At 41.0% G+C, this 115,343-nt stretch carries 94 protein-coding genes, 3 tRNA genes and 4 pseudogenes (1 of these 101 running past the window's edge); 54 read left to right on the plus strand and 47 right to left on the minus strand.

Annotated elements, in window-relative coordinates; genetic code table 11:
* The 7 genes and pseudogenes from NWP25_RS18865 to NWP25_RS16875 all read left to right on the plus strand — a co-directional run.
* Nucleotides 1-124 (plus strand): annotated as a pseudogene (locus tag NWP25_RS18865) (IS982 family transposase); the annotation flags it as partial.
* A gap of 398 nt (nucleotides 125-522) precedes the next feature.
* The gene (gene drmD, locus NWP25_RS16850) at nucleotides 523-3,798 is read left to right on the plus strand and encodes a DISARM system SNF2-like helicase DrmD (RefSeq protein WP_280699840.1); all 3,276 of its coding nucleotides are present in this window, start codon (nucleotides 523-525) and stop codon (nucleotides 3,796-3,798) included.
* A gap of 64 nt (nucleotides 3,799-3,862) precedes the next feature.
* A complete protein-coding gene (locus NWP25_RS16855) occupies nucleotides 3,863-9,130 on the plus strand; it encodes an Eco57I restriction-modification methylase domain-containing protein (RefSeq protein WP_280699843.1) in 5,268 nt (1,755 codons plus the stop codon).
* A gap of 171 nt (nucleotides 9,131-9,301) precedes the next feature.
* The gene (locus NWP25_RS16860) at nucleotides 9,302-9,541 is read left to right on the plus strand and encodes a hypothetical protein (RefSeq protein ID WP_280652710.1); all 240 of its coding nucleotides are present in this window, start codon (nucleotides 9,302-9,304) and stop codon (nucleotides 9,539-9,541) included.
* 4 nt (nucleotides 9,542-9,545) lie between these two features.
* On the plus strand, nucleotides 9,546-9,968 hold the full coding sequence (locus NWP25_RS16865; RefSeq protein ID WP_280652718.1) for a type II toxin-antitoxin system VapC family toxin: 423 nt from the start codon (nucleotides 9,546-9,548) through the stop codon (nucleotides 9,966-9,968).
* A gap of 22 nt (nucleotides 9,969-9,990) precedes the next feature.
* The gene (locus tag NWP25_RS16870; protein WP_280699845.1) at nucleotides 9,991-15,441 is read left to right on the plus strand and encodes a DEAD/DEAH box helicase; all 5,451 of its coding nucleotides are present in this window, start codon (nucleotides 9,991-9,993) and stop codon (nucleotides 15,439-15,441) included.
* A gap of 473 nt (nucleotides 15,442-15,914) precedes the next feature.
* Nucleotides 15,915-16,757, plus strand: a complete 843-nt coding sequence (locus NWP25_RS16875; protein ID WP_280652708.1) for an alpha/beta fold hydrolase — start codon at nucleotides 15,915-15,917, stop codon at nucleotides 16,755-16,757.
* Nucleotides 16,758-16,801: 44 nt separating this feature from the next.
* On the opposite strand, the gene treS is transcribed toward NWP25_RS16875, so the two are convergent.
* From treS to NWP25_RS16935, 12 genes are all read right to left on the minus strand, one after another.
* A complete protein-coding gene (gene treS / locus NWP25_RS16880) occupies nucleotides 16,802-20,179 on the minus strand; it encodes a maltose alpha-D-glucosyltransferase (protein WP_280652707.1) in 3,378 nt (1,125 codons plus the stop codon).
* A 379-nt stretch (nucleotides 20,180-20,558) separates the two neighbouring features.
* Nucleotides 20,559-21,278 carry a DUF4079 domain-containing protein gene (locus tag NWP25_RS16885; protein ID WP_280652706.1) on the minus strand — a complete coding sequence of 240 codons (720 nt, stop codon included), beginning with the start codon at nucleotides 21,276-21,278 and terminating at the stop codon, nucleotides 20,559-20,561.
* Nucleotides 21,279-21,479: 201 nt separating this feature from the next.
* A complete protein-coding gene (locus tag NWP25_RS16890) occupies nucleotides 21,480-21,935 on the minus strand; it encodes a DM13 domain-containing protein (RefSeq protein ID WP_280652705.1) in 456 nt (151 codons plus the stop codon).
* 312 nt (nucleotides 21,936-22,247) lie between these two features.
* Nucleotides 22,248-23,168 (minus strand): NAD(+) kinase, encoded by a 921-nt coding sequence (locus tag NWP25_RS16895; RefSeq protein WP_280652704.1) that lies wholly within the window; start codon nucleotides 23,166-23,168, stop codon nucleotides 22,248-22,250.
* A 6-nt stretch (nucleotides 23,169-23,174) separates the two neighbouring features.
* Complete coding sequence (gene nuoK / locus NWP25_RS16900; protein WP_006199065.1) at nucleotides 23,175-23,480, minus strand: NADH-quinone oxidoreductase subunit NuoK; 306 nt, start codon at nucleotides 23,478-23,480, stop codon at nucleotides 23,175-23,177.
* Between the two features lie 26 nt (nucleotides 23,481-23,506).
* Nucleotides 23,507-24,121 carry an NADH-quinone oxidoreductase subunit J gene (locus tag NWP25_RS16905; protein ID WP_280652703.1) on the minus strand — a complete coding sequence of 205 codons (615 nt, stop codon included), beginning with the start codon at nucleotides 24,119-24,121 and terminating at the stop codon, nucleotides 23,507-23,509.
* Nucleotides 24,122-24,271: 150 nt separating this feature from the next.
* Nucleotides 24,272-24,865 carry an NAD(P)H-quinone oxidoreductase subunit I gene (gene ndhI / locus NWP25_RS16910; protein WP_280652702.1) on the minus strand — a complete coding sequence of 198 codons (594 nt, stop codon included), beginning with the start codon at nucleotides 24,863-24,865 and terminating at the stop codon, nucleotides 24,272-24,274.
* 70 nt (nucleotides 24,866-24,935) lie between these two features.
* Nucleotides 24,936-26,054, minus strand: a complete 1,119-nt coding sequence (nuoH, locus tag NWP25_RS16915; protein ID WP_280652701.1) for an NADH-quinone oxidoreductase subunit NuoH — start codon at nucleotides 26,052-26,054, stop codon at nucleotides 24,936-24,938.
* 488 nt (nucleotides 26,055-26,542) lie between these two features.
* Entirely contained in the window at nucleotides 26,543-27,679 is a 1,137-nt protein-coding gene (locus NWP25_RS16920; protein ID WP_280652700.1) for a citrate synthase, read from the minus strand.
* A 112-nt stretch (nucleotides 27,680-27,791) separates the two neighbouring features.
* Nucleotides 27,792-28,286 carry a phosphohistidine phosphatase SixA gene (sixA, locus tag NWP25_RS16925; RefSeq protein ID WP_280657312.1) on the minus strand — a complete coding sequence of 165 codons (495 nt, stop codon included), beginning with the start codon at nucleotides 28,284-28,286 and terminating at the stop codon, nucleotides 27,792-27,794.
* A gap of 211 nt (nucleotides 28,287-28,497) precedes the next feature.
* Nucleotides 28,498-29,766: a DHH family phosphoesterase gene (locus tag NWP25_RS16930; RefSeq protein WP_280652698.1), complete on the minus strand. Its 1,269-nt coding sequence runs from the start codon at nucleotides 29,764-29,766 to the stop codon at nucleotides 28,498-28,500.
* Between the two features lie 550 nt (nucleotides 29,767-30,316).
* Nucleotides 30,317-30,814: an HNH endonuclease gene (locus NWP25_RS16935; RefSeq protein WP_280657311.1), complete on the minus strand. Its 498-nt coding sequence runs from the start codon at nucleotides 30,812-30,814 to the stop codon at nucleotides 30,317-30,319.
* A 459-nt stretch (nucleotides 30,815-31,273) separates the two neighbouring features.
* Between NWP25_RS16935 and alr the strand changes: the two genes are divergently transcribed.
* From alr to NWP25_RS16950, 3 genes are all read left to right on the plus strand, one after another.
* Nucleotides 31,274-32,461: an alanine racemase gene (alr, locus tag NWP25_RS16940; RefSeq protein ID WP_280652696.1), complete on the plus strand. Its 1,188-nt coding sequence runs from the start codon at nucleotides 31,274-31,276 to the stop codon at nucleotides 32,459-32,461.
* A 79-nt stretch (nucleotides 32,462-32,540) separates the two neighbouring features.
* Nucleotides 32,541-32,622: transfer RNA gene (locus tag NWP25_RS16945), tRNA-Leu, on the plus strand.
* A 291-nt stretch (nucleotides 32,623-32,913) separates the two neighbouring features.
* A complete protein-coding gene (locus tag NWP25_RS16950) occupies nucleotides 32,914-33,108 on the plus strand; it encodes a hypothetical protein (RefSeq protein ID WP_280699847.1) in 195 nt (64 codons plus the stop codon).
* A gap of 404 nt (nucleotides 33,109-33,512) precedes the next feature.
* Here NWP25_RS16950 and NWP25_RS16955 read toward each other — a convergent pair whose 3' ends face one another.
* Nucleotides 33,513-33,797, minus strand: coding sequence for a DUF427 domain-containing protein (locus NWP25_RS16955; protein ID WP_280652694.1), 285 nt, complete (start codon nucleotides 33,795-33,797; stop codon nucleotides 33,513-33,515).
* 138 nt (nucleotides 33,798-33,935) lie between these two features.
* On the opposite strand from NWP25_RS16955, the gene NWP25_RS16960 reads away from it, so the two are divergent.
* The 3 genes from NWP25_RS16960 to NWP25_RS16970 all read left to right on the plus strand — a co-directional run bounded on the left by NWP25_RS16960 (nucleotide 33,936) and on the right by NWP25_RS16970 (nucleotide 36,036).
* Nucleotides 33,936-34,358, plus strand: a complete 423-nt coding sequence (locus NWP25_RS16960; RefSeq protein WP_280652693.1) for a COG3650 family protein — start codon at nucleotides 33,936-33,938, stop codon at nucleotides 34,356-34,358.
* A 133-nt stretch (nucleotides 34,359-34,491) separates the two neighbouring features.
* Nucleotides 34,492-35,328: a 4-hydroxy-tetrahydrodipicolinate reductase gene (gene dapB, locus NWP25_RS16965; protein ID WP_280652692.1), complete on the plus strand. Its 837-nt coding sequence runs from the start codon at nucleotides 34,492-34,494 to the stop codon at nucleotides 35,326-35,328.
* 18 nt (nucleotides 35,329-35,346) lie between these two features.
* Nucleotides 35,347-36,036 carry a phosphate ABC transporter permease gene (locus NWP25_RS16970; protein WP_280652691.1) on the plus strand — a complete coding sequence of 230 codons (690 nt, stop codon included), beginning with the start codon at nucleotides 35,347-35,349 and terminating at the stop codon, nucleotides 36,034-36,036.
* Between the two features lie 576 nt (nucleotides 36,037-36,612).
* Here the strand turns inward: NWP25_RS16970 and NWP25_RS16975 are convergent.
* The 4 genes from NWP25_RS16975 to NWP25_RS16990 form a co-directional block, all read right to left on the minus strand.
* Nucleotides 36,613-37,422, minus strand: coding sequence for a TPM domain-containing protein (locus tag NWP25_RS16975; RefSeq protein ID WP_280657310.1), 810 nt, complete (start codon nucleotides 37,420-37,422; stop codon nucleotides 36,613-36,615).
* Between the two features lie 195 nt (nucleotides 37,423-37,617).
* The gene (locus NWP25_RS16980; protein ID WP_280652689.1) at nucleotides 37,618-38,082 is read right to left on the minus strand and encodes a hypothetical protein; all 465 of its coding nucleotides are present in this window, start codon (nucleotides 38,080-38,082) and stop codon (nucleotides 37,618-37,620) included.
* Between the two features lie 20 nt (nucleotides 38,083-38,102).
* Complete coding sequence (locus NWP25_RS16985) at nucleotides 38,103-38,444, minus strand: YtxH domain-containing protein (protein WP_280652688.1); 342 nt, start codon at nucleotides 38,442-38,444, stop codon at nucleotides 38,103-38,105.
* Between the two features lie 95 nt (nucleotides 38,445-38,539).
* Nucleotides 38,540-38,893 carry a hypothetical protein gene (locus NWP25_RS16990; protein WP_280652687.1) on the minus strand — a complete coding sequence of 118 codons (354 nt, stop codon included), beginning with the start codon at nucleotides 38,891-38,893 and terminating at the stop codon, nucleotides 38,540-38,542.
* Nucleotides 38,894-39,129: 236 nt separating this feature from the next.
* Here NWP25_RS16990 and dpdE point away from each other — a divergent pair, with 236 nt between their 5' ends.
* Nucleotides 39,130-42,435, plus strand: a complete 3,306-nt coding sequence (dpdE, locus tag NWP25_RS16995) for a protein DpdE (RefSeq protein ID WP_280699849.1) — start codon at nucleotides 39,130-39,132, stop codon at nucleotides 42,433-42,435.
* Nucleotides 42,436-42,895: 460 nt separating this feature from the next.
* Nucleotides 42,896-43,111, plus strand: a complete 216-nt coding sequence (locus NWP25_RS17000; protein ID WP_280652685.1) for a hypothetical protein — start codon at nucleotides 42,896-42,898, stop codon at nucleotides 43,109-43,111.
* Nucleotides 43,112-43,309: 198 nt separating this feature from the next.
* Here NWP25_RS17000 and ribD read toward each other — a convergent pair whose 3' ends face one another.
* From ribD to NWP25_RS17025, 5 genes are all read right to left on the minus strand, one after another.
* The gene (ribD, locus tag NWP25_RS17005) at nucleotides 43,310-44,566 is read right to left on the minus strand and encodes a bifunctional diaminohydroxyphosphoribosylaminopyrimidine deaminase/5-amino-6-(5-phosphoribosylamino)uracil reductase RibD (protein WP_280657309.1); all 1,257 of its coding nucleotides are present in this window, start codon (nucleotides 44,564-44,566) and stop codon (nucleotides 43,310-43,312) included.
* A gap of 330 nt (nucleotides 44,567-44,896) precedes the next feature.
* Nucleotides 44,897-45,499 (minus strand): IS607 family transposase, encoded by a 603-nt coding sequence (locus NWP25_RS17010; RefSeq protein WP_280652683.1) that lies wholly within the window; start codon nucleotides 45,497-45,499, stop codon nucleotides 44,897-44,899.
* Between the two features lie 557 nt (nucleotides 45,500-46,056).
* Nucleotides 46,057-46,698, minus strand: coding sequence for a rod shape-determining protein MreD (gene mreD, locus NWP25_RS17015; RefSeq protein ID WP_280652717.1), 642 nt, complete (start codon nucleotides 46,696-46,698; stop codon nucleotides 46,057-46,059).
* A 48-nt stretch (nucleotides 46,699-46,746) separates the two neighbouring features.
* Nucleotides 46,747-47,511, minus strand: a complete 765-nt coding sequence (gene mreC, locus NWP25_RS17020; protein WP_280652682.1) for a rod shape-determining protein MreC — start codon at nucleotides 47,509-47,511, stop codon at nucleotides 46,747-46,749.
* Nucleotides 47,512-47,610: 99 nt separating this feature from the next.
* Nucleotides 47,611-48,615: a rod shape-determining protein gene (locus tag NWP25_RS17025; RefSeq protein WP_280652681.1), complete on the minus strand. Its 1,005-nt coding sequence runs from the start codon at nucleotides 48,613-48,615 to the stop codon at nucleotides 47,611-47,613.
* A gap of 369 nt (nucleotides 48,616-48,984) precedes the next feature.
* Here NWP25_RS17025 and NWP25_RS17030 point away from each other — a divergent pair, with 369 nt between their 5' ends.
* On the plus strand, nucleotides 48,985-49,344 hold the full coding sequence (locus NWP25_RS17030; protein ID WP_280652680.1) for a single-stranded DNA-binding protein: 360 nt from the start codon (nucleotides 48,985-48,987) through the stop codon (nucleotides 49,342-49,344).
* Between the two features lie 51 nt (nucleotides 49,345-49,395).
* Here NWP25_RS17030 and NWP25_RS17035 read toward each other — a convergent pair whose 3' ends face one another.
* Nucleotides 49,396-50,145 (minus strand): SIMPL domain-containing protein, encoded by a 750-nt coding sequence (locus NWP25_RS17035; protein ID WP_280652679.1) that lies wholly within the window; start codon nucleotides 50,143-50,145, stop codon nucleotides 49,396-49,398.
* Between the two features lie 217 nt (nucleotides 50,146-50,362).
* On the opposite strand from NWP25_RS17035, the gene NWP25_RS17040 reads away from it, so the two are divergent.
* The 4 genes and pseudogenes from NWP25_RS17040 (at nucleotide 50,363) to murI (ending at nucleotide 55,666) form a co-directional block, all read left to right on the plus strand.
* Nucleotides 50,363-50,779, plus strand: coding sequence for an EVE domain-containing protein (locus NWP25_RS17040; protein WP_280657308.1), 417 nt, complete (start codon nucleotides 50,363-50,365; stop codon nucleotides 50,777-50,779).
* Nucleotides 50,780-50,829: 50 nt separating this feature from the next.
* A pseudogene (locus NWP25_RS17045) lies at nucleotides 50,830-52,000 on the plus strand (cation:proton antiporter).
* Between the two features lie 532 nt (nucleotides 52,001-52,532).
* Complete coding sequence (locus tag NWP25_RS17050; protein ID WP_280699851.1) at nucleotides 52,533-54,443, plus strand: N-acetylmuramoyl-L-alanine amidase; 1,911 nt, start codon at nucleotides 52,533-52,535, stop codon at nucleotides 54,441-54,443.
* A 359-nt stretch (nucleotides 54,444-54,802) separates the two neighbouring features.
* On the plus strand, nucleotides 54,803-55,666 hold the full coding sequence (gene murI, locus NWP25_RS17055; RefSeq protein WP_280652676.1) for a glutamate racemase: 864 nt from the start codon (nucleotides 54,803-54,805) through the stop codon (nucleotides 55,664-55,666).
* 32 nt (nucleotides 55,667-55,698) lie between these two features.
* On the opposite strand, the gene NWP25_RS17060 is transcribed toward murI, so the two are convergent.
* On the minus strand, nucleotides 55,699-55,875 hold the full coding sequence (locus NWP25_RS17060) for a hypothetical protein (protein WP_280652675.1): 177 nt from the start codon (nucleotides 55,873-55,875) through the stop codon (nucleotides 55,699-55,701).
* Between the two features lie 1,091 nt (nucleotides 55,876-56,966).
* Between NWP25_RS17060 and sds the strand changes: the two genes are divergently transcribed.
* Nucleotides 56,967-57,938, plus strand: coding sequence for a solanesyl diphosphate synthase (gene sds / locus NWP25_RS17065; RefSeq protein ID WP_280652674.1), 972 nt, complete (start codon nucleotides 56,967-56,969; stop codon nucleotides 57,936-57,938).
* 87 nt (nucleotides 57,939-58,025) lie between these two features.
* On the opposite strand, the gene NWP25_RS17070 is transcribed toward sds, so the two are convergent.
* Nucleotides 58,026-58,499, minus strand: a complete 474-nt coding sequence (locus NWP25_RS17070; RefSeq protein WP_280652673.1) for a hypothetical protein — start codon at nucleotides 58,497-58,499, stop codon at nucleotides 58,026-58,028.
* 200 nt (nucleotides 58,500-58,699) lie between these two features.
* Between NWP25_RS17070 and hetZ the strand changes: the two genes are divergently transcribed.
* Together hetZ and NWP25_RS17080 are read left to right on the plus strand one after the other, a co-directional pair.
* A complete protein-coding gene (gene hetZ, locus NWP25_RS17075) occupies nucleotides 58,700-59,920 on the plus strand; it encodes a heterocyst differentiation protein HetZ (RefSeq protein WP_280652672.1) in 1,221 nt (406 codons plus the stop codon).
* Nucleotides 59,913-60,893: a PatU gene (locus tag NWP25_RS17080; protein WP_280652671.1), complete on the plus strand. Its 981-nt coding sequence runs from the start codon at nucleotides 59,913-59,915 to the stop codon at nucleotides 60,891-60,893. Before hetZ ends, NWP25_RS17080 begins: the two co-directional genes overlap by 8 nt.
* 652 nt (nucleotides 60,894-61,545) lie before the next feature.
* Here the strand turns inward: NWP25_RS17080 and NWP25_RS17085 are convergent.
* The 3 genes and pseudogenes from NWP25_RS17085 to NWP25_RS17095 all read right to left on the minus strand — a co-directional run.
* Nucleotides 61,546-62,378 (minus strand): annotated as a pseudogene (locus NWP25_RS17085) (IS630 family transposase); the annotation flags it as partial.
* A gap of 666 nt (nucleotides 62,379-63,044) precedes the next feature.
* Entirely contained in the window at nucleotides 63,045-63,725 is a 681-nt protein-coding gene (gene rnc / locus NWP25_RS17090) for a ribonuclease III (protein ID WP_280652670.1), read from the minus strand.
* A 177-nt stretch (nucleotides 63,726-63,902) separates the two neighbouring features.
* The gene (locus tag NWP25_RS17095; protein ID WP_280652669.1) at nucleotides 63,903-64,037 is read right to left on the minus strand and encodes a hypothetical protein; all 135 of its coding nucleotides are present in this window, start codon (nucleotides 64,035-64,037) and stop codon (nucleotides 63,903-63,905) included.
* A 496-nt stretch (nucleotides 64,038-64,533) separates the two neighbouring features.
* Here NWP25_RS17095 and remA point away from each other — a divergent pair, with 496 nt between their 5' ends.
* Both remA and gmk read left to right on the plus strand, forming a co-directional pair.
* The gene (gene remA, locus NWP25_RS17100; RefSeq protein ID WP_200987823.1) at nucleotides 64,534-64,800 is read left to right on the plus strand and encodes an extracellular matrix/biofilm regulator RemA; all 267 of its coding nucleotides are present in this window, start codon (nucleotides 64,534-64,536) and stop codon (nucleotides 64,798-64,800) included.
* A 175-nt stretch (nucleotides 64,801-64,975) separates the two neighbouring features.
* Nucleotides 64,976-65,575, plus strand: coding sequence for a guanylate kinase (gene gmk, locus NWP25_RS17105; protein WP_280652668.1), 600 nt, complete (start codon nucleotides 64,976-64,978; stop codon nucleotides 65,573-65,575).
* A gap of 295 nt (nucleotides 65,576-65,870) precedes the next feature.
* On the opposite strand, the gene NWP25_RS17110 is transcribed toward gmk, so the two are convergent.
* The 3 genes from NWP25_RS17110 to NWP25_RS17120 form a co-directional block, all read right to left on the minus strand.
* On the minus strand, nucleotides 65,871-66,392 hold the full coding sequence (locus NWP25_RS17110; protein WP_280652667.1) for a photosystem I reaction center protein subunit XI: 522 nt from the start codon (nucleotides 66,390-66,392) through the stop codon (nucleotides 65,871-65,873).
* Nucleotides 66,393-66,633: 241 nt separating this feature from the next.
* On the minus strand, nucleotides 66,634-66,783 hold the full coding sequence (gene psaJ / locus NWP25_RS17115; RefSeq protein ID WP_280652666.1) for a photosystem I reaction center subunit IX: 150 nt from the start codon (nucleotides 66,781-66,783) through the stop codon (nucleotides 66,634-66,636).
* A gap of 40 nt (nucleotides 66,784-66,823) precedes the next feature.
* Nucleotides 66,824-67,318, minus strand: coding sequence for a Photosystem I reaction center subunit III (locus NWP25_RS17120; protein WP_280652665.1), 495 nt, complete (start codon nucleotides 67,316-67,318; stop codon nucleotides 66,824-66,826).
* A gap of 177 nt (nucleotides 67,319-67,495) precedes the next feature.
* Here NWP25_RS17120 and tsaD point away from each other — a divergent pair, with 177 nt between their 5' ends.
* Complete coding sequence (gene tsaD / locus NWP25_RS17125; protein WP_280657303.1) at nucleotides 67,496-68,539, plus strand: tRNA (adenosine(37)-N6)-threonylcarbamoyltransferase complex transferase subunit TsaD; 1,044 nt, start codon at nucleotides 67,496-67,498, stop codon at nucleotides 68,537-68,539.
* A gap of 126 nt (nucleotides 68,540-68,665) precedes the next feature.
* Here the strand turns inward: tsaD and NWP25_RS17130 are convergent, their stop codons facing one another.
* Complete coding sequence (locus NWP25_RS17130; protein ID WP_280652663.1) at nucleotides 68,666-69,568, minus strand: alpha/beta fold hydrolase; 903 nt, start codon at nucleotides 69,566-69,568, stop codon at nucleotides 68,666-68,668.
* A gap of 613 nt (nucleotides 69,569-70,181) precedes the next feature.
* Between NWP25_RS17130 and NWP25_RS17135 the strand changes: the two genes are divergently transcribed.
* The 6 genes from NWP25_RS17135 (at nucleotide 70,182) to NWP25_RS17160 (ending at nucleotide 75,383) form a co-directional block, all read left to right on the plus strand.
* Entirely contained in the window at nucleotides 70,182-70,733 is a 552-nt protein-coding gene (locus NWP25_RS17135; protein ID WP_280652662.1) for a GNAT family N-acetyltransferase, read from the plus strand.
* A gap of 409 nt (nucleotides 70,734-71,142) precedes the next feature.
* Nucleotides 71,143-71,216: transfer RNA gene (locus tag NWP25_RS17140), tRNA-Pro, on the plus strand.
* A gap of 690 nt (nucleotides 71,217-71,906) precedes the next feature.
* Entirely contained in the window at nucleotides 71,907-72,704 is a 798-nt protein-coding gene (locus tag NWP25_RS17145) for a Tic22 family protein (protein ID WP_280652661.1), read from the plus strand.
* Nucleotides 72,705-73,640: a peptide chain release factor N(5)-glutamine methyltransferase gene (prmC, locus tag NWP25_RS17150; protein ID WP_280652660.1), complete on the plus strand. Its 936-nt coding sequence runs from the start codon at nucleotides 72,705-72,707 to the stop codon at nucleotides 73,638-73,640.
* A 15-nt stretch (nucleotides 73,641-73,655) separates the two neighbouring features.
* Nucleotides 73,656-74,246 carry an L-threonylcarbamoyladenylate synthase gene (locus NWP25_RS17155; protein WP_280652659.1) on the plus strand — a complete coding sequence of 197 codons (591 nt, stop codon included), beginning with the start codon at nucleotides 73,656-73,658 and terminating at the stop codon, nucleotides 74,244-74,246.
* Between the two features lie 213 nt (nucleotides 74,247-74,459).
* On the plus strand, nucleotides 74,460-75,383 hold the full coding sequence (locus tag NWP25_RS17160; protein WP_280652658.1) for a sensor histidine kinase: 924 nt from the start codon (nucleotides 74,460-74,462) through the stop codon (nucleotides 75,381-75,383).
* On the opposite strand, the gene NWP25_RS17165 is transcribed toward NWP25_RS17160, so the two are convergent.
* The 9 genes and pseudogenes from NWP25_RS17165 to NWP25_RS17205 form a co-directional block, all read right to left on the minus strand.
* Complete coding sequence (locus tag NWP25_RS17165) at nucleotides 75,343-75,816, minus strand: GNAT family N-acetyltransferase (protein ID WP_280652657.1); 474 nt, start codon at nucleotides 75,814-75,816, stop codon at nucleotides 75,343-75,345. The two genes, NWP25_RS17160 and NWP25_RS17165, sit on opposite strands and share 41 nt — an antisense overlap.
* 109 nt (nucleotides 75,817-75,925) lie before the next feature.
* On the minus strand, nucleotides 75,926-76,339 hold the full coding sequence (locus NWP25_RS17170; RefSeq protein WP_280652656.1) for a hypothetical protein: 414 nt from the start codon (nucleotides 76,337-76,339) through the stop codon (nucleotides 75,926-75,928).
* 118 nt (nucleotides 76,340-76,457) lie between these two features.
* Nucleotides 76,458-77,435, minus strand: coding sequence for a protein translocase subunit SecF (gene secF / locus NWP25_RS17175; RefSeq protein ID WP_280699853.1), 978 nt, complete (start codon nucleotides 77,433-77,435; stop codon nucleotides 76,458-76,460).
* Nucleotides 77,432-78,847 (minus strand): protein translocase subunit SecD, encoded by a 1,416-nt coding sequence (secD, locus tag NWP25_RS17180; protein WP_280652716.1) that lies wholly within the window; start codon nucleotides 78,845-78,847, stop codon nucleotides 77,432-77,434. The genes secF and secD overlap by 4 nt, the downstream gene beginning before the upstream one ends.
* Before the next feature lie 112 nt (nucleotides 78,848-78,959).
* Complete coding sequence (locus NWP25_RS17185; RefSeq protein ID WP_280652654.1) at nucleotides 78,960-79,943, minus strand: alpha-ketoacid dehydrogenase subunit beta; 984 nt, start codon at nucleotides 79,941-79,943, stop codon at nucleotides 78,960-78,962.
* A gap of 377 nt (nucleotides 79,944-80,320) precedes the next feature.
* Nucleotides 80,321-81,454: a CO2 hydration protein gene (locus tag NWP25_RS17190; protein WP_280657335.1), complete on the minus strand. Its 1,134-nt coding sequence runs from the start codon at nucleotides 81,452-81,454 to the stop codon at nucleotides 80,321-80,323.
* Nucleotides 81,455-81,519: 65 nt separating this feature from the next.
* On the minus strand, nucleotides 81,520-83,019 hold the full coding sequence (locus NWP25_RS17195) for an NADH-quinone oxidoreductase subunit M (RefSeq protein WP_280699888.1): 1,500 nt from the start codon (nucleotides 83,017-83,019) through the stop codon (nucleotides 81,520-81,522).
* Between the two features lie 44 nt (nucleotides 83,020-83,063).
* Entirely contained in the window at nucleotides 83,064-84,935 is a 1,872-nt protein-coding gene (locus NWP25_RS17200) for an NAD(P)H-quinone oxidoreductase subunit F (RefSeq protein ID WP_280699855.1), read from the minus strand.
* A 1,574-nt stretch (nucleotides 84,936-86,509) separates the two neighbouring features.
* A pseudogene (locus tag NWP25_RS17205) lies at nucleotides 86,510-87,708 on the minus strand (transposase); the annotation flags it as partial.
* 350 nt (nucleotides 87,709-88,058) lie between these two features.
* Here NWP25_RS17205 and NWP25_RS17210 point away from each other — a divergent pair.
* The 6 genes from NWP25_RS17210 to NWP25_RS17235 all read left to right on the plus strand — a co-directional run bounded on the left by NWP25_RS17210 (nucleotide 88,059) and on the right by NWP25_RS17235 (nucleotide 90,483).
* Complete coding sequence (locus NWP25_RS17210; protein ID WP_280657300.1) at nucleotides 88,059-88,916, plus strand: hypothetical protein; 858 nt, start codon at nucleotides 88,059-88,061, stop codon at nucleotides 88,914-88,916.
* A 177-nt stretch (nucleotides 88,917-89,093) separates the two neighbouring features.
* Entirely contained in the window at nucleotides 89,094-89,429 is a 336-nt protein-coding gene (locus NWP25_RS17215) for a hypothetical protein (RefSeq protein ID WP_280652650.1), read from the plus strand.
* 42 nt (nucleotides 89,430-89,471) lie between these two features.
* Nucleotides 89,472-89,699, plus strand: a complete 228-nt coding sequence (locus NWP25_RS17220) for a hypothetical protein (protein ID WP_280652649.1) — start codon at nucleotides 89,472-89,474, stop codon at nucleotides 89,697-89,699.
* An 11-nt stretch (nucleotides 89,700-89,710) separates the two neighbouring features.
* Nucleotides 89,711-89,851, plus strand: coding sequence for a hypothetical protein (locus tag NWP25_RS17225; RefSeq protein WP_280652648.1), 141 nt, complete (start codon nucleotides 89,711-89,713; stop codon nucleotides 89,849-89,851).
* A gap of 93 nt (nucleotides 89,852-89,944) precedes the next feature.
* On the plus strand, nucleotides 89,945-90,319 hold the full coding sequence (locus tag NWP25_RS17230) for a hypothetical protein (RefSeq protein WP_280652647.1): 375 nt from the start codon (nucleotides 89,945-89,947) through the stop codon (nucleotides 90,317-90,319).
* Complete coding sequence (locus NWP25_RS17235) at nucleotides 90,316-90,483, plus strand: hypothetical protein (RefSeq protein WP_280652646.1); 168 nt, start codon at nucleotides 90,316-90,318, stop codon at nucleotides 90,481-90,483. Before NWP25_RS17230 ends, NWP25_RS17235 begins: the two co-directional genes overlap by 4 nt.
* 13 nt (nucleotides 90,484-90,496) lie before the next feature.
* Here the strand turns inward: NWP25_RS17235 and NWP25_RS17240 are convergent.
* A tRNA-Thr gene (locus tag NWP25_RS17240) sits at nucleotides 90,497-90,568 on the minus strand.
* An 876-nt stretch (nucleotides 90,569-91,444) separates the two neighbouring features.
* Between NWP25_RS17240 and NWP25_RS17245 the strand changes: the two genes are divergently transcribed.
* The 8 genes from NWP25_RS17245 to NWP25_RS17280 all read left to right on the plus strand — a co-directional run bounded on the left by NWP25_RS17245 (nucleotide 91,445) and on the right by NWP25_RS17280 (nucleotide 97,474).
* Nucleotides 91,445-91,753, plus strand: a complete 309-nt coding sequence (locus NWP25_RS17245; RefSeq protein WP_200987804.1) for a carbon dioxide-concentrating mechanism protein CcmK — start codon at nucleotides 91,445-91,447, stop codon at nucleotides 91,751-91,753.
* Nucleotides 91,754-91,846: 93 nt separating this feature from the next.
* Nucleotides 91,847-92,191, plus strand: coding sequence for a carbon dioxide-concentrating mechanism protein CcmK (locus tag NWP25_RS17250; protein ID WP_039748664.1), 345 nt, complete (start codon nucleotides 91,847-91,849; stop codon nucleotides 92,189-92,191).
* 6 nt (nucleotides 92,192-92,197) lie between these two features.
* A complete protein-coding gene (locus NWP25_RS17255; RefSeq protein ID WP_280652645.1) occupies nucleotides 92,198-92,500 on the plus strand; it encodes a EutN/CcmL family microcompartment protein in 303 nt (100 codons plus the stop codon).
* Nucleotides 92,501-92,579: 79 nt separating this feature from the next.
* Entirely contained in the window at nucleotides 92,580-94,235 is a 1,656-nt protein-coding gene (locus NWP25_RS17260; protein ID WP_280699856.1) for a ribulose bisphosphate carboxylase small subunit, read from the plus strand.
* A 105-nt stretch (nucleotides 94,236-94,340) separates the two neighbouring features.
* Complete coding sequence (locus tag NWP25_RS17265; RefSeq protein ID WP_280652643.1) at nucleotides 94,341-95,081, plus strand: LbetaH domain-containing protein; 741 nt, start codon at nucleotides 94,341-94,343, stop codon at nucleotides 95,079-95,081.
* 47 nt (nucleotides 95,082-95,128) lie between these two features.
* The gene (locus tag NWP25_RS17270; RefSeq protein ID WP_280652642.1) at nucleotides 95,129-95,929 is read left to right on the plus strand and encodes a BMC domain-containing protein; all 801 of its coding nucleotides are present in this window, start codon (nucleotides 95,129-95,131) and stop codon (nucleotides 95,927-95,929) included.
* Nucleotides 95,930-96,203: 274 nt separating this feature from the next.
* A complete protein-coding gene (locus NWP25_RS17275; protein ID WP_280686532.1) occupies nucleotides 96,204-97,145 on the plus strand; it encodes a LysR family transcriptional regulator in 942 nt (313 codons plus the stop codon).
* A gap of 14 nt (nucleotides 97,146-97,159) precedes the next feature.
* Nucleotides 97,160-97,474, plus strand: coding sequence for a zinc ribbon domain-containing protein (locus NWP25_RS17280; protein WP_280657297.1), 315 nt, complete (start codon nucleotides 97,160-97,162; stop codon nucleotides 97,472-97,474).
* A gap of 109 nt (nucleotides 97,475-97,583) precedes the next feature.
* Here NWP25_RS17280 and NWP25_RS17285 read toward each other — a convergent pair whose 3' ends face one another.
* Nucleotides 97,584-99,005, minus strand: coding sequence for a sodium/glutamate symporter (locus tag NWP25_RS17285; RefSeq protein ID WP_280699859.1), 1,422 nt, complete (start codon nucleotides 99,003-99,005; stop codon nucleotides 97,584-97,586).
* A 372-nt stretch (nucleotides 99,006-99,377) separates the two neighbouring features.
* On the opposite strand from NWP25_RS17285, the gene NWP25_RS17290 reads away from it, so the two are divergent.
* Both NWP25_RS17290 and NWP25_RS17295 read left to right on the plus strand, forming a co-directional pair.
* A complete protein-coding gene (locus tag NWP25_RS17290; protein WP_280652638.1) occupies nucleotides 99,378-99,512 on the plus strand; it encodes an AAA family ATPase in 135 nt (44 codons plus the stop codon).
* Nucleotides 99,513-99,636: 124 nt separating this feature from the next.
* The gene (locus NWP25_RS17295) at nucleotides 99,637-100,215 is read left to right on the plus strand and encodes a hypothetical protein (protein WP_280657295.1); all 579 of its coding nucleotides are present in this window, start codon (nucleotides 99,637-99,639) and stop codon (nucleotides 100,213-100,215) included.
* A 149-nt stretch (nucleotides 100,216-100,364) separates the two neighbouring features.
* Here NWP25_RS17295 and NWP25_RS17300 read toward each other — a convergent pair whose 3' ends face one another.
* Nucleotides 100,365-101,252 (minus strand): alpha/beta fold hydrolase, encoded by an 888-nt coding sequence (locus NWP25_RS17300; RefSeq protein WP_280699889.1) that lies wholly within the window; start codon nucleotides 101,250-101,252, stop codon nucleotides 100,365-100,367.
* Nucleotides 101,253-101,365: 113 nt separating this feature from the next.
* Here NWP25_RS17300 and NWP25_RS17305 point away from each other — a divergent pair, with 113 nt between their 5' ends.
* The 5 genes from NWP25_RS17305 to NWP25_RS17325 all read left to right on the plus strand — a co-directional run bounded on the left by NWP25_RS17305 (nucleotide 101,366) and on the right by NWP25_RS17325 (nucleotide 107,255).
* Nucleotides 101,366-101,674: a carbon dioxide-concentrating mechanism protein CcmK gene (locus NWP25_RS17305; protein ID WP_280652636.1), complete on the plus strand. Its 309-nt coding sequence runs from the start codon at nucleotides 101,366-101,368 to the stop codon at nucleotides 101,672-101,674.
* A gap of 311 nt (nucleotides 101,675-101,985) precedes the next feature.
* Entirely contained in the window at nucleotides 101,986-102,336 is a 351-nt protein-coding gene (locus tag NWP25_RS17310) for a carbon dioxide-concentrating mechanism protein CcmK (protein ID WP_280652635.1), read from the plus strand.
* 1,177 nt (nucleotides 102,337-103,513) lie between these two features.
* The gene (locus NWP25_RS17315; RefSeq protein ID WP_280657294.1) at nucleotides 103,514-104,701 is read left to right on the plus strand and encodes a HetZ-related protein 2; all 1,188 of its coding nucleotides are present in this window, start codon (nucleotides 103,514-103,516) and stop codon (nucleotides 104,699-104,701) included.
* 490 nt (nucleotides 104,702-105,191) lie between these two features.
* Nucleotides 105,192-105,353 carry a hypothetical protein gene (locus NWP25_RS17320; RefSeq protein WP_280652633.1) on the plus strand — a complete coding sequence of 54 codons (162 nt, stop codon included), beginning with the start codon at nucleotides 105,192-105,194 and terminating at the stop codon, nucleotides 105,351-105,353.
* A 117-nt stretch (nucleotides 105,354-105,470) separates the two neighbouring features.
* Nucleotides 105,471-107,255 carry a M61 family metallopeptidase gene (locus NWP25_RS17325; protein WP_280699861.1) on the plus strand — a complete coding sequence of 595 codons (1,785 nt, stop codon included), beginning with the start codon at nucleotides 105,471-105,473 and terminating at the stop codon, nucleotides 107,253-107,255.
* 11 nt (nucleotides 107,256-107,266) lie between these two features.
* On the opposite strand, the gene NWP25_RS17330 is transcribed toward NWP25_RS17325, so the two are convergent.
* Nucleotides 107,267-108,655, minus strand: coding sequence for an AAA-like domain-containing protein (locus tag NWP25_RS17330; RefSeq protein WP_280699863.1), 1,389 nt, complete (start codon nucleotides 108,653-108,655; stop codon nucleotides 107,267-107,269).
* Nucleotides 108,656-109,179: 524 nt separating this feature from the next.
* Between NWP25_RS17330 and NWP25_RS17335 the strand changes: the two genes are divergently transcribed.
* Nucleotides 109,180-111,168 carry a PAS domain-containing protein gene (locus NWP25_RS17335; protein ID WP_280652630.1) on the plus strand — a complete coding sequence of 663 codons (1,989 nt, stop codon included), beginning with the start codon at nucleotides 109,180-109,182 and terminating at the stop codon, nucleotides 111,166-111,168.
* 687 nt (nucleotides 111,169-111,855) lie between these two features.
* On the opposite strand, the gene NWP25_RS17340 is transcribed toward NWP25_RS17335, so the two are convergent.
* Together NWP25_RS17340 and NWP25_RS17345 are read right to left on the minus strand one after the other, a co-directional pair.
* Nucleotides 111,856-114,885, minus strand: a complete 3,030-nt coding sequence (locus NWP25_RS17340; RefSeq protein WP_280699865.1) for a UPF0182 family protein — start codon at nucleotides 114,883-114,885, stop codon at nucleotides 111,856-111,858.
* Nucleotides 114,886-114,926: 41 nt separating this feature from the next.
* A protein-coding gene (locus NWP25_RS17345; RefSeq protein ID WP_280699867.1) for an HAD-IC family P-type ATPase crosses the window boundary here: on the minus strand, nucleotides 114,927-115,343 show its final stretch. The gene runs 2,355 nt beyond the window's last position; only the last 417 of its 2,772 coding nucleotides appear in the window; its start codon lies off the right edge, out of view; it ends in the stop codon at nucleotides 114,927-114,929.

Here is a 115,343-nt window from a genome sequence, read left to right on the forward strand (position 1 = left end):
CAACAAAACTGTTGACGGCTTTTGTGTCCATATTGCGGCTAAAATTGCCTCTCACACTCTACGTCTTTTGCTTCGTCGCCGTTTTGGTATTAATGTTCTCACTTTCCAGTCTCAACCTATTTAATTCACATTAGGCGTAAGTTAGTTTTTAAAATACCATTAATTTTAGTAAAAGCCAAAAAGCTAAATTTAGCTTTTTGACTTTTTAGCTTTTTGACAATAAATAAATTTATTTTTTTAGGGTAATGGGGAGGGAGAGAAATTAATAAAGGTTCCACCAGGGCAAAATCCCTGTTCTGGAAGCTTTCCCAGCCAAGACCCATACCAAAGAAGTCGCCAAGATTGAATGGAATATCATTCTTCCAGCGGGTTGTATAATGCTGGATATCAATATTTAGAGTGACATTACTTGAACTAAAGCAAAAAAATACTAAGTAATTTTGCGATATCGGAATTTTTATTACTTAAGTGAGAAAGTAAATTGACAGCTAAGTATACTATCGAACCGAACCTAAAAAAACTATGGTAAGAAGCATTCCTAAGTCAAATCAAGAATCAATTAATCCGCAAGTAGGAATGCTTGCTACCATACGCAATCGCAGAGCGTTAGTTGCTGCTGTGGAACCTTTTGATGGAGCAAGTGAAGGAAGATTGCACCTTGTGCGATTGGAATATACTGACTCAGATGGTATTGCTGAGGATACTATTATTTGGGAGAGAGAAATAAACGCCACCCTTCTAGAACCAACAGCTTTACCACAAGTAGCAAATCAAGCGCCGATGATAGCATCTGAATTTGATGCTTTACAAAGGGCAGCACGTTGGACGGCACTTTCGCCATTTCTCAATCCTGAACGTACAACTTTACAACCCCATCTTCCCATTGCTTCCCCTTTTTTTGGGGCTATACAAGTTGAGGACTTCCAACTAGTACCACTGCTGAAGGCTTTACAGATGCCTCGTATTTCCCTGCTGTTGGCAGATGATGTTGGGTTGGGGAAAACCGTTGAAGCTGGACTAATTTTAACAGAATTGCTGTTGCGCCGACGTATCAGACGAGTATTAATCCTTTGTCCTGCTGCTCTTCGTAAACAGTGGCAAAAAGAGATAAAAACCAAGTTTGCACTGACATTTGACGTGATAGACCGCAGTGAAACCCATGCTTTACAAAAGCGGTTGGGACTAGATGCCAACCCTTGGCGGACTTACGCCCGGATTATCACCTCTTACCATTATTTACGGCAACCAGATGTACTAGAGCAGTTTCGTGCTGCTTGTAGTCAGCCAGAAACATCAGCCCAACTACCTTGGGATTTATTAATTGTGGATGAGGCGCATAACCTCATGCCCTCGAATTTTGGTGATGACAGTGATTTATCACAAATGTTGCGGTCAATTTCCCCTTGGTTTGAGCATAAGTTATTTCTGACCGCCACTCCTCACAATGGTCATACTCGCTGTTTTTCGGGACTTTTGGAACAACTAGACCCAGTGCGGTTTACTCAAACCAGCGAATTTACCGAAGATGTGAAACGACGTATTTCCGAGGTTGTTATCCGACGACTGAAACGGGAGATTAATCAATTAGATGAACAAGCAGCACAGATACCAAGATTTTGCGATCGCATTCCTGAACCCATACCCCTTTATTTCAGTCCCCTAGAGAAACGACTTTCCGCAGCATTTGGTGAATTTCGTGCTGGTATCAAATCAGCCATAGCCGCCTCTCGCAAAAGCGAACAAATAGCCGCATTTTTCGCCGTTGAAGTCCTTAATAAGCGACTTTTATCCTGTCCTTATACCTTCGCCCAGTCCTGGTATCGGTTTAAGGATGGTATTGCTCAACAAGAATCAGCCGAATTAGTAGAAGTACAAGCCGCCCGTCGTGCTACTTTAGAAGATTTAGATGACGACCGAGAAACAGAAGGCCGTTTGCAACACGCAGCCAAAACCACAGGGGCTTGGTTTAAATCTTTCGCTTCCACCTTAAAACAAGAAATAACCGCTGTTGACTTGGCTTTAGAGGAACTGGGACTTATTCCCCAAGCTGGTGATTTACCTTACCCAGAAGTAGATGAACGTTCCGAACGTTTACTTAAGGTAATTAAACAATATTTGCGGAATGGGAAAGAATGGGTCAAAGAAAACCGCCTAGTTATTTTTACGGAATATAAGACGACCTTAGACTACTTAGAGCGTCGTCTCAAAGAAACCTTCAAACAAGACCCAGAAGCAATCAAAGTTTTGTTTGGTGGTATGAGTGACAAGGAACGGGATGAAATTAAACAAGCCTTCAATAATCCTGATGACCCAGTTCGCGTTTTGGTTGCTACTGATGCAGCATCAGAGGGTTTAAACCTACAAGAAACCGCCCATTTAGTTTTACATTACGATATCCCTTGGAATCCTGCGCGGTTAGACCAAAGAAATGGACGCTTAGACCGTCATGGTCAGGCTAGGGATGTGATTGTATTTCACTTTACTAGTGAAGATAATGCTGACCTGAAGTTCCTTGCACAAGTTGTTACTAAAGTCAATACCATCCGTGAAGAACTTGGTGCAATGGGAGAAGTTTTTGATGCTGCTTTTCAACGGAGATTTACCGATTTAGAAGAGACCACTAGAGTCTTACAGGGTCTAGATGAAGCAGTCGCAAAACGTCAAGGACGTACTGAAATTCCTCGTGCTTTTGAACAACAAACAGGTATTGCACAAAGTCATGCACTAAAACAGTTTGAGCAAGAAATTGACCTGACACCGGAGACTTTAAAAAACACCTTAGAAATTGCTTTAGGGTTAGGTGTGGGAATACCAAGATTTGAAGGTCCAGATACTCAAGGACGGTTACAGTTGCGAATACCCATTCCTCCTAGATGGGAATCTTTAATTGACGACCATTTGCGTTTAGAAACCAATAACGGTGATCGTGGAGCATTACCAGCCTTAGTTTTTAGTCCCCAACATTTTATTGAAACTCGTAATGGTCGTCGCGTATTTCGTCCAGCCAAAGATACAACATTATTACACTTAGGACATCCATTATTTCACCAAGCTTTAGCAATGTTTGCTAGAGCGAGATTTCCAGGGGGGATGGGAAATCTCGCTGTTAGTCGTTGGATATTACGTTATGGAGAAATCCCCCCACAAGTGGATGCTTTGTTATTGCTAACAGTAGAAGAACTAGGTGTAAATGAACTCAGAGAACCGTTTCATCATTGGGTAAGAACATTAAGATTTCCTATTAAAAATAATGAATTAGGAAAAGAATTACCTCATGTTCCACCTATTGCAGATAAAGCATTTTCTCAAGAACCAAATTCAGAAGATATTCAACAAGCGCGAGGTTTATGGGATGAAATTTCATTAGATGTTAAAGAACTGTTGCAAACCTTAGCAGTAGATTTAACCCAACAGTTACAAGACCAACTGAAATCAAGAGGAGATTTGGCATTAAAAGAAGAAAAAGAAAGGTTTAAAACCCGCATTAGAGAAGTTCAAAAAGCTATGCAAGAAGACAGTATTGAGAAGATTAAAAAAGAAAGAGATAAATTATTAAATGAGATGCAACAACTTTCACTGTTATACACAGACAGAAGACAACAGGAAGAACGTTTAAGAGATTTAAATCAAGAACTAGAATTTCGCCTTAAACATTATCAAGAACTACTAGATTTATTACAACGTGAACAGGAGCGAGTAATTAAAAATATCTTACCCAAAAAGTACAGTTTACGGGATACAGCTCGTGTTTTTCCTGTAACTGTGGAAATTAGATTACAACAAAGTATTGGGGTTTGAGGCACGAAAATTTTGGGTTGAACAAAGTGAAACCAAACCTACAATTACCAATTACTAATTACCAATGATTAATACTCAACAACTTATTGACCATTATGGCTGGTGGAGTTCTCTCAAACATGGAGGGCTGTTAATTTCTCCTGCTAAATTAGCAGAATTTTTTATTGAAGATATTGAACCATTACCTATTTATTTAGAAGACCGTTTACGGCGAGATGTTACCCGATTTCGTAATGGGGAACAAGAGCATATTAATAAACTACTAAATACTGTTTTAGAAGATATATTAGAACTTGTACCAGACTGGTGGACTAAAGCCAGTGCTATAGATAGTCATTGGTCACAAAAAGCCATTACGGGGGAAATTATCAAACCCCGTCGAATATGGCAAGATCCAAACGGGACAGTGTTACCTGTGTTTGTACCCGAAGAAATTGTTTCTCGTTTGGGTGTAGGACGGGGACGGCGTTCTGTTACTCGTGTGGTGGAGTGGTTACGGAAAGCTAATCAAAAAATTGCCTTGTTAACGAATGGTAGACAATGGCGGTTGATTCATGCTGGTACTGATTATGACGCTTGGTGTGAGTGGGATATTGACCTGTGGTTTACCGAAGGTAAACCGGGGTTACAAGTCCAAGCATTGAGATCGCTATTGGGGAAAAAATCATTACAATCAGAAAAACCTGATACACCCAGTTTTCTCATTGCAGCTATTCAAGCATCACGCCAAGGTCAGGCGGAATTATCCGATGTTTTGGGGGAACGAGTCAGAAAAGCAGTAGAATTACTAATCAAAGAATCATCTCCAGCCATTGTACCTTTAGAATTAGTCACAGAAAATCCTATATCTCGTCGGGATATTTATATTGCAGCTACGCGACTGATTATGCGTTGTGTCGTGATTTTGTTTGCAGAAGCCCGTGATTTATTAGACCGCACTAATCAAGTTTATTATAGTTCCTATAGTATTAGCGGTTTACGAGAACAATTAGAACGTCTTTCTGGGGGAAAAGCTGGAGAACGCCTCAGAAATACTTACAATGCATGGCCACGGTTACTATCCCTGTTCCGGTTAGTCTATGTCGGTTGCCCTCACCCAGAATTACCCATACCCCGTTATGGTGGGGGACTGTTTACACCAGGGGATACAGACGCTAAGGATTCTATTGTACGTGCCTTGGCAGCATTTGAAAATCCCAGTCATACCCCATCTGATGCAGCAGTTTATCGGATTTTAGAATTACTGTGTCGTAGTAAAGTTAAAATCCGTCAAGGTCGTAGCAGCACTTGGGTAGAAGCACCCGTTGATTTTTCCGACCTTTCCTCAGAGTATATCGGTATTCTGTATGAAGGATTACTAGATTTTGAATTGCGTCGCGCTGGAGAAGATGAACCCATATTATTCCTGAATTTGGGTAATCAACCAGCGTTACCTTTGACACGGTTAGAAGCAATGGATGATAAAGCTTTAGCTGTATTAGTAGAAAAGCTCAAACAGAAAAACCAGTCAGCATCCGGTGAAGATGACGAAGAAACTGGTGAAGACCTTGAGGAAAATACAGCACAAGAAAATAACACAGACCCTACTGATGAGATTCCAGAAGATGAAGAAATAGAAACAGTTTCTCAAGAAACTGATACAGCGCAGCAGTTACGTCAACGTGCTTATCGCTGGGGTGAACGTGCAGTTAAAGCAGGTAAATTAGTTGCTAAAGCCAAAAGTAAAAAAGCCGAAGCTGTAGCTGAATATGAAAAAAACGTTATTAAAGCCGCAGGAAATTTAATTGCTCGAATTATCTTACCAGGGGAATGGTTTCTAGTGCGGTGGGGAGGTACTCGCAAAGGTTCAGGCACATTCTATACTCGCCCACAATTAGCAGTACCTACTGCTTGGAGGACACTTTTACCTTTGGTATATGTGGGAGTGGGGGAGGTAGGGGAAGTTGATGATTGTGAGGGTGTTTCTGCTTTATCAATGTCCCTTTCTTCTGTCGCTGAACCTCTTAATAACATTGATATAGATTTTGAATCTTCCTCCTCTTCCGTGGTAAACAAGGGGTTGGGGTTAGATGAGTGGATACCTAGAGAACCGGAGGAAATTTTATCTTTAAAGATTTGTGATCCCGCTTGTGGTTCGGCTTCCTTTTTAATTGCTGCTTTGCGCTTTATTGCTGACGGACTTTGGAAAAGTCTATTTTATCATCGGTGGTTAGGTGAACATGAAAATAATGAAAAAATTCAGGTGATTTTATCTGAAGATGTTCGCCCTGAATGGTTTAAAGACTGTGTAAAAGATTTACCTGTCACAGTCGAAAAAGCAGAAAACTATATTCGTGCTAAATTAAAACGCTATGTAGTAGAACGCTGTATTTATGGGGTAGAAATTAACCCCTTAGCGGTGGAATTAGCGAGATTATCTTTGTGGGTAGAAACAATGGATAGAAACTTACCATTTAGTTTCCTTGACCATAAAGTAAAATGCGGTAATGCTTTAGTAGGTTGTTGGTTTGACCGGTTTCAAGATTACCCTGCTATGGCTTGGGAACGAGAAGCAGGAGATAAAAACCATCAAGGTTTTGTCCATCACTTCCGTGAATATGTAGATAAGAAAAAAGGTCAGATCAAAAAATCTGGCGATAAGTGGACACAAGCAATTAAAGATACTAAAAACGATATTGTTAAAGCAGAATTAAAAAATTTATTAGAAACATTAGACCCCAGTAAGAAACAATTGACCTATCCTAATTTTGATTTACCAAAATTACCAGAAAATATTCATGATGAAGCCCTAAGTATTTTTGAGGAATTACATAATGTTCCAGTTTATGATACAGAAGAAAAAGAAACAAAATATCGAGATTTAATAGAAAATAGTGATGCTATCCGTCGGTTAAAATTGGCATTTGACACTTGGTGTGCGGTGTGGTTTTGGCCAGGAGAACATATTGATAGCGCACCAACACCGGGAAAATTCTTTAACCCACCAGCAGAAACAAAGGTAATTATTACAAGATTAGCTAGTGAATATCAGTTTTTTCATTGGGAATTAGAATTTCCTGATGTATTTGCAACTGCTAATAGTGGGTTTCATGGGATTATTGGTAATCCTCCTTGGGAGATTCAAAAACCAAATTCTCAAGAATTTTTCTCTAATGTTGACCCATTGTATCGGGCTTATGGTAAACAAGAAGCTTTAAATAAACAATTGGCATATTTTCACCAAGACCCCAAAATTGAGCAAAATTGGTTGAAATATTGTGACCGTCTCAAAGCTTTATCTAATTGGAATAAATATGTAGCTTTTCCCTTTGGTGATGAAAAGGAAGGAGGGGATAAATTTAGTTTATCTAAATCTAAAGTTGAAAATAAGAATTTACATCATTATTGGCGTTCTCAACGTCATCAGCGTCGCAGTTATACAGAAGGAAAGCACCCTTTTCAATATCAAGGTTCAGCAGATATTAATACTTATAAAATGTTTTTGGAGTTGTCTTTAGCTTTGTTAAGAGATAAAGGCAGAATGGGAATGATTGTACCTTCGGGAATTTATACTGATAAAGGTGCAACTGATTTAAGAAGTCAGTTTTTGAGTAATTGTCAATGGGAATGGTTATTTGGTTTTGAAAATCGGGACGGTATTTTTAATATTCATCGTTCCTTTAAATTCTGTCCTGTGATTATTGTCAAAGGAGGAGAAACGGCAGAAATTAAAGCCACCTTTATGCAGCGTTCTCTGACCACTTGGGAAGAAGCAGAAAAGCACGTTTTGTTTTATCCCCGTCACCGTGTAGAACAATTTAGTCCCAAATCAAAAGCTATTTTAGAAATTCGTTCTCAGCGAGATTTGCAAGTTTTAGAAAAGATTTACTCCCATGGTGTTTTACTGGGTGATGATAGTCCTCAAGGGTGGGGAATAAAATATGCTACAGAATTTCACATGACCAATGATTCTAAATTATTTCCACCCCGTCACCAGTGGGAAGCTAAAGGTTATTGTCCTGATGAATATGGTCATTGGTTAAAAGGTAACTGGCAAAATTATGATGGTGACGCTGCAATTTTAAACCGTCCACAAGGTTTAATTTTATCCGTTGATGGTAAAAATGCCATTCATGTTAATGATGTTGAAGATGTAGCTTTACCTTTATATGAAGGAAGAATGATAGGACAGTTTGATTTTAGTCAAAAAGGTTGGGTCAGTGGTAAAGGTAGAACCGCAGTTTGGCGTGATATTCCTTTTGAAAATAAAATTGTTGAACCTCAATATTTGATGTCAAAAAAAGATTTTATCAATTCAGAAGCTTTGAAAGGACTAAAAATAAGTTTTTTAGCTATCGGTTCATCTACTAATGCACGTTCAATGGTTACTTCAAATCTGAATGATTTTCCTTGCGGAAATGCCACTCCAGTATTACAACCGCTAAAAAGTGATAGTAAAAATGTTGCTTTAATCAGTATATTGAATAGTATTACTTATGATTTTTCTTTAAGATGTAAATTGGGTGGGATAAACTTAAATCATTTTGTAATTGAAGAAACTCCACTAATACGATCTGATGTAATATTAAAATTTAAGATCATATCATTATTTGTTGCTAAACTTAATTGGATAAGCACGCGATTTTCTTCTGAATGGTTAAGGCTATCCAAAACTTTTATTAGAATACCAGAAAACAATTATAAATCTTTATGGGCTATTACATACCATCAAAGATTGAGAATACGTTGTATTATTGATGCAGTTATTGCAGAACTTTACGGTTTAAGTATAGGTGATTTTGCTTGGATACTTTATAACTGCGATCAACCTAAACATATATTAAATAATAGTGATTTTTATCGTACCCTTGACCCCAAAGGATTTTGGAGAGTAGATAAAGAAAAAGACCCTGAACTGCGTCACACAGTTTTATCCCTAGTCGCATTTCACGAACTCAAAAAAATCGGACTAGAAGCATTCCTCAACCTGAACGACGGAGAAGGGTGGATGTTACCGGATACATTAAGATTAGCAGATTATGAATTAGGTCAAGATCACCGCGCCCAAGAACCGCAACCAGTAGCAGCAAGACTAGGAGAAAGATATTTACCTTGGCAACTAGAAGGTACAATTGAAGAATCTTGGCAAGAATGCGAAAAACACGCCGAGAACCTGCGAAAATTATTACAACTTCCCCAACCACCCCCAACAGATACCCCACCCACTACAACACTATTACCCAGTGACCCCAACTATCAACCACCTACTGATTTATTTGGTAATCCTTTACCAGTGGATTTATTTGGTAATGTTGTAGAGAATAAAGCAAAACGGAAACAGTCAAAAAAGTAGTTAATTTTACATAAATAAAACAAACATTAACTAATTTAGGTTGGGTTGAATAAAGTGAAACCGAACATCATCAAGTAAATAATATTTATTTGGTTGCGCTGTGGCTTAACTACCAATTTATCCGAATCATCTATTATAATTAAAACAGATGAAATATCCTAATTAAATGATATGACTCAAACACTCAACCTCACAGGATTAACACCAGAACAAATTGAACAAATCAAAACTATAATTGCAGCTTTTAAAGCTAAAAATCAATTAGACCAGATGCAGAATCTTACAGAAACACAAATAACTCAAGCTGAGGAAGCAGAAAATAATTTAGAAATTAATCTCAATGACTTGTTTTTTAGCAGTGAAATTTTAACAACTTTTAACCGTAGTATGCTTTATCGTCAAAGAGCCTAAACTAATTTATCTTGACACTAATGTTTTAGCTTATGTTGTTAACACCAAGTCCCCACAAAATCGAGCAGCATTAGAAGTATTTAGACCTAGTGATAGAGAAATTCTTTGTCTATCATCTCAAATTTTAGCTGAATTTTATTCTTATGTTACTAATACATCAATTTTAGCTACACCTCTCGAACCTCAAGAAGCAATTATTCGGATTAATAGAATTTGCCAAATGCGCCATATCAAACTACTACCCACACCAAGTAATATACATGAGATATGGCTCAAATTATTAGAAGAAAGACCAGTTAAAGACGGTCAAATTTTTGATTTAATTCATATTGCCATTATGTTAGCAAACCGGATTAATAGAATTTACACATTTAACGTTAATGACTTTATTTGGTGTACAGAAATAGAAGTTATTGAACCCAAATAAAATCACCTCCCCCACTTAAACCATGCTCAACCCCATCCTTTACACCGAAAAAGTAATTAGTGACTTTCTGCGCTATCAACTTACCACCTACCCCTTTGCTGATAGCAACCTCTACCAACAAATGCGTACCCTTCTCAACCTAGAAGAAACCCGCGCAACCCCATTATTTCAAGGTCCCTATATCAGTCTAAACCGCAGTTTTCGTCAAGGTGAAAAAATTGATGATTTAATTTCCCAAAATATATTACATCCCCATTTAAAAAATATTGCTCCCTATCAAAACGTTTATTATCATCAAGAATTAGCAATTAAAGCAATTACATCTAAAAAAACAACAATAGTTTCCACAGGTACAGGTTCAGGTAAAACCGAATGTTTTCTTTATCCTATTATTAGCCGTTGTCTACAACTGCGAGATGAAAACGCACCAGAAGGTATAGTAGCAGTTATTGTTTATCCCATGAACGCCTTAGCAGAAGATCAACTTGGACGTTTACGGGAACTGCTTGCAGGTAGCGGTATCAGCTTTGGGATGTATGTTGGTAAAACACCAGAAAATACCGCCGATGCTCCTGGTAAACAACTCAAACCAGGTGCTTCTAAAAAAGACTATGAAGAAGAAGTAAAAAAGGCTAAAAATGAAAAACAAAACTATGCAATTTATCCACCTGAAGAAAGAATATCACGGGCAGAAATGCGGACTCAAGGTAAACAACCCCGCATTCTCTTAACCAATATTAATCAATTAGAATTATTATTAACTCGACAAAAAGATGTTCAATTATTTAATGATGTAAAATTAGAATATTTAGTATTTGATGAAGCACATACTTTTACAGGAGCAACCGGAGCAGAAACCGCCTGTTTAATTCGGCGGTTACGGGCATTTTGTGGTAAAAACACCACAGACACCACTTGTATAGCTACCTCAGCCACTATTGTAGACCCAGAACCTGGTTCTAACGCCGGAGCAGAATTTGCGGCTCGCTTCTTTGGTGTATCTCAAGATAACGTAGAAATGGTGACAGAAAAATATGAACCTAATTTGTGGGCTAACTCCCGCCAAACTTCTCCACCACTTCCTGGTAATCCTGCTGTTTGTCTCAAAAACATTTTAGATGCTTTAAGCGACAAAAAGCAACCAGGTGAACTAATCAAAATAGCTTATGGAGCCATGACAAATCAAGTGATTAACTGTGCTAATTGGGAAGAAGAATTATATCAACAATTAGCTAGTAATGAACTTGTCTTTCAAATGGCTTCCTGTTTACGAAACCCGCGACTTTTAACAGAGTTTATTGCCGATTTAGAGCGCCGTGTAGAACGTAAAGTTTCAGAGTCAGAAATATTATGTTGGTTAGCATTAGGTGCATCTGCGCGTAAAGAAAACCGTCCTTTATTGCGTCCTGTAGTGCATGGTTTTGTGCGTGGAGTTAGTGGTGCGGTGGTAACTTTCCCTGTAGGGAGGGAGGGGGGAGTAAGGGAGAAGTCAAAATCCACCAATTACCCATCACCTAAATTATGGCTTTCTGCTGAAGATGCTACCAATGATAAAGATAGTGATGAGTTATATCGTCTCCCCGTGATGACCTGTACTACTTGCGGTCAACATTACTTTAATCATCACGTAGCTGATTTTAGCTTTTTTGGTAAGTTCCCCGGTGGAGGCCAAGCTGTTGGTAATAACCAAGTCATCTGGCCACCCCTAGCAGAAGAAAACGGGGGAAAGCGAGTTGTTTTACTTGACCGTTTAATTACCAATGAAGAAGAAAGGGAGGAACTTGATGATAACCATCCTAAATCTACTGTTCCTTTACACCTGTGCCGTTACTGTGGTACTTTGCACTCAGATGCTGCTAATCGCTGTTATAACTGCGGTCGCAAAGGTAAGTTAGTTCCCTTACTTGCGGTTAGACAAAAAGATAAAACCCCTGGACGACTTTCTAGTTGTGTTGCTTGTCAAAGTTTGGGACGTTGGGTTCCCGGTGGATATCGAGAACCAGCTAGGGAAGTGAGAGCGACTGCTGTTTCTGATGTTCATGTTCTGGCGCAAAATATGTTACAGTACGCCGAACGCAAGCGCTTACTCGTGTTCGCTGATAACCGCCAAGATGCTGCTTTTCAAGCTGGTTGGATGCAAGACCATGCGCGGCGTTTCCGCTTAAGGTCACTGATGTATGAACGCATCCAACAAAGTGCGGTTTCTGTAGGTGATTTAACTGCCCATCTTGATGATATTTTAGAAGCTGATGATGATTTAAGTCGGGCTTTAATACCAGAAGTATGGCGTGTTGCTCGCAAAGAAGCTGAAGGGGTGAGACATAGTGAAGAACGCCGTTATTTTTTGCGGATTCAAGTATTACGAGAAATTGCTGCTGGTGTTAAACAAAGAATTGGTTTAGAACCTTGGGGAAGGTTAAAAATTGAATACGGCGGCTTATCTAATCAACATCCATTTTTTGCTAAATGGTCATCTTTACTAGGCATAAAAACAGATGAATTAGTTGATGGTATCGCTTCACTTTTAGATATTACCCGGCGTAGTAATATTTTACTCGATAGAGAAGGCAAAATATTTTCTCAACTTTGGCAAGCTGGAGAAAAGGAAATTCAGCGGGGATATTTACCTTTAATGGCGGGTATTCCTAAAGGTTTAAAATTGAGACGTGACCCCAGTGATGATGCTAATCGCATAATTCAATGGTTAAGTGATAAAGGTGATACTTTACCCCGCCAAGTAGCCAAAAAATGGGGAATTGATCAAGATATTATCAATGATTTTTATCGTGAATTGTGGCAATTATTAACAGCAGATTTATCTTTATTAGTACCAGTAACTTTAACCGGTAAATCTAAGCGGGCTTTACCTCATTGTGCTGGTGCGATGCAAATTGATGTTGATAAACTACGTTTAACGCCCCATCAGGGTGTTTATCGCTGTAACACCTGTCGCCGTGTTCATTTACGTCCTACACCAAAAATGAGTTGTATGGCTTGGCGTTGCAATGGAACTATCAAATTTGAGCAAGAAGACCCAGACGATTATAACTTAATGGTTTTAGACCAACCATTTATGATGATACGTCCTCGTGAACATTCTGCCCAAGTTCCCACAGACGAACGAGAAACATTAGAACGGATGTTCAAAAGTGATAGTGAATTGGTTAATACTTTAGTCTGTACTCCCACATTAGAATTAGGGGTAAATATTGGTGTACTGGATGCAGTTTTAATGAGAAATGTACCGCCTTTACCAGCCAATTATAAACAACGGGCTGGTCGGGCTGGTCGTCAGCATCGCATGGCGGTAAATTTAACTTATGCTCGTCAAGCTAGTCATGACCGAGCTTACTATAATGACCCCTTGAAATTGCTACAAGGCTCCGTATATCCACCAGGGTTTAATCTCCGTAACCCGTTGATGGTAGAAAAGCACGTTCATGCAGCGGTGCTAACTATTTTGAATCAATTGGTGCGTTCTAGTAACCATCTTACTTCTGATGAACGACAGGAAATTTTTACTACCCTGGGGTATTGTTTTCCTAACCAAGTCAAAAGTTACCTGTTTGACAATAACGGGAATGTCCGTACCTCTCCCTTAGATGTCAGTGTTTTGAACACAATTATTAGTAAACATCAAATATATTTATTTGAGCGTGTGCGGGAAATATTCAGCCAAAATTGGCCACCAACTGATGCTTTTGTTGTAAAAGACGATACTTTAAACAATTATATTACCAACACACAAGCAGCATTAAGTCAAGTTATCCAGCGAGTATGGAAACGACTGCAATGGGCATTGCGGGAGATGAAACAGTTAGAAGATGTACGTCAATGCAAGGGAACACTTGACCCAGATGAAGAGGCTTTAAAAAATCGGTGCGATCGCCTCATCAAAAAACTCAAGGGTATTCAATCTCAGAAAAAGCGGGAAGCTGAAGGTTATGATGATACCAACACTTATAGTGTATTAGCGGCTGAAGGTTTTTTACCAGGATATGGTTTAGATGTGGGTTCAGTTCTTGCAACTGCCCAAATACCCAGAACTTTTGGATGGATGCCTGATTTTGAATTACCCCGTCCTAGTGCCATCGCCCTGCGTGAATACATCCCTGGTAACTTAATTTACGCTAATGGTAATCGTTTTATCCCACGATTTTTCCATTTAGAACCCCAACAGCAACCTGTACTGTTTCAAGTTGATGTTGCTAATGAAGCATTAGTAGAAATTGGTACACAAGTCCCAGGAAGCAATGTGGGACTGGGTGTAGCATCTTTGCGAGCAATTCCTATCTGTGATGTTAATTTACCCCATCAATCTCAGATTAGTGATGACGAGGATTATCGCTTTCAAATGCCAGTGTCTTTATATGGATATGAGCAAAATCGCCATAATGGTGGTCGTGCTTATTTCTGGCAGGATAAAACCGTTCAATTACGCCAAGGTGTACATTTAAGATTAGTTAATGTTGGTGCAGCTAAATTAGTTCGTAGTGGTAAGGAAAATTTAGGTTATCCCGTTTGTTTAGTGTGCGGACAAAGCCGTTCACCTTTTTCTTCAGAAGAAGAGATAAGAAAATTCAAAGATGAGCATTTAGCAAGATGTGGAAAAGAAGTACAACCCACTGGCTTTTTTGCTGATGTGGTTGCAGATACTCTTTCTTTACAAAACTGTGAAAATCGAGAAATAGCTTACAGTATTGTGGAAGCCATCCGCTTAGGTGCAGCCAACATTTTGGATATGGAAGTAGAGGATCTGCAAATTTTAATTATTGCTCATCCAGGGAAAGAAATTGTTGATGCCCTTCTCTATGACCCCATGCCTGGTGGTTCAGGATTACTTGATCAGATTATATCTCGTTGGTTGGATGTAATTACAGGTGCTCAAGAAGTAGTTGCCAAATGTCCATCTGCTTGTAAAACATCCTGTGTTGATTGTTTACAAACATTTCGTAATGCTCATTATCACCGCCATTTAAATCGCCACACAGCAGCGAAAAAGCTGAATTACTGGGGTGATAACTTAACATTTACTCATGATATACCACCTGTATTACCAGTGGTAACTAATAAAAGTCAACAGCCTGTAAATGATCAAGAAACTATTTTGCAGAATATGCTGTTACGCGCAGGTTTTCCCCAACCTATTACCCAACATCCCCTTGATTTAGGAAAACCTTTGGGAATGACTACTCCTGACTTTTTCTATATAGATCCAACAGAAAAATCCGAAGGTATCTGTATTTATTTAGACGGAATGAGTGAGCAATTACACGGTAATCCAGACCGACAACAGCGAGATCGCATAATTCGAGAGGAATTACGCAACCGAGATTTTGAGGTCTTCGAGATTCCTGTAACTTCCTTAACAGATATTCAAGCAATGGTTAATCACTTTTCCCGTATAGCGAGAGTTTTATTAGGAAAACAAAAAGCAAGAGAAATTCGGGACAATCCTGGATGGTTTGATTGAGAGGTTTTTGCAATTTCCCGCTATTCACCCCCACCGGGATGAATAGCGCTAAATTAGTTCTCCCAGGGACTCTCAAGATAATCAACTCACGGGGTAATAGAGACCATCTTCAGGAGAAAATTGCCATCCCATGCTCATCGGGTCGCGGTGACGTGTATAGGAAATAAATTCCTGAGTGCTTTTACGTTCTCTTAAAAGACCGGTAGCTTTAAGATAAAAGCTTATTACTTTATCTCCATCACTGTTGTTAACAACAGTTATGTTACGGGCTATTAACTCGGTGCGGAGAATGATCAATGCTAAAAGATATGCTACGTCGTACCTTTGTTAAGGTTTAAAGGTAATTAAAGTTGGAAAGCTACAGTGCTATTATTTTAGTCAAATTAACAGAAGAGTATATTATTTTGGTTCTTCAGTACATAGTATGCAAAATCGATCTCAAAAAACTGCGGAAGGCTTAATATACATAAGACATGTCTTACACTTCTTTAACAACCGCAAACCTCAACGTCCACATCCAAGGTCAAGGTTTCCCTATTCTCGGCTTACACGGTCATCCTGGATCTGGTCGTAATCTTTCTGTTTTTACCAATCATTTATCCAAGCGTTACCAAACCTTCGCCCCAGATTTACGCGGCTACGGCAAAAGTCGCTGCAATGGCACTTTTGAAATGTCAGACCACTTGACTGATTTAGAAGCCCTACTGGACTGCCTTAATATCGAAAAATGTCTGATATTAGGATGGTCACTTGGGGGGATTTTGGCAATGGAAATGGCCTTGCGACTAACACATCGGGTTACTGGTCTAATTTTGGTAGCAACAGCAGCCAGACCTCGTGGCAATCATCCCCCGATTACTTGGCAGGATAATCTGTACACTGGCATTGCGGGAATTTTAAATTATATTCAGCCGAGTTGGCAGTGGAATATAGATACTTTTGCCAAGCGATCGCTGTTTCGTTATTTGATTCAACAACATACGCCCACAGTGTACAATTATATTGCCCAGGAAGCAGTACAGGCTTATTTGCAAACGTCCTCTTCAGCAAATCGCGCTCTTTATACTGCCCTCAAATCTGGTTACAATCGACTCACGGATTTACAGCAAATTCACTGTCCTAGTTTAGTTCTGGCTGGTGAAAAGGACCGTCATATCACGGCTGAATCTAGTTTAGAAACTGCCCGATATCTAAAAAATAGTCAGTGGCGTTGTTATCCTGATACCGCACATTTATTTCCTTGGGAAATTCCCCAGCAGGTACTGGATGATATTGATGTTTGGCTAGAAGTACATCCAGAGGTAATCGGCAATTAGTCCCCATTGTTAAGGTCTACAGAGATCTTCTCAGATGGACTTATTTAGTCAGATGGAAATAATAATTGTAAGATCAGTTTCATGGGAATTTCTGCGTAATCTGGGCGATACTTGAGTTCATGGTCTAGTGCTTCCACGGCTTTTTCCAAAATATAGGCAAACAGTAGTAGTTGTAGTTCTGCTTGAGTCTTTGGTAAAAAGGCATTTTTACTGGCAGTTGCTAAATAAGAATTGCAAAAAGCAGTACTTACCCAGATATACCAAAAATGCGCCCATTGCTCCATGAGGGGAAAGCGTTCGGAACGAACCATGCCAGTTTCCATCTCATAGCGCAAACCTTGATTCACAGCATAATAGAAGGATACCAACATTCCTGCTAGATCTCGTAAAGGCGATCGCTTGCGACGGCGTTCACTCAAGCTGCGAGCTGCTTTGCCTTCAAAATGAGTAATAATAAAGTCTTTACCAGTGTAGAGTACTTGCCCCAGATGGTAATCTCCGTGATAACGAGTCCGTAAGGCGATAATTTTTTGATTCACAATTAACTGGAAACGTGCCAAAATTTCTTGTTGGTTGTTGAGAACTTGTGCTGCTAACCCTTGGGTATGAGAGGGCAAGTGTTGTGTTCTTTCTCTGAGCAATCGAAAAACTCTGCCTGTGAGGTTGCGCGCATCTTGATAGATTGAACGTTGGTAAAACGATGAAAAAGGTTCTGGAGCAAAGTCGGGATGATCTGTATCTGTAGCCAAGGCAATATGAAGTTCAGCTGTGGATTTACCCAACATTTCCGCATTGGGAAGGTAAGAATTGATGGTTTGGGTAGCTAAGTCGGGAATATCAGTTCTTTGTAAATCCAGTAAAGAACCTGATGGAATGGGAACTTCGGTAATAGTTACTTGTTGTGTGGTGACGATATCAAAATAGTGACGCAGGGTATCAAGGGTGTAATCCCAGCCACTACGGGTATCTAAAATCAACTGTTGTAATATGCCTACTGTCATCGGTAGGACTTGATTGTTCCTTAATCTATTCGGGCGGCGGTACTCTAAAGCCCCTGCTACAGGTACAAAATGTTGCGCGCGTTTTTTCTCCCCCAGAAATCGCCGAATTTCTAAATCTGGGTGCATACCTTCGTCAAATTTACGGAACATTTTTAAACATAGGTTTTCTCCATAAACTATATAAGTATTTCCTTGTTCTTCTTCCTTGAGGACACTTGTTTCATGGTCGCTGTCCTGTGAGTATAACTGTGAAAATACATCAGTAGTTGTGGTAAATAATTCTCCTGTTATTCCCTTGTACAAACGATTATCCGCGATGGCATCTAACAATGAAGCGAGAAAGTTTTTATCTACCAAAGCATCAAATAAAATTCCCACTTCTGAATTATTAACCGGGGGACTTTCTTTTTGCACTTGCAAACGTGAAATCACAGCTTGGGGCATTTCTGTTAACAGGTGCATTGCTTGACTGCCTTCAGCATAACCTAGAAATAATAAATAGGTTTCCCGGTTTTTCTCGATATAATCTACCTGCAACCAAATCATTTCTGCTAAATGCTGATTGTATGGTATGGCAACACTTTCCAGAATTTGTACTGATTGCAAAGTTTGGGTTTTGCCGCCAAACCATTCACAGGTATAGAGGTAATCCCGCAGTGTTGATTCCAGAATTTCTTTTGTGTCCCGTTGGGAAATCACATTTTGCCAATGCTCATGAACAATTAGCGTGGTTAATTCGGCTTGGGGTTTAGGCGGTTGAGTTAAGCTATATTTACGTTTGAGGATAAACCAGTAAAATCCGTAAGGACCAAGACTGAGAAAATAAGGTGATTCTCCAATGGCGGGAAATTCCGTGTAACCAAAAATTTCCACTGGTACTAGTCCATTGAAGTATGATAAATCTAATTCTGCGGTTTGCACATAATGGGATAAATTTGCTACTACAAGAATATGTTCCTCCTCGTAGGTGCGGCTAAAAGCAAAAACTTTGCGGTTATTGGGATGTAATAGTTGAAAATTGCCTTTACCCAAAGCGTCAAATCGATTCCGTGTAGCAATTAATCGTTTCATCCAATACCAGAGAGAATTAAAGTTAGCCCGTTGTGCTTCGACATTTACCGCTTCATAGTGATATTCTGACTCGATGATCACAGGTAAATATAAGCGGTGCGGACTGGTGCGACTAAAACCAGCGTTGCGGTCCGAGCTCCACTGCATGGGAGTACGTACACCATTGCGATCGCCTAAATAAACATTATCGCCCATGCCAATTTCATCGCCATAATAAAGTACGGGTGTTCCTGGTAGCGACAATAACAAACTATTGAGTAATTCTATTTGGCGGCGGTCATTACCTAACAATGGTGCTAATCTACGGCGGATACCTAGATTCAATCTCATTACGGGGTCCTGGGCATAGACACGATACATAAAATCTCGGTCTTCATCTGTGACCATTTCTAAGGTCAATTCGTCATGATTACGCAAAAACAACGCCCACTGACAGTTATCAGGAATATGTGGAGTTTGTTGCAGAATATCTACAATGGGAAAGTTGTCTTCCATCTGTAGGGCGATAAACAAGCGCGGCATTAGGGGAAAATGAAAGTTCATGTGACATTCATCCCCGTCTCCATAATATTGGGCAGCATCCTCTGGCCATTGATTAGCTTCAGCTAATAGCATTTTGTCAGGATGTTTCGCGTCTATGTGCCCTCGCAATTTCTTGAGTAAAGCATGAGTTTCCGGTAGATTTTCGCAGTTTGTCCCTTCCCGTTCATATAAATAAGGCACTGCATCCATCCGTAATCCATCCACACCCATGAACAACCAAAAATCTAAAACCTCAAATACTGCCTCCCTCACCAGGGGATTATCATAATTCAAATCTGGCTGATGAGAGTAAAAACGATGCCAGTAGTAAGCTTTGGCTATTGGGTCCCAAGCCCAATTAGAGGTTTCAAAATCTTGGAAAATAATGCGCGCTTCTTGGTATTTTTCAGGGGTATCACTCCATACGTAAAAATCACGTTCTTGACTGCCTTTCGGGGCGCGGCGTGCCCGTTGAAACCAAGGGTGTTGGTCAGAAGTATGGTTGATAATTAACTCTATAATCACCCGGATACCGCGCCGATGGGCGGCTGCCAATAACTTTTTAAAGTCTTCTAATGAGCCATAAATAGGGTTAACACTGATATAATCGGCAATATCGTAACCATCATCTTTCAATGGTGAGGGAAAAAATGGTAGTAACCATATAGCAGTAATACCTAAGTCTTGCAGGTAGTCCAGTTTTTCTATTAGTCCCCCCAAGTCACCAATACCATCACCATTACTGTCAGCAAATGCGCGAATAGGCACTTCGTAAATAATGGCATTTTTAAACCATAGTGGGTCATTTTTTAAAATTACGTTGGGCATTTTATTTTTTCAAACTTAAAAATCTTCTTACTCCTATCCCGCGAAAAGATTACTTATATATTTTTTCTGTGGGTTCTAGAGTGCCTCTGTAGTTCCTTATGAAAAATTTAAGTGGTTTAACACTGGCAAGGGAGTAGCTAATTGACGCAGCAATGTCTTCATATAAAAAAATAGCCAAAATGACAAAATTATTTATCTGACATAAGTTAGATAAATAATTTTTACCCAGATTACTGCTTGTTTGGTATGAAACAACCTGGTACATTAATATTTTTTTATACTGGAATTTTCATCCCTATTTTGTTACTTTAGGAAAATAAAAATTACTAACTAATACATCTTACTGGATAACTTTGAATAAATTACAGTAAAATTTCTTTCATTCTGTTGTTTGTTGATTGGGCGTGAGGCAGGTTTGATTTACAAAATCACACTGATAAATATAAGGTTCTTGCCAACTCAAAGGAATTTGTAACAAGTCTCGTGTTCCTGTGATTCCTTGTCCCATAAATAGCAATAAGGCGATGCAGTTTAATATAATGTGAATCAACCGCCAACGATTAGACTTATCCTGATAAATATCTTGGAAAATAGCAACAGAAAATATCATCAGCAATGAAGCAGCAATTCCTATATAGTAATGTGACCAATACCACTCATTAGTCCGACGAAATACTCCATCCTGGCAACCAAGAATTACCAAACCAGCACTGGTTAACGTGGCAAAAATTCCCCGCCATAGACGGTGCTTTGCCCGGTAAAGAAATACTAAAGAAGCAATAGTTACAACCAACATTAATAGAATGAACACCACTGATAAAGGTGACTGAATCCATAATTGCTTCTTGACAATATTTTTGCCAATTGAGTAGGCTATTGCTATTAAGGATAAACCCACAACTGAACTTGTTAAATACTCGCCAAACTCTTTATGTTCTTTACCAACTACAGCCGGAATTTTGCTTTTATTTCCCGCCAAGGTTTGCAAACGACGCTGGCGAGTTTGCCAAGCAAAATTAACAACAATCCCTATCAAGGGAAAAACAAACACAACAGCTATGGCTGGATGTATCAGCCTGAAAAAATCTGCTATTTGCATAACACAATATCAAGTATGAATAATTTTGGTTTTTATTTTTAGAGTGTGCTTCAAAACTTTTTAATGGTGATGTTAGACAACGATTTATCTCTCCAGTTCCACGACCAAGCACCGACTAAATTGGTTAAACTCCCCCTTTTTAATGGGGGGGAATCAAAAAGTTTTTGATAGGTCTAGCGGGATTTTAAAAAAATCCTATATTTATAAAACCGCATAGCCAAAAGTAGCATTAAACTTACGACACCATATAGCCACAGATTTAAACTCTGCTAAATTCACCTGATCAGGTAAAGCATAACGTTGAGCACCACTTATTTTTTCTAATGCTGCAATGCTAACGTAATCTTTTTCTACAACACCATAGATGGGCGGTTTTTTAGAACGATGCAAAATCACAAATAAATCAGGTCCATTATCTGTTTTGAAACCTTGATCAAACGCTAGGTAACGTTTACCGTTTTCAGTAATTACATTTACTTTTCCTTGAGTCGGATGTTCTCCGTCCTGAAAAATTGCCGCATCAGTAACATCAACAGGATTAGCTATATTTGTTGCAGGTGGCATCTGGTTATCCACTTGATTTGAAGCTACCTCTGTGGTACAACCTAGGGTGATAATGGCAGTAATACCTAAAATTACTAAATGCTTCAGTCTCATAGCTGTAATATCTTTAGACAGATAAAGGATAATTTATACCTTTATATTTGACATAAGAATTTAGTAAAAATTTACAAATATGTGTGTTTCAGTATACTCTAAATATTATTTTCATTTGATAGATCTTATTTTTTACCTTAAATCCGTTAGTATCCTTTACTAGCTTTTTTTCAGACGTTTTGTCAACCCGTCAGGTAGGAGACCAAATTGATAGAGACAACTACTGAAAAACCCCCGAACATATCCGGGGGGTGTATATTTTTAGTTTCACAGAAAACTGACAACAAAAGCGTTCGGTATGAACCTCATAAATCAATTATGGTGATTATTACTGTAGCGAACCCTTGTACCTGCCCAAAGAAGCTTTTCTCGCAGCGTCTGATAGTAGGAATTGTTCTCACGCAAAACGATAAATTTCGCCCGATAATCAGCCATGCGTACATCAACCCGATGTCCTGGCCAAATTGAGGTAGATAATACCCCATCCATCCACAATTTTGTACTCAGCTCATAGTCTCCCAAAGGCCAAATGCTGACCACAGAACCAGGAGGTAAAACCAGGGGACGACTAGAGAGACTCATAGGACAAATGGGAGTGATGGTAATCGCCTCCATGCCATCGTGCATGATGGGGCCATTGGCAGAAACAGTATAACCAGTAGAACCGGTGGGAGTGGAAATAATTAGACCATCCCCCACATATTGATCGACCACCTCACTATCAATTTCCATTTCCAGAATAGAGGTGATCATGCGGTCAGCAGAGGCGGGTTTGACACAAAATTCGTTCAAAGCGAGGTAACATTCAGTCACAGGTTCCAAATTGGTACGATGACCTTCATACACTGCCGCTTGTAACATCATCCGCCTCTGGATAGCGTAGCGATCCTCAAATAGGCGATCCCAAATTTTCTCTGTATCTTGAAACTCATCTACTGACTCGGTTAAGAAGCCCAGATGACCCCCAACATTCACGCCCAGTATGGGTATACCAGCCGGGGCTAGATGTCTGGCACTGGTTAAAACAGTGCCATCACCACCGAGTACCAAAGCCAAATCAATTGGTTGACTTGCAGAAGCCAAAAATACCGGGTAAGGGTTATCTTTCGGCCCACTAGGTCCCATCAACACTTGACACTGGCGGTTTTCTAGTTGTTGAGCACAGAGTTCTGCCCAGCGCTTACTCTGGGAATCTCGTGCTTTATAAGCAATGATGACCTGCTTGAGTTGCACGCAAAATTACCACTTCAGGAGATTAAACTGCTCCATGTCAACGGTATCACGGTTGCGATAAATTGCCAGCACAATCGCTAAACCAACCGCCGCTTCAGCAGCTGCCACGGTAATCACAAATACTGTGAATACCTGACCCTTAATTAAAGTTGAATCAAGAAAGTTGGAAAATGCCATTAAATTAAGATTAACAGCATTGAGTAATAACTCAATTGACATCAACACCCGTACGGCGTTACGACTAGTAATTAAGCCATAAATGCCAATACAAAACAAAGCTGCTGCTAGTAATAAAAAATACTGAAGTTGCATGGATTTCCGTATCCCTATCGCAAATTTTACTCTTTGGTTTGCCCAACCACAGATACCAAGTCTCTGGGGCGCTCTGGCAAAGTCAGAACTGTTTGTGGCAGTTCGGATTGTGTTGGTTTTTCAGGCAAATACTCGCGACGAGCTAAAATGATGGCTCCCACCATGGCTATCAACAACAATACTGAAGCAAGTTCAAAAGGCAGTAAAAAGTCAGTGAAGAAATGTTCACCAACTATGACTATAGAACTTTCTACAGCTACAGGAGCAGGTGTCGAGTATGACCAAGGAGTTCCCAATACCATTGCACTCAACAAGGCAAACAATCCTAGACTGACCACCCCCGTGAGTACTTTCCGCAGTCCAGCACTGGGAAATGGTACAAAATCCTGGCGCTTGTTCACCAACATAATAGCAAACAAAATCAGCACGTTAACTGCTCCAACATAGACTAGTACCTGTGCTGCTGCCACAAAGTCACCATTTAGTAACAGGTAGATTCCTGCCATGCTGATAAACACGCCGCCCAGCATAAAGGCAGAATAGACAACGTTAGAAAACAGCACTACACCTAGGGCTGCTCCAATCATCATCACGCCCAATATGCCTAACGAAACAAACTGTACTCCTTCAGCTAGATTCACTTTTTCCGATCCTTTTTGATTTCCAATAAATGGTAACTGGTAATCGGTAATAACAATTACCCACGAATAAAGCCAAGGGTAAATAGAAATATGACGCCAAAAAGTGCAGAAGAGCATTAACTTTTGACTTTTTACTTCCGCGTCACAGCCCTAGCTACTTGTTTTTTCTGTTTGTTGTAACAATTCTTCTGGACGAGACCCGGCACGAGGCGCATCAGCAGGTAAGTCGTGAGGCTCCATGACACCCTTCGGCAAGTAAGCTAGTTCTCGCAGTGGGGTAACCATCGGGTCATTTGTGACTTTGTAAGGCAGACGACCTAGGGCTACGTTGTCATAGTTCAATTCATGGCGATCATAAGTGGATATCTCATACTCTTCTGTCATGGATAGGCAGTTAGTTGGGCAATATTCCACACAGTTGCCACAGAAGATACAAACTCCAAAGTCAATGCTGTAGTGTTTGAGTTTTTTCTTTTTGCTGGCTTTTTCAAATTCCCAGTCCACTACAGGCAGATTGATTGGACAAACCCTGACACAGACTTCACAGGCGATACATTTATCAAATTCAAAGTGAATCCTGCCGCGAAATCGTTCGCCAGGAATCAATTTTTCGTAAGGGTACTGTACAGTAACTGGGCGACGCTGCATATGGTCGAAAGTTACAGCTAACCCTTGACCAATGTAACGTCCGGCTTGTACTGCTTCTTTGGCGTAATCACCAATTTGTTTGAGGAACTTGAGCATTGTTAGTGTTTCTCTCTCTTTTCAATTCTGAATTTAAGGTTTTAGATCACATCTAAAACCTTAAATTGGTTTATCCGCCAAAGGCGACGGGAAAGGCAAGTTTCAGAGCTGCGGTTATTAGAAGATTAACCAAAGCGATTGGTAACAAAAACTTCCATCCTAAATCTAGCAGTTGGTCAATTCGCACCCGTGGTACTGTCCAACGCACCAAGATAGCGATAAACACTAGTACATAGGCTTTAATTAGGGTCATGACGATACCCAATGAAGCGGTTGCTACCTGCAACACGGGATTAAATTCACTGACTCCCAGCCAATTAGCTATTACATTAACGGGAATGGGAAAGTCCCAACCACCTAGATATAAAACTGCTACTAGTAGAGCAGAAAGCACTAGGTTGACATAGGAACTAAGGTAAAACAGGGCGAATTTCATGCCAGAGTATTCGGTTTGATAACCAGCAACAAGTTCTTCTTCCGCTTCGGGTAAGTCAAAGGGTAACCGTTCGCATTCTGCCAGGGCTGCTATCCAAAAAATTAGTAACCCCACTGGTTGGCGCCAAATATTCCAGCCGAGGATACCATAGCCAGACTGCTGGTTAACAATATCAATGGTGCTGAGACTGTTAGACATCATGACTACAGCCAACACGCTCAAGGATAAAGGAATTTCGTAGCTAATAGATTGGGCAGCTGCCCGCAAGCCACCGAGGAGGGAATATTTATTATTGGATGCATAACCAGCCATTAACAACCCAATGGGGGCAATGCTAGAAAACGCAATCCACAAGAAGATTCCCATGCCTACATTTGTAATCACAATATTTTGTCCAAAGGGGACAATCAGATAGGACAGAAATACCGGCAGTACAACTAAAATGGGTCCGATGGTAAATAGCCAAGGGTCAGCCTTGGCTGGTACGATGTCTTCTTTAAATATCAGCTTGAGACCATCGGCTACCGGAGCCAGTAAGCCAAAGGGTCCAATAAATTCTGGACCAATGCGCTGCTGTGCTGATGCCGAAATTTTCCGTTCTAACCAAACACAGACTAGCACCCCCACTGTTGCTCCAATGAGCATTAGTATCATTGGCAAGGGCATCCAAATGGCTTTGGCTGTCCCGGCTGGTATCCCTAAATCCATCAAGGATTTAATAAACGTTCCTTGGAGGTCAATTCCTGAGTTCATGTTTTCGCTCTTTAAGTCAAGTGAAGTATGAAGTGTGAAGTTATGAAGTATAAAATTTCAGCCTTCATGCTTCATTCTTTTATGCTTTGATGAAGACGCTTGATTGGTAGCTTGCGTGGCTTATCCAGAGATTTTTGCCAATTCTCATGCCTAGTATATCCTTGGATAGCTTGCGTGGCGTAGCCATTGGTTCTTAACTTTGAAGCTATACAAGAACTTCTACTTATGGTTAGGATTGAGATTTCTTTAGCTTGGCGGGGAAAGATAAGGCAGTGAATGAACAATCAATCTCCCCACAACTTTCTTATTTGTTTATCCCCGCTTCACAAAGCAAGATGAAGTGTCCGTTCACCTTGTGGCAAGGGTTATCCTCTGAGATACAGTCACAGTCACATGGGTGACAACGCTGCTGACTGCGAGAGAGCAATGGATCTTGCACCTTGCCATAACTAACTGCTGATTAGTGTGACTGGCAATCAAACTGAGAGTTAACGTTGGTCAATGGGGGTATAAGAAACCTCATGCTTACCGTTATAAACTTGGGTTGGTCGGAATATGCGGTTTTCTGCGAGCTGTTCTTTCCAGTGAGCGAGCCAACCTGCTACACGGGCGATGGCGAAGATTGGGGTAAATAAGTCTGTAGGAATCCCCATTTTTCTATACACCAAACCAGAATAAAAGTCAACGTTGGGATAAATGCCTTTGCCAGCCAATTTTTCCGCCACTACCCGTTCCATTTCTACGGCAATGTCATAGTACTTATCATGGCCAAACTTGGCAAACAATTTTTCTGCCAGGTTTTGTAGGACTGTGGCTCGTGGATCTTTCACTTTATAAACACGGTGGCCAAAGCCCATAATCTTCGCTTTGCGTTGCAGCAGGTCTTCTACGTAGGGACGCACATTTTCTGCTGTGCCAATTTCCTCTAACATCTGAATCACTTCTTCATTGGCTCCACCGTGCAGTGGCCCTCCTAATGTGCCCACGGCGCTAGCAACTACAGCGTAGGGATCAGTCAAAGTTGAAGCAGTTACCCTGGCACTGAATGTAGAGGCATTCATTGTATGCTCGACATGAAGGATCAAGCAGATGTCAAAAATTCTTGCCGCCAAAGGATCTGGTTCTTTCTCGTTGAGCATGTAGAGAAAGTTAGCGGCGTAGTCTAAGTCATCGCGAGGCTTTACGGGGTCGTTGCCTTGTCGCATCAACTGAAATGCCGCCACCATTGTGGGAATAGTTGCTAGCAGGCGCACTACGGCATCCCGAATATAGGCAGGATTGTGTAAGTCTCGGCGGGAATAGAATAACCCTAAAGCCGCAGCTGAGGCTTGTAGAGCATCCATCGGGTGACCGCTCTCCGGAAAGCATTTCATCATATCCCGAATACGATATTTTATCCGCCTGTGGTAGCGAATCTCATCCTCAAATGCTTTCAATTCCTCTTTACTTGGCAATTCACCCCAGATTAAGAGATAAGCAGTTTCCAGAAAGGAACTTTTTTCTGCCAGTTCCTCAACCCGGATGCCACGATATTCTAGAATTCCCTTTTGCCCATCAACATGACTAATACTCGATTGGGCTGCGGGAATGCCTTCTAAACCAGGCTTGTATTCGCACACCATCATGGCAACACCATTTGCTTGTTGAAATATCTGATGACGCTAACTTACCAGAAATGATTGTCGCCATAACAGTAGTCGATGTCGCAACATTCGATAAAAAAATGTTGAAAAGCTGTTAAAGCAAGTACCTGGGCGGTATCAACCAAAACATTTGACTACGACCCAGAGGTGAACCCATTTCTGGTAGTTTTATCCCGATCATACCTGTTTTTTTCAAGACTAAACTGTTTTTGACTTCCCCCCAAAGCAGAATTTCTGCCCAATTGCTCAGACAAGGTTCATGTCCTACCAAGGCAATTTGGCTTTTTTGGGCATAATTTTTGGGTTCTAACCACTCATTTAGCCACCGATGGATATGACCATTGGGAGCAAGATGGAAAGATTCTTCCCAGTCGGTGCTGAGTTTATTTGCTACGAGGATTTCAGCCGTTTGCCGGGCCCGTACCAAGGGGCTGGTGAGAATAACATCAAACTGCAAACCCAGTTTTTTAATTTTACGGGCAACTTTTTCGGTTTTTTGCCGTCCTTTTTGTGTGAGCCGTCTATCTTCGTCTTTAATATCTGGTTGCTTTTCTTCGGCAATACCATGACGAATTAAATACAATTGCATTTGTTGAGTTATGTGAGGTTAGGTAAAGCTAGGTAAAGCTCTAGGCGCTGGTTTTTAGTTAAAAATTTACTGCCAAAGAGTGTATTTTTTAACTCTGAGATCAATTTCCTGGTAGGGGTATAATTATGCTTAATCCCTACTTTATCCATGTTTTTTGAAGTCCCTTGAACCGCTTTTCTTAAGATGGTTTTGAGTAACAATGCAAGGGCTACTAAGACTGAATTGGGTTATCTTTGGGATTGACCAACTTGAGTAGTTTTTGTTTAACTTGAGAATCATATACTTCCCATTTCATTTTTGCATAGGCGGAATTTTCGTTACTACCAGATAAGAAGCCCATGGGTATTTCAAAGCCGCCCGCCCCTGTACGTCCCCCACCAAAAAAACGCCCTGAGCTATCTTGTCCAAAGGCTTCTTTAATAAACTCATCGGGGTCAAGGGTGAGTTTAGCAGTTCTGAGGGAACCAATTACTACTTCTAGCTCGTCTTCGTCGTGAACAATGCCGTACACTACTGCAGTGTGTACGTTTTCTTCTGTCACCAGAAAATCAGCTGCTTGGGGAATAGCGTCCCGGTCTTCGTACCGCAGATAACCAACGCCAGCAATGGAAAAGTTATTTTGCACGATGCGATTTTTTAGCGATCGCTCAATCACATCCATCACTCGCTTGGAACGATTGGCTTGTAAAATGGCGTTCAGCAGTTGAGCATCATAAAATCGACTCAGATATGCAGCGGCCATGAAATCTTCTTCTTGGGCTTGCATTAGCCGATTGGTATCTGACCGCAACCCATGCATCAAAGCAGTAGCACATTTGACGTGCTGACCAATGCTGCTATCTAATGAGAGTAAACCCGATTGTAAATACTGGGTGAAAATTGTTGAGGTGGCTCTTACATTAGGACGTACATCAACAAACTCTGATTTGTGTTCGGACTGTAAGGTATGATGGTCAATTACTGCAATTAGTGGAACTCCTGCTTGTTGCACTGCTGTCAGTAATTGACTTGTTGTTCCCTGGTTGTCAATTAAAATGCAACCTTGATAAGATGACAAGTCCTTGCTTTTGAGGACTTGCGATGTCCAGCGTTGGGCAGGTAATCCAGTGAGCTTAACTAGGGCAATATTTTCTTGATGACTCAGAGTACCAGCATAAACAATTTCGCATTTGATATCATACTGTTCGACTATTAACTGGTAGGTCCAAGCACAAGAAAGAGCATCAGGGTCGGGGAAATCTTGTAGAATTACCAAGTGGCGCTCATGTCGGTGTGCTAAAAGAGTCTTTTGCAGTTCTTCGGATTTCTGAAAAGCCAGGGAATTTCCCCGTTGACCTAAATTTTTCCTATTGTTTCCTTCTCCATTGGATGACGGCAAGGATGGCCTAGTGAGTGAAACTTCCACATCAGCATCCTCTCGGCTAGTTTCTGTGGTCAATAAAAAACTTTCTGATTGCTTTGAGGAAGAATTCAATTGCATAAGGGACATCTTGATAAGTGCGAGCCTCCATTGATTTGTTAAGAAGTACTACAACCAACACTCAACTTTTTTAGAGACACATTCTGATCTTCGCAAAAATATAGCGTTGTTGGCATACTCATCTGGGTTTATTTTCTGTCACTCAAATCCGTGAGCAATCTGCCAAAATTAACTAAATTGCTGCAAAAAACTGAAGACAAATATTTATAGCTTCAAGTATAAATATAACTTTTAACTAAATTTCTTTGGTATTTTTAAATATCATAAAAGTTTTTGTACATACTCCTAATTTTACAGGAATATTTGCCAATGACCGAACCATCTTACAATACTCTGGGGTAAGATAATAAGCCTGTATGTTATCTGTCCAAATGTTTGTCACGAAACTTAATCACATGCCATCCGACATGCACGATTTTCCGTAACTCAAGTTTGCTCAAGCCAGATATTACCTTTAACCATACTGTAAATTCATTTTAACACCCGGGAGGATATAACACCTAATAACAGGTGGCAATTTCTGGAGGTTTTCAGAATTATACCCTTGGCGTTAAAGACCGATTACATATTTTTGCCACTCATTGTGCAGTCCGCTCTTGAGATGTTTGCTCACTTCAAAATAAAGACTACTGTAAGGTTGGCGTGGAGGATGACGCAAAGGCATATGAGCTTCGTAGGGTGTGCGGTTCCCTTTTTTGACGTTGCAACGGACGCAAGCCGTCACAATATTTTCCCAGGTATCCCCCCCGCCGCGTGATCGAGGTATAACGTGGTCTAATGTCAATTCATCCCCGATGTAGCCACAGTACTGACAAGAGTGACTGTCACGGTGCAAGATATTTCGACGGGTAAGAGGAATTTCCTTGTACGGGACGCGCACATAATGCCGCAACCGAATTACAGTCGGCAAAGGAAAATCTGAGTACAGGAATTTACCCTTGTGTTCAATGCGTTCTGCTTTGCCTTTAATTAACAGAATCACAGCGCGACGCCAGCTCGTGATGTTGAGCGGTTCGTAAGAGGCGTTTAGGACTAAAACCTTCCCCATTGGTTAGCGCTCGAGGTATTAGTTTTGCATATATTAACACAAAAATATTCTCTTTGGGAGATGAGAATAAATGATACTTCCGAAATGATTCAGAAATGAAAATGAGTTACAGATGATAATTTCTAACAAGTCCTCATGGTACAAAACTCAGGCCAATTTATGTTAAACCACAGAAAATAGTCTTTATGTGGCTATCAACCCTCCGTAGTAAAAAGAATTTACTCAATAATCACCAATACGTAATTTTGCCAAGTTGGTACTATTGGCGAAACTGATGGAAATCAGATGTGATTACCCATAGCTATTGAAAAAAGTCAAGTTTGACACCCCAAGTATCTTGTTTAAATTCCAGGTTCAAAGGTAAACTTCCTGATTAACTCTGATGTTGCTTCTCCAGGGTGAATAAAAATCAATAAAGAATCACCGAAGCTCACCAGTGGTGTGAGAGGAGTATAAAAAATGTTAAATCGCAAACAAAGCCCCAGTTTTGCTGATAATCAGGAGTGTGACACCTATGCTTGGTTCTCCCAACGCGCTTGGGTGGAAATTGACTTGGAGGCGTTATCGCATAATGTCGAGCAATTGATACAGTTTTTGTCGCCACGTACCCAATTGATGGCAGTGGTAAAAGCTGATGCTTATGGACATGGATCGGTTACAGTTGCTCAAACAGCACTGCAATCGGGAGCCAGCTGGTTGGGAGTTGCTACAGTTCCAGAGGGCATTCAATTAAGGGAAGGTGGAATAAAAGCTCCGATTTTGATTTTAGGTGCAACCCAGACACCAGAGCAAATTCAGGCCATCGTTCACTGGAATTTACAGCCAACTTTGTGCAGTCCCAAACAAGCTTTGATTTTTTCGAGTCTTTTAGAAAAAACTAACCATAGTTCTCCCTTACCCGTACACATTAAATTAGACACGGGAATGTCCAGGTTAGGAACTAACTGGCAAGAAGCCGTTGAATTTGTGCAGTTAGTACAGAACTTACCTCATCTTGATATTGCCAGCATTTATTCCCACTTGGCAACAGCAGATCATCTTGACACCACAGTCATGGAAGAACAGCATAGAAGATTTGAGCAAGCAATCGCCCGAGTCAAAACAATGGGAATCAATCCACCTTGTTTGCATTTAGCCAACTCAGCCGGCACTCTGACGAATCCTGCCTTACATTACGACATTGTGCGGGCGGGTTTAGCTATCTACGGACTTTATCCTGCCCCTCATTTACAAAATGTGATTAACCTCAAGCCTGTTTTGCAATTGAAGGCGCGAGTTACTCAAGTAAAAACAATTGCCGCCGGTACTGGCGTTAGTTACGGTCAACAATTCATCGCCCCCCACGAACTCCGTCTGGCAGTGGTTGGCATCGGTTACGCTGATGGAGTCCCCCGTAATCTTTCCCAGAAAATTCAAGTTTTAATTCGCGGTCAGCGCGTGCCACAAATTGGGGCAATTACAATGGATCAGTTGATGCTGGATGTCAGTAATGTTCCAGATTTACAGGAAGGGGAAGTAGTCACCCTACTCGGCACACAAGGAAAAGAAACAATCTCAGCTGATGACTGGGCAAGAACATTAAACACTATTTCTTGGGAAATTCTCTGCGGATTTAAGCATCGTTTACCCCGTGTGGCAGTGATATAGGGGTATTGGGTATGGGGAAAATAATTTTCCCCATACTCTCTTCCCATATCATATTTTATATGTTAGGATTATGTTCTATGCGGATGTGGCGGAATTGGCAGACGCGCTAGATTTAGGTTCTAGTTCCGACAGGAGTGAAGGTTCAAGTCCTTTCATCCGCATTTCAAAGATTGTATTAACCCAGAGAAAGCCATTCCACAGCACTACGGAAAGAGTTGAATTTTATAAAATAATTAAATTCAATGGCTTGTCAGTTTGCTACAAAAAGACCATGGTAAGGGATTCAAAGATTTTAGGACGACTGTAAGAAGAAATTTCAAGGAAAGGAGGGATGTCCCCGGTTTCAAAAGGATAACCTTTCAGTTGAGTATAAAATCTCTCGATGGTCATTACACCCAATAAAAAGACGCATCAGTTTTACTGATAAAAAAGTTGTTCGTGAACTTAAATTATTGGTTAAATGGCATACCCGTACATATCCAATTAAGTTAATTAAGCGAGTCAGAATTGTTAAACGTCCTGATGGTTTATATGTTCAATTCTGTGTAAATACAGAAGTTAAACAACAACCCAGGATAGCTGATGGTGAAATAGGTTTAGATGTGGGTTTGGAGCATTGTTACTCTGACTGTAATGGATATCATTAACCAAATCCTCAGTTTTTCAGAAAAGCAGAAAAATCCATCAAATACTCTCAACGTCGAATCTACACGAAAATAACGACCAAGAATTACTACAAACCCTGGAAGAAATTATTGCTAATGTTCCCGGGACAGAAACAAGTAATCAATTCGAGGATCATGGAAATATTAAATTTTTTAAGAATATATTGCTATGGTTTACTGTAGGGTATTAGGCAAAATCAAATAAAAACTTATCTATTTTTCCTAAATGCCTGATAATGAATATCTAGGAAAATATATGGCGTCTGAATTGTATCAGATACCATATACTTTGCTATGACTTGGATGAGTGTTTGTGATCCAGTGTGATTACGGGAGAGAAAACACGGAGGTTAAAAGTCAGTTTGTTTACAGATGTTTACTACAAACTAAGCTTCAACTTTTACACCTCTCCAAAAACCAACATAGCCTTCTATATTTTTAGCTTTTTCCTTGGTACTAGGATAGTACCATGCAGCGTCTTTGTTGGTTTGTCCATCAACTTCGATGGTGTAGTAGCTGGCAACACCTTTCCAAGGACAAGTAGTGTGGGTGTTGCTTTCTTGGAAGTATTCTTTTTTGATACTGTCGGGTGGAAAATAATGATTACCTTCTACAACAATTGTGTTATTGCTTTCGGCTAACACAGCCCCATTCCAAATAGCTTTGGGCATAACTGACTTTGCCAATGTACTTTACATTTAACATTTTGACACTCAACAGGCTAAAGCCATGGTAGTTCTCAAAAATTCAGCCTGACGACTTCAGTGATTATAGGTAAAGTGAACTGCCTATTATAAATTTTTCAGTCCATGAAAACTTTAATATTTTCGACTCTTTTATTGGCAATGGCTGTTTACTTACCAGCCAACAGCACCAATATTAAAGGTAATCAAGTAATTTCCAGGAATCACACCACTGAGGATAAAGCATTTAGGGCTTTTGGTACTGAACCGTTTTGGAGTGTCGATGTTCGCCCAAGTGGTGTTATCTACTCGTCATTAGCAAGGGAAGAAAAGCAAAATTTCCCCTATGTCAAACCACTGACAGCTGATGGACGTACCCCAGACACTGTGCAAGTGTATCGATTGGGAAACGAAAAAACCAGTATGTTAATCATCAGGGAATTTGATTCCTGTAGTGATGGAATGTCAGATAAGTTACATCCTTACTCGGCGCTGTTCGTTCAAGGCGATATGGTTTTGGAAGGTTGCGCCAGGAAATTAGATAAATAGCGTCAGTAATTCAGTTAGCTAGTAGCTATTTTTCCGCATTTCTTATCCTGAGTTTTGCAAATTAAAAATTACGAATTACGAATTGGGAATTACAAAATTCTTTACAATTACTTTGTGAACCATTTCTTGAACTATGACGAATCAAGCTCCTATTCCTGTTATTGTTAACGGTGCGGCTGGTAAAATGGGCCGGGAAGTAATTAAAGCGGTGGCGCAAGCACAAGACTTCAAGTTAGTTGGTGCGGTTGACATCAGTCCAGAATATCAGGACAAAGATGCTGGTGAATTGGCAGGTTTAAGCGCACCCTTGGAAGTACCAATTACGAACCAATTAGAACCCCTGCTGGGTTATGTCGCTGGTGACAGACAATCGCCTCCAGGAGTGATTGTAGATTTTACCCACCCAGATGCAGTTTATGAAAATATTCGTAGTGCCATCGCCTACGGTATTCGTCCAGTGGTAGGTACTACAGGCTTAAGTCCAGAACAAATAAATGAATTGGCAGACTTTGCTGAAAAAGCCAGCACTGGTTGTTTAATCATTCCCAATTTTTCCATTGGAATGGTGCTGTTACAACAAGCCGCAGTCACAGCTTCCCAATATTTCGACTATGTAGAAATTATTGAACTCCATCACAACCAAAAAGCGGACGCTCCCAGTGGTACTGCTATTCAAACAGCACAATTACTAGGAGAACTTGGTAAAACTTTTAATCCTCTTCTTGTCAAAGAGACAGAAAAAATACCAGGTGCTAGGGGGAGTTTGGCACAAGAAGGTATTAGAATTCATAGTGTCCGTCTGCCAGGACTAATAGCCCATCAAGAAGTGATTTTTGGCGCAGCAGGTCAAATTTATACTTTAAGACATGATACAAGCGATCGCTCCTGTTATATGCCGGGAGTGCTGCTAGCAATTCGCAAAGTCTTGCAGCTAAAGTCCTTGGTATATGGATTAGAAAAAATACTGTAACTGGCAAACTCAGCACTTATGTTAGTCCCACTGACTCGGAAAAAATTTGAACAACTCATCCCCTTGATTGCTACTGGTCTACAGTACCAGTATTATGCGGGGAAATTTTCAAATTTTTTGCAGCGACTGTTAATTTCTGTAATTGCCATAGCTGTAATTCTCATAGGGGAAATACTGTTGAAGCTGGAATTTGGCCCTGTTACATTTTTCGTTGGCGTAATGGGTGCCTTTTTTTGGCTGTGGTATCCTGTATTTCAGGCAAGTGTACGTAATGCAAAATGCCGTCGTTATAAATACAGTGGCTTTTTTCGTGGTCGAATTTTAGATTGGTGGATTACGGACAAATTGATCGGCAAACAAGAAACTGTTAACAGCAAAGGTGAGTTAGTTATTGTTGAAAATCGAGAAAAACGGATTAACTTAGAGATTGGTGACAATACAGGATTCGCAGTAGAGTTACAAGCACCACTACGTAATGCTCACAAAGTTATTGTTCGCGGTCAAATTGCAGAAATGATTGTCATGTCGAACCGTTCTGATTTGAGCAGTATTGAAGAATTCAGTGATGTTTACATTCCCAGTTATGACTTGTGGGTAAATGACTATCCTTATGTACGAAGGGATTTCTTTCATGAAGTTAGTCGGCGTTTGCGTAGAAAACAACCAGAAAAACCACCCCGCAGTCGTCAGAGAATGGAAGAAACATGAACTAGTCACACCCCTTCTGGGGAAACGAGTGTGAGGTTTTTGTTAACAATGACTGTGCGGATGAAATTACTCATTGGTTTGAACGCGACTAAATTTCCTAACCGTTTAAATCCTCACGCTTAGAAAGCAGGGGCTTGGGCACAGTTTTTGATGGTCATTGGGGCGCACCACGGCTATCCATCCCCACCCTATAGACGGATGGGGAATTTTACAGTGATCGGAGGAGAAAGCTTAGTCCTTGTAGGTGTGGGAGAAATGGGTAGCACCTTGTAAGTTGGCTGGGTCAAGCAAGAATCCCACCTGCTTCCGGCCATGGGAGTGTCAAAAGGTTAGTTAACTTTTAATTCTCTCTTGTCATTGACATACTCACTGACCTAGAATGTCATTGATTCTTAACAATGTACAGTAACTACCATTCGTTACGGCCTCATAGTCACTATCAATGATTGCTAAACTTTGATCATCAGTTAAGTGCCATTCCATTGCTATTCATCCCTGAGATACCAGCTTTCAGCTTATCAGCTTCAGATAACCCTGGGTGCTGAGTATTTTGATTTTTACTCAGCACTCATTAACTCAGGACTCAGCATTTGAAGAAGGACGAGTGAAAAGAGGGGACAGATAAGCAACTAAAGCGCCAATGAGAAAACCAGAGATATTGCGAACTAAAGGCAACCAATCACTAGTACGCGTTACCACTGGGCCAATACCAAAGGCAATAAACAAAATTCCCCACAAGGGTGAAAAAATTAAAGCCCATTGCCAAGCAATCACCTGTCCTTCTTTTTGGGGATGAGCTGCAAATCCACAAACTATTCCCCCCACAACTGAGGTAATCAGTGTCAGTATCCATTGTTCTCTGGGTAATCCAGGCACTACGGAACAACCTCCCTGAAGCAAACAGGTTTCCACTGAATTTAAGGCTTGCAAAATTGCTTGGTCTTCGCCTTGTTCTCGCACAAAATATAAATTGCCGAAGCGGGTTTGCAATTCTATCCAAAAAGTCCGGGGTAGAAGTTCATAAACGGCATCCCCCACACTAAAGCTGAGAATGTTACCGCCACGAGCATCAGCAACTAGCAAAATACTTTTATCATCTAGATGCCAATAATTAATTACTGCCCGACCTGGGGTGCGGTCATACTGGGTTAATACTCGCAGTTTCCAACCAGTTTGATCTTCAAATTTTTCTAAATCTTTGACCAGTTCTGCTTCTTGAACATCTGTGAGAGATTTAGCTAAATCTATAACTGGAGTTTGGAAGTTGGGTAATAAGTCAGGATTATCATAAGCAAGTGCTGGAGGCGAGTGCATTACCCACATTGACCCAGCCAAGAAAAATACAGCAATAGATACTAGAGTTCGTCGCCAAAAACAAGACTGCATGGACGTTATTATACAAGTATAGACAGTAGAAGTGAACAAGTCGCTTTAAAAGAGTATGGGAAAAGTGATACTTCTTTACACTTGTTTACTTTACTCTAATCTAAGAGATTTAAGCAAAGCTTAGTTTGAAAATGGAAATTAGGGAGTGGAGGTTAGGGACTAGGTATTGAGATGAAAAAGTTTTCTCCCTGCTCTCTACTCCCTACGCTTCATTGCTTCTCGTTCCCGCAACGTTAGCGATGGTTTTTCACTAAGCTTTTCAGTAATTGGTAAACGTTCAACTCGCCTTGCTGGTTTTGGGCGTGTAAAGGAGTGCCAAGCAGTCTTCACACCTACAAACAAGCTGCGGGTGCTGATTTGAATATTTTTAGCTTGTTTTTTCGCACTACTGAGGCTTTGGTCAACTTGCTTAACGACTTTACCTGCGCCTTGCACACCTTCACTGACTTCATCGGTTAAATCTCTGATTTCCATGCCTGTTTTGCGGATGGAAATTAGAGTAGGTGGTAACTCCCGTGAGAGAGTATCAAATAGCTTTTCTGCACTGCGAGCAGCACGTGCTAACTCCTGTAAAGCAGGTATAGCAGCTACCAAAACAGCAGTCAGACTGGCGGCGACTAAGAACAAAGACAGTCCCAACCAAAACAGGGGATCAATCACGGTTATGCCATCTGTGAGCTTTACAATTGCTGGGAAAAAGAATCCGAGTCTTTTTGAGCTTGTTGCTGCTTCAAGGTTTGGCTTTCGCGTTGGCTAGCATCTACACCAGCAGCGATCGCTTCTTGCAGTTTTGCCAAAGTATCATCCCAATTTCGCAGTGCGCTAGCAGAAAGACGATCTGCTTGAATTTGTACACTGGTTGATATGTCTTCTGCCAAGTCTGGGATGGCATTGGCAGACTTTTGCAAAATTTTACGGGTTTCGCGCCCTGTGCGAGGGGCTACGAGCAAACCAGTTAAAGCACCGATGGTAGCTCCCAGCAAGAAACCGCCAAAAAATACTCCAGAACGGTTATTAGACATCTTAATTGTTTCTCTCCTTACACCCATTTTAGATGTGATTTTTCCCCTAGCAAGATTCAAATGATTCTATCTAATTAATCTATCGTGACAAGATATCAGTGGGAAATGTTGCTTTTATTTAGGGATGGTTTTTTTGTTGATATCCACTCTATTCTGCCGAAAAAGCGGTGCGAAAATCCCTTTGCTAAAGATAACAGGCTGATAATTTGACGTATTTCTTGGATTTGTACTTGTAGTTTTTGGTTTTCCTGGCGGAGGTTATGAATCTCTTGCTGGCTAATATCAATATTTTCAGGTGCTTTATGTAGGAATGCATGAGTTTTAAGTTCATAGGCGTTTAGTTTATCAGCTATGCGCCCTATCCACTGCTTTAGTTTCCACACTCGCCAAGCTATGTAGACTAGTAACAGTGAGATAAGAGTATTAATTACGACAACAGTCGTGATCATTATTTATCTTGACCAAGCTCAACTTTAGGGAATTATTCTCTATGCCTGTGAATTGGTTCTGACTTCATGATAGCGACACAGCCTCAGTGTTAATAGTTTTTACAAGGCTTTCTTGGGGAAAGTTTCATATTTACCAAAATTTCAAGTTGCCAGATCCTGTTTATCAAGCTAGTGTGGAGAGCTGCTATTGCTCTTGGCGTAGTAATTTCTCTTAGGATCTACAGATAACTGGAACGATGATTGAGCTTGGTTCACTGGTGCAGTCCCAGAAAAACTATTTGGGAATAGGAAAAGTTACTGAAATATCTCAACCTGATGTGATGGTTGAGTATTTCTGCTCAGGAGGGCAACGCCTCCAAAAAACTTTACCTTTAGATTCCTTAACTCAAGTGAGGCTAAAGCCTCAAACTCGATGCTATATTAGCTCATCAACCCAGGATAAATGGTTGATTGGCCGAATTTGTACCTGGGATGAAGACACAGAAATGTATCAAATTGATTTACCAGACAAGAAGACTACAATTGCGACGGAACAAGAAATTTATGTCCGTTGTAACATACCTATCTCAGACCCGATTGAAACTCTGGCAATGAAGGGTCACGAAACCCCCTACTTTCATGACAGAAGATTAACTTTTGTTAAAAGCTTGATTCATCAACGCGCTGTAAGTCGCGAGATGACAGGGCTGATTTCGGCGAACATTGAACTTTATCCTCACCAAGTTGAAGTTGTCCGGCGGGTACTGGAAGACCCAATTCAACGCTATTTACTAGCAGATGAGGTGGGACTGGGAAAAACTATCGAAGCTGGTGCTATTCTCCGTCAATTCCTGCTAGATGAACCAAAAAAAGGTGCGGTGGTGCTAGTTCCGCAATATTTGCTGCAACAATGGCGGACTGAGTTAGAAAATAAATTTTACATCTCCCATTTTGGTAAACGGGTGGTGGTGTTGGCGGTTGAAGATATCCATAGAATCAACCTAACAGCGAATATTGGCTGCTTAATTGTAGATGAAGCCCACCATATTGCCGCCATGGCAACTTCTGGGGATGCGGCGGTGCGTCAGCGTTTTGAGTCTTGTAAAATTCTGGCTCATAAAAGCGATCGCTTGCTTTTACTATCTGCTACTCCTGTCCTCAACCACGAGCAGGATTTTCTCGCCATCCTGCACCTACTCGATCCCATCACCTACAAACTTCATGATTTGACAGGTTTTCGCGCCAGAGTCAAAAAATACCAAGAAATTGGCAAATTTCTCCTTTCTTTTCAAGAAAGTGCCAAAAATGACAAAGTTCTCACAACTCACCTCAAGGAATTGCAAAATCTCTTTGCTGAGGATGGGTGTTTGATGAATCTGGCGGACAATTTAAAAAATTGTTTAAAAGCCAATCCTGCGGAAAAAGAGGAAATTATTCTGGCAATTCGCAATCACATTAACGAAACCTATCGGCTACATCGTCGAATGCTTCGTAACCGTCGTGCTGCTATAGAGGATGTTATATTTGATCGGGATGTGAGACCAAAAGAAGAATATGATTTAGACGAGCGATCGCTGGATCTTCATCAACTTATGGAAAAATGGCGTACTCTCGCCCCTAAAAACCAGCAATATCAGCGAATTTTTCTGGTTTTATTTCTAGCTTCTGGTACTTGGTTAGGTATTTTAGAACAGGTCATTACTTCACGCCTAGCAGGTAAATCTTCATGTCAACTGATCCGAGAGTTCAAAGAATATGACCTTAGCATTTTAACTACAACCGCTAAATTTCCAGAGGAAGAAGAAATTTTGCAATGCTGTTTGAAAATTCTTCGTCAGTCGGGAGAAGAGGGAGAACGCACACAAAATTTGCATACATTGCTACTCAATCAGCTAGCTGCATACTTTAAAATTTCCCCAAGTATTCGCAGAAATAAGCAAGAATTAATCACAAGAATACAGCATAGAATTCGACGACCTATTCCAGGAGATGTTCTGCCTAAAATTGTCGTGTTTACAAGTTTTGCACAATCTTGTCAACAAATTGTGCAATGTTTATCTCATAGCTTTGGTGCAGAAACAGTCGCTAGCCATCAATTTAGCGAACCACGAGAAAAAGTTGAGGCAAACTTAACTAGATTCCAGAATAACCCCAAGTGTTTTATTTTAGTGTGCGAGCGGTCAGGAGAAGAAGGACTGAACCTACAATTTGCCGATTGCTTGATTCATTTTGACCTACCCTGGTCACCTAATCAATTAGAGCAAAGAATTGGCAGATTTGACCGCATTGGTAGCAAAATCGGGATTCAATCTTTTGCATTGATTGGCCCATACTTGGAAGACAATCCCCAAAATGCTTGGTATCAACTTCTCAAAAATGGGTTTGGCATCTTCGAGAAATCAATTGCAAGTCTACAATTTTATGTGGATGAAAAATTGGGAGAATTAGAAACCGCTTTGTTGCAATCAGGTGCTGCGGGATTGTTAGCAATGATTGAGCCAATTCAGCAAGAAATCACTGCCGAAACTTTGAAAATTAGCGAGCAAACTGCTTTGGACGAAATTGATATTCTTGATGGAAATACTACCCAATATTTTCAAGACCTCGATGATTACGATGCTAGTCATTTAGAAATTAAACAAGCAACTGAAGGCTGGATGTGTGATGCACTAGGATTTAAGTCAGTTAATGAGCCGAATTCGGTAGAAATTAGGCGTTATAAACCAACAACGCGCACTTTGGTTTCTGTAGACGAGCTAAAAACTCACTTTGCTAATAATAATACAGACCAATTTGGTACTTACAATCGCCGGATCGCCAACCAAAATTCTGGCGTTAAACTATTTCGCATTGGCGAAGGATTGATAGAAGCACTCGTGAGCTATATCAATTGGGATGATAGAGGTAAAGCTTTTGCCCTATGGCGCACCGACGAATCTTGGGATGCTACAAAAGGCAAGGAATGGTTTGGTTTCCGATTCAATTATGTAGTGGAAACACATTTAGCAAATGCAAAGCAGGTTTTAACAAACCACAAACTAGATAGTTCCCACTACAAAACCTTGAAGCGCCGTGTGGATGCTTTCTTTCCCCCCATGTTAGAAACTATCTTTGTTGATGCTCGCTGTCATCCTATGAGTTTGGTAGAAGATGAATTACTTTTAAATATCTTGCAACGGCCTTATAAAGATAGAAGCAGTGATAAATGTAGGGACTTTAATCTAGCAAAAGAGCGCTTAGGAATTATTGATGCTTTTGTCCATGCTACCCAGTGGCAAAATTTTTGCCATCAAGCGCGTAGTAGCTCTGCGGAATTGCTCCTCAAAAATCCTGAATTTATGGTATTGCACGAACAATATGCTCAAATCACCGAGGAGAAATTAAACAAAAAAGTAGAGCAATTACACCTGCGTCTAAATTGGCAAAATGAGGATGATGCACTGGCTGCAGAATTGCAAATCGAAAGTGCATTAAGGGAATCGATTTTAGCAGGAATTCGCCAGCCTCAAATTCGGCTCGATTCTGTTGGTTTCATGATTGTATCTGGGCGAAACCCTCTGTAAGTCTTGCCAAGCATAAGTAACAGTTCTAACTGTAATTATTGCAATCCTGTTTGATTTGTAAATACTGCGAAGTTAAGATCCCCGACTTACTGAAGCGGTTGGGGATCTTTGAGGCTCCTACTTATTTAAGATTATTATATATAAATAAAAGTGAATATTTACAAAAACCTCAGACTTGGGTAAAATGTTACAAATGAAAACATCATTATTCATGGTAATTGATTAACTATAAAGTTAATCAAAATAACTATTAATCTTAACTGTCATAGTCACAAAAGTCTTTTAGTAACTTTTTGTTAATTTATGAACGTAGTATTTCAATAATTAAACTTCATAAAGTTATAAATCCCTGTATTAAGTTTTTAATAACACTTGTCTCAGCTTGTATATTCAGGCGTAATCTGCTGGCTAAATTGTGTAATCTAAAAACAGCTAAGCTAATGATAAACTTGAGGTCTTAATGACTCCTAAAATTCTGCGTCAGCTTTGGGCTGTGGTGGAAAATTCTCAAACCAAGATCCTATTGCAGATGGATGATGCTAGCTTGGTACAATGGCTCGTAAAACAAACCACAAAGCAAGCATTGTTAGACCCCCACGAAACTGATTACCTCAGCGAATACATTCAATCACGGCTAACCCTTATACGTGATATGGCCTATGAGCGTCAGTGTTAAAACTAATCATATCTTAATAGTCCACAGTCAATACTGAAAAAGTTTTGGATTTTTAGATTGATGATACCGACTCTTGGGTTACAAGTGGGGGATTTGAGATTGATAACCAGGTACAGTAGCTTCTCTCAAAACAAAAAATAATCCAAAATCCACGATCTACAATTAGTGCAGTCAAGACTATTGACTATGGACTATTAACTATGGGTTGTTTTGAGGCAAATAACCTTCAAGTAAGCAATCAGAACCTACCACACGCCAACGAACTCGTTCCAAGGTCAGGGCTTCGGTCATAATCGTAAAACCTAAGTCACCCACAGGTGTAGGGGCACGACTACCACCGATGATTTTAGGAGCAATAAAAGCCATAATTTTTTGTACTGCACCTTGAGCGATCGCACTGGCAGCCAAAGTACCACCGCACTCCCACAACACGCTACAAAAACCCCGCTCATATAAGTGAGCCATTACCAAATTTGGTGTCAGGGATGCTAACTCCATCACCTCAACTCCCTGTTGCCGCAAGAAATTTTGGAACTCAGGGGAACTTCCTTCCTGTGTCAACACTAAAGTGGAAGCTTCCGCAGTTTCCCACAGGTGGGCATCTTTAGGCAAGTTGAGGTGACGACTCATCACCACCCGCAGAGGATTATGGGCTTCTACCTGATGAGTGGTTAAGTAAGGATTATCTTTTCGGACTGTATTACCACCGACAATTATGGCATCACACCCTGCCCGTATTTGATGAACTTCGCCACGGGCATCTTCGTTTGTTACCCAAGCACTGTGACCAGAGCTAGTTGCAATTTTTCCATCTAAAGTCATGGCATATTTTAAAATGCCCAAAGGTCGTTTGTGGAGGATGCGATAAATAAAAGCTTCATTGATCTGATAACAGGCTTCGGCTTCCACCCCTACAACTACTTCTATACCAGCCGCACGTAAGCGGGTAATACCTCCTCCACCGACTAAGGGATTGGGGTCAACTATACCTACGACTACCTTAGCCACGCCAGCCGCGATTAAGGCTTCGGAACAGGGAGGAGTACGTCCGTGATGATTACAAGGTTCAAGATTAACGTAGACTGTAGCACCACGGGCGCGATTCTTTTCAGTCGAGGGTGCGCCAACGCCTGCTGCTTTCAAGGCAAAAACTTCTGCATGAGGCTCACCTGCACGGGGATGAAACCCTTCCCCAACAATTTCCCCATCTTTGACAACAACCGCCCCTACTAGGGGATTAGGTGAAGTGCGTCCCAAAGCACGGCGCGCTAGTGCCAAACACCGTTGCATCATCGCCCGGTCAAAGTCGCTGCCTATTTTCTGTTGTTCTGGTGAATTAGATTCAACTGGGGATAGCGCAACCGCTGAGTTGTCAGTTAGCAATATCAGCTCATTTTCCTGAGTATCATTGACTAATGATACATTTGTTTGAGCAAACACGGGGAAATTATCCATATTTTTAGGCGGTACTTTCAATATTTTGCACGCTGGCTGCTATCGTGATACTTAAACATTGACATACTGCTATATAAATCCTAGAGAAATCTAGACATTTATTTCTTACTTTTCTTAATTCAGTGGTCGCAATTCACTATTAGGTTAAGTATGACCACTGTAACGTGAGTTCTCTTGCTCCATTAAGATAGGGTTTGATGTTTAGTTCCTGCCTCATTCTGGTAATGTCGGCATTAACCAGTCCACAGGTTAACACTGTCTAACTAACAGCTTTGGCCACGCCACTTGCTCCACTTAGTCAAGAGCACCAGGGCCAATTTTATTTCCGTCTTAAATCTTATCAGCAACTTCTTTTAACTCATCAATAATTTTCTTATTTTTCTGACTTCTAGATCCATACAGTCTGGCACTAAATAGAGTAATTATCTCTAAAACATCCTGAGCTAAATCTTCTTCAAAACTAGAGTCTTCAGTTCTATTAATAACTACAATTTCAGTCCCAAAATGTTCACAGAGACTAAAAATCAATTCACTACCAAATCTTAGTAGTCTATCTTTGTGGGTCAGTACAAGCCGTTCAACCTTACTATCAACTATTAATCTAATTAATCTTTTTAATCCTTTCTTGCTGTAGTTTAACCCAGAGCCTAAATCTTCTATAATTTCAAACTGCCAACCGTTTTGAGAACAAAATAATTCAACAACTTGTTTTTGTTGTTCTAAATTTTCTTTTTGTTCATGACCAGAGACTCGGCAATAACCAATTGTGTAAGATAATTCAGGTTTTATCCCTAATAATTGGGCTAAATCATAACGCCTGTGACCACTAGCTGTCCTTTCAGGAATTAATTTACCTTCAGATTCCCACCTTCTAAGTGTCGAAACACTTACACCTTTAAGTTTTGCCGCTTCAGATATAGACAACTTACTCATAATGCAAGTATAGCATACATTCTGGCTAGATATAAGCAATTATAAATATAAAAATTTAATCAGTCGCTAACCCTCCTTAAGCTTCCACGGTGTAGCCAAAGGCGATAAATTAGTTGCTGCACTGAGATCCCCATCCACTTCAAAACCACATTTGTCAGACTAATCAGTTCTCCGGGATAAGAAGGCTTTTCTTTCTTGTGTCCACAGTGATAACAAATTTTTACTGGATGGACAAGATTTATCAGCAATTATGATTTCACAACCAAACTTTTTAGCTTTATGTTGTAGCCGACGTTTTAGCTCATAGAATGTACAGTCAGCTATAGCAGTTGTCAATATTTTTTTATTTATTGTACAGCGCCAATAAATCCTCAAATCTTCACTCCTCGAAAACAAGGATGTATGTGAATGGCGGGATTTTAGTCTGGAAACAGCAATTGCATCCACAGGTCCTTTGAACATCGCCTAAATCAACGGTCTATGATGGTGCGAAAATATTTCCCAGCGTTGTTCTTCCTTCGGTTCACGAGTACAGAAAAACAACAACGCCACTGTTGTCAACCCTGCTCTAACAGCTTAATTTTTCGCCACCAGAGGTTTAAGGGATAATATAGTATGGGTGCCCAAAGACTACTGAGAATGGCAGAAGCCAGCGCTACCCGTTGATAGTATGCCCAAATATATTTAACCTTGCGTACACTTTCCCCGCTGTAAGCATTGCCCATCAAAGTTAATTGAAGTCCAAAGATAGTTTCTGCGACAATTGCCATTACGAACACAATTAAGGCAATAGAGATAAAGTCTTCTTGAATAAAACGGTGCTTCTGCACCAAAGCAGTCAAAAACCCTACAAAACCCAAAGTAATTGCATGGGTAGGATCAGGTGATGTCATAGCATCTTGAATTAGCCCCAGAACTACACCGGCTAACATTCCTTCCCAAACCGAGCGTTTCACGCTCCAAGCCACCACCCAAATTAACAGCCAATTCGGTCCAATTCCCAATAATTCCATACCTAAAAAGCGGGTTGGTAACATCAGTACACAAAACAGTACAGACCCAACCGTTATTGACCAATTTAGCAGTTGACGTATAGCTGGAGGCCAATGAGCAAGAGACTTATTTTTTAACATTTTGAATTTTCGCTGTGGCGCTCTTGGCTTACTATGCCTGGGAATCCTAAATGAAGGCATCTTGATTGTTTTGATTCAATTCTTGGTTTCCAATTGTGGTTTAGTGGGCTATGCCTAATCCTTACCCTGGCTGAACGGACATACAACCACCCAATCTAATGATAGTATCGGTGGTAAAAGCTCAACTTTTGCCACCGATACTGAAGATTGTTTTAAATCTAAAGATTTAACTCGTCCAACTGGCACACCAGCAGGAAACCTCCGACTGTAGGTAGATGTAGAAATTAAATCTCCTACTCTAACGTTTGGAACTTTTTCATAAAATTCCAGCACTGCTTCAGCGGACAAATTTCCCCGTAAAACGCCCTTGGCGGAGGTGCGGTTAATTGTTACACCCACTTGACTATTGAGGTCACTAATTAACAACACACGACTAGTATTAGGAGTTACACTCTGTATTAAACCTACTAAGCCGCCATCAGTTTTGACTATAAAGCCCTTTTGAATGCCCGCATTCGATCCGCGATTCAAGATAACTTGTTGCCACCAATGGTCAGCGCTGCGTCCCACTACCCGCGCTGCAATTGGGGGGGATGAGATTGGAGTTTTCTCAACGTAGCCTAATAAATTTTGTAGCTTTTGATTTTGAGTTTCCAAATCAGCTATACGCGTTTGTAACTCCCAGAAGCGGGCATCATTGAGAATTTCTTCTGGATCTTTCCCTGTTTGTAACATTTGCAATGGACGGCTGATGATTTGGTACATTTCCAACAGTAAATGAGCCTGAGTCTGTCTCAATATCCACGCACTACTTACTACTACAGTTAGTAAACCAAGTTGTAGTAATTTACGATTCCACCAACGACGTACAGTAACCATCTATACCTGATTTTATAAATTCAAAAGATATCAGATTCTATTTGTTTGATATGAAACTCAAATTAAAACCAAATAGAACCTAATATCTGACATTTCTCATTACATATTGCGAGAACTTCCGCTCAAAACTCGTTCTAGCTGTTTGTTTTCTAACACACGACCTGTTCCCAGCACAACACAACAGAGAGGGTCTGCGGCAATGTGGGTAACAATCCCTGTCTCATGACTGATGAGGGTATCAATGCCTTTGAGCAAAGCACCGCCACCAGCTAGCATGATTCCTCTGTCAATAATATCTGAAGCTAATTCAGGAGGTGTGCGTTCCAGTGTCCGCTTCACAGCCTCTACGATGACTGATAGCGGTTCCAACATACATTCACGAATTTCTGGTGCTTTGAGTGTGACAGTTCTTGGTAGACCAGAAAGCAGGTGTAAACCTCTGACTTCCATGATGGCATCATTATCATCATTAGTTGGATAAGCGGAACCAATGCCAATTTTGATATCTTCAGCAGTCCTTTCTCCAATCACCAAGTTATGAACTTTTTTGAGATACACGATGATGGATTCAGTTAATTCATCACCAGCGATGCGTACTGATTCACTGATGACAGTACCTTCAAAACTAAGTACTGCAACTTCTGTTGTGCCACCACCAATATCAATAATCATATTCCCTGTTGCCTCAGAAACAGGTAGCCCAGCTCCTATTGCTGCTGCTATTGGCTCATCAATGAAACGCACATCTCTTGCGCCGGCTTGGTAAGCGGCATCCTCCACAGCCCGTCTTTCTACCCCCGTAACACCACTGGGTATGCCAATGACAATTCGAGGTGAAATTAGAGATTTACCGTCATTTACTCGGTGGATAAAGTGTTTTAACATTAGCTCGGCTGTATCAAAGTCAGCGATTACGCCATCACGCAATGGACGGAGGGCAATCACATTCTCAGGTGTACGTCCGAGCATTTTTTTAGCTTCTTCTCCCACTGCCAGTGCCACTTTTTTGTTTTGATCGATAGCAACTACAGAAGGTTCTTGGAGTACGATACCTTTCCCAGATACATAAACTAGGGTGTTGGCAGTACCGAGGTCGATACCCATATCCCATGATGAGCGAAAGTTACTAAAAAGCCCCACGCGTCTCTACGCCCCTTATTTGCAATACTTGTTGGCTAAAAAACTGTTAGAGTTGATAGTGCTGGATCTTATTGTGTTTTCTACCTGGAGTCCAGCAGGAAGGCTATTTTCCGTGAGCCTTTAGCCATCCTTGCTAGCTTTTTGGTGTTCATACTGTCGATATTCTCTAACTACTTCGATATATCCGTACAGTTTTTGAGTTTATTCAGTTGATTTATCGCATTTTTATACATTACTTTACTGCTAAGTTTTTAACATATTTTCAAGACCTTCACAATTGGTTATGATAAAAATAAAAAAATATCAGTAATTTTTTACTAAAAGGCCAAACCCATGAGCATTAATATTGTTAACCTTGTTGGTCGTGTAGGCGGCGATCCCGATATTAAATATTTTGAATCTGGTAAAGTTGTGTGTAAATTAACACTAGCAGTTAATCGGCGAGGGCGTAAAGATGAAAAACCCGACTGGTTCACCTTAGAACTTTGGGACAAAACGGCAGAGGTAGCAGGCAATTACGTGCGTAAAGGGAGCTTAATAGGTGTAAAAGGTTCGTTAAAGTTTGACACATGGAATGATCGGCAAACAGGAGTCAACCGTTCTACACCAATTATTAGAGTAGATCAATTAGAATTATTAGGTTCCAAGCGCGATACGAGCAATGATATAGATATGTCTCCAGAAAACTTTTGATCGTCATTAATCACTGGTTATTGCCAATGACTAATGACCAATCACTAATGATTAATAACCAATTTGGAGTGTCACCGATGCTTCTACCTGCTGTTCACCACCAATTACAGGGGTAGAATAATCAGCACTAGCTAACTTAGCAGCCTCGACACGCTGGAACATCACCGGAAGTGGGGACGCACTGGCAGCATTGACTTGAATACTGAGCACTTCCTTAGCCTTGAAACCCAGGGTACTGAAAATAGCATTAGCTTGTTGTTGAGCATCTAACGTCGCTTGTCTGAGTGCTTGTTGTTGAGCAGATGCGATCGCTTCATCACTAGCCACAAAACTAACACCGTTAATTCCTGTTGCACCAACTCTTACGGCCTCATCTAAAACATTACCGACTTTATCAGTGTAAATACGAAAGCTCACAGTATTATTAGCAGCATAGCCAGTAATTCTTTGGGCATTATTGTTGTAACTATAAACTGGATTGAGGCTGATACCAGTGGTTTGTAATTTTTCCACGTTTCGAGTTTTGAGCAAAGCAACTACAGCTGATGATCGGCGAGCCGCTTCTTCTTGCGCTGACTGTGCCGTTTTGCTTTGAACTTCTACTGACAGACTCACTTGCGAGAGCGTAGTAGGGATTTTTGCCACACCGCGACCGCTAACACTCAGAGTTCGCAACAATTTTCCTTGCTCTTGGGCTAACCCTGGTTGAATGGAGATTATACACAATAATAGAGCTACTGATATAGTTTTCCAATAATTCCCAGAGCGGAACTGAGAAAAGGATACAGCTGTTCCATACATAAAATTTGCACTCCTCTGAAAAGATTCTACAAATGTTTTAAAAAAACATATCTACTAATTCGGCGTTCACTGTCAACAGGTATCTCTGAACTATGATGAACTTATTGAGTAAGCAATTTCTGAGATGTCCTTAGTTTGACACAGGCATAGTCAGAAATAGGGACGGTTACATTTTTGGTAACTCAAAAAATTTATTAAAACTTCTGGAGATTCTTTGATGGCATACTGGCTGCTGAAAACTGAACCAGACAAATATTCCTACTTTAATTTAGAACAGGATGGCAGAACAGTTTGGGATGGAGTCAACAATGCTCTAGCGCTCAAACATATGAGAAATATGCTGGTTGGCGACCTAGTGTTGATTTATCACACAGGCAAAGAACGACAAATCGTAGGCATAGCAGAGGTTATCAGTCAACCTTATGCCGATCCAAAATTAAGCGATTCCAAACGCATAGTTGTAGATATTAGAGCAGTCAAAAGGGTTTCTGTACCTCTCTCACTCACAGCAATTAAGCAGAATGGAGAATTCACAGATTTTGATTTATTGCGGCTTCCCAGGCTTTCTGTCGTGCCAGTATCAGAATTTTACTGGCAAATTATGATTTCATTGACTGACAGTAAAAATAATTGAATGGATGTATTGAAGTAGTAAAACTAAAGAGAAGGACTTTTAAGCAACACATGCAGTTTTTAGATGCAATCAACGTCTATTTTCCTCTGCTAGCTAGTACTACAGAAACAGCAGATAGTTCAATGGTATTAAGCGCAGTGCTACTAAGCTTAGTGATAATTTATCTAGCTAGTAAAGCTGGTGGGGAGTTATCTAACCGAGTAAGTTTACCGCCCGTTTTAGGTGAACTATTAGGAGGTGTGGTTGTGGGCATCTGTGCTTTGCATTTGTTGGTTTTTCCAGAAGGTAGCGCAGACGGTTCTCATTCTTTAATCATGACCTTTTTGCAAATCACTGCGGGTTTAACTCCTGAAGCTACCCCAGCAGTATTTGAAGCACAATCAGAGGTCATTTCTGTGTTAGCAAAACTGGGTGTAATCATTCTGCTATTTGAAATTGGCTTGGAATTGAACTTAAAAAATTTGCTCTCAGTTGGATCCCAAGCCGCCATAGTGGCAGTAGTGGGAGCAATAGTACCTTTTACTGCCGGTACTGTGGGACTAATAACTATATTTGGTATTAGTACTATGCGAGCAGTTTTTGCTGGAGCAGCTTTGACAGCTACTAGTATTGGCATTACATCCAAAGTGCTGTCAGAACTAGGAAAACTCACTTCCAAAGAAGGGCAGATTATTCTGGGTGCTGCTGTGATGGACGATGTATTGGGAATCATTTATCTTAGTGCCAATTTTCTTTGTGACTGTTGGCGCAAAAACAAAGTTAGGAGTGTTGAAACCAGCCATCCCCGGCAATGGAGAAGGTTTAATTATGGACATTTTCCTGATAGCAGTGACCATTATCGGTAAAGTAATTACAGGTTTCAGTGTTTTTGGTGAACGCCAAATAAACCCTTTAGCAATTGGTGTCGGGATGATTCCTCGCGGTGAAGTCGGTTTGGTTTTTGCTGGTGTTGGTGCTGGTAGCCGTGTTCTCTCTAAATCACTAGGGGCAGCAATAATCATGGTGGTTATCCTGACAACCTTTTTAGCTCCGCCTCTTTTACAGTTCGTATTTCCAGAATCAGACAAGTTGATAGCACAGGCAGACAAACTGATTTTAGAGCAAGCCAGTGGGACACCATTGATCGTCGAAAAACCTGAATCGATAGTGTCTACGTCAATGATGGTAAAAGTCGCCAAGACAGCCTTGATTATGGGGATAATTCGAAGAGAAACTGATTGAATGGAAGTAATGGCGACTAGACACCGGAAAAAAAGCAGAATTATCCTCAATCTCCAATTCCCAACCCCCAGTCTCAGGAAACATAGTGCATAAATCTCCGTCCTTGGAGACTGTAAAATTGAGTTTTTGCCTCACTATTATTAGCATTCAAAATGTTATATTTTTCTGGTCTTAACTTGTTTTATAGTGTTAAATTAGATACTTTAAATAAACTAGACATCAGTGAGCGTAACTTTGATGACATCAATGAAAAGTAGTTGAAATTTTTTCCTCAAAAGTATTAATTGCCAGCCATGATACAACTCAGTCCCTCTTGTTGCATCTGAAATACTTTACAGGCGTGAATATTATATCCTGATAGGATCGCAAAGTTAGAGGGAATACTAGTAACTTAAGCCATTAATTGTGTCTTTATAGCAGCACAAAAGTCACAGAACTATGAAAGTGAAAAATTAGGTTGTAACAGTGTGACGATTAGCCAATATGTTGAGATATTGATGGCTCCCATGAACGCAAATCAGGAGAAAGAATTGTGAAATTACACTGGTTACTACCCAGTACCCTAGGAACTATTGTCTTACTATCGTCGCCTGCTGTAGCAGCAAAACTCGAATCTTGGCGTTTTGATGCCAATCAAAATCGTCTGGAAATAGACACTAACGGTGCTGTTCAACCCGAAGCACAACTGATATTCAACCCTACCCGTCTGGTTATTGATTTACCCAACACTACGTTTGGACGGAAACAGTTCACACAGCCGATAGGTGGTGCTGTTCGTGCCGTCCGCGTGGCGCAGTTTGATCCCCAAACAACGCGCATAGTTGTTGAACTCAGTCCTGGCTATACCCTAAACCCCCAGCAGGTGCAATTTGAAAACGTGAGTGCTAGGCGCTGGAGGGTACAATTACCAAGGCCCACACTAGATACCTCGGCTGACCGTAGCCAGGGCAGCCAACCAGAACCTTCTAGAAATATCTACAATGTAGTAACTGTTGACTCGGATGATGATACCAAACCTGATTTCTCTAATAGTATAGTTGCCAGTTTGACCCCAGGCGGAACCCAACTTAAGAGATTACTAGTAACAGGAGATGGTTTTTTTATCCGTACTAACGGCGGCAATCCTGAAGTTAAAATTAATCGCAGCCGCGATCGCAGTACCATCTTTATGGATATAGCTGACGCGAGTTTGTCCACCAGTCTGACGCAGCAAAATAATGAAATTAACAGACATGGTGTTAGTCGCATCGAATTCACAACCTTAAACACCCAACCACCTACCGTTCGCCTGACCTTGCGTGTCAACAAGGACAGCCCAGACTGGCAAGTAAGTAGTAGTAGCGGGGGCGGTTTGGTGGTTTTACCCACTAGTTTTGTTAGGTCACCGGCAAAGGTTAATTCCAACAACTCCCAAAACAATCAGCCTGCACCCCTGGGTACTTCTAGCAGACCAATTGCCAATAATTCCCCAGCAATAATTGAGTCTGTGGAATTGGCTAACAATGATACGCAGTTACTAATTAGAAGCGATAACAAAGTAAATGCTACTAGTGGATGGGATAGATCTTCTGGTTTATTCCGAATAACTATTGCCAATGCTAAATTAGCTACCAACGTTAGAGGTCCGGATTTTAGTGCCAATAGTCCTATTCTCCGGGTACGCTTGCAACCTGAAAACAACACAGTGGTTGTATTGGTGCAACCAGCATCGGGAGTACAAATTGGACAATTAAACCAAGTCAGCAACCAGATTTTGGCTCTAGAATTAAAGGGATCTCGTCAGGTTAGGGTTTTACCTCCAGTTACCCTACCACCCCTACCACCCCCAACCCAAGGGCAACTACCAAGTCCAACTGCCCCTCCCCAACCCAGACCCCAGTCTGCGCCACTTCCAATACCCGCAACCAGAGCAGTGGTGATGATTGACCCTGGGCACGGTGGTCAAGACCCAGGGGCAATTGGTATTGGCGGAATCCGCGAGAAGGATGTAATTTTGCCAATTAGCAAAAGGGTAGCGGAGATTTTGCAGCAAAATGGTGTACAAGCATTATTAACGCGTGATTCTGACTATTTTGTTAGTCTTCCAGGACGAGTGAGCTTGGCGCAACGAGCTAGGGCTGATTTATTTGTAAGCATTCATGCTAATGCCATCAGTTTAAGTCGTCCGGATGTGAATGGTTTGGAAACATATTATTACGACAGTGGTCAGAGTCTAGCTCGCTCGATTCATAGCAGCGTTCTTCAAAATATTAATGTCAGGGATAGAAACGTGCGGCGAGCTAGATTTTACGTTCTCAGAAAAAGCGCCATACCCTCTGTTTTAGTTGAAGTGGGTTTTGTCACAGGTCGGGAAGATGCTGCTAAACTGAGAACCACGGCTTACCAAAATCAAATGGCTGATGCCATCGCTCGTGGTATTCTCCAGTATCTACAACGAAGATAATTAAACCAATATACTGCCTACTTGAATTTTATTAACTGGGAGTAACTGGGTTTGGGGAATTGTGATTCGCTCCTGTTTGGTGTTATCTGCTCCTAGATAACAATTTTTTTAACTCTTGAGGGGATGAGAAAACTAAAACAATGTGATGAGTTCATAAGCCATTAGATCTGTAGCTTCAATACCAGCGAACAATTTTTTGGGAAAAAAAATTCTGATCTGTGAAAGCCGCAGATCAGAATTTTATTGTCACTAGCAAAGTGCAGGCAGTTATACTGTTTGCAAAATATTGGTACTATTAGTCACGAATTTTCTGCTACATTTTGTAATTTATATCCAAAAACCTAAATCAATATCTACCTGTGTATTCATCCTCTATCTTTGACAGCAATCTTGAGAATTGTTTTGATAAAGAGCCACAACGCGCTCCCATCGGTGTTTTTGACAGTGGTGTTGGTGGGCTGACAGTCCTGGGACAACTTTATCGCCATCTACCCAATGAATCTATTATTTACTTTGGAGATACTGCTCGGTTGCCCTATGGCATTCGTTCACAGGCAGAAATTTTACAGTACGTGCGTGAAATTCTTAACTGGATGCAACAGCAACGTGTAAAGTTGGTGATCATGGCTTGTAATACTAGTTCTGCCCTAGCACTAGAAATAGTTCGCAAGGAATTTAGTTTGCCTATTCTCGGAGTCATCCTACCGGGAGCTAAAGCAGCCGTGGAGCAAGGAAAGCGTGTTGGTGTAATTGCTACACCAGCCACCGCTAAAAGTAATGCCTATCGCCATGCTATTCTGGAAATTGATCCGAATGTGCAAGTCTGGCAAGTCAGTTGTCCTGAGTTCGTGCCACTCATTGAGCAAAATCGCATTCATGAACCATACACTCATGAAGTAGCACGTTCGTATTTAGAGCCGTTGATACAGCAGGAAATTGATACCTTGGTTTACGGCTGTACTCATTATCCCCACCTTGCACCAGTACTGCGATCGCTTCTCCCCTCTCAAGTCATATTAATTGATCCAGCTGTACACGTTGTAGCAGCTTGTACTCGAGAGTTAGACCTTCTCGGCTTAAGGAATACATACCCGCCAGTTCCAACTCGCTTTGCTGTCAGCGGTTGTCCACAACAGTTTGCTAAATCCAGTGTGCAATGGCTGGGCCACACTCCAACAGTTGAGTTTGTGGATTTAACTGATACTCCACTTTCCCAAGTTTAATTAATTTTTATTGTCTACGTAACACTACTAGCCTATTGACTATTGACTACCTCAGTTACATGAGGAGTTACTGACACATCTTGCTGGTGTTTTCCTGGGTTATTGGGAGGTAAACTTCTAGGAGGATAGTTTTTGCCGGTTTTCTTGGCCAGCGCTAATAGTAAGTAAACTGTAAACAAATATCCAGCAGCTAAAATAAAAGTCAACATAGGCATCTCCCCGTAAATCATCTTTCTACCAACACCCTTGTCAATGGAATATGTAATTTTTTTAATTAGAAGAAATTTAACCAACCAAGTGTGTACCTGGTGGCTTCAGTCAGCTATAATAAAGCTCGCCGTAAATTTGTAATTATCTACGGTTAGATAAATAATTCTTTGACAGAGCAATGCACAGACCACACACACCACAACAGCTAAACTGCTTTACAGCAACTTCACTGCGCTCCTCAGCAGTCTACCTAGTCTGCATTATTTATGTACATACTTACATGACGAAAGCGAACTTAGCGTTCAACAGAAGCTAAAAAATTGCGGCCGACAACCATGAGGGTACGGCAAAGCTCTACGTCACAAGGCCTAATTGCTGGACAAAGAATCAGGAAATAACTTTCTTTACTCTTAGTTTACAGCGACGACTTATTTCAGAACTTCAAACGCGAACCGGTAAAACTCCTCAGAAGCAGCCTACCTTCGGAAAATCAGTTCTTTAATATTTTAAATCCTTACATTTTAGCGTAACACAATGATCCTGAGTTTTGAACCAAGTTAGGGGTGAAATTTAAAAATTTTCAATGCTTGAATACAATGATCAGACAACCTAGCCATTCCTTGGGGATCTATTGTATGTTTTATTACCTTTATTGAGGAAAATGATGTAAAGTTTTGTATTTTATGTCACCTATGTTAGGCATTAACAAAAATTAATTATTGAGAAAAAGAAGTGGTATTTTTGTACTATAATTTTTACGCAAAACACAAAATGTGATTCTTACTAAAAAATATACAGAAAATATTTAAGTGAGTTTTATTTCTTGAGCGTTGCAGGACTGAGGCAGGAAATATCAAAAAAATATTGGTCTGATCAACAGAATATTTTTCTAAGGAGGAACCACAGCTGTAGACAGTGCCCATAAGGGTTCTATGGAACTTGTCATTCTCGCCAGTGTCAAATGTTGGTGAAGAAGAAACAGCAAATACGTGGGTATTCTCTAATCAAAACTTTGCGCTGGCACAGGGTTATCTTAAAATGAGTATAGGATATGTAAACTTTCGTAACCTAAGCCAGAGTCCGCCCATCCATGACCTCAGCCACCTCCCTGTTTACCCCTGTGGAAGCAGACCTGCGACTGCTAGCAGATAACCTCAAGCAGCTAGTTGGAAATCGCCACCCCATTCTGTTTATGGCAGCCGAACATCTATTCGGAGCTGGGGGAAAGCGTATCAGACCAGCAATTGTTCTGCTGATATCGCGGGCCACAATGTTAGAAAAAGACATAACGCTGCGTCACCGCCGCCTAGCAGAAATCACGGAAATGATACACACGGCAAGCCTAGTGCATGACGATGTAGTAGATGAATCACAAATGCGACGTGGTGTACCTACCGTTCACAGTCTGTTCGGTAATCGCATTGCTGTACTGGCAGGAGATTTTCTTTTCGCCCAATCGTCCTGGTATTTAGCAAACTTAAACAATTTGGAGGTGGTGAAACTACTCTCAGAAGTGATTATGGATCTGGCTACCGGGGAAATCCAGCAAGGAATAAATTGTTTTGATAATGGTATCACCATAGAGACTTACCTCAAAAAGAGCTATTACAAAACAGCCTCGTTAATTGCCAACAGTTCTAAAGCGGCTGGGTTACTTAGTGACGTTTCTCAGGAAACTGCGGAACATCTATACAACTACGGACGCCACCTAGGTCTAGCATTTCAGATTGTTGATGACATTTTAGATTTCACCAGCACAACAGATACTTTGGGAAAACCAGCGGGATCTGATCTCAAAAGTGGTAATCTTACTGCACCGGTTTTATTTGCCTTAGAGGAAAAACCAGACCTGGAAGCCCTGATTGAACGGAAGTTTGACCAGGAAGGTGATCTAGAGCAAGCACTAAGGCTAATTGAAGACAGTCACGGTATACAGCAAGCGCGGGAATTAGCGGCTTACCATGCCAAGTTAGCAGTTGACCATCTGGAAGTTCTTGCAACCTCAGAATCCCGCGAGGCGCTAATTAAAATCGCTGACTACGTACTTAGTCGGCTTTATTAACAAATTTAAAATTTTTAATTTAAAAATTTTAGTTTTTGCAGTTGAGATTTTTAGATGTATCTAATAAATCCCAACTGCAAAATTTATTTATGCAATATCTGGAGGTATATGTTTACCCCTTTGCTGTTGTTTTATCTTTTCTTGCAAGAGATTTTGCAATTCTGAACGTTGGATTTCAAGCGTATGAGTGGTCTGACCCGGCGTTTCCAAAAAAACGACACTATCTACGGGTTCTAATGCCACCAGTTGGAACAAAATGTGGGTAACAGGAACAATTTTAGCTAGCATTTGAGGGTCAAGCCCAGCATGTGAAATTAGGGAGACATCCTGTATGGTAGGAAAAGCGTAGATAACACGTTTTTCCCATCCTGGATTTGCACGATTGCTTAATGTAGTTAAAACCCAACTCTCCTCCGAATTTTGGAGAATATAGTACTGGGGATGGCGCAATTTTTTAGCAACCGTGATCAATACAGGAGCAATTGCTGAAACAAGATGTGGTGTTATGCCATCGCGGGGTGCATTATTAATCAGCAATTGAATTTGTTTTTTTAAATTCATAATGACTTGTCAAATGACTTGTCAACGGCTCGTGGGTAATGGCAAAAGCATCTATTAAATTGTGAACCATAAGAATAGGTACATCCCAATTATTGGACTAGCCTGGGTTTAGCTTATCCGTAAGTCTAAACAGCCAACCAATACCCGTAGTCGTAACAGCTTTTACTTGATTATTTTAGGGTCTTTTGAAAACTGAAACTATGAATTCAGCCGCAACCGCAACAATTCTAACCACAGCAATTTCCACCCCAACCGTTCAGGGGGAAAATTTTATCGGAGTAGAGGGTACATTTCAACTCCTATATGAGGAGCTCCAACAATCAAGTAAAGCTTCCCGGCAGAATTGCCATGATGTAGCATCAAGAATTACGAATGAAGTATACCGAATTTGTCAAGAGAGTAAACGTATCCAGGCTTCCGGTGATGTGGAAAGCTCGGCGATTTCCCTGGCCAGACATCGGCTGCAACAGTGCCTCAGGTACTATCAGTTGGGTTCGAGTCGGGGTAGGGTTGAGTTACACAGTACTCTGAGTGCAATTATTTATCGTTATATGAATCCTCCTCAAAGGCAGTTAAGCTACCAAGGACGGTTGACCATTATTGAAGATTTCCTCCAAGGTTTTTATCTAGAAGCTTTAAATGCTTTCCGGAGGGAAAACCAAATGGGTCTAAGTTATCGTCCCCAAACTCTTCTGGAATTGGCAGAATACATGGCATTTACTGAACGCTATGGTAAGCGGCGAATTCCTTTACCGGGGCGACAACAGCAGCTAATCATCCTGCGAGCCCAAACCTTTTCCCAACAACAACCCCAGGAAACTAATGTAGATATAGAACAAGCTGCAGAAGGTAGTTCTAACGACAATGATGGTTCTTGGGAAGAACCGGTAATACAGCAATTGCGTTCAGCAATGGCCATGCAACCAGAACCAGAACCAGAAGAAGATACTCTACGTTCGGTTGTGATCACAGAACTAATGGATTATCTTGAACAACGGCAACAATCTGATTGTGCTGATTACTTCTCTCTCCGTCTCCAGGATTTATCAACTCAGGAAATTGAATCAATTTTGGGTTTAACTCCGCGTCAGCGGGACTACTTACAGCAACGCTTTAAATATCATTTGATTCGCTTTGCCTTGTTACATCGTTGGGAATTAGTTCATGAGTGGTTGGAAGCCTCACTGAACACTAATTTAGGTTTAACTCCCCAGCAATGGCAAGACTATACAGGACAATTGGAAGACCAACAGCGCTCCTTACTGGAATTGAAACAACAAGGACAGCCAGATGAAAAAATTGCCAAAATTTTGGGATTGTCCACGGCTCAACTGCAAAAACGCTGGTTTAAAATTCTGGAACAAGCATGGGAAATTCGTAACTCCCTAGTATCCGGATCAAGTGCATCTACTCATGAATAGTGTCCCAGAAGCCTTACAACCGAATTTAGTCGCTTGGTGGGTAGCAAATCAAGCTAACACCAGCGAGTCTAAATTTGTAAAGTGTCAGGAAATTGACGGGGTAGATGACCCTCTCAAGGAGGTAGCCGCCTTTACAGGCGGTAAGCCAAAATGGGAAGGACTACTCCAAACCTTTCAACTGGGAGAAATTCCTACTGTGCAAGAACGTTTCCAAGCCGTCCTCAAGCGTCGGTTACAAATCCAAGCTGAAAAGCAGCCTCCTTTATTTCCTTGGGAGTCGCAATTAGTAGAATACCCAGATTTTGTGGAAGAGCGCTCGCTCGCATTAAGTTCCCACTGGGGATGGATTGCACAGCAGTCCAAGCTGAATCTGCCTATACCTTTGCCAGAGAGAGTTTTCCAAGAACTATTGGAAAAATGTCAAGGGTTGCTCACATCTTCGCTACCTCTAGGGGCAAAACTAGTTCAGGTAGTTGAGGGCTTGTTTCCCGATGAGTCACAGACCATCAATGATTTAGCTGGATTGGTACTGAGAACCACCTATCGTTCTGTGAATACTTTGGATACGATACCTCAAATTGATGACGATTACTCCAATTTACAACCACGTCAGCAAATGGCATTGTCATTACTAGCAGCTAAACAAATGCTAGATAATTTGACTCTACCAGTATCATCAGCCAATCCAGTGGTGGAAAGACAATGGCTCACTAGCGCAGGTACTCTGACTTTGAGGGTAGAATACCACTCTCAAAATCACCTGACACAGTTGAGTGTTGATTCTAAATTACCTGCTTCAGGTACTTTGAAATTGCAAGGCAATGGCAACCTAGCAGTAGCAAAGTCAGCCACTCCGGGAAATTTGAGTGTAGAATTATACTGTAATCAACCAGGTTCAACTTACACTCTAGAAGTTGAGTTTCCAGAACTGGACAAACAGCCTTTGCTGTTCGTCATTAGTTTGAGGATTTAGCTGAAATGACCACCCTTAGGGTTTTAAGTTGATTGGCATCAATATTTCGGATGGTTATATTGGTTTGGATCTGATGCAATTAACAATTGGTCATTAGGGTTTCTACTTTATTAACAAGCGGTCATTAATTTTTCTCCGCAACCCACAGCAACAATGACATATGTGAAGATACTAAAATGGGCACGCCTTGCATTCAGGGAGTTCCTTTTTTCTTTTGGGAGGAACTGACATAAAAAAATATAAATCAGCAAGCAAGGCAGTCGTACCAATTTGTATCTGTAATTCAAAGAGTCAGACTCTGTTTGGCTTCACACATAATTCTGTTTGTAGCATTATTGACTCAAATTACTATTAGTTTACATCCCAAACATTCTGTCAATGCGTCTGAGTAAGTCGGTGGGGAAATTTATAACTATGTAACGGAAATTTAACAATGGTTATTATTGTTAAATTTAATACGTAAACTACTATGTTTTCTTGTTTCTCCCCTAGTATTCACCCCATTTATAACGGCATAAGCAAGGTCTAACTCGTCCTCAAACATTTGTCCCGATAGCTCATCTTTTTTCAGATGCTGCTACTCCAATTCAGTTGGGTTCATCTCGGAGCAATATTTAGGCAGAAAAAAGACGTATAAACCGTGACGTTCTCACTTTGACCACAACTGTTTTACTTCTTGGCATCGGTGTATGGCAATGTTGTCCTGTACTACTACTCTTATACGTCCCAATTTTTCCGCCTTTTGGGCTTCATGCTCCATCATTTGGATATAAGATTTGCCATTCACTCCGCCAATAACTAAGCCATAAACAAAGCTGATTAAAGGTTGAAGAAGCCCAATTATGCTTAATCTGCGTCCACGACGCTTTGTTTGCTCTAAATTTTTTTGCTCACCTCGTTGGTAATATGTATAACTTCGCTCACTCCATATACAAAAACCTGATTGGTCCAAATATTTCAGGTCTATTTCTCCCGTAGCAGCAGACAATTCCAACATATCTAAGTCTGCTTCCTTATTTTCTCTAGTTTTCGGGTCTTGTTTTCCTTTGTGGCTCTTTCTGGCTCGTTTCCAAATGACCCCCTTTTTTTGAGTACCCGTCCTAACCTATCGGGGGTCATTTCAATTTGGCGTTCACTGTTGAGTTTTTCAGCTAGTTGAGGGCTGTTATATGTTCGCGGTTCTTGTTTCAAGCATTCTTCCAGATAAACTATGTCTTGTTCTGTGTACTTGGTTTTTCCACCTCTACCTGGTAATTCCCAAAGTCCGTCCAGCCGTAGTTTCTGCCATTTATGCAATACTTCTCTGATTGTTTGTGGAGTCCAATTAAAATGATTTGCTATTTTTTCTACGTACCAGCCATGTGCATTTAACCTCACTACCTCTGCTCGGTCTTTGACTTTCTGTGGCACATCATCCACAGTTCCCAGTTTTAACAGCATTTCGTCTTGCTTACGAGTTAAAAATACCCTCAAACGAGCGCCCATATGTCTATCACCTTGGTAGATGTCTTCTCCGTATTTACTTGTCTTTACATAGGTTGCTTTTTTCACGCTGACTTACTTACAACATCCCTTTGTTTATATTTTCACTGTTTAACTTATCCAGGATCAATCAGCTTTGACTTCTACCTATGGGTCGTTACTGGTGGCAAAATGTCCGGGGATCAGGGTCAACAGCAGTGGGAAATGGAATTTCCTTGAGGGTAATTAACTAGCTGCTGATTTGCTCACCTTCCCTTACTAATGCTATGCCTCACTCATGGCATATATACCACTTAGTAAAGCCATCAAGTTTCTGGGGTTGCACCCTAACACATTGAGGAGATATGGTGCGGTGTTTATTTGTGTCGGCAAGCTTTTTCTGTGGTCAACCAATACTGACATTTAAACCATACAACCAGTGTACCACTCACTAAAAAAGAGTGATGATTATAAAACTTTGCCCAGTAAAGTTGGCCAACTGGTCTTCAAGCAAGTAGATAAATGGTTTAAACCCTATCAAGAAGCCAAGAAAAAATATAGTTTAAACCCAGGCAAGTTTTTAGGTGAGCCAAAATTACCTAAATACAAAAACAAGCAAAAAGGGCGAAATTTTTAGGAAATATCTCGTCCCTATCAGTTACCCTGGCTACCTATGTCACCAAATTTGTGCTAAATCAAACCTTGTTTTTTCAGCATGGATAATGCATTTTCGGCAGCTTGTTTTTCAGCTTCCTTCTTACCACGACCTTTTCCTGTGCCATAAAGCTGGTTACCAACCAAAACCTTAGCCAGATATTCTGGAGCATGATCCTCACCTCCGATTCGTTTGGTGTCATACTTAGGTAATAAAGAGCCAAAATTTACCTGTACCCACTCTTGCAATTGATTTTTTGACTGGACTTGAGAACGGATTTCCATAATTGCTGGAGGGACAGAGTTAAATAAATCTTCAATAACAGGGCGAATTTTTTCAATCTTCCGGTCACGATCTAAATAATAGGCTCCCACCACTGATTCAAAAGTGCTACTTAATAAATTAGGGCTCTTACGTCCTCCATCTAGCATTGCTCCTCTTCCCAAGCGCATTCTGGAGTCTAAACCAACTTCAATGGCAAATTTAGCCAATTGCTTTTCATCCACTAGCGCCGATCTTCGGCGCGTCATTTCATCTTCTCCCATTTCTTGATAGCGAGTATAAAGATACTCACCACTGATGAAAGTCAGCAGGGCATCACCTAAAAACTCCAAGCGCTCATTATGCTTTTCACCAGGATGTTCATTAGCATAGGAACGGTGAGTCAACGCTTGCCGCAAGAGAGCTTCGTTGTAAAAATTTAACAATTCATGCATTTCTTGTCTGTTTCTTGACTCTTTTTGATGTAAAATGTTAGCATCAAGTGCTTATTAATATCAAATTCAGAATACTGTTGAGTTGGCTTAAAAAAACAGAATTCGTGTGTTGATACTGTGAATCCCTGGCTTGTACTTTTCTCGTCGTATTGAGCAGTTACAATCACCCTCTTAACCTTACTCCTCATCTATAGCTCCGGCAGTTTCCCAATTCTCAACAACGGCCACAGTCAAGACTATTGAAGCGTTTGGTCGATTTTTCATAATTGCCTCTGATGAAGTTGATACCTGAGGACAACCATAAGTACTCACATATCATATCCTGCCAACTCAAAACCGGCAGTAAGTCTCAATGCTAAAAACAAGATCAAAGTCTAAATATTAACAAAACATTAGAATTATTTTCGGCTTGAGAACTGCTTTGATGTCAAATATGACATGGTTGTTATCTCTTTGCCAAGGGTATTGAGTAATTGGGTGATGTGTAGGTCAAGGAAACCATTTTTGCTGATGACTGATGACGGCCTCTTGTAAAGAAAGAGTCATTGCATCTGGTTTTAATCTCAACTCAACTTAAAATAATTTAACATCAGTTCATTAGTCAGTTGATTAGATTGTATTTTTACGATTTTGCATACATCTTGGGGCATATTTTAATAATATTCAGCTATTTATTAGCTAAAAAAACCATTTGTCAATTAAAAACTCAGGCTGGCTGGATTTAAAGCGTTGTAACTCCTGTTTTTTGGCGATAACATGGAATAATTACTTTACGAGATTGTCACACCACATTCGGTGTCAGTTTTTTATGGAAATACAATTAATTAACATTGGTTTCGGAAACATCGTCTCTGCCAACCGAGTGGTTGCCATCGTCAGTCCAGAGTCTGCGCCCATCAAACGCATCATTACCGATGCACGGGACAGAGGTCAACTAGTAGATGCAACTTACGGTCGTCGGACAAGGGCTGTGATTATCACCGATTCCAGCCACGTAATCCTTTCGGCAATTCAACCGGAAACAGTAGCGAATAGGTTTGTCATTTCCCGAGACCATCACAGTGTAGATAACTGATTGCACATGGGTCAATAACCCTACCCTACTTGCATCACATCGGCGGTACGATGTGAATTAGACAAGTTTTCTGTCACTCGTGCTACACATTCGTTGGTCAAAGGTTCCTCTGATAACGAAAACACAGCTAATGATTCAGGAATAATGTTTACTAATTAATTCTCAGTTTAAACGGATGATGCAAGTTTTACCTATCCAAAGTGATGCTCACACAAAAGAAAGCCCCTCTCCCGGTAGGCTAATTGTTTTAACTGGCCCCAGTGGAGTCGGTAAAGGCACTCTAATGCAAGAGCTGTTAAAACGTCATCCGGAACTTTACTATTCTGTATCCGCGACGACTCGTTCTCCTCGTCCAGGAGAAATTAACGGCCAAAATTATTACTTTATTAGCCGCAGTAAGTTTGAACAATTAGTTGCCCAAGGTGAATTCTTGGAATGGGCAGAATTTGCTGGTAATTATTACGGCACGCCCCGCGAAGCTGTGCTGAACCAAGTTCAATCTGGCAAGTTGGTGGTGCTGGAAATTGAATTAGAAGGAGCAAGACAAATCCGTACTTCTTTCCATGGCACTCTCAGCATTTTCATTTTACCGCCTTCTCTGAATGAATTAGAAAGCCGTATACGTGGACGCGCCCAAGATTCTGAAGATGCGATCGCTCGTCGCCTGTGCCGCGCCCAAGAAGAAATTCAGGCCGCAGACGAATTTGATGTTCAAATCGTTAATGACGATCTACACAATGCTCTCAACGCTATAGAAGCAACTTTATTTGGATAGTTCAAACTTTTGATAGTAATACTATTTCTCTATGTCCTTTGCCTCCCTTGTGGTTAGTTCCAGGCTACACTGGGCTTTGCTAACACCTAGTCGGCGATTTGGGCTACGCCGCGTAAGCTACCACAGGGAATTGATACTAAGCATTTTTCACGCCAAACTCAAAAGGACACAAACCAAGAGCAGAGCTTTTCGTTTGTGTCCTGAGAATAAAAACAGGGCATTGAGCCCGGGTAATACTCAACCATAAATAAGCAGGTATTACGAAAGCTGAATGCCTAATTAATAAAAAATGAAATCAACCAAACAGAGCTTGAATGAGTCCCAAATTGCTAGTCAAGAAATAAGCGACAACTGCACCGCCAATGCCACCAATTAAGAAAGAACTGGCAAAATTGTTCCAGCTTTCTTTGGAGTTGAAAGCATCGACAGGTGGGTTCGGAACAGTTACGCTGGCAACTGCTTTGGAAGGATTGCTATTGGCATACAAGGATAGGCAGGCAGTAAGAATCACAACCAAGCCAACAGATCCCAATAACCCAGCTAAATTAGCATTAGGGGCATTACGTAGAGGACCGAGTTTAGCGAAGGGCCCAAATAGCAAGTAACCATGAGCCATGCCAACTTCTAGCCCACGTCTAGAAGGATTAAGACCTTGACGATAAGCGGGCAAGTTATTAATGAACCACTTAACCAAGGGAGAAGAATTAATGGGGGTTTCTAGGTTGCCTAGCTGGGGATCACGTCCGGCTGGAGAAACAACCTCGCGATTTCTTGGATCGCTGGGGAGACTTTTTGATGAATTTACTGCTTGGTTCATATTTTGTCTTTGCCTTTAAATTAAAGTGGTGGCATTTTTATATTATTAATAATAATTGTAGCTAAAAATGTTTTTTGCTTTAGAAGTTAAAAAAAATTAATTTACTTACTTTGATTAAATAATGAAACTCCTAATTAGGAGTTTCATTAGCTATATTTGCTGATAATTGGAGTGATAATTTCGCCTGATTGGACGGAGAAATTCAACTGTACAACATTCAGCAGAAAATTCTATTTTCTACCTATGGCAGTGGGTGGAAAAGTAGGTCAGGGAAAAAGCGGTTAAATTCAATTAAAATCCCTGCCGTAATGGTTAGCCAAATAGTAGCTGCCACGGGAGCTGTAGAAATAAATTTGATGAAATAGGATGATTGATCCTCTTTATCTGCCATGAATTTAGTCTCCAAAACAAATGAATTAAGTGAGGAAGAATTAACGCGGGGAAACAGTGATTTCTGAATCTTTAGCAGTTAATTCGCCTGAAAGGAATTCTTTGAGGGCTGCTACAGGCCAAGCAAAGCCTGTGGTGATAATGGGTAGTGCCAAACCAAGGTCGATTTGGATTTCTTTTGCTTCGGTATCGGATTCCTTTTTGATTGCTTGCAAGTAGGCGCGACCTACCCAGCCAATCCAACCAGCAATATACAAAAAGAGAATGCTGGGAATTAGGAAATCACCAGCCCGGTCAAGACGACCATCTACAATCAAGTGAGGGTAACCTTCAGGTCCACATAATGCTTGAGAATAACGCTCAAACCGCTTTTTACCCGATTCAGGATCAGCGGTGGTGTTACGGGCATTTTTTGCTAGCTCTTGAAAGGCGGAAGAGTCTTTACAGGGTACCAAGTCAGCCCCAAGCGCTTGGGCAGGGGGAGCAAAATTGGACCAAAGACAAATCGCTAAAATCAAAGCAAACAATCGTCTCATAGATTTGTTTCCTTTTATTACAAAACGAAAAGTTTCTTGTACAAAACGAAGCGGCTTGTACATTTCTTTATTTCCATAACTAGCAAGTAATCATACTCTTGGCTGGGAATTGAGTAAAGTTTAAGTAAATAAAAGTTAAAGCTTCTCAAACAAATCGTTACTTAACACAAACCTACAATGGCAACTGTTTTAGCAATAGAAACCAGCTGCGATGAAACTGCCGTCGCAATTGTGAACAAACGTCAAGTTTATAGCAGTATCGTAGCTTCGCAAATCCTAGTTCATGGTCAATATGGCGGGGTAGTGCCAGAGGTGGCATCCCGTCAGCATTTAGAAACAATCAATGAAGCGATCGCTCAGGCTTTACAGCAAGCCAAACTAGACTGGGATCAAATAGATGGCATTGCGGCCACCTGCGCTCCTGGACTGGTAGGAGCACTTTTAGTGGGGTTAACTGCGGCTAAAACTTTAGCGGTGTTACACAATAAACCTTTTTTGGGAGTGCATCACCTCGAAGGTCATATTTACGCGACTTATTTGAGCGAGCCAACTTTAGATCCCCCATTTCTTAGCTTACTCGTTTCCGGTGGACATACAAGCTTGATTTACGTTAAAGATTGTGGTGGTTACGAAACCTTAGGAGAAACTCGTGATGATGCGGCAGGTGAAGCCTTTGATAAAGTAGCGCGGTTGTTAAAGTTGGGTTATCCCGGGGGACCTGTCATTGACCAACTGGCACAAACAGGTAATCCCCGCGCCTTTACTTTGCCAGAAGGTAAAATTTCTTTACCGGGTGGGGGATATCATCCCTATGACAACAGTTTTAGCGGCTTAAAAACGGCAGTACTGCGCTTAATGCAGGAATTAGAGAAAAGTGAAGAACCAGTGCCGGTGGCTGATTTAGCAGCTAGCTTTCAAGAAACCGTAGCCCAGTCTCTTACTAAAAGAGCGATCGCCTGTGCCCTCGATTATAATCTCAACACCATTGCCGTTGGTGGAGGGGTAGCAGCGAACAGCAGCCTGAGAAAAATCTTACGGGCATCTGCCGCGGAGCATAACTTGGGAGTTTTGTTCCCACCTCTAAAATACTGTACTGATAACGCTGCCATGATTGCGTGCGCCGCCTCTCATCACCTATCACTTGGTCATACATCATCTTTGACTTTGGGTGTTGAGTCTAGGTTGCCACTCAGCCAGGTAATGAAATTGTATATTTCGTAATTCGTAATTAGTTGACACCCAGGGAATGTACAAGGGCGGTTTCCCCTGGGGTAACCTTCTAGGGTGAGATGAAGGATGAGGTTACCGTGACTATGAATAAATATGAAAAAATCTGAAAAATTACCATCAACCATTAACTATTGACCTGATGTGAGCAGCAACTGCATCTGGCTGTTCTAACATTGCCAAGTGACCACAGTCAGAAATTTCAATGACATTGTCGCCAGTATACTGAAAAAGTCGATGGAAACTAGCTAAATGGCGAACATACTTCGGTTCCATAACTTTGTCATCAGTACCAGCTAAAAAATAAACTGGCTGCTGCAATTCAGATACTAAATGAGGTAAACGGTTGATTTCTTCCTCGGTTGTGGAGTCTAGCAATGTTCCCAATGCAGCTTCTGGGTCAGCCATCACAAAATCAATTACTCGCTGACGGGCCCAATAACGATCTAGTGGACGAGCTACACTCGCTCTGCTAAACAACAAATCAATTAAAGGCAGATGAGATAGCCACCGCGGGCGCACCTGCAAAAATCTTTGACCAGCTGAACGAAACCGCTCAAAGGCTTCTTTGAGATAAATACCACCACCTGCGTTGATACATATAACTCCTTTAACAGATTCAGGTATTTGAGCCGCTGCCCAAAGCGCGATTGTACCTCCCAAGGAATGCCCAATCAGCCAAGCACTAGTAATATTCATCTGTTCGAGAAGGGCGGCTAAATCCTGAGCATAAACAGCTGGTGTATAAATAGAGTCAAAAGGTAAACTCAATTGATCATTAGAAGTCAAGTTAACAGAACCTTCTGCCTGATTAAAATCTGCTTCTGGGCGAGATTTCGATTCACCAAAACCGCGCAGATCATAAGACAGGCACTGCAAATCAGCTGACAGTCGGGAAATTACAGGCTGCCAATACCCACGACTGTTGAGCCAACCGTGAATAAACACTAAAGTATGGGGATAGGAAGTGGGAGCTGTTAGTTCGTATGCGTGTGGAACGCCCAAAATTTCAATGGTTGCCATACTTAATATCGTAACCTGAAGAATGGGTGTAACTAAATTAGGATTGGGGACTAGAGAATTTTAGTTTTTAAATTAGATTGCAATGTAAAATTAAAAATTCAAAGTTCAAAATTTCTTACCACTACCGAGTCTCAGAGACGCGTTCCTCTGCTGCTGAAGAACCCTTGTTGTGGTGAGCAACGCCTCCCTAGGGGAATTTCATTGTATATTTCTTCACTTAACAACATTAACTTCACACTTAGAGCAATTTTGTGTCCCAAATATTCAGGAATCAAATTTTAATTTGAACCTGAGGGGAGGTTGGAAACCCAGTGGCTTTAGCTCTGAGAAGAAATCCGAACAACTTCTGAGGATATCCGTGGCTTCAGTCCGGAGAGCGTACACTGATCTTCTCCGCTTTTTGGGAAATTTCTCCTGGGGTCTACAACAAAATGCTAAAATCAAAAATGATTGGTGTAAAACACGCCATAAAAAGCAGTTGCCATGAAGAATCCCGGAAATATCTAAAAAAACTAGATATGGAGGGTATTTGAGGTTTCAGCTTTGTAGAACGTGAATCAACACTCCCAAAAAGTGGAAGCCAATTTAGTTATACTACCCGAACCACGTTGGCATGGGTTTTTGGAAAACTTGGTTTAATAATCCTGAGTCAGTAGCGACAAGTAAAACAACCTCTTTTGAAGAAATTACAGGGTCTGTTTCGGGCGAATCTAACCCTAATAAGACTAGCGAGGCTTCTCAGAATGAGGCTCGCATAGTTTTTAGTTCGGAGCGAGATATTGACCTGTATGAATTAGAGGAACTTTGTGACTCAGTTGGTTGGTCGCGTCGCCCTTTAAGGAAAGTAAAAAAAGCCATTGAGCATAGTTTTCTCGTAGCCTCTATGTGGCAAGTGCGAGGAAATCAAAGACGTCTGATTGGTTTCGCTCGTGCTACCTCAGACCATGCGTTTAATGCCACTATTTGGGATGTGGTAGTTCACCCAGACTTTCAAGGTAAAGGACTGGGTAAGGCGCTGATGAAATACGTACTCAAAAAACTCAGAACCGAAGAGATTAGCAATGTTACTCTCTTTGCTGATCCTCATGTTGTGGATTTTTATCGGGGTATGGGTTTCATGTCAGACCCAGAAGGTATTAAAGGTATGTTTTGGTATCCGCACTAATGTTGAACAAAAAGTTCTGTTGGCGAAAATTTGGGGTTAAAACCCCGTCCTCCTAGGACGGCTTTGCCAATGCTTTGGGACAATACCAGGAAGTGTCCATACTACATTGGGATACTTCAAACCGATGGGGAGTGATTGTAAGATTGCTTCAGTAGCAAGTTACTGCACAGTGTCAAGGAATCCTCAGCACAACAAAAGTCTTTGTTGACCACCGATTTCTTTGGCCTACACAAAAGACAAAATTTGTTAGCCAAGATATGTGAAGCATGCTATGATGGTTATGTGGCTGTGGTAGGTAAACAAGTTGGGCACACTACCAAAAGTTTTGCAGTTTAGGCTATGATCGAAATCATACGGTTGTTTGCCGAACTTAAAAAAGTCAAAACACCAGCAGCAAGGTGAATTAATCCGGGATGTAGCGCAGCTTGGTAGCGCGCCTGCTTTGGGAGCAGGATGTCGCAGGTTCAAATCCTGTCATCCCGATAAAATGTGATAGTGTAATACCCTACTGTGCGGGGTCGGGACTGTAAAGGCAATTTTTTGTTTCTCAGTTTTTTCCTTGACGAGTTTCTTACACTAAAACCAGCGTTCAATGGAACGATTAACTGTGTGGTGTCGTCATCTAGATTGAAGAAAAAAAGAACATGGTGTTGATGCTCTGAGAGGAGATTTCATCTAAGTTGGGTACCCAGTGTCTGGCAAGGTCCCTACGGCACAAGATATCTAATATCTAAGATGTGTACTTGTGACAGGACTTGCACCCGTCTCCCGGATGTGAAGATGCTTGCTGTTAGCGGAGCGGCGCGTTAGGGCGGGTAAATTCATTGGAGTCCCTTTGAAGCGAGAATCCCTTGGCTTCTAGCTGTGGGGAGCGTCAGAGTGTGCTGTGATTCTAGGGATAAGTTTTGCTTCTCAAAAGCAAACCAGACGAGGACTAACAGCATTGTAAATTGAATAGAAAAGCTGAACTGCAAAAACATAGTGCGATCGCATGAGCATATAAATTCTTAAGGTTGGAAAAATAGCACTTCGCGAGAATTGATTGTTAACATTGAACCGGAAAACCCAATTTATCAGTTTTTAATGCAATTGCTATATAACTATAACTAGTTGGTGTGGTGCTCATCTAACCATTTGTGTGTCTTAATTTAACTATTGATGGGAGGAGTCATTATGAAAGCATTAGTTCGCTGGGGCACAACATTAGGCCTGGTGGGAAGTACGTTGCTGGGAACGCTGTTTGTAGGAAATTTACCAGTAATGGCTTTGTCAGAAGAGCAAATAAAGAAAAAATTAGATTCAGTTCCTGTATATCTAATCACTAATGAGGAAGGTTTACCATTGAGCCGTCCCTTACCAGAGTCACAAAAACCTGGTGGGTCTGTAACGGGTGTTTATATGAGTCGCCAAGAAGCTCAAAGCTTTATTAGGGAACTGCAAGGTGTACCAGGCAAAGACCCGAAAATGGAAAAAATGCTGAAAAGCCTACAAGTAACAGCAGTACCTCTAGGAGTTATCTATGAGCAACTGCAACAAACTAAAAATCAGTCACAACGGCTTCTATTTGCCTTTAAACCTGTGGAACAGGAAATCAAAGGGGCAATGGAATTATTGCGTCAAAATGGTCAAGAAGTAAAACAGTTTAACAGTGTGCCGATTTTTGCAGTGAGATTTTCGCCAGAACAGGGTTATGTACCAATTCAACTGGCATCTGATACTGAAGAATTGATTCCTTTGTTTTTAAGTAAGCAAGATGCACAAGGTTTGTTAAGACAAGTGAAATCGAAATTCCCCAAAGCGGATATTCAGGTAATAGACATAGAGGGGGTGATTAAAACACTACAGGATAAAGATGATGCTTGGCTAAACCAAGTTGTTTTAGTACCATCCCAAGAATCGAGGGAATATATCAAGACTTTGCCCACACCAAGTGAGAATAATTCACAGCCTCCCAAACCCCGACGACGTTAAATGACAGACAAAAAGCTACAAGCAGTTTCCGGTTTACAGCTTTGGCGGTGGCGTAATCAGTCCATGGCCGATGCTCTCATGTGTGAAATTTCACCTGGTGAGGTAGATTGGTTACTTCTAGAAGTAGCTGGGTTAGACCGATTGGCACTGCGTTTAGAATCTTTTAAAGAGTGGCCAGAGATTGAAATGGCGTTACCTTTAGAGGATTTAGACCAGTTGTGGCAAAGGCGACTAAATGAACGCTTGCCAGTGCAATACATTACTGGAGTTACCTATTGGCGGAAGTTTAAAATTGCGGTGTCAAATGCGGTTTTAATTCCCAGACCAGAAACTGAGTATTTAATTGATTTAGCCGTGGCTGCTGCTACTAAAAAAGGAGCAGCCTCATTCCTTAGTTCAGGACACTGGGCTGACTTGGGTACTGGTAGCGGTGCGATCGCTTTGGGTTTAGCAGATGCTTTACCAAAAGCAACAATTCATGCAGTTGATTGCAGCCCAGAGGCTTTAGAAATTGCTCGTTCCAATGCTCGTAATTTGGGTTTTGACAATCAGATCAAATTTTACCAAGGTTGTTGGTGGGAACCAGTAAAACATCTCAAACATCAGTTCAGTGGTATGGTGTCGAACCCACCTTATATTCCTACCAGTACAGTGCCTATCCTGCAACCAGAAGTAGTCAAGCATGAACCACATCTAGCCTTGGATGGTGGTAGTGATGGCTTGGATTATATTCGTCAGTTGATAGAAATCTCTCCCCATTATTTGCGTCCTGGTGGTGTGTGGCTAATTGAAATGATGGCGGGACAAGCAGAGACTGTGGGAGAACTTTTACAAAAACAAGGTAGCTACTATGATATTCAAATTCATGCGGATTTAGCAGGTATTGAAAGATTTGCGGTAGCTTATGTTGATGGTGAATTATTAAATAATTTCTGAATATAATCTTTACAAATGACTCTAGTTTCTTTAGTTGACTTGATAGCTGGGGCACGTGCGGGTTTATTGGTGAGTTTTCCCACAGATACCGTTCCTGCTCTGGCAGCTCGACCAGAAAAAGCACCATTAATTTTTGAAGCCAAACAGCGCAGCCAAGATAAGCCTCTGATTTTGATGGGAGCCAGTAGAGAGGATTTATGGCCTTATGTTCAAGGCAGTGAAAATGAATTGAAAATTTGGCAATCTGTAGCAGATAGACATTGGCCAGGAGCCTTAACATTGGTATTACCAGCTAGCGATCGCGTCCCAAAACAAATGAATCCTACTAATCCCACTACGATTGGCATCCGAGTTCCCAACAGCACGATTGCTCAAGCTATTTTGGCACAAACAGGACCTCTTGCCACAACAAGCGCCAATTTTTCGGGTCGGCCACCGTTACAAAAGTTAGCAGAAATTGCCGAAAACTTCCCTGAAGTTCTCACGCTGGAAGCGAAACAATTTAACGCCGAAACTGCTAGTATTGGTGTACCTTCCACTGTTGGCAAATGGACGGGAACTAATTGGCAAATTTTGCGCCAAGGTACAGTTAAATTAAGTTTTTAGATTGAACACCAAATGAGGAATTAGATATAGTTATAATATTGTTTTGCTGGGATAAATTTTATATCGGAAATGAATGAAATGATTGCACAAACCGCAGTGCCGGAGGCAATGGATTTAATTTAGTCAGGTTAATGAATCAGAGAAATTAACTAGGTAGATTATAAATTTACTTTGCGCCATTGTGGTCAATTAATTAGTTAATAATTGCCAAATATGAATTGGAGCAACTGCATATATTTAGGAGTGGGATTAATAATAGGGTTGGGTATCCGGGGATTATTTACTAGGTTATTCAGTAAGTCCCCTGGCTTATCTTCACTTACATCAGGAGATCAAGCCGAAGTTTCACAACTCCTTCAACAGATCAAACAAACACGGCTGGCTTACCGGATGGCTCAAGAAATGAGCCTGTTTAAAGCCGGATTTTTGGCACGGACTAGCCATGAGTTGCGATCGCCTCTGAATGGTTTAATTGGCCTGCATCAATTAATTTTGTCGGATTTGTGTGAAAATCCAGAAGAGGAGCGAGAATTTATTGCTCAAGCTAACGAAAGAGCGTTGAAACTGCTGCATCTAATTGATGAAATTATCAACATTGCCAGAACAGAACATGGTACTAATAAATTGGATATTCAAGCCCACTGCCTGGCGACAATTCTAGAGGAAGTTGATAAATTAACTTATATGTTGGTAGCAAATCGCAATTTACCTTTGCGTGTTGTGCTTCCCGATCCAGAAATTTATGTTTTGGCAGATTACCGATGGCTACGTCAAATATTGTTAAATTTAGTAGACACTGCCATTGCTCAGATGCATTTCGGCAGTATCTCTCTTTCAACTAGTTTCTCACCTACAAATAATACTCTTTACATTTGGCTAGATCTGCCTACCCATGCTTTGACTGTAAGTGAGTCTCTGGATTTAATGAAATCCGAAGTTGAGAATTTCCAGATTGATGAAGATAAAGCGACTCTTTCCCCAGGAATGAAGCTCTTACTAAATCAAACTCTACTGGAAGTGATGGGAGGAAAACTAGAAATTATTCCATATCCAACTTCTGAGGAGAGAACTACAGAATTGACTCGTTTGCAAGTGTCTATCCCCCCAGTGATTCCTGAAGCTGGATTTCATTCATAGGAATAGTTCTTATGTTGGATTGGTTACATAACACCATCGTTGTGCTGACATTATACTGGAAACCAATTTTTTCATAAAATTCCTGTTGATAAGTAGTCGTCAAGTATACTCGCTCAACCCTCCTGACACGGGGATGAGTCAAAACTGTTTCTACTAACTTCCTCCCCAAACCTGTACCGCGATATTCCGGATGAATCACGACATCCCAGATGGTCGCGCGATATATTCCATCAGAAGTTGCTCTAGCAAAACCTATCAGTCGCTCTCCATCGCAAATGCTAATTACAGGATCACTATTAGCAATAGCTATGGCTAAATCATCGATACTACGCCCTTTTGCCCAAAAGGCTGCCAGATTAAATAGTTCTTGGAGTTTATGAAGGTCTATTTCAGACTGGCGATGTTCACTAAATTGAATTTGAGGATAGTCCATCTTAAATATACCCCAATTTGGCAGTATTAGTTTTGTCATATTATGCTAGGAATATTTGAATACGCATATATATCTATATGCAACTAGCTCCAAATTTATTTATCATCACTCAATGAGAAATCCATCTCCACAACGGATGAGTTTCTCCTTGCTGTCTGATCTTAAAAACTTGTTTTTCTAAACGTTTTTTTTCCCTTTGTGGTATTCCCAAAAGGATATTTCGGCTTTGCCAAACTAAAGTAGACAGGGTAGTACCGATACAAACAGACAAACCTAGGGTAGACAGTGGATTATATAACAGTCCGTATCTTACTGCTACCCAAGTAAAATATTGTTGTAATAGCACAAATTCTAACCGTAAATTCCACAGTGAAAGTGGTGCAATGGTGAGCCATAAACAGCCAACAAATAACCATCTACCGTATACAGTCAACTGATGCAGCCTGTGTACTTGTCGACTAAAAGATGTGTCAGTGCTATCGGCATTTCTGCCATTTCTAGATATTTCTTCCGGTTGATCCATAGGAAAATAATATTGCCAGGGCTAATTAAGCAATTTACCCGAGTAAATAGACCCATACATGCGACATGCTCTCAGAATGGGCAATATTTAACATTGCCAAGTGTTTTTTAACCTCATTTTAACTATCCTGGGAACTATTAGATCCATCAATTGCCTCTATACTCGCTAACACTGGAGATTTACCTTTGATCTCTCGCCACCAAGCTAAAAGGGTACTGGCGATGAAAAGACTGGAATAAGACCCCACACTAAACCCAATAATTAACGCTAGGGCAAAATTTCTGAGTGTTTCTCCGCCAAATAAAAAGATTGCGATTAGTGACAGCAACGTTGTTAATGTAGTGTTGATTGAGCGTCCTAATGTTTGGTTGACAGCATTATCCACAATGTCGGCGATGGGAAGCTGAGGATTGATTTGAATGGTTTCACGAATGCGATCATAAATTACCACTGTGTCGTTGACAGAGAAACCTACAATTGTCAGCAGGGCTACAATGAATAGGCTGTCCACTTCTGTGCCTAGCACTAACCCAAAAATTGAAAAAACCCCCGCAGTAATCAAGACATCATGAAACAGTGCCGTCATGGCAAATAAAGCGTAGTCTAACTGGAAGCGGAAGGTCAAGTAAATGATAATGCCCACAAAGGAAACAATTAGGGAAACAAGACCAGACCTAAATAATTCTCTTCCCAGGGTAGGGCCAACAGAGTCAATTTGATTTTGTTGCGGGTCAAAAGTGCCAACTTTTTCACTTAAAGCAGTTTGTAAATTACTGCGCTGATCAACGTCTAAATCTTTGGTGCGAATTGATATGCCATTTTCACCAACTATTTGGATGCTACTATCGCCTAAACCTTGGGACTGGGCTGCTTCCCTGACTATGGTTATGTCTATTGGTTGATCGCAGTTACCGGGTTGTCTACAATCACGTTCAAATTGTAAGCGCGTACCACCAATAAAATCTAAACCGGGACGTAATGGTGCGCGAATTTCAGGGTTTTGCCACGAAATTGCCATTGAGATGATACCAATGAGAATGACGGCAGCAGAAACGGTCCACCACAGCGATCGCGATTTGTTAATACTCAATTTCATTTTGCTACCTCTGCCTTATTTAAAGCTGGCAGGTTGGGACAGAATAGTTCTCGCTTATTTTTGAAAGTCGGATTAGTAATTGCCAAAAACATCAGTGTGCGGCTACAAGTAATTGCCGTAAACATACTCACGGCTACCCCCAAAGCTAAAGTGAGGGCAAAGCCTTTGACTAATCCAGAACCAAACCAAAACAGCGCCGCGCAAGCAATCCATGTTGTCACATTGCTGTCTAAAATACTAGAGAATGCTCGGTAAAAGCCAGATTCCACGGAACGATACAAAGATTTACCTGCTCGCAATTCTTCTCGTGTGCGCTCAAAAATAAGGACATTGGCATCAACCGCCATACCAATACTAAGGATGAAACCAGCGATTCCCGGTAAGGTCAAAGTAACTCCTAACAAAGCAAAACTCGCCCATGTCAGCAGGGAGTAGATGACTAATGAGACATCCGCAATTAATCCTGGTAGACGATAGTAAACCACCATAAAAATCAATACTAGAATTAAACCGCCGATACCAGCATAGATACTGCTTTGAATACTATCTCTACCCAGGGTAGCTCCTACTGTCCGCCTTTCGGCAATTTCCACTGGTACGGGTAACGCACCACCACGTAACTGCACACCCAAGTTGTTTGCTTCTTGGGGAGTGAATCCACCTGTAATCACCGCAGCACCACCAGTAATCCCTGTGTCAGCAAATTCTATCCCCACTACAGGAGCGCTGATAAGTTCATTGTCTAAAAAAATACCAATACTCCGCCCAGTACCGGCAAGGTTTTTGGTGAGATTGGCAAATAGTTCACCACCTTTAGGATTGAAGCGAATGGCAACATTCCAATTACTACCTTGAGTCGGTTCACCGTAGGCATCCTGGAGGTATTTGCCATTAAGTGGCGGATCGGTACTTTCAAACAATTCCGCCGTCGCTTGTTTGTTTCTTTGTAATTCTTGTTGATTATTAATAATTGCTGCTTCGTCATCACTACCTCGCAAACCTTCTTGCTTCCCTCTCAGTTCCGCCTGTGATGCTTGAAAAGCAAAAAATTGAGTTTCTGTGCCTGGTTTTTGTTGGCGGAATTCTAACTGTGCGGTGCCACCTAAGACTCGTTCTGCTTGCTCTGGATCGTTAACTCCTGGCAATTGGACGAGGATTTTATCTGTACCCACAGTTTGAATCACTGGCTCAGAAACCCCAAGACCATTAACTCGACCCTCCACAACTTTCTGAACGCCTTCTAAGTCTCGTTCAGTAATTTCTCTCATTTCTGGTGCTGGTTTCACCTGAATCGTTAACTGTGAGCCGCCTCGTAAGTCCAACCCCAAAGGTACTGGAATTGTAACTATCACCGCAATTGCGGCCATGACCAGCAGTAAAATTAAAGCTAATAGCGATCGCTGTCTTTGCATACCATAACTCGCAACTGACAAAGGCTATAATAGCGCTCTTTTCACGAGTTTTGAACAAGCATAGAGAGGGACACCAAGAGCATACCAATGCCCAGTCCCTCATTTTCAGTTTCTATACTCCCATAGCCACCATCTTTTCCACAGCTTCTACTATTTGCTCTGGTTGCACTATCGTTAACCGTTCCAAATTGCCGTTGTAAGGAGTGGGGATATCTTGGGAAGAAAGCCGCAGCACTGGCGCATCTAATTCATCGAACAAGCGGTCATTGATGGATGCCGTTAATTCTGCACCAATACCTCCAGTTCTCATACACTCTTCCACAATAATTACGCGATGGGTTTTGCGTATGGATGCCCCAATAACATCAAAATCCAAAGGTTTAAGTGATATCAAGTCAATAACCTCTGGATCATAACCTTGCTTTTCCAAAACTTTCACGGCCTGCAACACATGATGGCGCATACGTGAGTAAGTGAGAATAGTAACATCTTTGCCACCACGGACGACCTCCGCCCTATCCAAAGGCAGCAAATATTCCTCCTCCGGTAAATCTTCCTTCAAGTTATAAAGCAGAACATGTTCAAAAAACAACACCGGGTTATCATCACGAATAGCCGACTTTAGTAATCCTTTAGCATTATAGGGAGTAGAACAGGCAACAATTTTCAAACCAGGAACAGCCTGAAAATAAGCCTCCAAGCGTTGAGAATGTTCCGCCCCCAACTGTCTACCCACACCACCGGGACCACGAATTACCATAGGGATTTTAAAATTACCACCAGAAGTGTAGCGCAACATCCCAGCATTATTAGATATTTGGTTAAAAGCCAACAGCAAAAAACCCATATTCATCCCCTCAATTATCGGCCGTAACCCAGTCATAGCCGCCCCCACAGCCATCCCAGTAAAGCTATTTTCAGCAATGGGAGTATCCAGAATTCTAAGTTCACCATACTTCTTGCATAAATCTTTAGTAACCTTATAGGAACCCCCGTAGTGTCCTACATCTTCACCAAGAACAAATACACTAGAATCACGAGCCATTTCCTCATCAATGGCTGACCGCAGAGCATTAAAAAAAAGTGTTTCTGCCATTTAAACCTTATAGTAAAACAGTCGTTTTAGAATCTTATCGCGCTACAGTACTAAATATCGTCAGCCATTGCACAAAGTGCATATCCCGAAGCAATGGCACCAAACCAGAAAAAAAAATTTATTACCATAAATCAGTCAAAGCCAACACCAAAAAAAATATCCCTAACCCTAAAAACCTTCCTCAGCCACAAACAACCCAAACTTACTTACTCAGAGCAAACACAACCAAAACCACTCAAAAACCTTCAAACACCATCATCACAGCACATCTGAATCAACCCCCAAAAAACCCAAACCTTCCCCCTCAAGCAACCCCATCTTAATACAGCTAGAAAACTCACATCACAACCCTCAGACTCAACCACATAATCCAGACATTAAACCTCATTCACATCTTGTAAACGAGAAGCCTCCAAGCGACTCATCCATTTTTGTAAATACACTCGATTAACACCTTCCTCAAAAGAATCTTGAGTATCCCTAGGAAAAGGCATCAACCCCAAAATAGCAGCCGTAGTCACACAAAACATAGACTTTTGGAAACTCATACAAATTTTTACCCGTAAATCATCCTCACCCCGAACACCATCACAATAAAACTCACGTAAATAAACAGGCAAAAAATGACGCATATCCTGCATAAGTAAAGTAGGCGGAATACCAGCACCACCTATAGGCAAAGGATCCGCATATAAAGCCCCATATTGAAAACGAGCTTGATCCACAGGAATTTGATACGCCTGAGCATTATATGAAACCGTCCCATGAAAAGGCGTTCCCCGAAAGAAAACAGCCTCCACATAAGGCACAGCAACATCCGCCAGAAAAGTCAAACCCGCAGACTGAGGAATAATCTCATAAACTTCCTCTTGAACTCTCACAGCATAACTAATAGGTTTCATAGCATTAGCCACCAAACCCGCCCTAATATACTCCACAACATCCGGAATAGACTTAACCTCACCCCCGTCATAGCAATCCGACAAACCCAGAAAAATATCAGCCATAACCCGCCAAAATTGACCCAAACCGCTACAATAAGCCGAAACACGCAACATTTCCGTCAAAAAATCAGGAAACAATTGGTCAACCCCCATAACAACAAAATTACCCTTAAACCTAGCCTCAATAACCCTACGAGCCCTCACTTGAAAATCAGCAGAATCTAAAAACTCATCCAACCCACCACCACCATGCCACATCATAGCCCGCACACAGTACTCCGCATACTCAAAATTAAACCTGTCATGCCACCAATGACGCATTAACCTCTTAAAAGAAAACTTCCCATTAAAATACTTAAAAAAAGGAAAAAAAACTAAAAACTGATACTCAGCAATATAAATAAGATTATTTGAATAAGCATCCAACACCACCCCATAACTCTTAAGAATCCCCACCACCTCCATCACATTAACCTCACTATCTCGCACCAACCCACCACCACCTAGCAAACATTCAACATACTCAGGCACAGAAAAAACACCAAAACCCTTACTCATAACCACCATCAACACGACACCAAAAAACAAACACATCAACCATCACAAAAAACAAAAACACACCCATCCAAACCCTACCCCCCATACCCCCCATCCAAAAACACACCACCCACCACATAAACAGCATTAACCATAGCCTTAATCGTAGGCTCACACCAACGCACCAACCACCCCGGTTGAACCCCAAAAAACACAATAAGCACAGCTAAAATTACAGCAGGAAAGCGATCGCCCCAAAACACCCTAGGCAAAACAGAAACCCCAGCAGACAGACGCCCAAAAAAAGCACCATTCATCAAAATCAAAAAATAAACCCCAGTCAAACCCGTACCAAACATAGATAAAAGACATTGCACAGGAAAAACCTCAAAACAGCCCCTAAAAACCATAAACTCAGAAACAAACCCCACCATACCCGGAACACCAGCACCAGCCATCACCCCCAAAACCATCAAACTACCAACCACAGGCAAACCACGCTCCGGATTAAACAAACCACCAACCACATTCAAATCCCGACTACCAGCCTTCTCATAAACAACCCCCACCAGCAGAAACAGCAAAGCAGAAATCAAACCGTGACTAATCATTTGCACAACAGCCCCCAAAACACTCAAAGGAGTCCCCGCCGCCGCCCCCAACAAAACATAGCCCATATGTCCAACAGAACCATAAGCCACCATTTTTTTCATATCAGACTGAGCAATAGCACAGCATGACCCAAACAGAACACACACCACAGCCCAACCAGCCAACCAAGGAGCCAAAAAAAACCAAGCCCCCGGCAACAAAAACATACCAAAGCGCAGCAAACCATAAGTTCCCAACTTCAACAACACCCCCGCCAACAGCACAGAAATAGGAGTAGAAGCCTCCACATGGGCATCTGGTAACCACGTATGAAACGGAACCAGAGGAATCTTAATACCAAAACCCACCAAAACCCCAGCCAACAGCAACAACTGAGACCCCAAAGGCAAACTAGTCGTATTCAAACCACCCAAAGCAAAACTAGAAGAACCGCCCAGCCAAACCATACCCAAGAAACTCGCCAAAATCAACACACCAGACACAGCCGTATAAATCAGAAACTTCGTAGCCGCATAACCCCGCCTTCCACCCCCCCAAATAGCAATCAACAGATACAAAGGAATTAATTCCAACTCATAAAAAAAGAAAAACAGAAGTAAATCCTGCGCCAAAAACGCACCCATAACCCCAGCACATAACAACAACACCAAACAGTAATAAAACCTAGGACGCGCAAAAGAATCACCACTACAGTAAACAGCAACACCAGTCAACAAACCATTCAAAACCACCAACGGTAGAGACAAACCATCCACCCCCAGAGCATAACTCAGACCCAAAGAATCTATCCAAGGAAAAAACTCAACAAACTGCTCATTAACCTCACCCGGATTAAAAATAAAAACCAGCACAATAGTCCACAGAAAAATCATCACAGCAAAAACCAAAGCCACCATCCGACAAAGCCTCCCACTCATATCAGCAGGCCAGAAACCAAAAAAAACCGCACCCAACAACGGTAGTAAAATCAGCACACTCAACATAAGCATTACCAACCAAAAGCAAAACAAAAATTAACTCAACACAATTAAAAAAGCAAAAGATTCAGCAAACCCAAAGACCAGCCAACCAAAAAAACCAGAACAAAAATCACTACCACTATCGTCAACATATACCCCTGGAATTGACCAGAAATGCTGTACCTTAAACCTTGACCACCCAGAAACGTAGCAAACCCCACCAAATTCACAAAACCATCAACAACATAGCGATCGCACCAAGCCGAAACCCTTGATAGAAAAGCCACCGCATTAACAACAGTTAACTTGTAAACCCTATCAATGTAAAAATCATAACCCAACAAATCCTGAACAAACCTCCACACCAAAACCCTAGACCGAGACCAAGCCTTATGCAAATACAAAGTAGACCCTATACCCACACCCATCACAGAAGAACAAAACAAAAGCAACAACACATACCAATCAACACCGTCCCAACCAGGCAAAAGACCCCATAGCTGTAACATCAGAGGCAACAGTAAAATCACCACACTTAGAGCAACCATAGGCAAAGCCATTAGCCAACCAACCTCCGGAGCCCGACGAGTTTTTTGTTGTGACTCACCCCAAAAAATTAATCTAAAAACTCGCGTCAAATTCAAAGCCGTAATACCATTGACAAACACTAAAACCCCAATTACCCAAGGGCAAACATGAACCAAACCCTCAGCCCATGCCAGCATAGACCAGAAACCACCCAGAGGTAAAAGACAAACCATACCAGCAGCACCCACAACAAACGCCGTAGTAGTAGCCGGCATCCGAGACCACAGACCACCCATTTCCGTCAAATCTTGAGTGCTAGTAGTATAGATAACCGAACCAGAACTCATAAACAAAAGAGCTTTAGCCAGAGCATGACTTAAGAGCAACATTAACGCCACACCACCTTGCTCAGTTAGTTCCGTTTTTTGGCCAACAGCCAAAAACACCAACCCCATATATGCACTAGTAGAATGACATAGCGATCGCTTAATATCCGTTTGCGCCAGGGACACCAAAGATGCCCCCACCGCCGTCAAAGTTCCTATAACAACCAACGAATCTAAAGCAACTGGCGACAAAATTAATAGTGGTTGAAGTTTGTACAACAAATAAGCACCACCAGCCACCACCAGAGAATTCCGCATCACAGAAGCCGGGTTAGGTCCCTCCATAGCTTCATCCAACCACAAATGCAAAGGAAATTGAGCACATTTACCCACAGGTCCAGCAATCAAAGCCAAACCCAACAACGTCGATGTCAGTGGACTTAAAACAGCCCTTTGTGCCCATTCATATAAATCAGAAAAATTCAAACTACCAGCCAAACTCGAAAGAGTCACCACAGCCATTAACAGCAGCAAATCACCCACTCGCTTAGTAAAAAAAGCATCTCGCGCTGCCGTTACCACCAAAGGTTGAGCATACCAGAAACCCACCAAAAGGTAAGTTGAAACAGTGAGAACCTCCAACAGAGCATAGCTAAGAAACAAAGAATCACTAATAGCCAAAGCAGTCAGCGCCATTTCAAAAAAGCCAAATAGAGCAAAGAAACGAGCCAGGGACCACTCCTTATCCATATATCCCAAGGCATACACTTGTGCCAGCAGACTTAATCCCGTAATTAAGACAGTTGCGCCGATGCTAACTGGTGAAATTTCCAACGCAAATGATAAGTTAAAGTCCGCAGCCTGAAACCAGTTAATTAGCAAAGTTTCTGGTTCTCTATCCCAAATGTGCCTAAATACCAACAGGCTATGGACAAAACCCGCAAAAGTAGTTAACAAGTTGAAGTAAGCCGCAGGTCTTGGGCCTGTACGCCGAATAATTCCCATTCCCCATGGCAAAGTTACAATTGCGCCAATTAAGCTATAAAGTGGCACCCACCAACTTGTTGAAGATAGAAACTGATTCATTGAGACTTTCCTTGACGACTCAGCCTTGATTTTTTGCTTAAATATTTTAAAACAATCATTTATTTAAAAAGAGTTATACCAAGATATAATCTATTGTTTTTTAACAATTTTTGCTGAAATTTTAAATAAGTATTTTTTATTTACTTAGCTTGTAAAGTTATAATACGAATATAACTTTACATATACATATACATATTCAAACGCAATTACTTTTATTTATACTCACAATAACCTATCCCACTAATCAAATTGTTTGAATCCATATACCGATAGTCCCTATGTCAATAAAGGAATCGAAATATACTTTTTTACTTTGCCATCGGACAGCTAAACGACGATACTTACGTTGATACAATGCAAAACAACGTTCTTGTTGGAACTTTGGAATTGATATTTTAATCGGTCTCCCCCCTATTTTTCTGGCTTTTCCAAACTTCTTTAGGTATTTGGGGCTTAATTTCTCCCTTGCTTGGCACTCCCCATAGCTAGTACCCTTTACCCCGTAAGCAACATCATTACCTCCTCCCTTCCCAGGGGGAAAAGGAGTCGTCTACAGCCCCAAAATCCCATTTTATCAAGCCTTTCTCAGATGGGATGGCTAATATCCGTGCCCTTAAATGTTCAAATGTTCCATCTGTGCGCCACCGCTTTAACCATCAGTGAGAGGAGCTTTTAGATGCCCATATATCTACCCTTGGTAAATCACACATCGACACTCTGTAATTAGGATGTAGAATAAGCTATTTAATACATAAAGATACGGAGCGTGAGGCATTCCTTTTCCACCCTTAGATAGTTTTTCAGGGAATACATCATTATTAAAAAGCTTCCATTCAAGGTCACTTAGTCCTTCAAAACCCCCAGCCATCAATAAACACGCCTTTACTTATACAATAACAAACTACCATACTGTGGCATTAGTTGAAATAGGCTCATATAAGGAAATAACCTGAAAAACCTTGGGGTTAAGTTTTGGATGTGGGGGTAAAAAATTAACCCTTCTTTAGGCAAGGGATAAAAGCCAGTTAATAATACCTTTGCCCTTCAATCATTTTGACTATTCTCTGTGTTGAGCAACATAGCGTTTGAGTGTTTCAGTACAGATATAGCTAGCCGCCCTCACAAAATAACTCAAAGTCCAGAAAGTAGCCAGTTATAGCAACCCAAGAAACTCTTTTCTCATTAAATAAAATGCCCGACGTTTAATTGTGTTGATGATTTAAGATGGATTCTCTATTAGCTTGGCATTAATAAAAGAAATAGTGTACCATAACGAACACATACATCAAGGAGGTAATTAATTAAGACTAGTTTTAGAGCACCAAGTCAGTATGACTTGGAGTGACAGTAACTTAACCCGGAAGAATGTCAATTAATCTCAGTTGGGGTTAAGAAGAAGGAACTAAAACCTAATCCAAATCCAAGTGAGTCTAACTGTAGGGGTCACTTCTTGGGTTGGTGACAACAAGCAATCAAACCACAAAGAATACTTACGACAAAACCAGCAGAAATGCCATGGCGGGAATGCTCAGTTTGGCAAACAATGCTTATTAATTTACAATACTGTAGCCAAATTACGAGGGTTCAACGGCTGTAGAAGTATTGTGAATACGACCAAGAGAGGTAAGCTTGGCAAAAATCTGGGATAACAAAATAGGCTCTGGTGGTTCTAGAAGCATTTTTAACATTTCACGAACATATCGAAAACCACGACAGTAAGCCTTAAGATCAACAATGCCAGAACCAGGATTATCTTGACAGAACTGAGCTAGAAGATAATGAGACAAATTGACCATAAAAAATGAAAGGTTGACAGCATTAGTCACCGCACTTTGACCACTGTTCATAAAATCCTCCAATCCCCAAAACTGTTTAGCATGCCGGAAATTAAATTCGATTTGGAAACGCAGTTTATAGTAGTCAATTATTTTTTCATATGATAAAGTTAGGTCACTAGAAAAAGAATTACGTGACTACTAGCATTAGTTTTGAGATTAGTTTTCACCAAAATAACTACATTCAGGGACTGGGCAAATTCTTTGTGTAGTAAGGTAGCTTGATAAGTATCTGTTTGAATATCTGAATCAATACTACTGTGACGCAAATATTCCTGGGGAATATTACGCCAGTCGAGCTTACCTCCGTATTTACGACGCGAACGATGATTAGAGTCAGGATGTTGGTAAGGTATATATAATGGCCAATCGTGGGGTAACTTGGAAATTATGTGTAACTTTACCTGCCTAGCCATCTGCAAAGCATTATTGTTACCAAAGTGACTATCTACAACTGAGTAAGTCAGAGGAATAAAGTTAGCTATTAATTTAAATAGCTCATTAATCATCTGCTGAATACTGAGTAATTCAGATGTAAGAATTACCTCCTGTTTATTTTTGTTATTACTGCCTTTTGGTCGTCCGCGCCCACGTTTCCCTTTAGGTTTTATTTCTGGGCTTAGGGAAACAATACTTTTTTCTACATCCCTCTTGATTACCTGTTCTATCTTAATCGGAAATGAGTGTCTTTGTTGAACACTTACTAATGATAGTGTAAACAAAGAAATACTTGATATTGGTTTACTTATTAGACTGGAAAAGAACTTATCTAATCCATAGGTCTTCTTCCCAACTTTGCTTATTACTACTTCGTCTCCTGCCAACAAATAAACATCATTTGGGCAAAACAAATGCCGCCGAAAAAACACCCAGAACACCGTTGCCCACGGTATAACTGTATGAAAGAATCTGATTACCGTCCGATAACTACCACCAGTCCCCTTGTTTTGGAAGACTATAACTCTACTACATCAGCCCTCTTTTTTATACTTTTTTTTGGCTACAGTATTGAAATCTAGTACCTATTTTAAATACGGTTTCTTACCATGAAAGGGAAACTCAAACAGGTAGATATGTCTACCATGATGAGAATAGTGGGGGTACTTACTACAAAGTTAATCCTAATGACAGTGTAGTTTACACTTGTCAAAATGCTGAGGGTCAATATGGTTATGTGGTCTTAGAGGATACAGGTTCTGGTATTCCTGAGAATAAAATCATATATGTTGATTAGGCTGACCGGAATGTAGTTGCCCAGAACCATCATTATAAACGTGTAGAACTGTACATGACTGCGGTTAGTGACAACGGTGGTTTAAACCTCAAGGCTAAAATGCGGTCAGAGTTAGCAGGGGGAATTAAGTTAGTCAAAGCTGCGGGTGAGTTAGAAAGCGATCGCACTAGCACTAGTTTTAATGTGGGTGCGAATAAATTGATTCTCAAATCTCAAAGGGACTTGGGTAATATCGACATTGCTGCTATGTCCAGCATTGCTCCCAATATGGAAATTAGTGTTGGTGCGGACGTGGTATTGAATGCTCCACTCAATAGCAATAGTTTAGTAGTCACTTCCACTGGTTACTTTGATGCCGATGGTACTCTCAAAGGTGGTAGTCTGAGAACTAATGGTGCTGCGCTGACTTCTGAAAATATCACCCTCAATGCTTTGAAGGATATTGATGTAGAAATTAGTGGTCAAAATACAACTTTAATTGCAGGGGTTGCTGATGGCTGTAACATTAATATCAATGCTACAGGTTCTAATTTGACTGCTGTTACTGCTAGAGGTAAACAGATTAATATCACAGCTGACACCATGAATGCAGATGATGTGCAAGGTGATAAAGTATCTTTGACAGCAAATACCCTCAATAATGTTATTGCTACTGGTACAGAGATTAATATCACTGCTAATGGGACTATCACCACTTCAAATACAGGGATTACAGCCAATTTTCTATCTGTAAATGGCACTGGAAATATTGGAAGTGAAGGTAATGTAGTACAAACTGCGGTGAGTCAACTGAATGTAAGTGACACTGGTGGTAATGCTTATATTCATAATCAGGGGGAGATGATGGCAAGTAGCATTAACCTTAGTGGGTCACTCTACCTGGAAAATGTTGGGGCTTTAACTATGGGGTAAGTAACTACCACTGGTAGTGTTAATATTTTAGCTCGTAGTCCTGTTATCCAAACAGCTGATATTATCTCTAACGCAGATATCACTATTACAGCCACTGAAACTGAATCTGCTAGAAATGATGATTATATAATTATCCGTAATGGTGTTGTTCTCAGGACTACAGGTGTAAATATTACCTTGCAAGCTAGCGACGATGTTACCCTGGGGGATAACTCTATTTTGGATGCTTCGGGCAATGTTGTTATGGAAGCAGATTTAGGTACTGGTGATGTGGGTACTGGGGTTGCTGTGAGTTTGAATGGTGGTATCACAGGCAATAGTTTAACTGTTACCACCGGGGATGATGGGGATACTATTAATCTCAATGAAGCGGCTCAAGTGACTACAATCAATACCAGTGTTGGTAATGATGTGATTAATTTTGGTAATGGCGGTAATACTCTCAATCAATTTGCTGAACTTGTAACTGTTGATGGTGGTACGGGAACTAATACCTTAAATATCAATAATTAAGGGGATACTGTTGGAAGGACTGTAAATATTACCCCAACCGCTATGACTGGGTTGGGGTCGGGGATTAACTATAGTAATCTGGAAAATATTAACCTGAACATGGGTTCTGGTGATGACCAGGTTTTAGCTGTTGCAACGGTGATGACTTCTGTGTTTGTTGATGGTGGCGGGGGCAAAAATAGATTTGCTCAAGATTTCTCCAACGACATTAATGATTTAAATCTGACCATTAACCCGCAAAACTCGGCAGCACTCTGGCTGGAACCCTGAGCTATGCTAATGTGCAAGAAATCCGACTGATTTTGGGTTCTGGTAACGATACAGTGACGTTAAATAATCTTCCTGTGAGTCAGGGTGCTAATAATTCTCCGCACTCATTGATTATCGAGGGTGGTGATGGCACAAATACTTTAAATGTCTAAAATCAGGGGGATACAGTTGGACGGAGTGTAAATATTGCTGAAATAGCCATTACTGGTTTAACCGTAGCTATAGACTATCAGGGAGTGCAAAGGATGAATCTGTATTTAGGTTCTGGTCATGACATCATCTCAGCAGGTGAAACTGTGACGGCTTCTGTCTTCTTCGATGGTGGTCAAGGTAGGGATAGCTTTGTTCAAGATTTCTCACAGCGTACTGATGACTTGAATTTAAATATTAATCTGCAAGACTTTATACCTGGTGGGAATGGCTTCAGTAGTGTGGAAAGAATCAACTTTATGTTGGGTTCTGGCAATGATACCATGACGCTGATTAATCCTATAGTCATTCCTAATTCTCAGGTTTCAATTGTGGGTAATGGGGGGAACGATAGACTAAACATGGCAATCAAATTATTACTACTGGTAGCGGGAAGGACAGTATTACCACAGGTAACGGGAATAGTGTGATTACAACTACTGGCGGTGATAACACCATCACAACAGGTAATGGAAATCAAATTATTACTACTGGTAGCGGTAATGACCGCATTAACACAGGTAATGGGGATGATATCATTACTGTCCAGGGAGATAACGACATCATCAAGACTGGTAAGGGAATAAGACTATAATTCGTAACCCTTAAGCCGATGACGGGATTTGAACCCGTCGCCTGCTGATTACTAATCAGCTGCTCTACCACTGAGTCACATCGGCGTATACAAAGGTATGTGCAACTTATTGTTTTGTTACATAACCTGCATTTCTCACAAATAATGCAACTGCAGTCTTTCAAGTCTTTATGGGGAAAGGAGTTGACAATTTTTATGGCGGGATTTTACACCAGTATGAAAATGCAGAATCTAGCTTTTATATTGTTTCCGGTTGCACTGAAATGATACATTTGGAATAAGAATGTGTAGGAATTTTGCCCAATAATTCAGTGTTGGTAAAGATAAGCGCATTGTTTTGACAGTAGACCGGGCTGGTTAGCATACAAGTAAACAAGTCCATGTCCCAGAAGGGTTACATCTAGGATTCATCCTGAATTTGTCAAGCCCAGTTACCGTCAGCATTTGCCATTTGCGGATAAGCCTATTGTTTTGCATGTGGTGTGTGGTACAATCTTATAGGTTTTGACTTATCCAACAGTCCGTCAATTGATTGATTTTCCATCTAGGGGGACAAGTTTACCTCTGGCATGAATGGTAGAAAAGGACTGATTAAGCATCTTCACTGTCTGCTTCTATCCTACAATTAAGGCAAATCTGAGAAGTCTTTAAATTGGCTAAGTCCCCATATCCAGAGCCGGGAGCTTTGGGTGGTTTTATGGCAGGTATGATAAAAGAAATCATATAGCATAACTGGCTACTTTAGGAATTAATCAACTTCCATTGAGTAGAATCCGCTATAAATTTTTGTTAAGTTTTTTAAAAGTTTTTTATTATAAACAATTATACTAATTTATATTGCCAGGGAGACCAAGCTTTCCTATGCTTAACTTAGAAGTGTTTTTATGGTTAAAGATTAGCTCTTCCCGTTAAACATTTCAAAACACAGTACTGATTGGATGAAATTTTTAGGAGTTCTGCGATGCCAATTGCAGTTGGAATGATTGAGACAAAGGGTTTTCCAGCAGTGGTAGAAGCTGCTGATGCGATGGTGAAAGCAGCGCGGGTTACTTTGGTGGGATATGAAAAAATTGGTAGTGCTAGAGTAACTGTGATTGTGCGGGGAGATGTATCTGAAGTACAAGCATCAGTTGCAGCGGGCATAGACGCGGCTAGAAGAGTTAACGGCGGTGAAGTACTATCTACTCACATCATTGCCCGTCCCCACGAAAACTTGGAATACGTGCTACCAATTCGGTATACGGAAGCAGTAGAACAATTCCGTACTTAAAAGCTGATTAAACAAACAAAGTAATAGGTGGGGTTGCTGTCTTGAGCGGCGCTTTTGCTAAGGGGTAAGAAATTTAATTCAGGATTAAAACTAATGTCAATCGCAGTAGGAATGGTAGAAACGCTGGGTTTTCCGGCAGTGGTGGAAGCTGCTGATGCGATGGTGAAAGCCGCACGCGTTACTTTGGTAGGCTATGAAAAGATTGGTAGCGGTCGAGTAACAGTCATCGTTCGGGGTGACGTTTCTGAAGTACAAGCTTCGGTGGGTGCAGGAGTAGAATCTGTCAAACGAGTCAACGGCGGACAAGTATTATCTACCCATATCATTGCTCGTCCCCATGAAAACTTGGAATACGTGCTACCAATTCGGTATACCGAAGATGTAGAACAATTCCGGGAAAATGTGAACGCGATTCGTCCTTTCGGTAGAAGACCGTAATCTCTAATGCAAATTGCCAAAGTTCGCGGCACAGTGGTAGGGACGCAAAAAGATCCAAGTCTTAGAGGTGTCAAACTACTGTTGTTGCAATTAGTAGATGAAGAAGGCAATGTCCTGCAAAACTACGAGGTAGCAGCAGATACAGTAGGTGCAGGAGTAGATGAGTGGGTGCTTGTCACTCGTGGCAGTGCCGCTCGTCAAATTCTCGGCAATGAACAACGTCCTTTGGATGCAGCAGTAGTGGCGATCATTGATACCATTCACTTGGAGGGTCGCCTCATATACAGTAAAAAAGACCAGTATCGATAGCAACTAGTCATTAGTCATGAGTTGAAGACTAATGATGAAAACCCAACGACAATAAGCTTAATTCAGGAGGAGTCTTGCAATGGTAGTCCGCAGCACGGCGGCACCCCCAACCCCGTGGTCGAGGAATTTAGCCGAGCCAAAAGTCCATGAAACCACATTTGTACATCCAGCTGCCAGTCTGATTGGAGATGTGCGGATAGGCGCGAATGTAATCGTTGCTCCGGGGACCTCGATTAGAGCGGATGAAGGCACACCTTTTCATATTGGCGAAAATACTAATATTCAAGATGGTGTAGTAATTCATGGATTGGAGCAAGGCCGAGTAATTGGCGATGACCAGGATAAATACTCGGTATGGATTGGTACAAATGTTTCCATTACCCACATGGCACTGATTCATGGGCCAGCCTATGTAGGAGATAATTCTTTCATTGGCTTTCGCTCCACGGTATTTAACGCCAGAGTAGGTGCAGGTTGCATCGTCATGATGCACGCTTTAATACAAGATGTAGAAATTCCCCCGGGTAAGTATGTACCTTCGGGAGCGATAATTACTACTCAGCAGCAAGCTGACCGATTACCAGATGCTGAACCTGAGGATCAGCAATTCGCTCATCATGTGGTCGGGGTGAATCAGTCTTTAAGAACAGGTTATCGATGTGCTGCGGATACCAAATGTATTGCACCCATTCGGGATGAGATTGCTAAATCTTATACAAATACTGGTATTAGTGTTTTAGAGCTAGAAAGGAGTAGTGAAGTGTCAAGTAATAGCTTGGGTGCAGAAATAACAGAACAGGTGCGCTATCTTTTAGAACAAGGATATAAAATTGGTACAGAACATGTAGACCAAAGACGGTTCCGCACTGGTTGTTGGCAAAGTTGCCAGCCGATTCAACCTGGATCAATAGGGGAGGCGATGGCTGCTTTAGAAAGCTGTTTGAGAGACCATAGCGGAGAATATGTCCGTTTGTTTGGTATTGACAGTGGTAGACGACGGGTTTTAGAAACCATTATTCAACGGCCCGATGGAATAGTGAATTCGATTAATAGCAGCAGCTTTGCCGCATCTGCTAGTAATGGCAATGGTCACTACAGCGGTAACGGTAATGGTCGGGTTGCTAGTAGTAGCTTACTGAGTAGCGAAACCATAGAGCAAGTTCGTAATTTGCTGTCCAACGGTTACAGAATTGGTACAGAACACGTAGATGAGCGACGTTTCCGGACTGGTTCCTGGAACAGCTGTAAGCCTATAGAATCAACTTCTACAAATGAAGTGATCGCCGCTTTAGAAGAATGTATAGAAACCCATCAAGGGGAATATGTGCGCTTGATTGGTATCGATGGCAAAGCGAAACGGCGGGTTTTAGAAACCATTATCCAAAGACCAAACGGTCATGTTGTTGCATCTGGAAGCAAACAATCCTCAAGCAAAGGAAGTTCCAGCACTGCCACCGCCACTGTGACCAGTACTAAATTGAGTACAGAAGTGGTAGAACAAATTAAGCAAATTTTGGCTGGTGGTTATAAAGTTAGTGCTGAACATGTAGACCAAAGACGATTCCGCACAGGTTCTTGGGCTAGCTGTGGACAAATAGACACCACCTCTGAAAGAGAAGCGATGGCTACTGTGGAAGGATACCTCGCTCAACACCCAGGGGAATATGTGCGTTTGATTGGTATCGATACCAAAGCGAAACGCCGAGTCTTAGAGACGATTATCCAACGTCCTTAAATAGAGGGAAGTGAAGAGTGGGAAATAGAGGGTAGGGACTTTTTATTTCACCACTCACCACAACTCACCATTGACATTTTTCCGGCTTCCGAGGTTAAAATTCCCATGTCTGTGCCGCCACTGCACCTCAGCAACAACTTCGACCCTTACATAAGTGGCGAGGTGACTGTTCATCCCAGCGCAGTACTTGCGCCTGGAGTGATACTTCAAGCGGCTGTAAACAGCAAGATTATCATCGGCCCTGGGGTCTGTATTGGTATGGGGTCAATTATCCAAGTTAGCGAAGGCATCCTGGAGATAGAAGCAGGCGCAAACTTGGGAGCCGGTTTTTTGATGATTGGGAAAGGCAAAATTGGCGCAAATGCTTGTATTGGTTCAGCAACAACAGTTTTTAACTGTTCTGTTGAGGCGGGAGCAGTGATCGCACCCGGTTCAATTTTGGGGGACACCAGTCGGCAAATTCAGGAAACTAACAATGGTGTGAATAGCGGTACTGAACAACAGCCAGAAGTTGAAAGTAGTTTGGAAGCACATGAGGAGACAGTAATTTCCTCAACGAGGGTTTCAGCGTCGGCTTACTGGAAGTTTAAAGACCAGTCTATTTCTTCTTCTCAGTCTTCTGAGTCTTCGCCCACATCGAAAAGCCAGCCTCCACTTGTAGAAGAAAATCCCAACGCTACCAACTACATTACCCAAGCGCCTGAATTAAGTGAACCTCCCACACAATCGCCTAATAGTTTCGGGAACCAAATTTATGGTCAAGGAAGTATAAATAGGTTATTAGTTACATTGTTTCCCCATAGGCAAAGCTTAAATGACCGCATTTCTGAAGATCACTCTGAGTAAGTGTTAATTGTAAGTTGTCAGTTTCGTGAGTAACTGGGAAAATTCACATGGAAACATCTAATCAACACTCTATTAGCACCATTCAGAAATCCCGGCGACGAGATACTCTGAAAGATAGTCTAAAGAATTCTGCTTTGGGTTTAGTATCTACCAGCAGCTTTCCCGCTATTGTGGGAACAGCTGATATGATGCTCAAATCCGCTGGTGTTCATTTAGTGGGGTATGAAAAAATTGGTAGTGGTCAGTGTACGGCTATTGTTCGGGGTGGGATTGCTGATGTACGTTTAGCAGTGGAAGCTGGTGTTCAAACTGCTGAACAGTTTGGTCAATTGGTTTCTAGTTTGGTAATTCCTCGTCCTTATCCTAACCTGGAGATAGTGCTGCCCATCACTACCCGCCTGAGTAAATTGATGGAAGAAGGTAATCAAAGTAGTTTAAGCAACTTAGCTATTGGTTTAGTGGAAACACGTGGTTTTCCGGCAATGGTTGGTGCTTGTGATGCTATGCTGAAATCTGCTGATGTTCATTTAGCAGCTTATGAGAAAATTGGTGGGGGTTTGTGTACGGCGATTATTCGTGGGACTGTGGCAAATGTAGCCGTGGCAGTGGAGGCTGGAATGTTTGAAGCAGAACGCATTGGCGAATTGAATGCAGTAATGGTGATTCCTCGACCATTGGATGAAATGGAGAACACCTTGCCTTTAGCAAGTTGTTGGATTGAACACCGCGAACCATTGAATATACCCGTGGATGTCCAGGAGCAGGTTGCCGAAATAGAAGTGCTGCAATTGCCTGATTTGTCGCAAATACCCACAAAAGTGACAGAAGAAATATGGAAGGATGAATGATGAATTCAGATGGGTAAATGATGAATTGTTAGCAATTCTCATTCAGTTTTCATCATTCAACATTCATCTTGGGCTGGAAGGTATCTTACGCTTTGCTTATTGTTTTGATATTAACTTGTGAACACCATAAGTAAAACAACTTTCTTCTAATAACGTTAATAGATTTTCATCTATACTAAAGTTCATAACTTTGTATGAGTGATTCGGCATCATCGGCAAGTGTTCAGTGATACTAGATTTATAGATATAAATTGCTATTAGAGGAGAATTACCCTTGAAGCAGGCGACGCTACACCAGTTGAAGGTGTTTGAGGCGGCAGCACGGCACAGTAGCTTTACTCGTGCTGCTGAGGAATTATTTCTGACCCAGCCCACTGTCTCTATGCAAATTAAACAGCTCACAAAATCCGTAGGGTTGCCATTATTTGAGCAGGTGGGAAAACGTCTCTTTTTGACAGAAGCAGGACAGGAATTATTTGCCACTTGTCGCCAAATTTTTGAAACTATAGCCCAGTTTGAAATGAGTGTGGCAAATTTAAAGGGTCTAAAACAGGGGCAATTGCGTTTGGCAGTGATTACAACGGCAAAGTATTTTATACCCAGGTTATTAGGGCCATTTTGTCAACTTTATCCAGGAATTGAAATTTCGTTACAAGTCACAAACCATGAAAAAATCTTGGAAAGGATGGTCAATAACATGGATGACTTGTACATTATGAGTCAAGTGCCAGAAAATCTAGATGTCATCTGTGAGCCATTTTTAGATAATCCGTTAGTAGTATTTGCACCTGTTAATCATCCTTTAGCAAAAGAAAGAAATATCCCTATAGAAAGCTTGACAAATGAACCTTTTATTATGCGCGAGCCGGGTTCAGGAACTCGTCGCGCTGTGCAACAACTTTTTGACGAGCATAGGGTAAAAGTAAAAGTTAAACTGGAATTGGGCAGCAATGAAGCGATTAAACAAGCCATCGCTGGAGGTTTAGGAATTTCTGTTTTATCGCGCCATACTTTAATGCCAGACTCTTCGGAGTTCAGTATTTTGGATGTGCAACACTTTCCTATTAAGCGGACTTGGTATATGGTGTATCCATCGGGAAAACAGTTATCTATTGTTGCTCATACTTATTATGAGTATCTACTGGAAGCGGCAAAAAAGTTTGTTGAGGAAAGTGGATTTTCTGCTGTAAGTAAAGGTGAGGATATCAATGATTAATATCAAGATTTGGCATGGAAAAATTAACCAATTACACCGCAAATTTAGACCACTATTCCCAAGTTTTTGATACTTGGGCGATAGCAGTTGCACCACAGTATACATCTCAAGATTGTGGTGTTTGTGGAACAGGGGTTAAAAAGTCGTTGTCTACTCCTACTCAGAAATGTCATTGTTGCAGGACAATTATGCACCATGACCACAATACAGCAATTATGTTTTTGAACAAAGGACTAAAAAGTACTGTGGGGCCTACAGAATCTAAAGCTTGTGGACAGAAGGACTTCTATATAGCGGGGGAAACTCCTCTAAACAAGTCGGCTGAATGAAACAAGAATCCCACCCCTTGAAGGGGTGGGAGCGTCAATCAGGGGAGTTTGTTCACCCCTGCTGGGGTTTTTCTGTCCGCAGGGGCAAATCGTGGGTGGCAAAATGCTATCAGCTATTTTTTGTGAGCTGTTGACAGTTATAAAAACCAAATATGAGCCAGAATACCAAAATTGCTCCTGTTAATACCAAAATTGGTATGGGGCCAAACCTCACAATTAACGGCGGTGCTGCGGCTGTAAATAAACCACCACCTACAATGGGTTCAAATAGTAATTGTTTGTAAGCAAAACTTTCAAAAGCACCAGATTCATTATCTGGGTCTACCATTCGCATGAGTAATAATCCAGTGGAAGTAACACCCATAGATTGTCCCATGTCGCCAATGCCACGTTCAAACCAGTAAACAGGTAGAAGACGAGGGCCTAAAAAGACAAAAGCACAGATATTCCAGGTAATACCGGCTATGGACAATAAGAGAAAAGGAAAAAGATTATCTCCCAGTACAGATAGAGAAATGCTGGCAAGTGCTGTGACAATGGTGATATCTAACGCTAGTCCGCCAATGCGCTCCATGAGAGGACGACTAATTAGGTAGGTGCGTCTTGTACGGAGAAGAATATATTGTAGGATAATTCCCCCAATTAAGGCGATGGGGAATAGTGGCACATAGGACATTAATAATAGCCCACTTCTGCCCCAGGTGATGGATTCAAACCACCGCAACGCCTCTAAAATTAGCCAGCCAATGGCGATCGCTAGTCCGACAAAACCGAAATTAAGTGATAATGGATCAATTAGTAAGTCCCGGACTAAATTCTCTCTGGCAATTGTGATATTAGCTTCTTCCTGTGGTGGTTGAGTTTCGGGATTTTCCCCCTTGACTGATAATTCCCGGCCGATTTGGACGCGTCCGGTATGGCGTCCCCAATGAATTAGAAATGTACCTGCAACCACTCCTGAAACTAAACCTACCGTTGCCAAGGCTAAAGATAAATCAGCACCGGCTGCAAAACCTAATTCTGTAAAAGTTCCCGCCATTCCTGCTGCTGTACCGTGTCCCCCTTCAAAGGCGACTTCAATTAAACAGGCTGTAATTGATGGTAAACCAAAAACTGGTGTTAATATTGTGATTGTCAATAATATCCCTACTACATATTGACCCCATGCTAAGGTTTGACCAAAAGCCACCTGTGGGGCTGCTTTACGCCAAAACTCCTGCAAAGTAGGAACATATTGACCAAGAAACAGGGTTGCAAAAACCACATTAATAAAAATACCGGGTGATTGTGACCATACAGCCTGGATATTTGCGGAAAATATACCTTGAGCAAGGGGAGATTCTGGATTTATTCCTTGGACAATGGCACCCAAAGCACTTTTGCCCAGAAGTAAGGCAATCATACCAGCAACAATGGAACTGGGTACGTATAGCGATCGCAATATCCTTAAGTGCTGCCTGACCAATCGTCCCACTAGAATTAATATAGCGATGAAAATATAAGCCCAGAATACATCTATGAGTTTGAACATATTTATAGCAGTTACCTGAAGCAACTTTACACAAAGAGAAGATGAATTTGTATCTTTTGATTCTCTCTGAGTCTTGGTATCTTGGCAAGGTTTAGTAATTTGTAATTCGTAATGTCCCTTTCGGAGAAGAGCTTTTCGCTAAGGTAACTCCTAATTCGTAATATTAAATTTGGTTACAGCTACAGGCCTCAAAGTACTATAAATTTTGGCAATAGGCAATATCTTGTGGAGATTGCAGTGATTGAGGGATAAATTGTATCATTGGCAGATAGGGGAGAAGAGGATAACTGCTGATTTTTATTTTTATAATTTTTTGTCATGGGATGCCACATAAAGAGGTATATTTATGTAAGGCAGCCTGGGAAAAAGGCATTGTCTAAAATTATCGTTATTCTCAACCGTCAGGGAGAAGTCGGTAAAACGACTGTGGTATTTAATGTGGCTGCAAATTTCGCGGAAAATAGCAATTTTATTATTGATGCAGATATTCAAGCTTTTGCTAGTTAATAGGCAAAGCGAAGTCAGAACTAGAGGCGATGGCTATTATTTAATGGTGATTAAATAATGCAAAGAATGCAGTTTAAGACTCCGGTCATATAACTGATGAATTCCAGTATAATTGGAGGAAATAATGGTTAAAAAATATCTTTCTGAATTAATACAAGAAGAAGCACAAAAATTGATAACACTTGCAAATGAAGCTGCCATTGAAGTTACATCTGAGGAAGTTACCGAACAGAGTTTTTTAGCAACAGAGGAATTACCTAGTCCATCAGAAAAACTAACTCCTCTCCAGGATGCTATGTCTAGTCAAAAGGATTTAGAAACTACTGTCCAAGAATTAAAACAAACTCTGGAAAAATCTCAAAATAAAGAAAAAGTTTTACACCAGCAAATTGTAGATTTACAATCAGCCTTGGATGAAAAACAGTTACTAATAGAACGTTTGACTAAAGAACTGCACGAAGCTAAACAAACTGCATTACATCTTGCAGAAGCTAATTCTAAACTTCTAGAAGAAAGTAATTCCCCAGTCCAAGTCAAAAGCAAAAACTCTCCAAACCCGGCAAAAGAAGAAAAGTCAGCAATTAAAGTCAAGGAAAAATACAGCCCAGTTAACTACAGAAAATCACGTAGGATTCCTGAACATCTGATAGAACGTAAAAGAGAAGATGATAATTTTGCCGAGAATACTTGGTTGTATGACTAGGTTTGTAATTTGTAATTCGTAATTTCTCTTTTAGAGGGTCTGCGCTAACTTAATTTGCAACTGGTTATGTTAACTTATATGGGGGTATAGAACATAGACTGATATTTCTTGCGTTTGTGACCAACTTCTTAGTGGGGAAGGTTTTCAGATTAATTACAAAACTCTAAAATGTGCTGGGCGGTGATTTGTGGCTGTTCTAAGTGTGGGACGTGACCAGAGTCTGTGATCCAAGTGAGTTGACTATTGGGAATTGCTTTGTTGAATTTTTTGGCATCGAGTGTACCCAAAATTTGATCTGCATCACCCCATAAAATTAAAGTTGGTGGTATAACCCCCGAAAGTTGCCACGATTTAAAAGCACCATAACCTCCGCTTTTGGTGAAGGCGATTAACGCTTGACTCCAATGGGGCATTTCTAGGTGTAATGCGCCACACACTTGAGCATCAAGTGAAGCGAGTAACTTATTTTTGTAAGCAGTGCGGGAAATGCGATGGCGTACATGAGGATTACGCAAGAAACTAGCTGCTAAAGAATCTAAAGGGGGAAACATGAATTTGCTTAAGGGAGAACCCGTTTTTAAACCAGCGCTGTCTAATAACACCAGTTTGTTGACGACCTCTGGGTGAGTCAAGGTAAAATCAATGGCGACTGCACCCCCCATAGAAGCACCAACCAAGATCACAGGTTGGTTAATTAGGCTTTTCCAGAAATGATACAGATGAATTTTAATAGCCAGAGGACTAAATTGCACATCGGTGATTCTGTTTGTAAACCCAAAGCCTAATAAATCCATAGCCCAGGTTTCATTATCCCTGGCCAGTAGTGGCAAAAGCCGACGAAATTCCAACACAGAACTGTCGAAGCCGTGAATCAATAAAATAGGGGTGCCACCACTACCTTGTCGAACGTAGGTTGTGGTAATTGGTTGGTTAGTTAGAGTAGTGGTGATGGCTTGACTTTGAATACTTTGAGCCAAGGCAATGGAGGTAGATTCTGTTAGTTGGCTAACTGTGGTAGGCAAGAAACTGGGGAACATAATTTTTAAGTGTACAGCAGAAAGTAGGAGAAAATTTTCCGAAATGTCAAAATTGGTACGAAAGCCTCGTACAATTAATATCACTTTATTTTTTCGATTCAGGAGCTAATGCCATGCCAATGGCGGTTGGCGTAATTGAAACCCTAGGCTTTCCTGCTGTACTAGCAGCAGCCGATGCAATGGTTAAATCTGCCGCAGTCACACTTGTGTATTATGGTCAAGCTGAAAGCGCTCGCTTGTTAGTCGCTGTTCGGGGACAGGTTGCAGAAGTTAAAACAGCCGTAGATGCGGGAATATTAGCTGGAGAACAAGCTCATGGTGGGAAAGTAATTACTCACTACATTGTTCCCAACCCTCCGGAAAACGTGGAAACAATTTTACCAATCCACTTCACGGCAAAATCTGAACCGTTCCGTATCTGATATGTTGCACCATTCTCAACAACCCCAGGGTGAACACTGGTAATAACTTAAAAATTAAGGTTTCAGCGAATGTTAAGCAGTACCCACCCAATGACAGTTGTCATCAAGGGAGTAGTGGAAGATGTGGGTGGCCAAAAATCGCGATTATAGGCCAGCAACGAATACAAGAAATACATTCAGATTTACCATGTCAAATCTTTACCCTATAAAGGTTTTAAAATGTGTTCCTTGACAGTCCTTCAAATTCTCAGCCTTGCTGAGGAGTATACATTTGTCCCATCACATACATTTATTCATACAGGAGATCACTAATGTCATTACAGGCTGTTGGCTCACTCGAAACGAAAGGTTTTCCGGCTGTATTAGCAGCAGCTGATGCGATGGTTAAAGCAGGTCGCGTGACTCTAGTCGGTTACATCAGAGTAGGTAGCGCTCGTTTTACGGTAAATATTCGCGGCGATGTTTCTGAGGTGAAAACTGCTATGGCAGCTGGTGTTGAAGCCGCAGAAAATGTTTATGGCGGTACTCTTGAATCTTGGGTAATTATTCCGCGTCCCCATGAAAACGTAGAAGCGGTTTTACCTATTGCTTATACAGATCAAGTCCAACAGTATCGGGATTCTGTAGAAAATCCGATTGTGCGCTCATCCAACAGGTTATGAGGTTACATTGATTAGTTATTAGTCAAAAGTTAAGAGTTAAAATGTTAAGAAGTTATTAACAATTAACCTTTAACTGTTGACTAATGACCTGTGTACACCAGGATAATTCAAAAAAGCTCTTATTTCCCTGGGTGTAAACTTCTTCGACACAGAAGCTAAGAATCTACGGGGGAAAGTCTACTGGAGGGGTGTTATTTTCAGCCAAGTAGATACAATTAAGTGTAAAAATTTAATTAACTGAAGTTAAGTTGATGTGAGAAAAAAATTCCTGATCTGGAATTCCCATTGGAAATAATGGGAACACAACCCCGTTATTTCGCTATTAGTTATTGACCTCTCCCCTGCCTAAAGGCCAAAGGATTCTAAACTCTTGCTACCCTGAGGGCTAAAGTCGCTCCCTTCTGCTTTGTTTTTTAACGGTTCTTTTCCTAGTTGCGGAAATACAAAAGAACCGAACTGCCCAACTTTTTTAAAAAGTGGAAACTCAAAATTGGGATCTTAGTAGAAAAGTGAAAGCATTTTCCAGTCTTTTTGGTTTTTCTTGCAATACCCGAGAATGGAAACTTTTTAATTCTAGGTGTTGTTCCTTTGCTTTACTTAATGATTTACACTGAATTGAGCAGGTAGGACGTAGTGTATCTGGGAGGATAGTGTATTCAGAATGCAATGAACAAGCATTGATGTGACATGAGCGTGATTTATAATAAGCTTTGAGCTTAGTTGTAGACTTTGGGCTTAATTTCTAGCCAGTGTCGAAGGATTTCTATTTGCTATTTAGTTGGTTTTAGTGGAAAGTCAATAAGTCAAAGAGAACACCTATCCATCACCTTCCATAGGGAATTGTACAGTATATTTATCTAAAGTGAAAGCGAAAGATAAACTCTCTGTGGCTAAAGCCATACAAGGGTTTCACAGTGGCTTTAGCCACAAATTGCCTACATCCCCATGTCTAAGGCCAGAGGCTTTGGCTCGTTTTCCGGTAAGTGATGCCGGTAGGAACCAACATTTAGTACATCTGGGTAAGAGCAGAACTAAAATTTAGAGGATTGAAATAATTTTCCCTAAATGTTGCATAAACTGAGTAAATCCAGAGGTAATAAGAACATAACAGGTGAGATGTGTTGATGGAAGAGATATCCTCATGGGCAAAATCCAGAAGATAATTTCAGTGTGACAAATGGGGGTTGTAATGCCAAGGTTAATACAGGGTTTTGAGGAGTGCAATCTCACTATGACGGCGGAGGCACAAAAATTAGCACAGTATTGGAGCAGTCGTCTAGCGGCGGAATCCCCAGAGCAAAGTGTGGCCCATAGAGAAAGTATTGTTCTTTGGCTGTTAGGAAGTGACTTACAACGCTTTGCTCAACTCAATCCTGAAGAACTCAACATTGCTAACCAAGGGATAGAATATCGATGGAAAATTCTACATCAACGCTACTTGGGGATTGGGCGAGAACGTGCCTATGGTAACTTGCTTACTCGCCTGGGGAGCTTAGTGGCATTACGCAATAAGATTCAGAGTTGGGTTTCTCTGAGCCGCGATCGCCAGCGTAGTGTGATGGATGTATTGCAAGAAGTGTTACAAGAATTACTGCAAAACGATAAATACATGCAGCAAGAAATGGCTGCTATCGCTGAACTTACCAATGATAAACGACTGCGGGATAGTTTATTATTTGCCAGCATAGAAGAGTACTCTATGCGGCCAGTACGTAATCAACCATTGCTGGTATATAGATTTGTTAATTATCTGCGACGCATTCAGCGTGGTGGCTTAACCCAAGTACCAAGCAATGAATTAGTAAAGGTTGTTTCGGAAGAAATATTGTCAGAGGATAACGAGAATGCAGTGAACTTGACTGATAATCAAGCGATCGCGGAATATGAAGCAGCACAAGAAATAGAAGACCAACAGACACTGCGGCAGGTAGTAAAACAGGAATTTGCCGATTATTTACAAGCAAATCTTGGAGAAGAGGCTGTGGAGTGGCTGAGATTGTATCTGCAAGGCAAATGCCAAGATGAAATTGCCAAAACATTACATAAGCCAATCAAAGAAATTTACCGACTGCGAGAAAAAATTAGCTACCATGCGGTGCGGGTTTTTGCCCTCAAGGCTAAACCAGAACTTGTGGATAACTGGTTGGCCATTTCCCTACAAGAACATAATTTGGGACTAACTCAAAACCAATGGCAGCAAGTATATGAAACATTAACTCCTTTGGGGCGAAAGATCCTAGATTTGCGTAAAGCAGGTAAGTCTATGGAAGCAATAGCCCAAGAGTTAAAGCTTAAAACTCATCAAGTGATGGGTGAATGGACAAAAGTTTACTTTGCAGCCCAATCTTTAAGGAATCAGGATTGAGATGATTAGTGGTGGGGAATTTTTTTCTGTTAAAACCCAAGAAAATACTAAAATTACCGATAATCAATGCAGCCCCAGACACTCCGGTACAACCATTGTGCTTACTCATTTGAGGTCGAAGTGATTTTAGGGGTACACCAATGCCTACAAATGCTTAACTCAAAGGTGATTATGGCTCCACCTCGATTGGGCAATGTGTTATCTTGACCCATTATTGGAACTTGATTTTAGTGGCGCGCTCAGGGGTGGTTTAACTTACCCAAACACGATTTGTGTCTGGATGACAGCTAAAAAGAAGCCTAATAACATTAATTTATCAAGCACTGCGATGGTGGGGTTTACCTCAGTTGACCAAGTGTTGTCCCGTTGAAAATCCCCTGATTGACTTCAGGGGAGCAGTTTATTTTTATGGATATGATAAGTATTTTGAACATGAGATTTATTAAATGTGGGAAACTACTTATTATTGGGTAAATCTCAGGTTAGTTAAATGTGTTTAGAAGTTAACCGTACTCATCTTTACTTAAATTGCCACGATACTCAGGTCTTTCTCAGTGGAGAATGTAGCATTGCTGTAGGTTACACGGTGAATATGCTTGCAGGGGCTAAATTATGGGTAATTGACGTGCAGCAAGAATTTCTTGGCTTTTGAACACGGGGAGTGTCAATTAGTCCTAAGTTTACATTTGTTAACTATTCACTATTGACTATTGACCATTAACTATTGAGTATTAACTATTGATTCAAAATTTATAACTTTTAATTACAGATGACCGAAGCAACAGCACCTCGTATCAAGATAGACATCCAGGATACACTACCGATGATTCATTACCTGGTGGCAATGCCTCAACCAGAAACACATCTGTTTGAAGTGACATTACGGCTAATGAACCATTCATCGAACATTCTTGATTTGAAAATGCCTGTGTGGACACCAGGCTCATACTTAGTTCGAGAATACGCAAAAAACCTGCAACAATTTACCGCTTTTGCTGGGGATAAGCCTTTGACTTGGAGAAAAATCAGTAAAAACCACTGGCAAGTCAATACAACAGGTGCTTCGGAATTAATTGTAACTTACCGGATATTTGCGAATGAACTAACGGTACGGACGAATCATTTAGACAGTAGCCACGGCTATTTTAACGGTGCGGCATTGTTTTTTAGACTTCCTGGTTGGGAAAATTTACCAATTCAGATTACTGTTTTACCACCTCGCCCAGATTGGCGGGTGACTACTTCCCTACCACCAGTTGGTGACCAAAGCCATAGTTTTTGGGCTGCTGATTTTGACACTTTGGTGGATAGCCCTTTTGAAATTGGTAGCCACGAATCATACTACTTTGAGGTTTTGGGAAAACCCCATGAGCTGGCAGTCTGGGGAAAGGGGAATTTAGAATCACAACGGGCAATTGCTGATCTCGAAAAAATTATCGAAGTGGAAGCGGAAATGTTTGGGGGTTTACCCTACGAACGTTACGTTTTTCTGGTGCATTTATTTGGCCAAGGTTATGGAGGTTTGGAACATAAAAACTGTTGCTCATTAATTTATCAGCGTTTTGGGTTTCGTTCTCAGGATAAGTATGAACGCTTTGTACAATTAGCGGCACACGAATTTTTTCACTTGTGGAATGTCAAGCGTATTCGTCCCAAGGGTTTAGAAGTTTTTGATTACGAGCAGGAGAACTACACTCCTTCTTTGTGGTTCTGTGAAGGAACTACAAGTTATTACGACTTACTAATTCCTTTGCGGGCCGGCATTTATGATGCTAAGTCATATTTAAATCATTTGAATAAGGAAATTACCAGATTTCTCACAACCCCAGGGCGCAAGGTACAACCACTTGCCGAGTCGAGTTTTGATGCTTGGATTAAACTTTATCGTCCAGATGCCAATAGTAACAATTCCCAAATGTCATACTATCTGAAAGGGGAAATGGTTTCTTTTTTGCTAGATTTGCTGATCAGAGCAAGACATGGCAATCAGCGATCGCTCGATGATGTGATGCGGCAAATGTGGCGGAAATTTGGTCAACCAGAAATTGGCTACACCCCGGAACAGTTACAAGAGGTAATTGAATCGGTGGCGGGTGTGGATTTGACTGATTTCTTTGAACTTTACGTTAATGGCACCGAGGAATTACCTTTTAATCATTACTTGGAACCTTTCGGCTTGCATTTAGTGGCGGAACGGGAAGAAGAACCTTACATGGGTATTAAGGCAAAAACTGAACACGGGCGCGAACTAATTAAATCTGTGGAAACAGGTTCACCTGCACAACTAGCGGGAATTGATGCAGGTGACGAGTTATTAGCCATTGAAGGAATCCGATTAACAGCTCATCAACTGAGCGATCGCCTTAAAGATTACCAACCAAAGGATACGATTGAAGTAACTGTTTTCCACCAAGATGAACTACGTACTTATTCTGTTACCTTAGAAGCCCCACGTCCTACTAAGTTTCAGATCCTACCATTACACAATCTTGATACTTCACAAAAAGAGAATGGCGCAGGGTGGTTAGGTGTACCGATTGCTAGTCTTCGTTAAAGGTAAACTACCTACACTGATTTATCGGTGTAGTGTAGGCTTTCCAACTCATTGGCAATGGTTACATCCTTAACCCTGTCCAGTTGTCCACGAAAATATAAACGATATAACTCACACGCAGGAGTACAGCGGTGGCCTTCAAGATGTACTAGACCCATACTCTGTAATTTATATGCTATGACTGGCTGTAATTTCAAATGATTGCTAGCAGTAATAATTTCATAGAAAGCAGTTGCCAATTCTGGCTGCCTTTGCAGCAGCAATATATACTGTCTTAAGTACTCGTGATAAATTCCCACGGTGGTTGGAGCTTGTTGTAGTAGTTGTTGTAGGTTGACTTCTAAACCTCCCTTACTCACAAGATGATACAAAGCCAATCTGATCAAATAAGGATGTCCCCCGACCATTGCCATTAATTTTTCAGTATTGCCATTATTTGCCCAATTTAACCCGTGACGTTGTGCGAGATCCTGCACTTGCTCTTTTGTAAAACTTGGCAACTTAATTAGCGAACCCAAATTGAATGGGGATTTTGTTGATTTGAGAGGAACTAGTATTTCCTGAGAATAAACTAATATCAGGCGGAGTTTTTGCCAAATTTCTAGCATTTTGGACTGTTCATACCAAGAGCGCATTAATGGCAAAAATTCCCCAGCAATCTCAGGATACTCAAACACCCAATCTATTTCGTTTAATATCAAAAGCAAAGGATTTTTAGCAGCAGATAGTAAATACTTTTGGAAATAGATAGAACAGCTAACTTTACTACCCATATCCTCATCCCAGTAATCATTGAGTTTTGGTTCTAGCTGTAACTCCCGACTGACATTAGCACACAACCAGCGTAAAAATTTATCCAAACTGCCAAAAACAGCTTGATCGGCTTGCTGAAAATCTAGACTGACAGTGCGAAAACCTTGATGTTGAGCGCGTGCTATTACTCTGAGAATCAGAGAACTTTTCCCCATTTTTTTCGGTGCTTGGATGCAAATGACACTTCCTGGTGTTGTTATTTCTGTGTAGACAAGTTCCTCAATTGGGGGGCGAGTAATGTAAAGTCTAGAGCTAAGGGATACGGGACTATTGGGAAATTCCAGAGATATGGCAGTAGCGGCGCGGTTAAACTCCTTAATTAACTGTTGATGGGTTTTGCTGAGACTGCGAGGTGACAATATTTGACGAAAGTTAGATTTATTAATGGGTTCTCGCCAAAAATCGCTTAACAATTGCCATAAATGAGCAGCAACTTTCCTCACACGCTCTCCTCCGTAGTGAGCTTCAAAGGCTATGGTTGTATAAGTTTTTCCCTCCCACGAAGAACGCAGTATCGTTTCTTGGAGTGTCGTCAAATTATTTATTTGGCTGGCTTTTAGTAGCAATACGACTTCATCTATAGTCATTGGTCATCGGCCTTAGTTCTGTGTGACATCTCCTCTGATTTTTCCACCTCAAATTTGAGGTTTTGAGGATTTTAATTGATGCAGCCTCCCAAATGTGAGTGCAGGCCTGTTTTTTTAGAAAAAGCTACAAAACTAGCTTGACAATTTTCTTTTTATCTGAAACATCCGAGATATGATAATTTTAGAATTTTTTAAAAAAAAATTCCCAAGTATTCTATGGGGATAAATAGTATTTTTAGATACTTATTATTAGATATGTTCAATTCAGACATTCATAAAATGTAGCTAATTTTTGTTCTATTTTAAGTTGGTGATAGGGATATAGGTTACACTCTTGTGTTTAACTTTTTCTATATTTAATTCAAGCTAAGTAATGGCTTGTTAGTATATTTTAAAATTTGCTTAAATCGGGAATATTATAGCTAAATTAACTGATTTTGAACCTATTTGCACTTTTTATCTTCAGGTGCTAACAGAGCGTAGAGAAAGAAGCCCATGATATCTTCTTTATCGTATCGGCCGCTATGGACATCAAAGAACCCGCTACCTACCAGATAGAAGCTCAAATTTCAGCGCTAAGAGAGTTAGAAATGAGTCAGCAGTCACCAACTGCTTTAAAAATGGCTTTGGCCGCCAGTGGTTTTGGTTGGTGGAATTGGAATTTAGTCACTAACCAAACCTATCATAACCCTGAGTGGAAGGGAATTTTAGGGTATAAAGTAGAAGAAGTTACCAGCAACTATCAATCCTTTGAGGAACTTGTACATCCACAAGATTTGTTGAGACTTCAACAGGTATTGCAAGATTATCTTGCAGGCTACATACCTAAGTTTGAAATTGAATTGAGAATGTTAACTAAATCCGGTCAGTGGAAGTGGATTTTTTCTAGTGGTCAAGTATTTCAATGGGATGAATTTGGCAAACCAACATGGATAACAGGAACCCACAGGGATATTACCCAGGAGAAAATGTTCCAGGAAAGTTTACAAAAGTACCAAAAGCAGGAAAAGCTGTTAAAAACTGTGCGAAAACACATAAATTCCTATTCACAACTGGATGTATTAGTGCCAAATATATTACAAGAAATGCGAGAGGTTTTGCAAATTGACCAGGCTTTAATTTACTCGATTCAACCTAACGGTAATGGGAAAGTAGTTTTTGAATCTTTGACCGTACCTTTAGCATCTTGGCAAGATATAGATATTCAAGTTTCCATACCTGAGAGGGATGTAGAAGCATATCAATCAAGCATCTGGGCGGAAACCAATACAATACCTAAATTATCTGGTCAAATTAATTTTCTCAATCAGTTGGAAGTAAACACAAGTTTAGTATTTCCTATTTTATTAAAGGAACAACATCATCAAAATCCACAATCTTCAAAAAATCAATTATGGGGACTGTTAATTGTCTATGACTGTTGTAATAACCGTCAGTGGCAAAAATGGGAAATAGATTCTGTTACATATATTAGTCAAGAAATAGCAATATCTATTCAGCAACAGCAACTCTGGGAACAAATCAAAGGTGAAATCACCAAAGCTGAGTTTGCTAAAGCACAAGTAAGAGATATCTCACGACAACTACAAATTACTCAAGGACAATTATTACAAAATGATAAAATGGCTAATCTCGGTCAAATCGTAGTAGAGATGGCTAACGAAATTTATAATCCTGTTAACTTTATTTATAGTAATCTTTATCCTGCTAGTCAGTATGCTGAACATTTAATTAAATTAATTGAACTATACCAATACTACTATCCAAAACCCCAATCAGGAATTACATTTCATTTGCAACAGTTCGACCTAAATCTGATTAAAACCGACTTTTTAAAATTGCTTTGGTCAATGGGATCTGGATCTGAACGCATTCAAGAGATTATTTTTGCCCTGCGGAATTTTTCTAGCCTTGATGATGGTGAAAAAATGAAAAAATCTAACTTACATGAAGGACTGGATAGTGTTCTGAGGATATTGCAGCATCGCTTGAAAGAAAAGCCAGATAGACCAGGGATTAAAGTAATTAAAGATTTTGGAAAAATACCTTTAATCGAGTGTTATGGTGGGGAGCTAAATCAGGTCTTCATGAATATTTTAAATAATGCCATTGATGCCTTAGAAGAAAGGATGAAACAAGAGTATGCCTTAATTCCTCAAATTTTGATTCGTACAGAAGTTGTAAGTAGTCATTTGTCATTAGTTAGGGGCAATGAAGCGCATACAGTTGAGCAACAACCCGGTAATAAGCAAAAGGTTGTGATTCATATCTATGACAATGGCAAAGGAATTCTTCCTCATATTAAAAGGCGGATATTTGAACCTTTTTTTACTACTAAATCACTGAGTAAAGCTAAGGGATTAGGACTATCAATTAGTCAAAAAATTATTGTGGAAAAACATCATGGCAAATTGAAATGTAACTCTCAATTAGGTCAAGGGACAGAGTTTATTATTGAAATGAATACAACAGTTCGACACTATTCTGATATGAGGAAACACGCTAGTTTTTAAGTTAGGCTTGCTAAATCAAATAGTAGCGAAATCAGAACCTTTATGACGATTGCGTGATAGACATGGCATCTTGTGACCTACTCCTGCTTTTTTAGCGTAATCTCATCACTTCATATACCCTATTTAATATTAATGGGTATGTCTAGGTATTGATTTAATAAATATTTACAACACCAAAATGGTTAACTGTTTTTGATATTTCTCTAAGAGTAGCTTTTTTTGGAGAACGACCCAAACTCAACAATCAAAGATTGTGTTGTTTTTTACTGTGTTCAACCTTATCTAAATGTCTTGCAAAGGTTTTGTGAATTGATATTAGCGAAAGATTTGGCAATTTGGCATGACAAATCTTTTGGTTGCAGTTTTAATAATATATCGACAGGGATAACGGGAAGGTGAAAACTGCAAGCAGTGTAGGGTCAAGCCTTGTTTTCAATACTCCCGCTCCCATGCCAGTTGTTGATTTTGTGCTGTGGAAAGACTATTAATGGGTGAGCCAGTCTCTTCGCTGCACTAATCATCGCTTCACTACAACTGGCTAAAAATTCCACTATTAAGCGGATTTGTTTGGGTTCAAGGTTGTGAAAAACAACATCATGAAGCTCTGGTTTTGTTTGGTTGTGTTGGGTTTCGTTCCTCAACCCAACTTAACTGATAGTTATTTTTTCAGGTAATCAATATTACTCTTTATTCTGCGGGGGTTGATTCGTCTACAGGACGAATAATGGCTGGGGCTGGTGTGACTTCTGGCTGGAAAATTCCTTCTAATGCCTGTTCTAGGGTTGGAGCCATGACAATGCGGTTTTCAAAAGCTACTATTACGCGCACTAATGTTGGTAGTCTGTTTTGAGTGGCTTCTAAATATATTGGCTCGACGTATAATAAGGATTGCTCAATGGGGATAATTAATAAATTACCCTGAACTGCTCTTGAGCCTTGACGATTCCACAAGGAAATTTGCTGAGAAATCACTGGGTCTTGGTTAATTCGGGCTTCAATTTGCTCTGGCCCGTAAACTAACCGTTCTTTGGGAAAGACATACAGTAATAATTTACCGTAATTTTCACCGTCAGATCGGGCTGCTAACCAAGCGATTAAGTTAGAGCGTTGTCTGGGTGTGTAGGGCAATAACAGGATAAATTCTTCAAAGGGGACTGTGGGGAGGCTGGTAATTAAATAGTATGGGTCTACTGGACGAGCTTCGTTACCGTAGATTTCGGTGGGTATTTGCCACTGGTCTTCCCGATTATAAAAAACCTGGGGGTCTGTCATGTGGTAGGTCATCAATCGCTCGGATTGAATTTTGAACAAGTCCACCGGATAGCGGATATGTTTAAGTAGGGTAGGTGGTAGGTCGCTGAGGGGTTTAAAGGTGTTGGGAAATATTTTTGCCCAGGTGGTAATGATGGGGTCCCTAGGATCGGCTATGTAAAAGTTAACTGTGCCGTGGTAGGCATCAACTACCACTTTTACTGAGTTACGGATGTAGTTGATATCTTCGCTAGTTGTGTCGGAGTAAGGATAGCGATCGCTTGTGGTGTAAGCATCCATAATCCAGAAAAGATAGTTTCCATTACTTTTGAAATCGCCACTACCATTCTCAGGTTGAGCATCTGTGGCGACTATATAAGGGTCACTATCAAATTGTAAAAAAGGTGCGATGGCTCGAACGCGTTGCTTGATATTGCGCCGGAATAATACCTTGGTGTCTGGTAAAAAGTCCTGTGTGAATAACATCTGCCAATCTTTCAAATACATGGCAAATAATAACCGTCGCCAAGGGGAACCAATGCCAATGCCACCTGATCCATCATAAGCGTTGTAAAAGTTATCACTACCACTGGGAAAGTCTAATTCTCTTACTCTTGTACCAGTCATGACGTGAGTATTAGTAATTTCACCAAAATAAATCCGGGGTTGCCCAATGGGAATGCTGTTACGAATGGCTTCACTGGATGTGGTCAGGGCGCTTTCGCCAGTGCCAGCAATATCTTTGATAAAATATTCTGGTAGTCCACCAGGTCCCACGGTGTTCACGGGACTCATGGTGAAACCAAAACCGTGAGTGTAAATTAAATGGCGGTTAACCCAAGTTTGAGCTTGTTGGGGCACAGCAGTATAATCTAGCTCTCGTGCGGCAATTAATACCTGGCGTTTTTCTGTGGCTTGGTTTTCCTCTTGGTTGGTTGGTGAAGGCTTTCCTGGTGCTGCGGGTCTTTCTCCGGGTGCTTCTCGGAATAAAGTGTAGCGGTCAATGTCGGCATCGGGGAAGCGATAGTAGAGTCGAATTTGTTGCAGCTGTCGGTTGGTTTCTAGAAGTGGTTGTTGATCCCAAAGGCGAATATTACGAATGGTCAAATCATTTTCTTCGATATCAGCTTGTGTCAAATCCCCCGTGGGGTTGAAGGTTTCGGCATCAATTGCGTCTAGATCAAATGCTTGTCGAGTTAAGGCGATGGTGCGCTGAATGTAGGGTTGCTCTCGTTGTAATTCGTTAGGCTGAACAACTAAATATTGCACTACGGTGGGCAAGATGAAATCCGCTGCTATAACTACTAATAGATACAGCCCTAACCCATAAAGTACAAATTGGCGATACCAAGACTGGGGTTTCCAGGCAAGTGTTCGCCATAGCAAGTAAAGGCCTATCCCTAAAGCTAATACAGACAAGATGGTGTAAGCTGGCAAGACGGCAGTAACATCTGTGTAACTAGCGCCGTACGTTATCCCCCGTTGAGAATAAACTAGTTCATAACGACTCAGCCAATAACTCAGGGCAACTACCAGCATTAATAAACCACCCAAACCGTATAAATGACGCTGTTGCTGGGAGGAAAACCCAGGAAAAATTCCTTGACTGATACTATTTGCTGAAAGAAGATAGGTTAGGGCTACGGAGATGAAGCTATATAAAAATAATCCCACAGCCCATAGTTCCAGAAGTTCCCAAAATGGTAGGGAAAAGATATAAAAGCTAATATCTTGAGCAAATAAAGGTTCGGAGGCTTTAAAGGAGGTGGGCTGGAAATATTGCAGTACTCTTGCCCAGTTATGAGACAGCACCCAGGCAAATAGGAGACTGAAGCTAACGGCGATGGCTTGTAATAAGGTTTGGGGATAGATAAGAATAAGAATCGTTACTCCGGCAATTAAGCCGACATACCAAACCTGGGCAAAAATTTGCGCGCTTATCAGCTGCAAAATTCTCTCTGGTCGGAATAGAGGTGGAACAGGTGCAATACCCCTGGTAACGGGAGAATGCCAATAAGTAGCAGCTATTTCACTATAGTGAATGAGCATTAATCCAACTAACAGGCTTAACACCAACACTATGGGAAGTAACCAAGGTAATCTTAATGGTTTAGTGCGAGATATGGTGCGTATTTCATCGCGTTGGGTATTGTGAGGACTGAGAAAGTTTTGTAGTTCCCTGTTCAGTCCTGCTTCCTCACGCTGGATTTCCTTAATTTTCAGAAAGTCTGGATATTTTAGCTGTCGAGCTAGGCGGAGATTTCCTAATAAATAGACAGCAGTTACAGCGGCTACAAGTATCCACAAAGCAGTCATGGTTACTAACCTGAGAAAAAATACTTGTAAGTAGCCGACATTCTGAAACCAGAAAACTTCTGCCCCCAGACGAGAAACTAAATCTAGGATTAGCCAAAGTCCTAGAAATATGATTAATAATCTAAAGCACCATTTCCATTTGCTGTTCACTGTTCACTGTTCACTGTTGACTGGTAATTAGAAATGAGGAGTTACTCTGCTGGATCAATACGATTGACAAACAAAGCCAGGGGAATCATGGGTAAGGCAGGAATTAAACAAGTCAGCCATTGATTGACATGCAATGGAGCAGTTTTAAATAAAGTATTCATTACAGTCCATTGGCTGAAGATAATTTGTAATACTACTGTGGAGAGTATACCAAAAGCCATTGATCTGCTATCACTGAGCTTAGCTTTCTTACCTCTGAGTTTTTGGATTATGGCATTTCCTAAATGGCTGATGCTCAATAAATATACAATTCGTGCAGATACTAATGCTTGAATTGCCATTGTTCGGGCTAGATTAATGTTGCTGGTATCTTGATACACCCATTGAAAAATACCAAAAATTAGAATCCAGTTAAATATGGAAACTGCGGCAATCCGCTGGAATAGTTTGGCTGGAAG

The sequence above is a fragment of the Umezakia ovalisporum Ak1311 genome, from assembly GCF_029891685.1.
Lineage (GTDB): Bacteria > Cyanobacteriota > Cyanobacteriia > Cyanobacteriales > Nostocaceae > Umezakia > Umezakia ovalisporum.

What these genes read in the sequence shown, in the direction of transcription:
- NWP25_RS16990 (WP_280652687.1), bottom strand. Translation starts at nt 38,893, where the DNA reads ATGATCACGACTGTTGTCGTAATTAATACTCTTATCTCACTGTTACTA.
- alr (WP_280652696.1), top strand. Translation starts at nt 31,274, where the DNA reads ATGTTAAATCGCAAACAAAGCCCCAGTTTTGCTGATAATCAGGAGTGT.
- NWP25_RS17000 (WP_280652685.1), top strand. Translation starts at nt 42,896, where the DNA reads ATGACTCCTAAAATTCTGCGTCAGCTTTGGGCTGTGGTGGAAAATTCT.
- NWP25_RS17165 (WP_280652657.1), bottom strand. Translation starts at nt 75,816, where the DNA reads ATGGACTATCCTCAAATTCAATTTAGTGAACATCGCCAGTCTGAAATA.
- NWP25_RS17030 (WP_280652680.1), top strand. Translation starts at nt 48,985, where the DNA reads ATGAGCATTAATATTGTTAACCTTGTTGGTCGTGTAGGCGGCGATCCC.
- NWP25_RS17230 (WP_280652647.1), top strand. Translation starts at nt 89,945, where the DNA reads ATGAATCTGTATTTAGGTTCTGGTCATGACATCATCTCAGCAGGTGAA.
- NWP25_RS16970 (WP_280652691.1), top strand. Translation starts at nt 35,347, where the DNA reads ATGTTAGTCCCACTGACTCGGAAAAAATTTGAACAACTCATCCCCTTG.
- NWP25_RS17160 (WP_280652658.1), top strand. Translation starts at nt 74,460, where the DNA reads ATGAATTGGAGCAACTGCATATATTTAGGAGTGGGATTAATAATAGGG.
- NWP25_RS16855 (WP_280699843.1), top strand. Translation starts at nt 3,863, where the DNA reads ATGATTAATACTCAACAACTTATTGACCATTATGGCTGGTGGAGTTCT.
- nuoK (WP_006199065.1), bottom strand. Translation starts at nt 23,480, where the DNA reads ATGCAACTTCAGTATTTTTTATTACTAGCAGCAGCTTTGTTTTGTATT.
- ribD (WP_280657309.1), bottom strand. Translation starts at nt 44,566, where the DNA reads ATGGATAATTTCCCCGTGTTTGCTCAAACAAATGTATCATTAGTCAAT.
- NWP25_RS16935 (WP_280657311.1), bottom strand. Translation starts at nt 30,814, where the DNA reads ATGGGGAAGGTTTTAGTCCTAAACGCCTCTTACGAACCGCTCAACATC.
- NWP25_RS17170 (WP_280652656.1), bottom strand. Translation starts at nt 76,339, where the DNA reads ATGGATCAACCGGAAGAAATATCTAGAAATGGCAGAAATGCCGATAGC.
- NWP25_RS17310 (WP_280652635.1), top strand. Translation starts at nt 101,986, where the DNA reads ATGTCATTACAGGCTGTTGGCTCACTCGAAACGAAAGGTTTTCCGGCT.
- NWP25_RS17070 (WP_280652673.1), bottom strand. Translation starts at nt 58,499, where the DNA reads ATGAATTTAAAAAAACAAATTCAATTGCTGATTAATAATGCACCCCGC.
- NWP25_RS16920 (WP_280652700.1), bottom strand. Translation starts at nt 27,679, where the DNA reads ATGATGGTGTGCGAATACAAGCCTGGTTTAGAAGGCATTCCCGCAGCC.
- NWP25_RS17190 (WP_280657335.1), bottom strand. Translation starts at nt 81,454, where the DNA reads ATGGTGGTTATGAGTAAGGGTTTTGGTGTTTTTTCTGTGCCTGAGTAT.
- NWP25_RS17035 (WP_280652679.1), bottom strand. Translation starts at nt 50,145, where the DNA reads ATGTATGGAACAGCTGTATCCTTTTCTCAGTTCCGCTCTGGGAATTAT.
- NWP25_RS17330 (WP_280699863.1), bottom strand. Translation starts at nt 108,655, where the DNA reads ATGACTATAGATGAAGTCGTATTGCTACTAAAAGCCAGCCAAATAAAT.
- remA (WP_200987823.1), top strand. Translation starts at nt 64,534, where the DNA reads ATGGAAATACAATTAATTAACATTGGTTTCGGAAACATCGTCTCTGCC.
- NWP25_RS17110 (WP_280652667.1), bottom strand. Translation starts at nt 66,392, where the DNA reads ATGAACCAAGCAGTAAATTCATCAAAAAGTCTCCCCAGCGATCCAAGA.
- gmk (WP_280652668.1), top strand. Translation starts at nt 64,976, where the DNA reads ATGATGCAAGTTTTACCTATCCAAAGTGATGCTCACACAAAAGAAAGC.
- NWP25_RS16890 (WP_280652705.1), bottom strand. Translation starts at nt 21,935, where the DNA reads ATGAGACTGAAGCATTTAGTAATTTTAGGTATTACTGCCATTATCACC.
- hetZ (WP_280652672.1), top strand. Translation starts at nt 58,700, where the DNA reads ATGAATTCAGCCGCAACCGCAACAATTCTAACCACAGCAATTTCCACC.
- secD (WP_280652716.1), bottom strand. Translation starts at nt 78,847, where the DNA reads ATGCAAAGACAGCGATCGCTATTAGCTTTAATTTTACTGCTGGTCATG.
- NWP25_RS16960 (WP_280652693.1), top strand. Translation starts at nt 33,936, where the DNA reads ATGAAAACTTTAATATTTTCGACTCTTTTATTGGCAATGGCTGTTTAC.
- NWP25_RS17280 (WP_280657297.1), top strand. Translation starts at nt 97,160, where the DNA reads ATGGAAAAATTAACCAATTACACCGCAAATTTAGACCACTATTCCCAA.
- drmD (WP_280699840.1), top strand. Translation starts at nt 523, where the DNA reads ATGGTAAGAAGCATTCCTAAGTCAAATCAAGAATCAATTAATCCGCAA.
- NWP25_RS17040 (WP_280657308.1), top strand. Translation starts at nt 50,363, where the DNA reads ATGGCATACTGGCTGCTGAAAACTGAACCAGACAAATATTCCTACTTT.
- sixA (WP_280657312.1), bottom strand. Translation starts at nt 28,286, where the DNA reads ATGCAATTGTATTTAATTCGTCATGGTATTGCCGAAGAAAAGCAACCA.
- NWP25_RS16930 (WP_280652698.1), bottom strand. Translation starts at nt 29,766, where the DNA reads ATGCAATTGAATTCTTCCTCAAAGCAATCAGAAAGTTTTTTATTGACC.
- NWP25_RS17130 (WP_280652663.1), bottom strand. Translation starts at nt 69,568, where the DNA reads ATGGCAACCATTGAAATTTTGGGCGTTCCACACGCATACGAACTAACA.
- NWP25_RS17260 (WP_280699856.1), top strand. Translation starts at nt 92,580, where the DNA reads ATGGTAGTCCGCAGCACGGCGGCACCCCCAACCCCGTGGTCGAGGAAT.
- NWP25_RS17025 (WP_280652681.1), bottom strand. Translation starts at nt 48,615, where the DNA reads ATGGGTATCGACCTCGGTACTGCCAACACCCTAGTTTATGTATCTGGG.
- NWP25_RS17145 (WP_280652661.1), top strand. Translation starts at nt 71,907, where the DNA reads ATGAAAGCATTAGTTCGCTGGGGCACAACATTAGGCCTGGTGGGAAGT.
- NWP25_RS17295 (WP_280657295.1), top strand. Translation starts at nt 99,637, where the DNA reads ATGGTTAAAAAATATCTTTCTGAATTAATACAAGAAGAAGCACAAAAA.
- NWP25_RS17270 (WP_280652642.1), top strand. Translation starts at nt 95,129, where the DNA reads ATGGAAACATCTAATCAACACTCTATTAGCACCATTCAGAAATCCCGG.
- NWP25_RS17060 (WP_280652675.1), bottom strand. Translation starts at nt 55,875, where the DNA reads ATGTTGACTTTTATTTTAGCTGCTGGATATTTGTTTACAGTTTACTTA.
- tsaD (WP_280657303.1), top strand. Translation starts at nt 67,496, where the DNA reads ATGGCAACTGTTTTAGCAATAGAAACCAGCTGCGATGAAACTGCCGTC.
- secF (WP_280699853.1), bottom strand. Translation starts at nt 77,435, where the DNA reads ATGAAATTGAGTATTAACAAATCGCGATCGCTGTGGTGGACCGTTTCT.
- NWP25_RS17315 (WP_280657294.1), top strand. Translation starts at nt 103,514, where the DNA reads ATGGGGGTTGTAATGCCAAGGTTAATACAGGGTTTTGAGGAGTGCAAT.
- NWP25_RS17325 (WP_280699861.1), top strand. Translation starts at nt 105,471, where the DNA reads ATGACCGAAGCAACAGCACCTCGTATCAAGATAGACATCCAGGATACA.
- treS (WP_280652707.1), bottom strand. Translation starts at nt 20,179, where the DNA reads ATGCCCAACGTAATTTTAAAAAATGACCCACTATGGTTTAAAAATGCC.
- nuoH (WP_280652701.1), bottom strand. Translation starts at nt 26,054, where the DNA reads ATGAACTCAGGAATTGACCTCCAAGGAACGTTTATTAAATCCTTGATG.
- dapB (WP_280652692.1), top strand. Translation starts at nt 34,492, where the DNA reads ATGACGAATCAAGCTCCTATTCCTGTTATTGTTAACGGTGCGGCTGGT.
- dpdE (WP_280699849.1), top strand. Translation starts at nt 39,130, where the DNA reads ATGATTGAGCTTGGTTCACTGGTGCAGTCCCAGAAAAACTATTTGGGA.
- psaJ (WP_280652666.1), bottom strand. Translation starts at nt 66,783, where the DNA reads ATGGCAGATAAAGAGGATCAATCATCCTATTTCATCAAATTTATTTCT.
- NWP25_RS17195 (WP_280699888.1), bottom strand. Translation starts at nt 83,019, where the DNA reads ATGTTGAGTGTGCTGATTTTACTACCGTTGTTGGGTGCGGTTTTTTTT.
- NWP25_RS17220 (WP_280652649.1), top strand. Translation starts at nt 89,472, where the DNA reads ATGACTGGGTTGGGGTCGGGGATTAACTATAGTAATCTGGAAAATATT.
- NWP25_RS17245 (WP_200987804.1), top strand. Translation starts at nt 91,445, where the DNA reads ATGCCAATTGCAGTTGGAATGATTGAGACAAAGGGTTTTCCAGCAGTG.
- mreC (WP_280652682.1), bottom strand. Translation starts at nt 47,511, where the DNA reads ATGGTTACTGTACGTCGTTGGTGGAATCGTAAATTACTACAACTTGGT.
- NWP25_RS16860 (WP_280652710.1), top strand. Translation starts at nt 9,302, where the DNA reads ATGACTCAAACACTCAACCTCACAGGATTAACACCAGAACAAATTGAA.
- NWP25_RS16875 (WP_280652708.1), top strand. Translation starts at nt 15,915, where the DNA reads ATGTCTTACACTTCTTTAACAACCGCAAACCTCAACGTCCACATCCAA.
- NWP25_RS17255 (WP_280652645.1), top strand. Translation starts at nt 92,198, where the DNA reads ATGCAAATTGCCAAAGTTCGCGGCACAGTGGTAGGGACGCAAAAAGAT.
- NWP25_RS17200 (WP_280699855.1), bottom strand. Translation starts at nt 84,935, where the DNA reads ATGAATCAGTTTCTATCTTCAACAAGTTGGTGGGTGCCACTTTATAGC.
- NWP25_RS16955 (WP_280652694.1), bottom strand. Translation starts at nt 33,797, where the DNA reads ATGCCCAAAGCTATTTGGAATGGGGCTGTGTTAGCCGAAAGCAATAAC.
- prmC (WP_280652660.1), top strand. Translation starts at nt 72,705, where the DNA reads ATGACAGACAAAAAGCTACAAGCAGTTTCCGGTTTACAGCTTTGGCGG.
- NWP25_RS17120 (WP_280652665.1), bottom strand. Translation starts at nt 67,318, where the DNA reads ATGAGACGATTGTTTGCTTTGATTTTAGCGATTTGTCTTTGGTCCAAT.
- NWP25_RS17305 (WP_280652636.1), top strand. Translation starts at nt 101,366, where the DNA reads ATGCCAATGGCGGTTGGCGTAATTGAAACCCTAGGCTTTCCTGCTGTA.
- NWP25_RS16870 (WP_280699845.1), top strand. Translation starts at nt 9,991, where the DNA reads ATGCTCAACCCCATCCTTTACACCGAAAAAGTAATTAGTGACTTTCTG.
- NWP25_RS17265 (WP_280652643.1), top strand. Translation starts at nt 94,341, where the DNA reads ATGTCTGTGCCGCCACTGCACCTCAGCAACAACTTCGACCCTTACATA.
- NWP25_RS16985 (WP_280652688.1), bottom strand. Translation starts at nt 38,444, where the DNA reads ATGTCTAATAACCGTTCTGGAGTATTTTTTGGCGGTTTCTTGCTGGGA.
- NWP25_RS17285 (WP_280699859.1), bottom strand. Translation starts at nt 99,005, where the DNA reads ATGTTCAAACTCATAGATGTATTCTGGGCTTATATTTTCATCGCTATA.
- NWP25_RS17250 (WP_039748664.1), top strand. Translation starts at nt 91,847, where the DNA reads ATGTCAATCGCAGTAGGAATGGTAGAAACGCTGGGTTTTCCGGCAGTG.
- NWP25_RS17135 (WP_280652662.1), top strand. Translation starts at nt 70,182, where the DNA reads ATGGGTTTTTGGAAAACTTGGTTTAATAATCCTGAGTCAGTAGCGACA.
- NWP25_RS17080 (WP_280652671.1), top strand. Translation starts at nt 59,913, where the DNA reads ATGAATAGTGTCCCAGAAGCCTTACAACCGAATTTAGTCGCTTGGTGG.
- NWP25_RS16975 (WP_280657310.1), bottom strand. Translation starts at nt 37,422, where the DNA reads ATGCAGTCTTGTTTTTGGCGACGAACTCTAGTATCTATTGCTGTATTT.
- sds (WP_280652674.1), top strand. Translation starts at nt 56,967, where the DNA reads ATGACCTCAGCCACCTCCCTGTTTACCCCTGTGGAAGCAGACCTGCGA.
- rnc (WP_280652670.1), bottom strand. Translation starts at nt 63,725, where the DNA reads ATGCATGAATTGTTAAATTTTTACAACGAAGCTCTCTTGCGGCAAGCG.
- NWP25_RS16885 (WP_280652706.1), bottom strand. Translation starts at nt 21,278, where the DNA reads ATGCAAATAGCAGATTTTTTCAGGCTGATACATCCAGCCATAGCTGTT.
- NWP25_RS17010 (WP_280652683.1), bottom strand. Translation starts at nt 45,499, where the DNA reads ATGAGTAAGTTGTCTATATCTGAAGCGGCAAAACTTAAAGGTGTAAGT.
- NWP25_RS17155 (WP_280652659.1), top strand. Translation starts at nt 73,656, where the DNA reads ATGACTCTAGTTTCTTTAGTTGACTTGATAGCTGGGGCACGTGCGGGT.
- NWP25_RS17335 (WP_280652630.1), top strand. Translation starts at nt 109,180, where the DNA reads ATGGACATCAAAGAACCCGCTACCTACCAGATAGAAGCTCAAATTTCA.
- NWP25_RS17320 (WP_280652633.1), top strand. Translation starts at nt 105,192, where the DNA reads ATGTGTTTAGAAGTTAACCGTACTCATCTTTACTTAAATTGCCACGAT.
- NWP25_RS17210 (WP_280657300.1), top strand. Translation starts at nt 88,059, where the DNA reads ATGACTGCGGTTAGTGACAACGGTGGTTTAAACCTCAAGGCTAAAATG.
- NWP25_RS17185 (WP_280652654.1), bottom strand. Translation starts at nt 79,943, where the DNA reads ATGGCAGAAACACTTTTTTTTAATGCTCTGCGGTCAGCCATTGATGAG.
- ndhI (WP_280652702.1), bottom strand. Translation starts at nt 24,865, where the DNA reads ATGCTCAAGTTCCTCAAACAAATTGGTGATTACGCCAAAGAAGCAGTA.
- NWP25_RS17300 (WP_280699889.1), bottom strand. Translation starts at nt 101,252, where the DNA reads ATGTTCCCCAGTTTCTTGCCTACCACAGTTAGCCAACTAACAGAATCT.